General features: G+C 60.7%; 115 protein-coding genes and 4 pseudogenes (2 of these 119 cut by a window edge). 64 read left to right on the forward strand and 55 right to left on the reverse strand.

What is annotated here, in order from left to right:
• Together FEZ60_RS23455 and FEZ60_RS23460 are read left to right on the forward strand one after the other, a co-directional pair.
• Window positions 1-38: the 3' end of a LuxR C-terminal-related transcriptional regulator gene (locus tag FEZ60_RS23455; protein WP_172937112.1), read on the forward strand. The gene continues 2,590 nt to the left of window position 1, outside the view; the window shows 38 of its 2,628 coding nt (coding positions 2,591-2,628); its start codon lies off the left edge, out of view; it ends in the stop codon at window positions 36-38.
• Window positions 22-882: a hypothetical protein gene (locus FEZ60_RS23460; RefSeq protein ID WP_230590098.1), complete on the forward strand. Its 861-nt coding sequence runs from the start codon at window positions 22-24 to the stop codon at window positions 880-882. The genes FEZ60_RS23455 and FEZ60_RS23460 overlap by 17 nt, the downstream gene beginning before the upstream one ends.
• Window positions 883-893: 11 nt before the next feature.
• Here FEZ60_RS23460 and FEZ60_RS23465 read toward each other — a convergent pair whose 3' ends face one another.
• The 3 genes from FEZ60_RS23465 to FEZ60_RS23475 are packed head-to-tail and all read right to left on the reverse strand — an operon-like array spanning window position 894 to window position 3,980.
• The gene (locus tag FEZ60_RS23465; RefSeq protein ID WP_172937113.1) at window positions 894-2,597 is read right to left on the reverse strand and encodes a SulP family inorganic anion transporter; all 1,704 of its coding nucleotides are present in this window, start codon (window positions 2,595-2,597) and stop codon (window positions 894-896) included.
• Window positions 2,594-3,307 (reverse strand): GAP family protein, encoded by a 714-nt coding sequence (locus FEZ60_RS23470; protein WP_033233707.1) that lies wholly within the window; start codon window positions 3,305-3,307, stop codon window positions 2,594-2,596. The genes FEZ60_RS23465 and FEZ60_RS23470 overlap by 4 nt, the downstream gene beginning before the upstream one ends.
• Window positions 3,308-3,323: 16 nt before the next feature.
• On the reverse strand, window positions 3,324-3,980 hold the full coding sequence (locus FEZ60_RS23475; RefSeq protein WP_033233708.1) for a GAP family protein: 657 nt from the start codon (window positions 3,978-3,980) through the stop codon (window positions 3,324-3,326).
• A 233-nt stretch (window positions 3,981-4,213) separates the two neighbouring features.
• On the opposite strand from FEZ60_RS23475, the gene FEZ60_RS23480 reads away from it, so the two are divergent.
• Window positions 4,214-4,426 (forward strand): hypothetical protein, encoded by a 213-nt coding sequence (locus FEZ60_RS23480; RefSeq protein WP_045065598.1) that lies wholly within the window; start codon window positions 4,214-4,216, stop codon window positions 4,424-4,426.
• A gap of 68 nt (window positions 4,427-4,494) precedes the next feature.
• On the opposite strand, the gene FEZ60_RS23485 is transcribed toward FEZ60_RS23480, so the two are convergent.
• Window positions 4,495-4,905, reverse strand: coding sequence for a hypothetical protein (locus tag FEZ60_RS23485; protein WP_033233710.1), 411 nt, complete (start codon window positions 4,903-4,905; stop codon window positions 4,495-4,497).
• Window positions 4,906-5,018: 113 nt separating this feature from the next.
• Window positions 5,019-6,980, reverse strand: coding sequence for a BTAD domain-containing putative transcriptional regulator (locus FEZ60_RS23490; protein WP_172937114.1), 1,962 nt, complete (start codon window positions 6,978-6,980; stop codon window positions 5,019-5,021).
• An 82-nt stretch (window positions 6,981-7,062) separates the two neighbouring features.
• Between FEZ60_RS23490 and FEZ60_RS23495 the strand changes: the two genes are divergently transcribed.
• Window positions 7,063-7,941, forward strand: a complete 879-nt coding sequence (locus FEZ60_RS23495; RefSeq protein WP_172937115.1) for an alpha/beta hydrolase — start codon at window positions 7,063-7,065, stop codon at window positions 7,939-7,941.
• Window positions 7,942-7,943: 2 nt separating this feature from the next.
• Here the strand turns inward: FEZ60_RS23495 and FEZ60_RS23500 are convergent, their stop codons facing one another.
• The 4 genes from FEZ60_RS23500 to FEZ60_RS23515 all read right to left on the reverse strand — a co-directional run bounded on the left by FEZ60_RS23500 (window position 7,944) and on the right by FEZ60_RS23515 (window position 11,758).
• Entirely contained in the window at window positions 7,944-8,921 is a 978-nt protein-coding gene (locus FEZ60_RS23500; RefSeq protein ID WP_045065601.1) for an ABC transporter substrate-binding protein, read from the reverse strand.
• Between the two features lie 117 nt (window positions 8,922-9,038).
• The gene (locus tag FEZ60_RS23505) at window positions 9,039-9,647 is read right to left on the reverse strand and encodes a CHAP domain-containing protein (RefSeq protein ID WP_172937116.1); all 609 of its coding nucleotides are present in this window, start codon (window positions 9,645-9,647) and stop codon (window positions 9,039-9,041) included.
• 83 nt (window positions 9,648-9,730) lie between these two features.
• Window positions 9,731-10,171, reverse strand: a complete 441-nt coding sequence (locus FEZ60_RS23510; RefSeq protein WP_033233714.1) for a VOC family protein — start codon at window positions 10,169-10,171, stop codon at window positions 9,731-9,733.
• Between the two features lie 78 nt (window positions 10,172-10,249).
• Window positions 10,250-11,758 (reverse strand): HNH endonuclease signature motif containing protein, encoded by a 1,509-nt coding sequence (locus FEZ60_RS23515; protein ID WP_172937117.1) that lies wholly within the window; start codon window positions 11,756-11,758, stop codon window positions 10,250-10,252.
• Window positions 11,759-11,909: 151 nt separating this feature from the next.
• Here FEZ60_RS23515 and FEZ60_RS23520 point away from each other — a divergent pair, with 151 nt between their 5' ends.
• The 4 genes from FEZ60_RS23520 (at window position 11,910) to FEZ60_RS23535 (ending at window position 15,102) form a co-directional block, all read left to right on the forward strand.
• Window positions 11,910-12,425, forward strand: a complete 516-nt coding sequence (locus FEZ60_RS23520) for a toxin-antitoxin system HicB family antitoxin (protein ID WP_095887395.1) — start codon at window positions 11,910-11,912, stop codon at window positions 12,423-12,425.
• Window positions 12,426-12,491: 66 nt separating this feature from the next.
• Window positions 12,492-13,352, forward strand: coding sequence for a DUF4097 family beta strand repeat-containing protein (locus FEZ60_RS23525; RefSeq protein ID WP_033233717.1), 861 nt, complete (start codon window positions 12,492-12,494; stop codon window positions 13,350-13,352).
• A 14-nt stretch (window positions 13,353-13,366) separates the two neighbouring features.
• On the forward strand, window positions 13,367-14,308 hold the full coding sequence (locus FEZ60_RS23530; protein ID WP_045065606.1) for a daunorubicin resistance protein DrrA family ABC transporter ATP-binding protein: 942 nt from the start codon (window positions 13,367-13,369) through the stop codon (window positions 14,306-14,308).
• Complete coding sequence (locus tag FEZ60_RS23535) at window positions 14,305-15,102, forward strand: ABC transporter permease (RefSeq protein ID WP_045065608.1); 798 nt, start codon at window positions 14,305-14,307, stop codon at window positions 15,100-15,102. Before FEZ60_RS23530 ends, FEZ60_RS23535 begins: the two co-directional genes overlap by 4 nt.
• On the opposite strand, the gene FEZ60_RS23540 is transcribed toward FEZ60_RS23535, so the two are convergent.
• Window positions 15,057-15,851: a 2-phosphosulfolactate phosphatase gene (locus FEZ60_RS23540; protein ID WP_172937118.1), complete on the reverse strand. Its 795-nt coding sequence runs from the start codon at window positions 15,849-15,851 to the stop codon at window positions 15,057-15,059. The genes FEZ60_RS23535 and FEZ60_RS23540 overlap by 46 nt on opposite strands.
• A gap of 120 nt (window positions 15,852-15,971) precedes the next feature.
• On the opposite strand from FEZ60_RS23540, the pseudogene FEZ60_RS33165 reads away from it, so the two are divergent.
• Together FEZ60_RS33165 and FEZ60_RS33170 are read left to right on the forward strand one after the other, a co-directional pair.
• Window positions 15,972-16,373, forward strand: a pseudogene (locus FEZ60_RS33165) (ABC transporter substrate-binding protein); the annotation flags it as partial.
• 91 nt (window positions 16,374-16,464) lie between these two features.
• Window positions 16,465-16,968, forward strand: a complete 504-nt coding sequence (locus FEZ60_RS33170) for a hypothetical protein (protein ID WP_346343406.1) — start codon at window positions 16,465-16,467, stop codon at window positions 16,966-16,968.
• Here the strand turns inward: FEZ60_RS33170 and FEZ60_RS23550 are convergent.
• Together FEZ60_RS23550 and pip are read right to left on the reverse strand one after the other, a co-directional pair.
• Window positions 16,943-18,229, reverse strand: a complete 1,287-nt coding sequence (locus tag FEZ60_RS23550; protein WP_172937119.1) for an MFS transporter — start codon at window positions 18,227-18,229, stop codon at window positions 16,943-16,945. The genes FEZ60_RS33170 and FEZ60_RS23550 overlap by 26 nt on opposite strands.
• Window positions 18,230-18,292: 63 nt before the next feature.
• Window positions 18,293-19,252, reverse strand: coding sequence for a prolyl aminopeptidase (gene pip / locus FEZ60_RS23555; protein ID WP_172937120.1), 960 nt, complete (start codon window positions 19,250-19,252; stop codon window positions 18,293-18,295).
• Between the two features lie 150 nt (window positions 19,253-19,402).
• Here pip and FEZ60_RS23560 point away from each other — a divergent pair, with 150 nt between their 5' ends.
• The 7 genes and pseudogenes from FEZ60_RS23560 to FEZ60_RS23590 form a co-directional block, all read left to right on the forward strand.
• Window positions 19,403-19,813 (forward strand): hypothetical protein, encoded by a 411-nt coding sequence (locus FEZ60_RS23560; RefSeq protein ID WP_172937121.1) that lies wholly within the window; start codon window positions 19,403-19,405, stop codon window positions 19,811-19,813.
• A 74-nt stretch (window positions 19,814-19,887) separates the two neighbouring features.
• Window positions 19,888-20,346, forward strand: coding sequence for a hypothetical protein (locus FEZ60_RS23565; protein ID WP_033233723.1), 459 nt, complete (start codon window positions 19,888-19,890; stop codon window positions 20,344-20,346).
• Window positions 20,347-20,348: 2 nt separating this feature from the next.
• Window positions 20,349-20,945 carry a hypothetical protein gene (locus FEZ60_RS23570; RefSeq protein WP_033233724.1) on the forward strand — a complete coding sequence of 199 codons (597 nt, stop codon included), beginning with the start codon at window positions 20,349-20,351 and terminating at the stop codon, window positions 20,943-20,945.
• A gap of 83 nt (window positions 20,946-21,028) precedes the next feature.
• Window positions 21,029-21,649, forward strand: a complete 621-nt coding sequence (locus FEZ60_RS23575; RefSeq protein ID WP_172937122.1) for a TetR/AcrR family transcriptional regulator — start codon at window positions 21,029-21,031, stop codon at window positions 21,647-21,649.
• Between the two features lie 8 nt (window positions 21,650-21,657).
• The gene (locus FEZ60_RS23580; RefSeq protein WP_141486863.1) at window positions 21,658-22,518 is read left to right on the forward strand and encodes a 3-hydroxyacyl-CoA dehydrogenase; all 861 of its coding nucleotides are present in this window, start codon (window positions 21,658-21,660) and stop codon (window positions 22,516-22,518) included.
• A 151-nt stretch (window positions 22,519-22,669) separates the two neighbouring features.
• The gene (locus FEZ60_RS23585; RefSeq protein WP_172937123.1) at window positions 22,670-23,713 is read left to right on the forward strand and encodes a ParB/Srx family N-terminal domain-containing protein; all 1,044 of its coding nucleotides are present in this window, start codon (window positions 22,670-22,672) and stop codon (window positions 23,711-23,713) included.
• Window positions 23,714-23,925: 212 nt separating this feature from the next.
• Window positions 23,926-24,192, forward strand: a pseudogene (locus FEZ60_RS23590) (sulfite reductase subunit alpha); the annotation flags it as partial.
• A 198-nt stretch (window positions 24,193-24,390) separates the two neighbouring features.
• Here FEZ60_RS23590 and FEZ60_RS23595 read toward each other — a convergent pair.
• Entirely contained in the window at window positions 24,391-25,821 is a 1,431-nt protein-coding gene (locus FEZ60_RS23595; protein WP_172937124.1) for an FAD-dependent oxidoreductase, read from the reverse strand.
• A gap of 294 nt (window positions 25,822-26,115) precedes the next feature.
• Here FEZ60_RS23595 and FEZ60_RS23600 point away from each other — a divergent pair, with 294 nt between their 5' ends.
• Window positions 26,116-27,291, forward strand: coding sequence for a helix-turn-helix transcriptional regulator (locus FEZ60_RS23600; protein ID WP_072782692.1), 1,176 nt, complete (start codon window positions 26,116-26,118; stop codon window positions 27,289-27,291).
• Window positions 27,292-27,400: 109 nt separating this feature from the next.
• Here the strand turns inward: FEZ60_RS23600 and FEZ60_RS23605 are convergent, their stop codons facing one another.
• Window positions 27,401-28,048 (reverse strand): TetR/AcrR family transcriptional regulator, encoded by a 648-nt coding sequence (locus tag FEZ60_RS23605; RefSeq protein WP_033233730.1) that lies wholly within the window; start codon window positions 28,046-28,048, stop codon window positions 27,401-27,403.
• A 175-nt stretch (window positions 28,049-28,223) separates the two neighbouring features.
• Between FEZ60_RS23605 and FEZ60_RS23610 the strand changes: the two genes are divergently transcribed.
• Genes FEZ60_RS23610 through FEZ60_RS23635 form a run of 6 tightly spaced genes read left to right on the forward strand, consistent with a single transcriptional unit; the run spans window position 28,224 to window position 36,001 of the window.
• Window positions 28,224-29,612, forward strand: a complete 1,389-nt coding sequence (locus FEZ60_RS23610; protein WP_172937125.1) for an NAD(P)-binding domain-containing protein — start codon at window positions 28,224-28,226, stop codon at window positions 29,610-29,612.
• A complete protein-coding gene (locus FEZ60_RS23615) occupies window positions 29,609-30,763 on the forward strand; it encodes a serine hydrolase domain-containing protein (protein ID WP_172937126.1) in 1,155 nt (384 codons plus the stop codon). The genes FEZ60_RS23610 and FEZ60_RS23615 overlap by 4 nt, the downstream gene beginning before the upstream one ends.
• Window positions 30,760-31,800: an NAD(P)-dependent alcohol dehydrogenase gene (locus FEZ60_RS23620; RefSeq protein WP_172937127.1), complete on the forward strand. Its 1,041-nt coding sequence runs from the start codon at window positions 30,760-30,762 to the stop codon at window positions 31,798-31,800. The genes FEZ60_RS23615 and FEZ60_RS23620 overlap by 4 nt, the downstream gene beginning before the upstream one ends.
• A 19-nt stretch (window positions 31,801-31,819) precedes the next feature.
• On the forward strand, window positions 31,820-33,481 hold the full coding sequence (locus FEZ60_RS23625; RefSeq protein WP_172937128.1) for an AMP-binding protein: 1,662 nt from the start codon (window positions 31,820-31,822) through the stop codon (window positions 33,479-33,481).
• Window positions 33,478-35,223, forward strand: coding sequence for a hypothetical protein (locus tag FEZ60_RS23630; protein ID WP_092804749.1), 1,746 nt, complete (start codon window positions 33,478-33,480; stop codon window positions 35,221-35,223). Before FEZ60_RS23625 ends, FEZ60_RS23630 begins: the two co-directional genes overlap by 4 nt.
• 1 nt (window position 35,224) lies before the next feature.
• Window positions 35,225-36,001: an SDR family NAD(P)-dependent oxidoreductase gene (locus tag FEZ60_RS23635; RefSeq protein ID WP_045065635.1), complete on the forward strand. Its 777-nt coding sequence runs from the start codon at window positions 35,225-35,227 to the stop codon at window positions 35,999-36,001.
• A gap of 1 nt (window position 36,002) precedes the next feature.
• On the opposite strand, the gene FEZ60_RS23640 is transcribed toward FEZ60_RS23635, so the two are convergent.
• The 3 genes from FEZ60_RS23640 to FEZ60_RS23650 are packed head-to-tail and all read right to left on the reverse strand — an operon-like array spanning window position 36,003 to window position 38,319.
• On the reverse strand, window positions 36,003-36,482 hold the full coding sequence (locus FEZ60_RS23640) for a carboxymuconolactone decarboxylase family protein (RefSeq protein ID WP_045065637.1): 480 nt from the start codon (window positions 36,480-36,482) through the stop codon (window positions 36,003-36,005).
• Window positions 36,463-37,596 carry a dihydrodipicolinate reductase gene (locus FEZ60_RS23645; RefSeq protein WP_172937129.1) on the reverse strand — a complete coding sequence of 378 codons (1,134 nt, stop codon included), beginning with the start codon at window positions 37,594-37,596 and terminating at the stop codon, window positions 36,463-36,465. The genes FEZ60_RS23640 and FEZ60_RS23645 overlap by 20 nt, the downstream gene beginning before the upstream one ends.
• Before the next feature lie 51 nt (window positions 37,597-37,647).
• Window positions 37,648-38,319 (reverse strand): NUDIX hydrolase, encoded by a 672-nt coding sequence (locus tag FEZ60_RS23650; protein ID WP_172937130.1) that lies wholly within the window; start codon window positions 38,317-38,319, stop codon window positions 37,648-37,650.
• A gap of 27 nt (window positions 38,320-38,346) precedes the next feature.
• Between FEZ60_RS23650 and FEZ60_RS32635 the strand changes: the two are divergent.
• Window positions 38,347-39,222 (forward strand): annotated as a pseudogene (locus FEZ60_RS32635) (ADP-ribosylglycohydrolase family protein); the annotation flags it as partial.
• Between the two features lie 93 nt (window positions 39,223-39,315).
• On the forward strand, window positions 39,316-39,825 hold the full coding sequence (locus FEZ60_RS32640) for an O-acetyl-ADP-ribose deacetylase (RefSeq protein ID WP_242484802.1): 510 nt from the start codon (window positions 39,316-39,318) through the stop codon (window positions 39,823-39,825).
• Between the two features lie 340 nt (window positions 39,826-40,165).
• Here FEZ60_RS32640 and FEZ60_RS23660 read toward each other — a convergent pair whose 3' ends face one another.
• The 3 genes from FEZ60_RS23660 to FEZ60_RS23670 are packed head-to-tail and all read right to left on the reverse strand — an operon-like array spanning window position 40,166 to window position 43,452.
• Complete coding sequence (locus FEZ60_RS23660; RefSeq protein ID WP_141486871.1) at window positions 40,166-40,840, reverse strand: YoaK family protein; 675 nt, start codon at window positions 40,838-40,840, stop codon at window positions 40,166-40,168.
• A gap of 52 nt (window positions 40,841-40,892) precedes the next feature.
• On the reverse strand, window positions 40,893-42,197 hold the full coding sequence (locus FEZ60_RS23665; protein WP_172937132.1) for a diacylglycerol kinase family protein: 1,305 nt from the start codon (window positions 42,195-42,197) through the stop codon (window positions 40,893-40,895).
• A 1-nt stretch (window position 42,198) separates the two neighbouring features.
• Window positions 42,199-43,452, reverse strand: coding sequence for a M23 family metallopeptidase (locus FEZ60_RS23670; RefSeq protein ID WP_141486873.1), 1,254 nt, complete (start codon window positions 43,450-43,452; stop codon window positions 42,199-42,201).
• Between the two features lie 170 nt (window positions 43,453-43,622).
• Between FEZ60_RS23670 and FEZ60_RS23675 the strand changes: the two genes are divergently transcribed.
• A complete protein-coding gene (locus tag FEZ60_RS23675; protein ID WP_172937133.1) occupies window positions 43,623-44,249 on the forward strand; it encodes a DUF5701 family protein in 627 nt (208 codons plus the stop codon).
• Window positions 44,250-44,367: 118 nt separating this feature from the next.
• Window positions 44,368-44,658, forward strand: a complete 291-nt coding sequence (locus FEZ60_RS23680; RefSeq protein ID WP_233366256.1) for a hypothetical protein — start codon at window positions 44,368-44,370, stop codon at window positions 44,656-44,658.
• Here FEZ60_RS23680 and FEZ60_RS23685 read toward each other — a convergent pair whose 3' ends face one another.
• The 6 genes and pseudogenes from FEZ60_RS23685 to FEZ60_RS23710 form a co-directional block, all read right to left on the reverse strand.
• The gene (locus FEZ60_RS23685) at window positions 44,659-45,357 is read right to left on the reverse strand and encodes a helix-turn-helix domain-containing protein (RefSeq protein WP_346343401.1); all 699 of its coding nucleotides are present in this window, start codon (window positions 45,355-45,357) and stop codon (window positions 44,659-44,661) included.
• A gap of 47 nt (window positions 45,358-45,404) precedes the next feature.
• Window positions 45,405-46,766 carry an MFS transporter gene (locus FEZ60_RS23690; protein WP_045065648.1) on the reverse strand — a complete coding sequence of 454 codons (1,362 nt, stop codon included), beginning with the start codon at window positions 46,764-46,766 and terminating at the stop codon, window positions 45,405-45,407.
• Between the two features lie 50 nt (window positions 46,767-46,816).
• Window positions 46,817-47,761 (reverse strand): 3-carboxyethylcatechol 2,3-dioxygenase, encoded by a 945-nt coding sequence (locus FEZ60_RS23695; RefSeq protein WP_172937135.1) that lies wholly within the window; start codon window positions 47,759-47,761, stop codon window positions 46,817-46,819.
• Window positions 47,758-48,624: an alpha/beta fold hydrolase gene (locus FEZ60_RS23700; RefSeq protein WP_045065649.1), complete on the reverse strand. Its 867-nt coding sequence runs from the start codon at window positions 48,622-48,624 to the stop codon at window positions 47,758-47,760. The genes FEZ60_RS23695 and FEZ60_RS23700 overlap by 4 nt, the downstream gene beginning before the upstream one ends.
• A gap of 36 nt (window positions 48,625-48,660) precedes the next feature.
• The gene (locus FEZ60_RS23705) at window positions 48,661-50,385 is read right to left on the reverse strand and encodes a bifunctional 3-(3-hydroxy-phenyl)propionate/3-hydroxycinnamic acid hydroxylase (RefSeq protein ID WP_172937136.1); all 1,725 of its coding nucleotides are present in this window, start codon (window positions 50,383-50,385) and stop codon (window positions 48,661-48,663) included.
• A gap of 271 nt (window positions 50,386-50,656) precedes the next feature.
• Window positions 50,657-51,505, reverse strand: a pseudogene (locus FEZ60_RS23710) (fumarylacetoacetate hydrolase family protein).
• A gap of 160 nt (window positions 51,506-51,665) precedes the next feature.
• On the opposite strand from FEZ60_RS23710, the gene FEZ60_RS23715 reads away from it, so the two are divergent.
• Window positions 51,666-52,649, forward strand: a complete 984-nt coding sequence (locus tag FEZ60_RS23715) for an alpha/beta hydrolase (RefSeq protein ID WP_116102469.1) — start codon at window positions 51,666-51,668, stop codon at window positions 52,647-52,649.
• Between the two features lie 85 nt (window positions 52,650-52,734).
• Window positions 52,735-54,048, forward strand: coding sequence for a DUF3533 domain-containing protein (locus tag FEZ60_RS23720; RefSeq protein WP_033233894.1), 1,314 nt, complete (start codon window positions 52,735-52,737; stop codon window positions 54,046-54,048).
• Between the two features lie 14 nt (window positions 54,049-54,062).
• On the opposite strand, the gene FEZ60_RS23725 is transcribed toward FEZ60_RS23720, so the two are convergent.
• The 3 genes from FEZ60_RS23725 to FEZ60_RS23735 all read right to left on the reverse strand — a co-directional run bounded on the left by FEZ60_RS23725 (window position 54,063) and on the right by FEZ60_RS23735 (window position 56,513).
• Entirely contained in the window at window positions 54,063-55,328 is a 1,266-nt protein-coding gene (locus FEZ60_RS23725; RefSeq protein ID WP_172937137.1) for a sigma-70 family RNA polymerase sigma factor, read from the reverse strand.
• A 3-nt stretch (window positions 55,329-55,331) separates the two neighbouring features.
• A complete protein-coding gene (locus FEZ60_RS23730) occupies window positions 55,332-55,760 on the reverse strand; it encodes a YciI family protein (RefSeq protein WP_033233750.1) in 429 nt (142 codons plus the stop codon).
• A 159-nt stretch (window positions 55,761-55,919) separates the two neighbouring features.
• Window positions 55,920-56,513, reverse strand: coding sequence for a hypothetical protein (locus FEZ60_RS23735; protein WP_116102464.1), 594 nt, complete (start codon window positions 56,511-56,513; stop codon window positions 55,920-55,922).
• A 92-nt stretch (window positions 56,514-56,605) separates the two neighbouring features.
• Here FEZ60_RS23735 and FEZ60_RS23740 point away from each other — a divergent pair, with 92 nt between their 5' ends.
• On the forward strand, window positions 56,606-57,577 hold the full coding sequence (locus FEZ60_RS23740; protein WP_033233752.1) for an alpha/beta hydrolase: 972 nt from the start codon (window positions 56,606-56,608) through the stop codon (window positions 57,575-57,577).
• A 9-nt stretch (window positions 57,578-57,586) separates the two neighbouring features.
• Window positions 57,587-58,651: a helix-turn-helix domain-containing protein gene (locus tag FEZ60_RS23745; RefSeq protein WP_242484780.1), complete on the forward strand. Its 1,065-nt coding sequence runs from the start codon at window positions 57,587-57,589 to the stop codon at window positions 58,649-58,651.
• Between the two features lie 3 nt (window positions 58,652-58,654).
• Here the strand turns inward: FEZ60_RS23745 and FEZ60_RS23750 are convergent, their stop codons facing one another.
• Window positions 58,655-59,269: a TetR/AcrR family transcriptional regulator gene (locus tag FEZ60_RS23750; RefSeq protein WP_033233896.1), complete on the reverse strand. Its 615-nt coding sequence runs from the start codon at window positions 59,267-59,269 to the stop codon at window positions 58,655-58,657.
• A gap of 199 nt (window positions 59,270-59,468) precedes the next feature.
• Here FEZ60_RS23750 and FEZ60_RS23755 point away from each other — a divergent pair, with 199 nt between their 5' ends.
• Together FEZ60_RS23755 and FEZ60_RS23760 are read left to right on the forward strand one after the other, a co-directional pair.
• Window positions 59,469-60,698: an oxygenase MpaB family protein gene (locus FEZ60_RS23755; protein WP_033233753.1), complete on the forward strand. Its 1,230-nt coding sequence runs from the start codon at window positions 59,469-59,471 to the stop codon at window positions 60,696-60,698.
• 25 nt (window positions 60,699-60,723) lie between these two features.
• Entirely contained in the window at window positions 60,724-61,326 is a 603-nt protein-coding gene (locus FEZ60_RS23760; RefSeq protein WP_045065662.1) for a DUF4304 domain-containing protein, read from the forward strand.
• A gap of 2 nt (window positions 61,327-61,328) precedes the next feature.
• On the opposite strand, the gene FEZ60_RS23765 is transcribed toward FEZ60_RS23760, so the two are convergent.
• The 3 genes from FEZ60_RS23765 to FEZ60_RS23775 form a co-directional block, all read right to left on the reverse strand.
• On the reverse strand, window positions 61,329-62,486 hold the full coding sequence (locus FEZ60_RS23765; protein ID WP_045065663.1) for a glutamate--cysteine ligase: 1,158 nt from the start codon (window positions 62,484-62,486) through the stop codon (window positions 61,329-61,331).
• A gap of 56 nt (window positions 62,487-62,542) precedes the next feature.
• A complete protein-coding gene (locus tag FEZ60_RS23770; RefSeq protein WP_045065664.1) occupies window positions 62,543-62,812 on the reverse strand; it encodes a Rho termination factor N-terminal domain-containing protein in 270 nt (89 codons plus the stop codon).
• 177 nt (window positions 62,813-62,989) lie between these two features.
• Window positions 62,990-63,916, reverse strand: coding sequence for a LysR family transcriptional regulator (locus FEZ60_RS23775; RefSeq protein WP_172937138.1), 927 nt, complete (start codon window positions 63,914-63,916; stop codon window positions 62,990-62,992).
• Between the two features lie 102 nt (window positions 63,917-64,018).
• Here FEZ60_RS23775 and FEZ60_RS23780 point away from each other — a divergent pair, with 102 nt between their 5' ends.
• Both FEZ60_RS23780 and FEZ60_RS23785 read left to right on the forward strand, forming a co-directional pair.
• Window positions 64,019-64,642 carry a LysE family translocator gene (locus FEZ60_RS23780; protein ID WP_172937139.1) on the forward strand — a complete coding sequence of 208 codons (624 nt, stop codon included), beginning with the start codon at window positions 64,019-64,021 and terminating at the stop codon, window positions 64,640-64,642.
• Window positions 64,643-64,781: 139 nt separating this feature from the next.
• Complete coding sequence (locus FEZ60_RS23785; protein ID WP_172937140.1) at window positions 64,782-68,078, forward strand: protein kinase; 3,297 nt, start codon at window positions 64,782-64,784, stop codon at window positions 68,076-68,078.
• A gap of 20 nt (window positions 68,079-68,098) precedes the next feature.
• Here FEZ60_RS23785 and FEZ60_RS23790 read toward each other — a convergent pair whose 3' ends face one another.
• Entirely contained in the window at window positions 68,099-69,010 is a 912-nt protein-coding gene (locus tag FEZ60_RS23790; protein WP_172937141.1) for an alpha/beta hydrolase, read from the reverse strand.
• Window positions 69,011-69,185: 175 nt separating this feature from the next.
• Between FEZ60_RS23790 and FEZ60_RS23795 the strand changes: the two genes are divergently transcribed.
• The 3 genes from FEZ60_RS23795 (at window position 69,186) to FEZ60_RS23805 (ending at window position 70,963) form a co-directional block, all read left to right on the forward strand.
• A complete protein-coding gene (locus FEZ60_RS23795) occupies window positions 69,186-70,067 on the forward strand; it encodes an aldo/keto reductase (RefSeq protein ID WP_116102453.1) in 882 nt (293 codons plus the stop codon).
• A gap of 115 nt (window positions 70,068-70,182) precedes the next feature.
• Window positions 70,183-70,377 (forward strand): hypothetical protein, encoded by a 195-nt coding sequence (locus FEZ60_RS23800; protein WP_092804825.1) that lies wholly within the window; start codon window positions 70,183-70,185, stop codon window positions 70,375-70,377.
• A 31-nt stretch (window positions 70,378-70,408) separates the two neighbouring features.
• Window positions 70,409-70,963, forward strand: coding sequence for a type 1 glutamine amidotransferase domain-containing protein (locus FEZ60_RS23805; protein ID WP_045065749.1), 555 nt, complete (start codon window positions 70,409-70,411; stop codon window positions 70,961-70,963).
• Between the two features lie 9 nt (window positions 70,964-70,972).
• On the opposite strand, the gene FEZ60_RS23810 is transcribed toward FEZ60_RS23805, so the two are convergent.
• Complete coding sequence (locus tag FEZ60_RS23810) at window positions 70,973-71,212, reverse strand: hypothetical protein (protein WP_084702548.1); 240 nt, start codon at window positions 71,210-71,212, stop codon at window positions 70,973-70,975.
• Between the two features lie 331 nt (window positions 71,213-71,543).
• On the opposite strand from FEZ60_RS23810, the gene FEZ60_RS23815 reads away from it, so the two are divergent.
• The 3 genes from FEZ60_RS23815 to FEZ60_RS23825 are packed head-to-tail and all read left to right on the forward strand — an operon-like array spanning window position 71,544 to window position 73,092.
• Window positions 71,544-72,086, forward strand: a complete 543-nt coding sequence (locus FEZ60_RS23815) for a nucleotidyltransferase (protein ID WP_033233761.1) — start codon at window positions 71,544-71,546, stop codon at window positions 72,084-72,086.
• Window positions 72,087-72,109: 23 nt separating this feature from the next.
• Window positions 72,110-72,373 (forward strand): BON domain-containing protein, encoded by a 264-nt coding sequence (locus tag FEZ60_RS32645; RefSeq protein WP_033233762.1) that lies wholly within the window; start codon window positions 72,110-72,112, stop codon window positions 72,371-72,373.
• Window positions 72,370-73,092: a metallophosphoesterase gene (locus FEZ60_RS23825; RefSeq protein ID WP_219110401.1), complete on the forward strand. Its 723-nt coding sequence runs from the start codon at window positions 72,370-72,372 to the stop codon at window positions 73,090-73,092. Before FEZ60_RS32645 ends, FEZ60_RS23825 begins: the two co-directional genes overlap by 4 nt.
• A 30-nt stretch (window positions 73,093-73,122) precedes the next feature.
• Here FEZ60_RS23825 and FEZ60_RS23830 read toward each other — a convergent pair whose 3' ends face one another.
• Genes FEZ60_RS23830 through FEZ60_RS23840 form a run of 3 tightly spaced genes read right to left on the reverse strand, consistent with a single transcriptional unit; the run spans window position 73,123 to window position 75,552 of the window.
• On the reverse strand, window positions 73,123-73,557 hold the full coding sequence (locus tag FEZ60_RS23830; RefSeq protein WP_116102451.1) for a hypothetical protein: 435 nt from the start codon (window positions 73,555-73,557) through the stop codon (window positions 73,123-73,125).
• A gap of 38 nt (window positions 73,558-73,595) precedes the next feature.
• The gene (locus FEZ60_RS23835; RefSeq protein ID WP_172937142.1) at window positions 73,596-74,630 is read right to left on the reverse strand and encodes a hypothetical protein; all 1,035 of its coding nucleotides are present in this window, start codon (window positions 74,628-74,630) and stop codon (window positions 73,596-73,598) included.
• 52 nt (window positions 74,631-74,682) lie between these two features.
• Entirely contained in the window at window positions 74,683-75,552 is an 870-nt protein-coding gene (locus tag FEZ60_RS23840; RefSeq protein ID WP_172937143.1) for a haloalkane dehalogenase, read from the reverse strand.
• A 64-nt stretch (window positions 75,553-75,616) separates the two neighbouring features.
• Between FEZ60_RS23840 and FEZ60_RS23845 the strand changes: the two genes are divergently transcribed.
• On the forward strand, window positions 75,617-76,075 hold the full coding sequence (locus tag FEZ60_RS23845) for a MarR family transcriptional regulator (RefSeq protein WP_172937144.1): 459 nt from the start codon (window positions 75,617-75,619) through the stop codon (window positions 76,073-76,075).
• Between the two features lie 72 nt (window positions 76,076-76,147).
• Window positions 76,148-76,585 carry a hypothetical protein gene (locus FEZ60_RS23850; protein ID WP_202026458.1) on the forward strand — a complete coding sequence of 146 codons (438 nt, stop codon included), beginning with the start codon at window positions 76,148-76,150 and terminating at the stop codon, window positions 76,583-76,585.
• A gap of 188 nt (window positions 76,586-76,773) precedes the next feature.
• Here the strand turns inward: FEZ60_RS23850 and FEZ60_RS23855 are convergent, their stop codons facing one another.
• Window positions 76,774-77,364, reverse strand: coding sequence for a TetR/AcrR family transcriptional regulator (locus FEZ60_RS23855; RefSeq protein ID WP_095887446.1), 591 nt, complete (start codon window positions 77,362-77,364; stop codon window positions 76,774-76,776).
• A 190-nt stretch (window positions 77,365-77,554) separates the two neighbouring features.
• Here FEZ60_RS23855 and FEZ60_RS23860 point away from each other — a divergent pair, with 190 nt between their 5' ends.
• The 3 genes from FEZ60_RS23860 (at window position 77,555) to FEZ60_RS23870 (ending at window position 79,828) form a co-directional block, all read left to right on the forward strand.
• Entirely contained in the window at window positions 77,555-78,310 is a 756-nt protein-coding gene (locus FEZ60_RS23860) for an SDR family oxidoreductase (RefSeq protein ID WP_095887447.1), read from the forward strand.
• An 81-nt stretch (window positions 78,311-78,391) separates the two neighbouring features.
• A complete protein-coding gene (locus tag FEZ60_RS23865) occupies window positions 78,392-78,652 on the forward strand; it encodes a hypothetical protein (protein WP_141485209.1) in 261 nt (86 codons plus the stop codon).
• A 33-nt stretch (window positions 78,653-78,685) separates the two neighbouring features.
• Window positions 78,686-79,828, forward strand: a complete 1,143-nt coding sequence (locus FEZ60_RS23870; RefSeq protein ID WP_172937145.1) for a Rieske 2Fe-2S domain-containing protein — start codon at window positions 78,686-78,688, stop codon at window positions 79,826-79,828.
• A gap of 53 nt (window positions 79,829-79,881) precedes the next feature.
• Here the strand turns inward: FEZ60_RS23870 and FEZ60_RS23875 are convergent, their stop codons facing one another.
• Entirely contained in the window at window positions 79,882-80,613 is a 732-nt protein-coding gene (locus FEZ60_RS23875; RefSeq protein WP_033233772.1) for an IclR family transcriptional regulator, read from the reverse strand.
• Between the two features lie 210 nt (window positions 80,614-80,823).
• On the opposite strand from FEZ60_RS23875, the gene FEZ60_RS23880 reads away from it, so the two are divergent.
• The gene (locus FEZ60_RS23880) at window positions 80,824-81,729 is read left to right on the forward strand and encodes an IclR family transcriptional regulator (RefSeq protein WP_172937146.1); all 906 of its coding nucleotides are present in this window, start codon (window positions 80,824-80,826) and stop codon (window positions 81,727-81,729) included.
• Between the two features lie 27 nt (window positions 81,730-81,756).
• Here the strand turns inward: FEZ60_RS23880 and FEZ60_RS23885 are convergent, their stop codons facing one another.
• Window positions 81,757-82,674: a LysR substrate-binding domain-containing protein gene (locus FEZ60_RS23885; protein WP_172937147.1), complete on the reverse strand. Its 918-nt coding sequence runs from the start codon at window positions 82,672-82,674 to the stop codon at window positions 81,757-81,759.
• A 120-nt stretch (window positions 82,675-82,794) separates the two neighbouring features.
• Between FEZ60_RS23885 and pcaH the strand changes: the two genes are divergently transcribed.
• Both pcaH and pcaG read left to right on the forward strand, forming a co-directional pair.
• Window positions 82,795-83,523, forward strand: coding sequence for a protocatechuate 3,4-dioxygenase subunit beta (gene pcaH, locus FEZ60_RS23890; protein WP_033233775.1), 729 nt, complete (start codon window positions 82,795-82,797; stop codon window positions 83,521-83,523).
• The gene (gene pcaG, locus FEZ60_RS23895; RefSeq protein ID WP_172937148.1) at window positions 83,520-84,182 is read left to right on the forward strand and encodes a protocatechuate 3,4-dioxygenase subunit alpha; all 663 of its coding nucleotides are present in this window, start codon (window positions 83,520-83,522) and stop codon (window positions 84,180-84,182) included. The genes pcaH and pcaG overlap by 4 nt, the downstream gene beginning before the upstream one ends.
• On the opposite strand, the gene idi is transcribed toward pcaG, so the two are convergent.
• From idi to FEZ60_RS23925, 6 genes are all read right to left on the reverse strand, one after another.
• Window positions 84,183-84,785, reverse strand: a complete 603-nt coding sequence (idi, locus tag FEZ60_RS23900) for an isopentenyl-diphosphate Delta-isomerase (protein ID WP_172937149.1) — start codon at window positions 84,783-84,785, stop codon at window positions 84,183-84,185.
• A 25-nt stretch (window positions 84,786-84,810) separates the two neighbouring features.
• Window positions 84,811-85,839 carry a phytoene/squalene synthase family protein gene (locus FEZ60_RS23905; protein ID WP_172937150.1) on the reverse strand — a complete coding sequence of 343 codons (1,029 nt, stop codon included), beginning with the start codon at window positions 85,837-85,839 and terminating at the stop codon, window positions 84,811-84,813.
• Window positions 85,832-87,451 (reverse strand): phytoene desaturase family protein, encoded by a 1,620-nt coding sequence (crtI, locus tag FEZ60_RS23910; protein ID WP_172937151.1) that lies wholly within the window; start codon window positions 87,449-87,451, stop codon window positions 85,832-85,834. The genes FEZ60_RS23905 and crtI overlap by 8 nt, the downstream gene beginning before the upstream one ends.
• Before the next feature lie 49 nt (window positions 87,452-87,500).
• Entirely contained in the window at window positions 87,501-88,709 is a 1,209-nt protein-coding gene (locus FEZ60_RS23915) for a glycosyltransferase family 2 protein (RefSeq protein ID WP_242484781.1), read from the reverse strand.
• Window positions 88,706-89,608: a carotenoid biosynthesis protein gene (locus tag FEZ60_RS23920; protein ID WP_141485215.1), complete on the reverse strand. Its 903-nt coding sequence runs from the start codon at window positions 89,606-89,608 to the stop codon at window positions 88,706-88,708. Before FEZ60_RS23920 ends, FEZ60_RS23915 begins: the two co-directional genes overlap by 4 nt.
• Before the next feature lie 425 nt (window positions 89,609-90,033).
• Window positions 90,034-90,630 (reverse strand): TetR/AcrR family transcriptional regulator, encoded by a 597-nt coding sequence (locus tag FEZ60_RS23925; RefSeq protein WP_219908478.1) that lies wholly within the window; start codon window positions 90,628-90,630, stop codon window positions 90,034-90,036.
• A gap of 71 nt (window positions 90,631-90,701) precedes the next feature.
• Between FEZ60_RS23925 and FEZ60_RS23930 the strand changes: the two genes are divergently transcribed.
• The 3 genes from FEZ60_RS23930 to FEZ60_RS23940 all read left to right on the forward strand — a co-directional run bounded on the left by FEZ60_RS23930 (window position 90,702) and on the right by FEZ60_RS23940 (window position 93,869).
• Window positions 90,702-91,388 (forward strand): SDR family oxidoreductase, encoded by a 687-nt coding sequence (locus tag FEZ60_RS23930; RefSeq protein ID WP_172937152.1) that lies wholly within the window; start codon window positions 90,702-90,704, stop codon window positions 91,386-91,388.
• A gap of 136 nt (window positions 91,389-91,524) precedes the next feature.
• A complete protein-coding gene (locus tag FEZ60_RS23935) occupies window positions 91,525-93,360 on the forward strand; it encodes an acyl-CoA dehydrogenase (protein ID WP_172937153.1) in 1,836 nt (611 codons plus the stop codon).
• 20 nt (window positions 93,361-93,380) lie between these two features.
• Window positions 93,381-93,869, forward strand: a complete 489-nt coding sequence (locus FEZ60_RS23940) for a hypothetical protein (protein WP_172937154.1) — start codon at window positions 93,381-93,383, stop codon at window positions 93,867-93,869.
• A gap of 185 nt (window positions 93,870-94,054) precedes the next feature.
• On the opposite strand, the gene FEZ60_RS23945 is transcribed toward FEZ60_RS23940, so the two are convergent.
• Together FEZ60_RS23945 and FEZ60_RS23950 are read right to left on the reverse strand one after the other, a co-directional pair.
• A complete protein-coding gene (locus FEZ60_RS23945) occupies window positions 94,055-94,684 on the reverse strand; it encodes a hypothetical protein (protein ID WP_172937155.1) in 630 nt (209 codons plus the stop codon).
• Between the two features lie 672 nt (window positions 94,685-95,356).
• A complete protein-coding gene (locus FEZ60_RS23950) occupies window positions 95,357-95,575 on the reverse strand; it encodes a hypothetical protein (RefSeq protein ID WP_092804864.1) in 219 nt (72 codons plus the stop codon).
• A 432-nt stretch (window positions 95,576-96,007) separates the two neighbouring features.
• Between FEZ60_RS23950 and FEZ60_RS23955 the strand changes: the two genes are divergently transcribed.
• Window positions 96,008-97,213 carry a hypothetical protein gene (locus FEZ60_RS23955; protein WP_172937156.1) on the forward strand — a complete coding sequence of 402 codons (1,206 nt, stop codon included), beginning with the start codon at window positions 96,008-96,010 and terminating at the stop codon, window positions 97,211-97,213.
• Between the two features lie 190 nt (window positions 97,214-97,403).
• Here FEZ60_RS23955 and FEZ60_RS23960 read toward each other — a convergent pair whose 3' ends face one another.
• The 3 genes from FEZ60_RS23960 to FEZ60_RS23970 are packed head-to-tail and all read right to left on the reverse strand — an operon-like array spanning window position 97,404 to window position 100,375.
• Complete coding sequence (locus tag FEZ60_RS23960; protein ID WP_045065799.1) at window positions 97,404-98,102, reverse strand: hypothetical protein; 699 nt, start codon at window positions 98,100-98,102, stop codon at window positions 97,404-97,406.
• A complete protein-coding gene (locus tag FEZ60_RS23965) occupies window positions 98,099-99,127 on the reverse strand; it encodes a nitronate monooxygenase (protein WP_172937157.1) in 1,029 nt (342 codons plus the stop codon). The genes FEZ60_RS23960 and FEZ60_RS23965 overlap by 4 nt, the downstream gene beginning before the upstream one ends.
• Before the next feature lie 45 nt (window positions 99,128-99,172).
• Complete coding sequence (locus FEZ60_RS23970; RefSeq protein ID WP_172937158.1) at window positions 99,173-100,375, reverse strand: YbfB/YjiJ family MFS transporter; 1,203 nt, start codon at window positions 100,373-100,375, stop codon at window positions 99,173-99,175.
• Between the two features lie 95 nt (window positions 100,376-100,470).
• On the opposite strand from FEZ60_RS23970, the gene FEZ60_RS23975 reads away from it, so the two are divergent.
• Both FEZ60_RS23975 and FEZ60_RS23980 read left to right on the forward strand, forming a co-directional pair.
• Window positions 100,471-101,388 carry a LysR family transcriptional regulator gene (locus tag FEZ60_RS23975; RefSeq protein ID WP_172937159.1) on the forward strand — a complete coding sequence of 306 codons (918 nt, stop codon included), beginning with the start codon at window positions 100,471-100,473 and terminating at the stop codon, window positions 101,386-101,388.
• On the forward strand, window positions 101,388-102,086 hold the full coding sequence (locus FEZ60_RS23980) for a hypothetical protein (protein ID WP_172937160.1): 699 nt from the start codon (window positions 101,388-101,390) through the stop codon (window positions 102,084-102,086). Before FEZ60_RS23975 ends, FEZ60_RS23980 begins: the two co-directional genes overlap by 1 nt.
• Before the next feature lie 44 nt (window positions 102,087-102,130).
• Here FEZ60_RS23980 and FEZ60_RS23985 read toward each other — a convergent pair whose 3' ends face one another.
• Together FEZ60_RS23985 and FEZ60_RS23990 are read right to left on the reverse strand one after the other, a co-directional pair.
• The gene (locus FEZ60_RS23985) at window positions 102,131-102,763 is read right to left on the reverse strand and encodes a class I SAM-dependent methyltransferase (protein WP_172937161.1); all 633 of its coding nucleotides are present in this window, start codon (window positions 102,761-102,763) and stop codon (window positions 102,131-102,133) included.
• Between the two features lie 131 nt (window positions 102,764-102,894).
• The gene (locus FEZ60_RS23990; protein WP_033233906.1) at window positions 102,895-103,359 is read right to left on the reverse strand and encodes a hypothetical protein; all 465 of its coding nucleotides are present in this window, start codon (window positions 103,357-103,359) and stop codon (window positions 102,895-102,897) included.
• Between the two features lie 190 nt (window positions 103,360-103,549).
• Between FEZ60_RS23990 and FEZ60_RS23995 the strand changes: the two genes are divergently transcribed.
• The 5 genes from FEZ60_RS23995 (at window position 103,550) to FEZ60_RS24015 (ending at window position 108,994) form a co-directional block, all read left to right on the forward strand.
• On the forward strand, window positions 103,550-104,371 hold the full coding sequence (locus tag FEZ60_RS23995; RefSeq protein WP_172937239.1) for a mycofactocin-coupled SDR family oxidoreductase: 822 nt from the start codon (window positions 103,550-103,552) through the stop codon (window positions 104,369-104,371).
• A gap of 96 nt (window positions 104,372-104,467) precedes the next feature.
• Window positions 104,468-105,640 (forward strand): histidine kinase, encoded by a 1,173-nt coding sequence (locus FEZ60_RS24000; RefSeq protein ID WP_172937162.1) that lies wholly within the window; start codon window positions 104,468-104,470, stop codon window positions 105,638-105,640.
• Between the two features lie 8 nt (window positions 105,641-105,648).
• A complete protein-coding gene (locus tag FEZ60_RS24005) occupies window positions 105,649-106,296 on the forward strand; it encodes a response regulator transcription factor (protein WP_202026459.1) in 648 nt (215 codons plus the stop codon).
• 163 nt (window positions 106,297-106,459) lie between these two features.
• The gene (locus tag FEZ60_RS24010) at window positions 106,460-108,688 is read left to right on the forward strand and encodes an MMPL family transporter (RefSeq protein WP_172937163.1); all 2,229 of its coding nucleotides are present in this window, start codon (window positions 106,460-106,462) and stop codon (window positions 108,686-108,688) included.
• Between the two features lie 132 nt (window positions 108,689-108,820).
• Window positions 108,821-108,994, forward strand: coding sequence for a hypothetical protein (locus FEZ60_RS24015; RefSeq protein WP_155276680.1), 174 nt, complete (start codon window positions 108,821-108,823; stop codon window positions 108,992-108,994).
• A gap of 173 nt (window positions 108,995-109,167) precedes the next feature.
• Here FEZ60_RS24015 and FEZ60_RS24020 read toward each other — a convergent pair whose 3' ends face one another.
• Window positions 109,168-109,770: a TetR/AcrR family transcriptional regulator gene (locus FEZ60_RS24020; protein ID WP_172937164.1), complete on the reverse strand. Its 603-nt coding sequence runs from the start codon at window positions 109,768-109,770 to the stop codon at window positions 109,168-109,170.
• A gap of 160 nt (window positions 109,771-109,930) precedes the next feature.
• On the opposite strand from FEZ60_RS24020, the gene FEZ60_RS24025 reads away from it, so the two are divergent.
• The 3 genes from FEZ60_RS24025 to FEZ60_RS24035 form a co-directional block, all read left to right on the forward strand.
• On the forward strand, window positions 109,931-111,007 hold the full coding sequence (locus FEZ60_RS24025; protein WP_033233795.1) for an alkene reductase: 1,077 nt from the start codon (window positions 109,931-109,933) through the stop codon (window positions 111,005-111,007).
• A gap of 30 nt (window positions 111,008-111,037) precedes the next feature.
• Window positions 111,038-111,751, forward strand: a complete 714-nt coding sequence (locus tag FEZ60_RS24030; protein ID WP_172937165.1) for an SDR family oxidoreductase — start codon at window positions 111,038-111,040, stop codon at window positions 111,749-111,751.
• Window positions 111,752-111,833: 82 nt separating this feature from the next.
• Window positions 111,834-112,118, forward strand: the 5' portion of a protein-coding gene (locus FEZ60_RS24035; protein WP_172937166.1) for an NADP-dependent oxidoreductase. Its footprint extends 750 nt past the window's final position; only the first 285 of its 1,035 coding nucleotides appear in the window; its start codon is at window positions 111,834-111,836; the stop codon falls past the right edge of the window.

Genomic DNA, 112,118 nt, shown 5'->3' on the forward strand with positions numbered 1-112,118 from the left:
ACGCTCTGAAAGCCGCGCGGCGTGGCGGACTCATCTGAGCAGACGCGCCGCCCGAAGCGCATGCAGTTGCCCCCGCAGATCTACAACGACACCCGCGACCGCATGAAGGTGTGGGTGACCGTCACACCTCGTCGACGGCTCGCGTCGCGCGTTACGTTCGACATCGTCGAAGTCGGGTTGGTGGACAGTGCGATGACCCTTGCGGCGCAGGCATTCACGTCCCTGCTGCCGGTGATGATCGCCGCATCAACCCTTCAACGTCTGCAACCACTCTCGGACGCAGCGCGCGACAATCTCGGCGCCGAATTCCCACCGAGCGATGTCACCACCGGATCCGCGACAGCTTTCGGCATCGTGGGTCTGCTGATGCTGCTGATCAGTTCGACGTCGTATGCCCGAGCACTGGGTCGGATGTACGGGCGGATCTGGCATGTACCGATTGCCACGCTTCGACAAGCCTGGCGGTGGCTCGCCGTCGTTTTTGTCATCGCAGGTTCGGTTGCCATCGCCGCGGTGTGTCACAAGTTGGATTCGATTCCCGCAGTGGGTCAATTGCTCGGATTCACGGCCGTCTACGGCGTATGGGCACTGGTCTGGACATTGGTTCCGATGCTGCTGACAGCCAACCGGATGACCACCCGGATGTGCATCGGCTCCGGGCTGTTGACGGCCACCGGCCTGAGTGCCCTTCACGTTGCCAGCACCCTCTTCCTTCCGCGGATCACGCGCACATCGCAAGACCAATTCGGTCTTCTCGGAGTGATGTTCACGCTCATCAGTTGGTTGTTCGTCTTCTCCGCGATTGTTGTCGTCGCCGGAACGATCGTGGGATCAGTTGCCAAAGACGACGGGCCGTTGGGGCGTTGGCTGCGAGGATCGTGAGCTCGGGTCGATCATGAACTCCGGCGATCATTGGGATCAGCCATGGCTTCCGCGACGCTCGGGTAGACATCGAGTTTCACACCACCACCAGGCGTACCGGCAAGAACGTCCCTGAACTGCCCAACGTCGCGGGCCACCCGGAACACGATGTTCTTCCGTGCCAGCGAATCCCGCAACTGTTCGAGCATTTGCGCACCGCTCACATCGATGAACGGCGATGTCTCGGCGTCGAGGATGATCATGGACGTACCGTCGGTGACAAGATCGTCGATCCGGTCTCGAACATGATCGGCGTTGGCAAAGAACAGGCCGGCTTCCACTCGCACGACGATCACGCCGTCGGAAGGCTGCAATTCCGGATGAGCTGCAATGTCCACCCATCGCGAGCCGCTCTTGGCCAGTTCTGCCACATGCGGTTTGGAGACGCGGTACAGAAGCAGCAACATCGACACGGCGATTCCGATGATCAAACCCGGCAATGTGTCGAAGAGCAGCACACCGAACATAGCCGCTACGGCTGCCGCGAAATCGGCACGTGCCGCCACGCCGTAGATGCTGCCCAACCGCTTGGTCCACACCCGGTACAGCGCTGCGAGAGAGGCGAAGTCGACCAACTCGACCACGGCGGCGATCACCACGGCAGCGAGTGTCGCTTCGGGCAGTTTCTCGAACAACCCGGTGAGAAAGAGAAGTGTCAGCACCGTGAGCACTGCAACCGTGAGCCCACTGACCTGCGTCTTGGCTCCGGCCCCACCATTGACTGCCGTCTTGGAGAGACTGCCGTTGACCACCATGCCCGAGCACAGGCCGGCTCCCAAGTTCGCGGCACCGAGTCCAGTCAGTTCCCGGTTCGCGTCGACGGTGTAACCGGCCTTGGCTGCGTATGTCTTTGCTGCGCCGAGACCTTCGGCAAAACCGATGAGCAGCACGCCGATGGCCGGTCCGATCAAGTCCAGGTAATCCTCGGCTCGCACTCCCTCCGGTAGCCCGACGCTCGGCAGCCCCGCGTCGATGTGGCCGACAATGTCGATGCCCCGATCGTCGAGGCCGAACAGTGCAACCGCCGTGATGCCCAGCAGAACGACCAGGAGTGACCCTGGAACCAGCGGCAACCACCTCTTGACCGCCAACACCAAAGTCAGGCTGAGTAATCCGACAAAAACCGTGAGTCCGTCGACGCTCCCCAACTCACGCACAACCGTCGCGGCTTGTACGAAGAAATTACCTTCGCCCTTCTCGACGCCCAGTAGCTTCGGAACTTGCCCGATGATGATGGTCAGCGCCAATCCGACGATGAACCCCTTGAGCACCGGTTCGGAGATGAACGAGGCGATGAATCCCAGCCGCACAAATCCGGCGAGCAACCCGACCAGACCGGTGACGACGGCAAGTCCGACAGACAGGGCAACAAAACGTGAGTCGTCGCCACCGGCAAATGGAGCGATCAATGCAGCAGACAATGCCGCGGTTGCCGACATCGGACCGACAACAAGGTGGCGTGAACTACCAGCGGCCGCATAGAGAACCAGCGCGGGCACTGCTGCGTAAAGCCCCACAACGGGTGGGACGCCGGCAATGGTGGCGTATGCCAGGGCTTCCGGCACCAGCACCGCCCAGACCGTGAGCCCGGCGATGATGTCGGGCCGCAGCCACGCACGTTGATAGCCGGCCAGCGAACCGAAGACAAGCGGGGTGTGCGTGTGTCGAGTGCTCATAGTCCTTGGATCCCTTTGCTTATCTGCATTGCCGAGATCAAGATCAGCAGTCCGACGTTCAGCAGATGGGTATTGGTGGCGATCCACGTCCGAATACGCTGCAACGGCTCTGTTGCCTTCTCCTTCTTGATCAGGAGCAGCGCGACCGGAACTGCGACCGAACTAGCCGATACCAGCGCGAACACAACAGCGGATGCCCACTCCGCGGACGGTGCTGCGCTGCTCAATCGAAAATTCATGGCCGCTGCTATGGCACAGGACATGTCGATGGGATTGAGGACGAAGAGAGCAAAGCCGAGAACACCGGAGCGCCACGGTGAGAAATGTTCCACCGATTGCAGCATCTTCGGCAACTGAGGGGCCGCCGCGGCAATGTCACCCGGTCCGGTTGCCGCCGCCATTGCCTGCATCCGCCGATGACTACGGGTGTACACGAACCAGGCCCCGCCCAGAAGTACCGTTCCGAGGATCAAGTGCAGGATAGGTACCCACAGCGGCGGGTGTGTCCGCTGATGAACTTCCAGCGCTGTCAAAATTGCAAACGAGACGGCCAGCGACACAATGATTCCGAGGAACCATCCGACGAGATACGCGATGCTGTTGATCCGCGCCCGCTCGGAGAACAACACTGCGACTACAGCCACTATCGCAAGTGGGCTCATGATGATGCCGAGCGCCAGCGGAATCTGCTGCAACAACAACGACCCCATGACTACCTCCGCTCGGTTAGAATCCGCCGATTCCCTTGCCGATCAGCACAACTCCGATGACCAGGATCAGCACGCTCATCACCGTCGCGTTGTTCGCCTGCAGCCAGACCTTCAACTCTGCCAACGGGGTGCGCAAACGATCCGCCGCGATCAGATACCCGATCACGGGTAGACAGACAGTCGATGCCGCGATGACGGTGAAAACCGCGACGGCGATGACTACCTGCCCGGTCGGCAACGATGCAGCACCGATCGAGACACCTGCGGCGATACACATCATCAGATTTTTGGGGTTGACCGCGGCCAGTGCGAATCCGAGGCCGAATCCCTTGGCTGCCGTCATGTCGTCAATGGCCTGCATCCATTTGGGAGTCTCATGTTCACCGCCGCGTCCGCGCCACTGCTTTGCGCCGAACGCAAGCAGGAGAACACCCAAGGCGATCTTGATCCACGAAACACCAGCCGAAGAATCGGAGGATTTCTCCAATTGATTCGACAGGAGAACGAATATTACTGTTGCAACGACGATTCCGAGTAACCAACCCAAGGCAAAACCGATGCTGGTACTTCCTGCTCGCTTGGACAGGAGCATCAGGATGGCCGCGATGATCGGAATCGGCGAGATTGCCACTCCCAACGCGAGTGGCAACAGATCTCCGATGACAGAACCCATTTCGGCCTCTTCTCTCTCCCGCTAGAGACTAGGGAAAACAGTCGGATTCGACCTCACACAAAAAGGATGAACACCAGCGAGAACCCTGGAAGAGGATGCTGTCCCGATGAGACGTCGTGGCCGCATGTCCGGCATTCACCCGAAGGGGATGACGTATTCACCACGTGGCAACGTAAAAATAAATGGGTACAGACTAAATCGATGCGCAACACGTGTGATGGGAGAGAGAAACGATGACTGCTCCCACTCGCTACCAATTTCTCATCGACGGCGAAGTGTCGGATCGCGTGAAAGCTGCGTTCCCCGAATTGAGTGTTGCACCAACCGCCGGTGGCTACACCAGCCTGTACGGTCCCGTTGCCGATCACAGCGCCATGCGGAGCATCATGGCACGGCTCGATTCGCTGGGACTGACCGTCGCCGAATTACGCAGACTCCCAGACTGATCGACATTCACATGACTGTGGCCCCGACTGGGGGAATCAGCCGGGGCCACAGTTTCTGACGCGATGATCTACGCGGTATCCCACGTTGCGACTGCCCAAATGACCACGATGTCAAGCGCAATCACCAGGATCGACCACATCGGGTAGTACGGGAGCCACAAGAAGTTCGCGATGATGGAGAGTGACGCAATCACGATTGCCGACGCTCTTGCCCACACCGCACCCGTGAAGAGGCCAAGGGAGACCACAATTCCGATGATGCCCAGAACGATGTGGATCCAACCCCACGTCGAGATATCGAACTTGTAGGTGTAGTTGATTCCGACGACAAACAGATTGTTGTCGGCGACAGCAGCGATCCCCTGCAGCAGGGCAACGATGCCGGCTGTCAGCAGCAGAATCGCCGCCGCGAACGTCGTACCGACCGCGAACCCCTGCTTGACAGGGTGTTCGGCGGGTTCTCGTGGTGGAGCAGTCATCAGCGTTCCTTTCGACGAGAAAGCACTTCCCTCTCTAAGTCTCGAGTACCCATTTAGGGAAGACATCACCCATCGCGGATGAATCCCGTCCGCGGCGATCACCGACCGGGACCTCAGGTGTGCTCGTTAAGCCCAGCAAGATGGTCCGAGACCCGGCCGACAGTGAGCATTCCACTGCCCGCACCGGCAATTTCGTCTTCAGCAGACATAAGAGCAGCCCGCGCTCGTTCCATGACCTGACGGTCACCGACCGCGACGGAAGCTGCTGCGATAAGGCACCACAGCGCTTCGGAAAGTAGGTCGTTCGGCGGGTTGGGCAACGCGCGCACCGCTTCTGCGGCCTCGTTCACTTTCCCCTGCGCGAGAAGCAGATGTGGCCGAGCCCAGGGCTCGTACTGGCCCCAGTTCGTATCGGCGTCGAAGGCCGCCGGCACGCCGTGCCAGACTCGGAGTGCGAGAATTGCCAGCGGGAGAATTCCGTCCTCGAGCCCGGGCATGCCGGAACCGGGAAGACAGACCGCCGCGGCTTCGTACAGCTCCTCGCAGTGCGACACGTCCGCGCCGGTGGCGGCAATTCGCATCGCGCGGAACCAGGTGGTGAATACCGCTGCCAACGGACGCTCGTGACGTCCGGCCAACCGATCCACTGCGTCGGCATGTTGTTCAGCGGCATCGAATTGCCCGAGTGCGCCGAGAGCTTGCATACGCACCAGATGCCCGAGAATTTCGAAGGTGGCCAGATCGTGCCGAGCGGAGAGCGTTATCAGTTCACCCCCGATGGCGTCGCGCTCTGGAGCCAGACCAGTTCGCCAGAAACTCTGTATGAACAACCCGTTGAGTGTGAAGGCAAGAAGTCCGGGGTCGTCGAGGGAGCGGGCGATCTGAACGGCAGCGCGGGCAGGTTCGAATCCGGGGTCGCCGGCAAGTCCGCGTGATTCGAGTGCGATTGTCGCCAAGAGTCTTGCCCGAGCGAGGTCGTTCCCGTCAGGAAGTCGATCGATGGTGCGCTGAGCGGCCTCGACGATCTGAGCAGCCTGCCCCGGATCGTCGGATCGCGTCCAGATGGCAGGCACGTCGTAATTACCGATAATCCGTGCGGTGAGTTCGACGTCGTCCAATTGTTCAGCGGCACTGATGATTGCCAGTCGCTGGTTTCGAGCAGTCTCCAGTCCGCTTCCGCCCGCAACTGCCAAACTTCGGAGCAGTCCGACAGTGGACTCCAATCTCGACTTCGATCCCGCCGCTACGGTTCGGTCGTACGCTGCAGACACCTGACTGAAGATCTGCTCTGCCGCTCCAGGATCCAGATGCCCCTCTCGTCGAAGTATGTCGGACTCGAGGTCGGTCAGTCGCGGACCAGGGTCGATGCCGAGTTCCTCGGCGAGTAACTTTCGTGCGCGACGCAGGACAGCCAGGGCCTCGCCCTGACGGTCGGAGCGGTACAGCGCGAGAGCTAGCAGTCGCCAACCATCTTCTCGCCAAGGGTGTTCCGTCATATGGGCATCCAGATCGGGAATCGCTTCGGTGGTCTGCCCGAGATCCAGTTGGGCAGAGGCCAAGCGTTCGACGGCTGTCAGACGCAGTTCCTCCATGCGTGAACGCTCCGATCGAGCCCAGGGTTCTTCGGTGAACTCCGCGTATGCCGGCCCTCGCCACAACTCGAGGGCGGTTCGGAGCAGTTCGAGTGTTTGCGCTGGCGATGAATCTGCGGCTTCCCGCACCAGACTCTCGAATTTCCAGGCATCGACCGCTTCGGGTGCGGCCTGAATGGCATAGCCGCGCCCTTCCGTCACAATAACTTTCGGCTTCGTTCGAGGCGGACGACCGGGTTCGAGCGCACGTCGCAGCGCCGAGACGAACGTACGTAGTGCGCTGGTCGCTCCGGCCGGAGGATCGACCCAGAGGTCGTCGACAATCACGTCCACCGGAACTACACGGCCGCGGGCAACGATCAGGCGAGCGAGGACAGCTCGGTGTCGTGGGCCCTTCAGATCGATCAGGTCTCCCGAGTTATTCCACGCGACCACCGGACCCAGCACTCCGAAAACCGGCCTTCCAACTGTGTGGTCTCGCATGTCCCCACGCTATCGCGCTCATCGAATGCTCATCGAATGCGGCGATGCTGATTGCCATCACCCCGACAAACGAGAGCGACCGATGACGATCACCATCCCAGGCTTCGACTACCAGCAGATTTCCACCCACGACGGCGTGCGGCTCAACTTCGCGATCGGCGGAAGCGGCGCACCGCTCGTCCTTCTTCACGGCTTTCCTCAGACCCATCTCATGTGGCGTCACGTGGCCACCGAATTGGCGTCGGATCACACCGTCATCTGCCCGGATCTCCGCGGATACGGAGCCAGCGACAAGCCTGTCGAGAAAAGCCCCGACACCTACTCCAAAAGAACAATGGCTGCCGACGTCGTCGAGGTGGCGCAGAATCTGGGACACGAGAGATTCGCTCTCGTCGGCCACGATCGAGGTGCATTGGTTGCCATCAGAGCCGGGCTGGATCATCCGGATGTGATCACACACCTCGGTTCACTGGACGTGCTGCCCACCTTGGATATGTGGGACATCCTGCATGGATCGAATGCGGCCGTGGCATTCCATCTCTACTTGATGGCTCAGCCACCTGGCCTCCCCGAACAGATGATCAGCGCCAGCGCCGACACGTTCTTCGAGTATTTTCTCGACGTCTGGACGACTGATCGCGAAGCAATTCCGGCTGACGTGCGAGCGGAGTACCTGCGGGCCTCGCGGGAGGCGGTGCCGTCGATCGTTGCCGATTACCGCGCGTCGGCAGGCATAGACGTCGAACACGATCAGGCTGATCGCGATTCAGGCCACCAGCTGCGTATGCCGGTCACCGCCATCCAGCAGGACTGGGGTTCGATGCTCGGCTACGACGCCGAGGCCCTGTGGAAAGCGTGGGCGCCCGATCTCGAGCACCGCACGCTGTCCGCAGGTCACTTCATGGCAGAGGAGGCGCCCACCGACGTGGTCGACGCGATCCGCGCCCTGCTGAAAAGATAGTTCTAGCGCTTGACCCCGGCCGCCAAGTCGTCGACCAGCACCTTGGCGGTCAAGGCGTATCCCGCGGCCTTGTAGTAGTCGAAGGGAATCACTCGACCGGCCTGCGCCGCCGGCAGTCGCTGCCATGTGGGCGAGGTGTACACGCTGCCGGAGGCGCTGCGATCCAAGGCGAAGATGACGTCAGCTTCTTCGAGACGGTTGAACTGCTCCGACCCGAGCATCACGCGAAGGTCGGGGCCCTCACGGAGCACCTCGAACCCCAGGTCCTCGGCGACGGCGGTGCGGAAATCGTTCTGGAACCACGCGATCTGATCCTCTGCGGCGGCAACGAAGGCAACCTTCTTGCCGGCCATCAGCGGTTCGACGGTAGGGCGGACCTGAGCCACATGGGCGTCGTACTCGGCGAGTACTTCTTCGGCGCGATCGCTGCGCCCGATGCCGGTGAGGAAGTCCGACATGACCTTTCGCCACTCCGGGGTGAAGTCCTTGCCGACGGGCAGGACTGGTGCGATCTGCTGCATCCGGTCGTTGCCGTACGACCCGGTGTCCCACCACCCGGCACTGAGGACAAGAAGGTCTGCACCGAGGGTCGAGATGTACTCGAAGTTGGGATCCGAAGCACCTTCGGCGAAGATCTCGACGCCTGTGGCACCAGGAACTTCACGACGGAGATGTTCAGCGGCGCCGGCGGGGTAGGCGGTCACCGGGTATCCGGCGAGGATCGAGAGTTCGAGGCCGTCTCGCGGATCGAGAGCAACCACATTCTGCGGGTCCGTCGGAATGATCAGCTTCTCGTCGCCGCGCGTGAACTCGAAGGTCTCCGCGTTTTCGGTCGTCGCACCCTCTGAACTGCTGCAAGCGGCTAGAAATGCAGCGGCGGCAACGCCTGCTCCGACGCCGAAGAATCCGCGTCGGGTCAGGTTGTTCACGATCGCCCAGTAGTCACGATCGGTGGTGGTCGGAGAAAGAAGTCGGGTCATGTTAATTAGGTTAGCCTTAGGAACTTGCGTCGGGAATGGGAAAACAGCTCCCACCAGCGCCAATAAATACGGCGAATACGCCAGCGCGGCGGCAGACGAATCCCAGCCCTACCCCTACTACGAGGTTGAATCGGGGGTAAAGAGACCGAAACCCACGACCGCAGAATCGGATGCCCAATCCAAATCGTGTACTCGAACCTTCCCGAACTCGTTGCCACCTACGGTGATTGCCTTGTCTCCGTCGACGGATACAACAATATTGGTGTGCTGACCGGACCATCGTGAACTGTCGTAGATCACGACGTCGCCGATTTCAGGTGTGTAACTGCCGTCGTTCTCGGCGTAGGCGTCAATTCCCTGGTAATACTCCTGGAGGGTGTAAACACCTGGAATACGCCAACTTCCGGAGTTCGGATTGGAGAGCGGGCGTCCGGCCTCTCGCATGATCCAGCTGACAAAATCAGCGCACCATTCCTCGTCAATTCCCTCGGAGTAGAAGGTGCCTGGACGGTCCTGCTCATGCTCGGACTGCAGTAATTCGAGTACGCGCACTTGATCCGAGGAGAGTCTGCTCGCATCAACTTCCGGGAAATCGGCAGTATCCCACGGCAAGTAACGCGAGGGTGCGAATGCCACAACGACGGCACCGACCACAACAACGATGCCGAGTACCCCGGCAATCCAGATCAGGATTCGACGTCGACGGTTCGGTTCGGCAGGACTCACCCTGACGAGTGTGCCAGCTCGCTCGGAATCCAATCGCTGAGCGAGAGGTTATGTCCGCACTATGTGGGTCAGGCGCAAGCCAGTCAGCCGATCTGCTCGAACAGGGACACGATGATCCCTTCTGGCCCACGCACGTAGGCCATCCGCACGCTGTTCTCGTACTCACCGATACCGCCGATGAGCCCGTACCCGTCCGCAGCCACCGCGTCGACGGCCGCCTGGAGGTCGCCGACCTCGAAGGACACATTGCGCAGCCCAAGCTCGTTGGCCATCGCCGTTGGCGATCCGGGCACGTGATCGGGCGTAACGAAGGACGAGAGCTCCAGCCGGGATCCTTCGCCCGGTGGCCGCAGCATTGCGATCTGACAGTGCGCGCCGGGGATGCCACAGACGGTCTCCACGAATTCACCCTCCACGGACCCGGTGCCCTCTAGCTCTAGACCCAGTCCGACGAAGAACGCCGTTGCGGAGTCGAGGTCCGCGACGGTAATACCGATGTGGTCGAAACGTTGTACGTGTGCCATGGGATCCATCTTCCAATTGTTCTCTTGTTGTTGTCTTGCCGAGACAGAGTCGGCGGCTGAGAATTCCCATGGCTTGATTCAGAATGGTGGCGGGTCGTTGCCGTAGTCGACGGTTTTGTGGGGCACGCGCTTTCGGGGTGTGGAGATCGGGAAGGTTTGGCGGCGTTTCCGTTCCGCGTGTGTTGCTGTGCGGTGCTGAATCTTGACACGCCGGAGCTTCCGCTCACCTCGGATGCGGGCAGCTTTGTTTTCCAGACGAGTCCGTCGCGGTTTGCCGCCTTCCTGTGGCGGTGGTTCCTGCATCCCCGCGAGTAGTCCGGCATCTCTGGTGCGGTAGCAATGGCCTGTCTGTGAGGTCAGGGTGATACTACGATCCGGATTCGGGGCGAGCAGCCACTTCCCGGAATGCTTGAGGCGGTGATGGTTACGGCAGAACGCACTCAGATTCGACGCAAGCGTCTTCCCACCCTTCGCAGGGTCCGCGTGGTTGAACGGATCGTTATGGTCGAGGTCGCAATTCCAGGCCGGGACATCGCAGTGCGGCCATTGGCAGCTTCCCGCGATGACCCGCAGCCACGCATCGAGTGCCGCTCCGGGGCGGTACACCGTCGCCGAGGCGGGATCAGGTGATTCCGGTACTCGCACTTCCCGAACGTCTGCGTCTTTCACGATGTCGCGGGCATGCTCGGCACTGATCACGCCAAAGCCGTCGAGATGTGCAGGTTCGTTCGATCCTGGACTCAGGGTGGAATCGTGTACTACGACATGTACCAACGGCCGGCGCATGATCACCAAACCACTGCGGTCCTGCGGGCAATCACCGCGGTCGCAGTCGCACACCAACACCGTCGAACCACTCACCAAAGCGCCCAACGCATCCGCGCGCCGCTGCTCATACGTACGGGAATCACGGCGACACACCGACATCGCCAACTCCCGCAACCGGCCGTCAAAGGCGCGGGCCTGCTCCGCCGGGATACTGCCCAAGATGCGGGCCATCCCGTCCTCGGCGGCACTGACCCCCACGAACCGATCCGCCAGGGCCCGGCGGCGTCGTTCCCGCATCCCCTCCGGATCGACGCGGGCGACAATCCGGTCGATCGCCGCCGTCAACCGGCGACCCGTCAACCCGGTACCGCCGTCCACGGGTGGAGCCAACACCTGCTCGAGCAGCAAGCGTTCGACCTCGTCGATCAGCTCGTCACCGACATTCGAGGTCGCGGATTCGATCAAAGAGACCCGATAGAAGTCGAGTTCGCCGCGGGACATCGCCGCCCGCGTGCGATGCAACCGCGTCTTCAACGCAAAACCCAACCCGATGAGCTTTCCGGCCGCAGCACGGCCCATCGTCAGGACCGCGCCGACCTCGGATTCGGCCAACTCGTGCGCCGACGACGTCCACGTGCCACCGTCGACATGCTCGGCGCTGCGGCGGGTGAAGAACTCCGCCACCACCGCCAGTTTCCGCTCGACCAACATCGCTTCACATGAATGCAACTCGGCCATCAAATCAACGAGGGCGCAATCGGTTTCGGTACCACTCAGCTGTGCTGAGATACCGAAACTCCCCACCCCCGAATCGAACATTCCCCCACCCTAATCGAAATCCTGTTCGAATAGAACAGCTATTCGAAACCAGTCGGAAAAGTCCGAAAAAAGTGCCTGCGATGTCCTGACGCATCACAATGTGTGCCACGTACCTATTGCCATGGCATCAAAGTGGTGCCATAGTGGTGCCATGGACTTGACACCGTACGTCGACAACCTTCGCCACGAACTCGCGGTGGCTGCCGAAGCCGGCGGAGAAGACGCAAAGGCACTCGCCGAACGTTTGACCGCACCGCTGGAATCAGCAGTGCGACTCACTCTCCTCGACGCGTTGTCCGCGGCGGCAGCAGAAATCACTCGCGACCTCGCACCAGGCTCGGTGGATCTCCGCCTCCGGGGACGCGAACCAGAATTCGTTGTGACACCCGCCCTCAGCGAACCGACTCCGGCAGACGTCGAAGAGCAACCGACGCCAGTTCCACGCGCCATCACGGAGTCCGACGACGCGGCGATGACTCGAATAAACCTGCGCCTAGGTCAAGAACTCAAGGACCGGGTGGAGGCAGCTGCCCGAGAGGCCGGGATATCGGTCAACGCGTGGCTGGTCCGCTCGGCTGCGGCCGCACTGGAAGGCAATCCGAGCCGAAACACGCCGAGGCAACAACCGTCCCGAGGTTCCGAGAGCTTCACCGGCTGGGTGCACTGACACCAGACTCTCTTCTCGCACCAACCCCTTTCACCAACCGAAGACAACATCATCGGGAGTATCACCATGCCTGTATTCAGCACACCGGACCCCATCATCGCGAGCATCGACGTAACTGTCGGACATATCCGGATCAGCGCAAGCGACCGTGACGACACCATCGTGGAAGTACTGCCCACCAACTCATCTCACGACGCCGACATCCGCGTCGCCGAACAGACTCGCGTCGAATTCGCTGGTGGACGACTCCAGATCAAGACGCCGAAACAGCGTGGACTCGGCATCTTCGGCAAAACCGGATCTGTCGACGTCTCCGTTCAACTTCCCTCCGGCTCGGAACTCGAGGGTACCGCTGCAGTCGCAAGCCTCCACGCCACCGGCACACTGGGAAGATCTCGCGTGAAACTCTCGAGCGGGGAATGCGCACTCGACACCACCGGACCACTCGACATCAGCACCGGCGCAGGCACAATCACCGTCGAGCACGTCGTGGGCGACCTCGATGCGAGCACCGGATCAGGAACCATCCGCATACGCCGCATCGACGGCAACGCGGTCATCAAGAACTCCAATGGCGACAACAACATCGGCGCGATTACGGGCACGCTCAAGGCAAAAACGGCAAACGGCGACGTTATCGTGGAGCACGCTGAATCTGATGCCACTGCCGCAACAGCCAACGGGGACATTCGCTTCGACAGCATCGAGAGTGGAGTTGTCTCCGCGAAAACCGCTGCCGGGAAGATTCATATCGGCGTTCGATCCGGAACCGCCGCTCGATTCGACGCCCATACCTCCTTCGGCCGCGTCGACAACCAGATGAACACCACACACGGACCGGCATCGACCGAGCGCAGGGTGGATGTCCGCGCACATACCAGCTACGGCGACATCGTCATTCGACGTTCGGAGCCTCCAAAAATCTAGCGAAAGGAACGCTGATGACCCGCAAACCAGCTATCACCGCAACGGGCCTGACAAAGTCTTACTCCGACAAAACGGTACTGGACGGAATCGACATTTCCGTCGACAGTGGCACCGTCTTTGCGCTTCTCGGCCCAAACGGCGCCGGCAAGACCACCATCGTGGAAATCCTTTCGACCCTTGTTCCCGCGGACGGCGGCAACATCCGCATCGCGGGGTACAACCCATCCGACGATCCAGACGCGGTGCGTGCGCGCATCGGTGTCACCGGACAATTCTCGGCGGTGGACGACTATCTCAGCGGCGAGGAGAACCTTCTCCTCATGGCCGACCTTCATCACCTGAGCAAAGACGAACGCCGCACTCGCACTGACGATCTCCTGAAGAAGTTCGATCTAGTCGACTCCGCCGGAAAGCTCGCATCGACATACTCGGGTGGAATGCGCCGAAAGCTCGATCTTGCAATGACATTGATCGGCCGGCCGGAGATCATCTTCCTGGACGAGCCCACCACCGGCCTCGATCCTCGGAGTCGACGCTCGATGTGGCAGATCATCCGCGAGTTGGTGAGTGGCGGCGTCACCATCTTCCTCACAACGCAGTACCTCGAGGAAGCCGACCAACTGGCCGACCACATCGCCGTACTCGACCACGGCCGGATCGTGGCCGAAGGAACCGCTGCAGAACTCAAACGACACATCCCAGGCGGACATATTCGCCTGCATTTCGCAGACCGAGTCCAACTCGACTCTGCTGCAGATATTCTCGACCACTCCTCGCGTGACGAGGCTGCCTATGTTCTGCAAGTTCCCAGCGACGGTGGCGTCAGGTCACTGCGCTCTGTTCTCGACCAACTCGACGCTCACTCGATCGATGTCAAGGAACTCTCCGTCCACACACCGGACCTGGACGACGTGTTCCTGACGCTGACCGCCACCGAAAGGACCGACGCGCGATGACTACTGCAACTCTTGCCTACCAGGACTCGAAAACCATGCTGCGCCGCAGCATTCGCCACATCGTGCGATATCCGTCGATGACGGTGATGCTGGTCGGGATGCCGGTCGTCTTCCTGTTGCTGTTCGTCTACGTTCTCGGCGGGACACTCGGGAACGGCCTCACCCCGGGTGGCGGTGGTGGCGGCCGGGCGGAATACGTCAATTATGTTGCCCCGGCGATCATTCTGATGACGGTTGCCGCGGCGGCGCAGGGTACTGCCATCTCCGTTGCCACCGACATGACTGCGGGGATCATCGCACGATTCCGCACGATGGCAATCACACGCACTTCTGTTCTCACTGGCCACGTTCTGGGCAGTCTTCTTCAAACGATAGTAAGCCTCGTTGTTGTCATCGCGGTGGCCGTCGCCGTCGGCTTCCGGCCGAGCGCCGGCGTTGTCGAATGGGTCGCCACGTTTGCGCTCCTCATCTTGGTGTCGATTGCCATGATCTGGTTGTCCGTTGCCTTCGGACTTGTGAGCAAGAGCGTCGAGACGGCAAGCAATCTTCCAATGGTGTTGATCCTCTTGCCTTTCCTCGGAAGCGGATTCGTGCCGACCGAGTCGATGCCAACCGTATTACGATGGTTCGCCGAGTATCAGCCGTTCACTCCGATCATCGAAACGCTCCGGGGATTACTTCTCGGCGAAGCGATCGGAAACAACGCAATTCTCGCAGTCGCGTGGTGCGTCGCGATCACCTTCCTCTCCTACCTCTGGGCGCGTAGTTTGTTCAACCGTCGCCCGGTGCGCTGAGCTCGAAACACACGATCTTCGAGAACAGGTACGGTGTCGCTGTCGTCGAGTTCGGAGGCGATGGCGACGTCGTGCGGAAACCCGAGAACCATCAACTCGCGCCCGGAGGCGCAGTCCCGTAGGCGGTCTTCGATCGAATCCGATACCGCCGCCCATGCATCTGCTGCCATCCGAGACTCCGGCGATACGGACCCGTTCCAGCCGGCCTCGATCAACGCCTCGATAACAGCACCCGCTCCCCACAGATCTTCCACCGCCGGACGCAATTCTCCACCGGGCCACTTCTCTCCGGACGCAACGATCGCCACCCGGGATCGGGAACCGTGTTCGTGCACAACCCAATCTGCTACCGCCGATGCGTTCCTCAACGAAGCACCCACACAAACCGGGCCAAGGGCCGCCAGCGCAAACGCGATCGTCGACCCGTTCGGGGACGGCAATACCAACCGTCGCGGACGTTCCGAATCGCGAATCGACTTGGGAGACAAACTGATCTGGCCTTCAGAAGCCACACTCCGTCGCACAGCCAGAACCGCGTCGACGTCGCGAGCGTAGTCAGCCGCACTCTCGTCGTACCAGGAATAAGGAAAGACCTCGATTCCTGCATCAGCGGCGACGCTCAGAGTCGTCGTGAACGAGAGAACATCAACCACAATGGCCAGGTCAACACCAGTAGCAATCGCTTCGGCACCTGCTCGGCCCCAGTCGAATCGAAGTCCGTACTCGAGTTGGCGATGTTCCGAATTCATGGCGCAAGCATCCCAGAAGAGAGGTACCGACGCTTTGTCAGGAGTTTCTCGTCTATGGTTAGGGTACCCCAATAACTGAAGGACGAGATTGCTGTGAATCCCATGTTGAGCCGCCGTGCCATGTTGTCGGTCACCTTCGCCACTGCAGCAGGTTTTGTCCTTGCTGCCTGCGGTGACAGTGCGAATGACGAGTCCACTACGAGCGCCGAGGGCGGCCACGCCGAACCGGGCGCCTTCCCTGTCACGATCGATCACAAATTCGGGTCCACCACAATCGAGCAGGCCCCCAGTCGTATCGCAGCTGTCGGTATCGGTGACGCCGATGTCCTACTTTCCCTCGGGCTGACGCCCGTCCTGGTCCCGGTGTGGAAGGGCTCAACCGACGACGGAATCGGTGTCTGGGCCGACTCGGCCGTTCAGGGCGCTGAGCCGACACCATTGGCCAACGCCACCACCGAGTTCGATATCGAGACGATTATCGCTGCGGCTCCGGACTTGATCATCGCGGTCAACAACGCGATCGACGAAGACCTGTACAAGCAGCTCAGTGCAATCGCACCTACGGTGCTGCACGCTGCCGATCAGACCGATTGGGTTCTGCCCCTGGCAGGAAGTGACAACCCGTATCGGTACTGCCGTGGGCGTTCCCGCACAGGCCAAGCAAGAGGTGCAGGACGTCCAGGATCTGATCACTCGCACTCGCGCCGAGAACCCTCAGTTCGAAGGCAAGACAGCAGCACTCGTCATTCGGTGGAGCGACGGCAATCTGCGCGCATTCAGCCCCGAGGCCGCACGGGCGCAGCTGCTTACTCAGTTGGGGTTCACGGCGCCTGCCGCACTGAAGGAGCGATTTGCGGGCAAGCTGAACTACGAGATCTCCGCCGAGAACTACGACCTTCTCGAATGCGACTACCTACTCTTCGACAACTACGAGAAGGCTCGCCCCGAGATGGAGACGCAGGCTGCGTTCACCAATTTGAACGTCGTGAAGTCCGGTGGCCTGATCAGCTTGGACCCCATCGTCAGTGATGCGGTGTCCATGCCGAATCCACTCACCATTCCGTTTGTCCTGGAAGACTTCGTCGCGAAGATCAATCAGACGATCGCGGCTCGATAGCCTTCGTTCGACCTGACCACACCCACAACGCCACAGCTGACACGGCCACACAGACCGAAACGATCACCCACGGTGACGCCGGCGCTGCGTGGCCGTTGTCGACGAGGTCGTACACAAAGCCGACTCCCACCGTTCCCAGCAGCGCAAGCAGCCCTCCGATCGTGTTGAGCATGCCGAAGTGCGCCCCGAGATTGCTTTCACGGCCGAGGATCGCGATGGTGTCGCGCATCGGTGGCACCATCAGCATCTGACCCAAGTGGAGCAGTCCGATCCAGAGCGCCAGCCCGACTATCTGCGTCGACGCCTCGGTACTCACACCGGTAGCCAGTGGCACCAGGAACGAACCGGAAATCAGCACCAGCCCGAAGGCGATCGCTCGGCGATGACCAATGCGGTGAGCCACTGCAACTGTCGGCCCCTGCCCCACTATCACCAGTACCGCCGCGCCCACGTAAAACCAACCGAGCGCAGACTGGGACCCGATTCCGCGCTCGAGTTGTTCGGGAAGCATCAGGTACAGCTGGCTGTAGGCAACCAACTGAAAGCTGCACAGGGTGGCGAAGATCAGGAAGCTATTGTTGGTCAACACACTTCGCCACACGTCGCGCAGCGTATAAGTCGACACCGGACCCTCGTGCGCGTCGCCCGGACGGGGAAACCAGACGAAGAACCCCACCCACATAATCGCGAACAACAGGGCTGCCGCCGACGCCGTCCACGAGAACGGAAACACCAGCAGAGCAGCACCGAGCGCCGGACCGATCACGGTTCCCAGTCGGCTGCACATCTGTTCCACTGCAAACAAATCGGTACGACGCATGATGCCCGAGGACTCGAGTTCGCGACCGTATTCAGCGTTGGCCGACTCCACCGCCGGAGCAAAGAGCGCAGCGGCAAAGCCCACCAGGAGCACTCCGACAATCACGGCGGCCATACTCTCGGCCAAGCCGAGCATCAAAAAACCGACTACTCGAACGGCGATGCCCAACAGAATGATCGGGCGCTTTCCGAATCGGTCGGCGAGGCTTCCTCCGATGAAGAACATGCCCTGCTGACTGAACATGCGCAGGCCGAGAACCAGGCCGACAATCCATGCCGCAAAGCCAAGATCTTCCGAGAGATGTACCGCGAGAAAGGGCACAACGAGGTAGAACCCGATGTTGAACAACACCATCGACAGAAGCAGTAGCTTCACAACTGGCGGTAGAACGCGAACCTTCGCGAAGGTCTTACTACCGGGGAAACGCGTACTGAGCACCACAACCGAGAACACTATTGCCCGAGCGGGCTTCAGTGGAAATTACCTGCCCGGAAATGACGTGCCCTACGCGGAGCGGCCAACCGCATTCAGCGCTTCCACTATTGCCTCGTTGAATCCACCGCCGCCGTGACCGGCGTCGCCCCGAACCACCAATTCACTACCCGGCCAACTTTTGTGAATCGCCCAGGCAGTATCGAGCGGCCCGGAGACGTCGTAGCGCCCATGTACGAGGATCGCCGGTATCTCTGCGAGACGATGCATTCCGTCCATGATCTGATTGGGCACGAGGAAGCAATCGTGGCTCCAGAAGTGCGTCACCAATCGGGTGAACACCCGCCGGAAGTCCGGATTTTCGTATCGCTTACTCGGAGTCCACCCTGGCATCAGCGATACATGCACGTCTTCCCACCGGCACCACTGAAGTGCAGCATTGTCCCGCACAACAGGATTCGGATCCGCAAGCAACCGCGCGTACGCCGCCGGAAGGTTTCCGTCACGTTCATCCATCGGCACCGGCTCGATGAACTCCTCCCACTCGCGAGGGAACACTCTGCCCATGGCGCGGGTGATCCACTCGATTTCGGCGTTGGTGCCACCGGTGATCGCACCTAATACCATCGCGATCACACGCTCGGGAAAGGCCTGCGCGTACACCAGCCCCAAACTGACGCCCCAGGAAAGACCGGTGACGATCCATCGTTCGATACCGAGATACTCGCGCAGGCGCTCGATATCGTCGAGGATGTTGGCCGTTGTGTTCACCATGAGATCGACGTCGGGCCCGTCCGCCAGCGGGCGGCTACGCCCACAACCACGTTGATCGAACAGGACTGCGCGGAAAATATCGGGATCGAAGAATCTTCTGGCGCCGAGCGTGCACCCCGAACCCGGCCCACCGTGGAGATACAGAACCGGAACACCCGTAGATATCCCGACGCTCTCCCAGTACAAGGTTTGCCCGTCCGAGGTGTCGAGCATCCCTGATCCGTACGGATCAACCGGAGGAAACAAGTAAGCACTCATGGATCGATCCTGCCATCCGAGCACCCGTCGGCGAATATCAACTTTCCAAAAACATTGTCCACCAAAATAATTCGACGACTCGTCAGGCGGCATGTTTCGCTCTCCCATGTGCGGGATATGCAGCGAGAACGGCCGACGGGTGGAGAACTCATGAAACGAATGATTGCAGCACTCATCGTCGCGGGCGCCCTCGTGTCCCTGCCCGCCTGTGGCAATGACGACACAAACACAGAGACGGCAACCAGAACCAGCAACACTGCCGAATCTACGACCGTTCAAATCAGCTCCGTCACCTCCACCGCCGATCTGGGAATGATCGACCAGGCAAAACTGGCAGCATTTGTTGTGGCCTTCCGCACCGCCTATGCGGATCTCTCTCAGGATCGCGACGACGAAAGCATCCAGGAAATTGTGTTCAGCTCGTGCAACGCCATCGCCGACGGTGCGACCGAGCAAGAGGTCACCAAGGAGATCCGGGATCTCGCCGCGAACGACGGCACGGAAGCGACGCAGTCTCAAGCCGAGCAGATCTACAAATTGGTGACACCAGCCTGCCCATGACGAGCACAGCTAAAGCACTTGTCGGCCCGGTGGCCTACCGTGTGTAGGACATCGCATCGACGGGAGCACACCACATGCGTGAAGGTTTTCGCTTACCCGGCTACGGCGGTGCCGCGGTTTTCCTACGCAGCCACGCTGTTCCGGCTCGGGTGCTCGACACAGCGGCCCCGATCCTGGTGTTCGACGTAGGATTGCTCAGCCCCGACGAATACAACCAGTACCTCAGCCGACGTGCCGACGACGGGTTCGTGGAACGGCTGTCGACATTCTTCTTCCACGCCGCGGCCGACTTCCACCCGGAGCTGTCACTGCCAACTTTCAGTGACGAGACCCTCGGCTTGACGATCTCCGTCCGCTCCAGCACCGATCAGCGCGTCGAACTCGAATTCTCGCTTGCCGGAGACGCGACCGGATCGGACTCCGAACGCGATGAAATGGGCTTCGAGACAAGCAGAGTCGTCCTCGCTACCTCAGCTCAATCGGTGAGCCGACTCAGTGGTCGGACGAGCTCGCATTTCGACGGGGAGGCGTAGCCATGGGATTCCTGTTCGAACTTCTCGATTTCCCCGACGGCAGTCGGATGACGGATCTGTGGAACAACACGTGGGCCGACGAAGCGAAGAGTGAAGAGATCGCGTCGGGTCACTTCATTCACCTCGGCGACGATCAGCACGTCGACGTCGAAGCCGACTTCCTGAGTAGCCATCTGCCGTTTCACGTCGCCGGATTCGGCGGAACCTTTCCAGACGGCAAACCCTGGATGTTCATCATGCAGAAAGCACCGGCCGATATCGCGATTCTCCTTCGTGGACAGGAAGATCCGCACTCCATGCTGCGCGAAGCACTCGACCGCGCGATGGAATTCAACCCCGATGCCCTAGTCGCAGAGGAGATGTCCTGGCATCACGGCGATCTCGTGAACATCTACGAGGACGAAGGTGTCCTGGCCTCCGCTGCCGAAAAGTGGTCGGTGGCCGATCTGCTGCGTGGACTTCTGGCGCAATGTTGCGGGGTGGACTTGACCGACATTGTCTCGGGATTCCCGGACTGCGCTTTCCCGGACACCGCGCACGCGTGTGAGGACGATGTTTTCAGCGACATCTTTGCGCGATGGGTTGCCGGCCTGCAGTGATGTGACGAGGTAGACAACCACTCGAAACATTTCGGAGTAGACTCATTTATGAGCGTGATCCGAAATGAAACGAGGTGAGCGGGATGACGAAGACAGACCACGAGTTGGGTCGTCGCGAACGCAACAAACTCGAGAAACAGACACGCATCTTTGAAGCCGCAGCCGAACTGTTCGCAGAAAAGGGCTACAGCGCGGTCACAACACAAGAAATCGCCGACCGCGCCGATGTAGCCGGCGGCACCCTCTTTCGTTACGCCGCAAGCAAAGCCGAGCTACTGCTCATGGTCTACAACGCGGAGTTTCGGAAGCAGATCGAACTGGGAGAAGAACGTGAAGGCAAGTCGACGGACACGGAAACCCGTGTACTCGAGCTTGTTTCACCGCTGCTGATCGCCAGCCGCCGAAACGACGAGAACACCGGCATCTATCAACGAGAAGTGTTGTTCGGCGAGCCGACCGAATGTTTCCGGGCCGAAGGCCTGGAACTGTCGCAGCGCCTGCAAGCGCGGATTGCAGCGATCTTGGCCGAGGCTCATCCCGACCACACCGCCCACACCACCACCGCAGCTCGAACAATTTCGAACGTGCTGCATTTCGAGATAGCCCGCGCGGCATTGGACCGGATCACGGCTGACGAACTCACGAACATCGTTGCCGCACAGGTCCGATTGACGCTTGCCGGACTACCCACCGAAAAGGATTGAGGATCACAATGTCTGAACTGAAGCAGATCACCGTTCTGGGTACCGGGGTTCTCGGCTCGCAGATCGCCTATCAGACCGCGTACCACGGATTCGACGTGGTCGCGTACGACATCAACGCGGAGGTCATCGACAAGGCCAAGGCCCGGTTTGCATCGTTGGCCGCCGCCTACAAGGCGGAGAACGTCAAGGGCGCTGCCGAAGGCAAGGCTGACGAAGCGCTGCAACGTATTACGTACTCGCACGATCTCGCCGAAGCCGTGGCCAAGGCCGATCTGGTCATCGAGGCAATTCCCGAAGACATCGGCATCAAGCGCGATACGTACGAGAAGCTCGCTGCAGTAGCTCCGGAACACACGGTGTTTGCGACCAACTCCTCGACGCTCCTGCCGAGCGATCTCAAGGAGTTCACTGGTCGCCCCGAGAAGTTCCTGGCTCTGCACTTCGCAAATCACGTGTGGGTCAACAACACTGCCGAGGTCATGGGCACCGAGTCCACCGACCCCGCCGTGTACCGAGAGGTTGTCGAGTTCGCGAAGAACATCGGCATGGTGCCGATCGAGCTCAAGAAGGAGAAGGCAGGTTACGTACTCAACTCCCTCCTGGTCCCGCTCCTCAATGCTGCCTCCGACCTACTGATCGACGGCATTGCCGATCCCGACATGGTCGACAAGACTTGGCGTATCGGCACCGGGGCCCCGTTCGGGCCCTTCCAGATCATGGATGTCGTCGGGCTGACCACCGTCTACAACATTTCCTCCCAGGGCGGCGAGAAGCAGCGCGAATTCGCTGACTACATCAAGAAGAACTACATCGACGAAGGCAAGCTCGGCGTCGCAGTCGGCGAGGGCTTCTACAACTACAAGAGCTGATCACTCACCAGCAGACCGCGCGGTGGTCGCTACGTGAATTCACGTCGCGGCCACCGTGCAGTCGTCTGTTGGCAGTATGCACGAAACACCCCTGAGCGATTGTGACGCAAGCTTCTTCACGTGTGACCACATCCTCAGGAGACTTCCCTACATGCGTCGTTCCGCTATCTCGGCTCTCACTACGCTGGCGCTTCTCGGCGCCGGAACATTGGCCGGCACACCCGCCGTCGCCGCTCCGCTCGCGTGTGGCGGTATCTCGACTGGTTCATTCTCCGGCTCGGCCGGCGGTTCGGAGTACCTGTGTGCGCAGGAAGGCGACCTTCTGGACGTGCGCATCGGCGACGTACACGCCACGCAGCCTTCCCTCGGATACGACGAGGTGTACTACAAACTCGGTCGATACACACTCGGAAAAGACGAGATCAACAAGAAGTTCGACGACTGGTGCGAAGCCAACGGTCAAATTGAGGCCGAAACAGCCTCGGAGACATCATCACTGAAGGATCCGGCATCCTTCACCTGCGCACAACCGGTCGGCTCGGAAACCGCCGAGAGCATCGCGCCCATGAAGACAGTTGTGGTCGGGCCACGCGGCGAGCTCTACCTCACCGACGGACACCACACCCTCACGTCGTTCTACGAAACGCCGGACGGCGGCCCTGACATGCACGTTCGACTGCGAGTGCTCGGCAACCTCAGCAACCTGAGCGAGTCGGCATTCTGGGCCGAGATGGAGAAGAACAAGTGGGTGTGGACGCGCGACGTCGACGGCAACCAGGTTTCGGTGCAGTCATTGCCTAAGGGCGTCGGCCTGGCCAACTTCGCCGACGACAAGTACCGCAGCCTCCTGTACTTCGCCCGCGACATCGGCTTTGCGCCCGGCTCGATCCCGTTCCAGGAGTTCTACTGGGGTGCCTGGGTTCGCGACGCCTCGCCGGTCGATCTGAGCGGCTGGAACAACAACGATCTCGCCAGCTACCTCAGCACCGTCAAGTCCGTGTCACAGGCTCAGACCGCATTGCCCGGTAACGCCGTCGTCGACAGCGGTTTCACCGCCACCGATCTTGGCGTACTGACCGCCTGGAATGACGGGAAAGCGGAATCGAAGGGCGAGTTCGCCAAGCTGTCGAAGCCGTACACAGACGACAAGCCGGGCAAGATCGCCTACTCACTGGCCTACAAAGCAACCCTCTGACCTGCAACGATGAATTTCACATCGATGAAGCTTGACTAAGGCTTCACTCAGTAATCTGATCCCATTCGGGTGTCGCTTCAGCGAAGCAGCGACGCCCTGCCCTGACGGATACATGCCGTCATATCTGCCCAGACGAACCATTGCCGGGCAACCAGGTGTCGTTTTCCCAGGCAGGCGGCATCTCCCCCGCAGCGCGGGCGCTGTTCGAGTACTTCTTCGGTGATCAGCATCAGTCGAGTGACTTCATCTACGAGGACGAACTGAACGGACTGACCCGCGACGGCGTACTGACGCGCCTGGATCTGGCCCTCTCGCGTGATCAGTCCGAGAAGATCTACGTCGAGACTCGTATGCGCGAGCAGGGCCGGGAGTTGTTTGCCTGGCTAGAAAAGGGCGCCCACGTGTACGTCTGCGGCGACGCCACCCGGATGGCAAAGGACGTCGACGACGCGTTGCGCGAGGTGGTCGCCGAGCACGGTGTTCGACACCCACGGGTCCAGTTCCCACACCACCTACCTGACCCGGCCTCCGATCGCCTCGCCTTCGAAGCGATACGAACCGCCCCCCAACCGAATCAGCGGTCATGGACGTCTGGGAGGACGTCATGAGCAGCATTTCTGCAGCATCCTGACGCCCGAAGTTCTATCGGTGAACCGCGACTACGACGTGCTCGGATATCAAAGTGGTCCGCATCTGACGTCAAAGCGCTCACGAACGGCGCCAAGTGTCTGCCGATGGTGTTCCCGGTCATTGTGATGCGTCCGCATGAATCGGAGAGTTTCAAGCATCCTGCGCGGAATGGGATACCAACGATCGAAGTTGAGACCACAGTTCAGGAAGACCTTGTTCGGGACGGCGTCGAAGATGAGGCTGAGGTTGTACTGACCAAGCGTAAGTGCTGTCCAGATCAAGGTCTCTCTGGACTTGCGGGCCAGATCTTCACCATCGAGCTCGTAGAGTGGTGTCTCGTCGAGCTTGCCGAGGAACAACAGGTGGGTCAGAAAGTAGCTGGCGAACGATGAGAATCCAATCGTCACTGACCGCGTATTGATCGACAATGTCGTACCGTAAGTCGAAATATAGGGTTCGTATTCAGTGTCAGTTCGGAGAAGATAACCCGAGCAGTTCACCAGCCAGCTCCCGGGCTGTATGATCCTCGTTTCTCCACTGCGATATAGGATTTCGAGTCCGTCGGGCTGGTCGATCGCGTCGTCAAAGTACTCCATGTCGACAGTGTTAAGTCCGGACGAGATCGTCGCGGCTTCCGATTCCGAGAGCAGTCCGTTGAAGAACCGTCGTGATGGCTGGATCGGTTCCAGTCCGTGGGTTGCCTGAAACCAGTCCCTGACCTCGTCCTCGTTTGTGCCATCGAATCGAAGCGCGATCTCATTGAACATGCGGGTTGGTAGCGTTCCCTTCCACAATCGTCGGGCACCGTTGGGAAACATGTCGTCCCTGTTGATGAAGTACGTTCCGGCCCCGGCGATGACGTTGACTTCCCTGCCCGGGTATTCGGTTACCGCTGCGTAGGCGGTATCCATTGCCGTTTTTCCGCCGCCGACGATCCAGATCGGCGTATCGATTGCATGCATCTCCTCGCTTCGGATGTCGAAGAAATCCGGCGATACAGAGTGGATCTGTTCACTCGATACCGACAGCGGTTCGTTTGGGTTGACCCCGAAGCCATTCGCTTTGATGACGCGCGTTGCGGCGATCGCAAGGCGTTGTCCTGTTTCCGATTGCGCAGTGATGCGATTGCCATCCGCCGACTCAGCGTGGGAATCGACTGTCCACCCGAAGTACTCGATGACTTGAACGCGTTTCTTGATGACGTCGAGGCAATGCGTGAAGTGATCGAGAACCTCGGGCTTGGTCGCCAAATACGATCTCTCTTGGCCCAAGTTCCACTTGATGTTTCCGGCGGTGAACAGTGGGTGGGGCTGGTGCAACCGAATGTAAGGGTAGGTGTCGCTCCACATCCCGCCGGGCCGGTGGCGTCGGTCGATGAGAATGATCTTGTGGTCGCGCGATAGATACTGTGAAGCGACCGCTGCAGCATTCAGTCCCGCGATCCCGGCGCCGACGATGCAAACATCGCACTGATCCATGAGTGGCCCTGATAGTGCTGGACTTGGACTATTCATTTCAACCTGCCTAGCTCGGTGTGTGCGGAGCGGTTTCGACTGACTCGACCAGGAGAGTGATCGTGATCTCCTTGGAGTTTCGGGTCGCAGGTTGATCTGTCAGCGCCCCCCGGTCGGGCATCGTGATCGAATCCGGGTTCGGGATCCACCACCAGCACATCACTCGCTGTCGGCTTTGTCCTCGTGCAAACAGATGAGATCCGCGATAATCGAATGGACACGCGCGACGCCGCACACCTGACCCCACAGGGGTGGTCGATGATCACAGTTGACGAATTCTCCCGGCTCGTGGCCGCGATCTACGCATCGGCCGTCGATCCTGAACACTGGAATTCGACGCTTGCCGATTTTGTGCGAGCCTTCGACGGTGTCGGTTGCGGCCTGCTGACCTCGGGACCGACCAACCGGAAATCCGACGTGATGGTAAAGCAGATAGGTAAAGATCCTTCCGCGCTATCGACGTACAACGCCTATTACGGTCGGCTCGACTATGTGGCAGAAGCCGTGGAGAAGTCTCCGATCGGCCATATCCACACGGGGACCGAACTGATCCTCCCCAACACGAACACGGAGTTCTATGCCGACTGGTGTCGCCCCAACCGCTTCGGCGATGGCCTGTTCGTCCGTCTGACCGGAGGCAATTCCAGTGCGTGGCTGGGGATTGCCGCATCCAGGGACTCGGAGCCGTTCGGAACCCCTGATCGACTCAGACTGATCAGGCGGTTGGTTCCGCACCTCCAACAGGCGATTCACACCGAAGCGAAACTCGTACACCTCAAGCAGGGCGAATGCGCTCTCTCTACCGCACTCGAGCAGGTCGAGCGCGGTATCGTGATCATCGGACTGGATGGTCGGATTATGCGGCTCAACTCCAGAGCTGAGACAATCCTCGCTTCCGGTGACGGCCTACATCTCGGTCAGCATGGGTCCATTGGAGCGTCGTTCGCTCGTACCGATCGAAAACTCCGAGACCTCATGTACCTCGCGACGGACTCACACGATAACCGGGTTCCTCGCGGCGGCACACTTTCCTGCCCTCGCCTTTCCGGGCGCTGCGACTATGCCGTTCATGTAGTTCCTCTCGCCGCGGACATCGCCGGAATCGGCACGGTCGGACTGGGCGAAGCGCGAGCCGCCGCACTCATCGTGATCGACGACCCGGATCGCGAAACCGATTTGGACACAACCGCATTGCGCGAGTTGTACGCACTCACCGGCACCGAGTCGGAAGTCGCCCTGCGACTAGCACAGGGCGACAGGATGGAGCTGATTGCCGAGAATTTCTCCGTCTCGATCACCACAGTCAGGACCCACCTTCAGCACATCTTCGACAAGACCGGCACGCACCGCCAAGCCGAACTTGTGCACCTTCTCCTGTCCGCCGGTCCAACTCTTCACGAGAATGTTCAAGGCCGCTTCAGGCGGCTTCCGTGACGAACAATCCGATCCAGGCCGAGAAGCGCCGAGCCCAGCCGGAGAACTTCTCACCGGCACAATCAGAGTGGAGATCGACCCGAACTAGCGACAGGCCACTACTGCTCGTCTACTGCTCGTCGCGGCTCGTCGATCCCGGCAACAAGGCTGGGAACCAGATATCGGTCAGGACCTCCGCTGCCTGAACCCGGGTCACGTCGATGGTTCCCTGAACCGCCCAGCGGGTGAAGAAGCGCTCGAGTTGGCTGACCAGCAGTTCGACGCGCAGCCGAGCCTCGTCGCGCTGATCGGACGGCCACCGCTCGAGATATTTCGGCATCGCATTCGGCAGCTGTGTCATCCCGTCACGCGCAGTGATCCGGAATTCCGGCTCGAGTGCTACCGCCTCGTCCCACGCCGGCAGCAGCCTCTTGTTCTCATCGAACCAGTCGAACGCGCGCTCCAACCACGCAGTGAATTCCGCGCGCGAATGTGTGTCGAGCACACGGTCGAGATCAATGTAGAAAGTGAACGCGCTGGCGGCCATACCGGCTTCCCCGATGGTCTTCAGCATCGCCACCTTGCTGGGGAAATGCACGTAAAACGTGGCTCTACTGCATCCGACGGCCGAGGCGATGTCGTCGACCGTTACTGCCGCGTACCCGCGTTCTTCGAACAAAATGCGAGCAGCGTCCACGAGTTTGGCCCGCGTCGCGCGCTTCTGCTCGTCCCGCAGGGTGCCCCGCTTGCCTTTTCGACCATCCGTTGCCGTGCTCACATCAACTACCTTCGTTCACTTTGCGCTCTCTGGCAAATCGCCGACTCATCGTCATCGAGCAACATTGCGTCACTCATTGACACAACGTCAGCCAATGATGCACTATGACTCAAGTCACTTTCCGGGCTTCGACTCTTCGTCTCGATGCCCGGATCAGAACAGAAAGCGATGGCGTATGAGCCCCACGAATTTGCCGAGAGTCTGCATCATCGGCGCCGGGCCGACCGGAATCACGACGGCCAAGCGAATGAAGGAATTCGGAATACCCTTCGACTGCTACGAAGCATCCGACGAGGTCGGCGGAAACTGGTACTACAAGAACCCCAACGGCATGTCGGCCTGCTACCAGAGCCTGCACATCGACACCTCCAAGTGGCGATTGGCATTCGAGGACTTTCCCGTATCCGCGGACCTACCCGATTTCCCGCACCACTCCGAACTTTTCCAGTACTTCAAGGACTACGTCGAGCATTTCGGCTTGCGCGAGTCGATCATCTTCAACACCAGTGTTGTTGCAGCAGAACGTGATACAAACGGACTCTGGACCATCACGCGCTCAGACGGCGAAGTCCGCACCTATGACGTCCTGATGGTCTGCAACGGCCACCACTGGGACCCCAACATCCCGGACTACCCGGGCGAGTTCGACGGCGTCCTGATGCACAGTCACAGCTACAACGACCCGTTCGATCCGATCGACATGCGCGGCAAGAAGGTTGTCGTGGTCGGAATGGGCAACTCCGGCTTGGACATTGCGTCCGAACTGGGGCAGCGATACCTCGCTGACAAACTCATCGTCTCGGCGCGCCGCGGCGTGTGGGTGTTGCCGAAATACCTGGGCGGAGTGCCGGGAGACAAACTGATCACCCCGCCCTGGATGCCTCGGGGTCTGCGCCTGTTCCTGAGTCGCCGATTCCTCGGAAAGAACCTGGGAACCATGGAGGGCTACGGACTGCCCAAGCCAGACCACCGCCCCTTCGAGGCCCATCCGTCGGCCAGTGGCGAGTTCCTGGGACGCGCCGGGTCCGGCGACATCACCTTCAAGCCGGCAATCACCAAACTCGATGGCAAGCAGGTTCATTTCGCGGACGGCACTGCTGAGGACGTCGACGTAGTCATCTGCGCAACCGGTTACAACATCAGCTTCCCCTTCTTCAGCGATCCGAATCTGCTGCCGGACAAAGACAATCGATTCCCGCTCTTCAAGCGAATGATGAAGCCCGGAATCGACAACCTCTTCTTCATGGGACTGGCTCAGCCCATGCCGACACTCGTCAACTTCGCCGAACAGCAGAGCAAGCTCGTCGCGGCCTACCTGACCGGTAAATACCAACTGCCAACTCCCAGCGAAATGCAGGAGATCACCAAGGCCGACGAGGCGTACTTCCTCGCCCCCTATTACAAGTCTCCTCGCCACACCATTCAGCTCGAGTTCGATCCCTACGTCCGCAACATGAACAAGGAAATCGCCAAGGGCACCAAGCGCGCCGAGGCTTCGGGGAACAAGCTCCCCGTCGCGCCGCGTGCCGCAGCACACGAACTCGAAAAGGCGGATCGCATATGAGCCTGGTAAATGGCCACTGCAGCAGCGAGTTCGAGGCCGTCTACAACGCCTTCGAAGCGCAACTGGCGTCCGGCGAGGAACTGGGCGGCTCCATCGCCATCACCGTCGACGGAGAATCCGTCGTGGACATCTGGGGTGGATACACCGACGAATCCCGCACCACTCCTTGGGGTTCCGACACCATCGTGAACACCTTCTCCATCACCAAGACCATGGCAGCACTGTCCGCGTTGCTTCTTGTCGAACGCGGACAACTGGACGTCTACCAGAAGGTCGCCCACTACTGGCCCGAGTTTGCAGCAAACGGCAAGGAAGACATCGAAGTTCGTCACCTGCTGTCGCACACGTCGGGGGTCTCGGGCTGGGAGCGCCCGATCGAACTGAAGGACATCTACGACCTCGAGACGTCCACCGCCCGCCTCGCCACCCAGCCGCCGTGGTGGACGCCAGGTACGGCGTCGGGCTATCACGCGATCAACTACGGACATCTGATCAGCGAAGTCATCCGACGCATCGACGGGCGGACCCTCGGCAGGTTCTTTGCCGAAGAGCTTGCCGGCCCGCTGGGCGCCGACTTCCACATCGGCACGTCCGCAGAGCATTTCGGCCGAATCGCAACTCTTGTTCCGCCGCCGGCGCTGGAATTCGATCTGTCCACGCTCGACCAGGACAGCATCTTCATCAAGACCCTGACCTGCCCCTTGCTCGACTACCCCGAGGTCAATACCGCGCCCTGGCGCGAAGCCGAAATCGGCGGGGTCAACGGCCACGGAAACGCACGTTCGATTGCACGAGTTCAATCTCTGATTTCGTGTGGCGGTGAACTCGACGGCCAGAAGTTGCTCTCGCAGAGCACTATCGACTTGATCTTCGAAGTCCAAGCCGATGGCATCGACCTCGGGATCATGACTCCCCTCAAGTTCGGTATCGGCTACGGACTGCCGCACCCGGATACCGCGCCACTCGTTCCAGGCGGACGCGCGTGCTGGTGGGCCGGCATCGGCGGCTCGATGCTCGTCAATGATCTGGACCGACGGATGACCTTCGCGTACGTCATGAACAAAATGGCACCGGGCCTGATCGGGTCCGACCGCAGCAACGCCTACCTGAGCGCTGCGTACAACTCCGAGATCAGCGAGGTCAGTTCATGAAGGCAGCTCAGCTCATGGGGCCTGGTCTCCTCGAGATCAACGACGTGCCGATCCCCGAGATCGGTCCGTCGGAACTGCTGATTCGGGTGGGTGCAGCGGGAATCTGCCACTCCGACCTGCACCTGCTGCACTTTCCGTACAAGATGCGCGAAGAACCGCTGACAATCGGCCACGAAATTGCCGGAACGATCGAAGCCGTCGGGAGTGGCGTCGACGGCCGTTCCGTCGGAGAGCGTGGCGTCGTCTACCTGTGCTGGTCCTGTGGACAGTGCCGAGAATGCATGAGCGGCAACGAGAACATGTGCCTCGCTGCCGGACGAACCGCAATGCCTCCCTGTCCCGGGCTCGGTCCCGAAGGCGGCATGGCCGAGTACGTGAAAATCCCGGCCCGCTCCTTTGTCCCCATCGGAGATCTCGACTTCCTCCAGGCCGCACCACTCGCCGACGCAGCGCTGACCAGCTACCACGCCATCCGTGGCGCTCGTGAGCATCTGCAGCCCGGCGCCACCGCCGTGGTAATCGGAGTCGGCGGACTCGGTCACGTTGCAGTACAAATACTTCGCGCAATCAGTGCCGTGCGCGTCATCGCCGTCGATGTCGGACAGGATCAACTCGATCTCGCCAAACGTTGCGGCGCCGACATCACGCTCGAATCGGGACCGGACACCGCGCAGCACATCCTCGACCTCACATCGGCCCGAGGCGCAGAAGTCATCTTCGACTTCGTCGGTATTGATGCCACGGCGCAGATGTCTGTCGAATCTGTTGCCCCCAACGGCGCCTACCGCATGGTCGGCCTCGGTGGTGGAAACCCCGGAATCACCGCAGAGGCTGCCGGCGGACCTGGTTGGCCGTGGGGTGCATCGGTCCGGAAGTCGTATGGCGGCACCAGAAACGACCTCGTCGATTCCATCGCCCTGGCGCAGGCCGGTCTGGTAACGGTAGAAGTGGCCCGCTTCGACCTCGCTGATGCCCGCGACGCACTCGATCGTCTCGAGCACGGCAAGGTCACCGGACGCGCAGTGCTCGTACCCTAATTCTCGAAAGGTGCTTCACGTGACCACTCCCGCTGATACACAGGCATACATCGCGTCCGTCATGGCAGGCCTGACCGGCCCCGGTGGGCCTTTCGAAATGAGCGTCGAAGACGTTCTCGGTAGTTCGATGCCCGTCATGAAGAACCGTGACAAGTCGCTGGGAGACGTACTCGCAGCGTCTGTCGACTACGGTTCACGCGACTACCTGGTGACCAAGGACCGACGCTTCAGCTACCTCGAACATGGTGCTGCCGTTGCCGCTCTAGCCACTGCGCTGCGCGAACAGTTCGGCGTCGGCAAGGGCGATCGTGTGGGCATTCTTGCCGCCAACACACCGGAATGGGTGATCACGTTCTGGGCAGCCCAGGCGCTCGGAGCCATCGCCGTCGGTTTCAACTCGTGGTGGGTGGCACGTGAGGTGAAGTACGGCATCGAACACACCACACCGACCGTGGTGATCGCCGATGCCAAGCGCGCGCAGATTCTTTCCGGGTTGGGCACCGATATTCCGGTGCTCACCATGGAAGAGGATTTGCCGGCCCTGATCGAGAAGTTCTCCGGATCACCGCTTCCCCGTACCACGGTCGACGAGGACGATCCGGCCGTCATCCTGTACACGAGTGGAACCAGCGGACGCCCCAAAGGAGCTGTTCACACCCACCGAAATGTGTTGGCGGTCATCGATTACCACCGCTACAGCGACCGTCTCGCTGCAGCCTTCACCGGGCAACCCACCGACGGACGACCGAGCGACTTGCGTTATCTGTTGACCGCGCCGCTGTTCCACATCGCAAGCCTGCACAATCTGGCGGTCCCTCGACTGGCCACGGGCGGCGCCGTGGTCATTCATCAGGGCGCCTTCGACGTCGACGAAGTTCTCTCTCTCGTCCAGCGCGAGAAGGTCACCAACTGGGCGGTCGTCCCCACCATGGCAAGCCGTCTGCTCGAACACGGCAATCTCGAGAAGTACGACCTGACGTCATTGAGCGCGTTTGCATTGGCTTCAGCGCCGTCGTCTCCGGCCCTGCAGGAACGCCTACGGGCACAACTGCCTTTTGCGCAGCACGCTCTGGTGGACAGTTACGGCCTCACCGAATCCTCGACCGGAATTTCGGTTGCGACGCCCCCGGAACTTGCTGCATTTCCCGGAACTCTCGGCCGGCCGATCATCGGTGTGAGCGTGGAGGTTCGCGACCCCTTCGGTGTTGCGGTTCCCGACGGGGAGGAAGGTGAAATCTGTGCGCGCAGTCCCTATGTGATGTTGGGATATTGGAACGACGACGCGGCCACCGCAGCCGCTATCGCCCCCGACCGCTGGCTCAGGACCGGCGACTTCGGAGTTCTCGAAGACGGTCGCCTTCGACTCACCGGGCGCAGATCCGACCTGATCCTGCGCGGCGGCGAAAACATCTATCCCCTCGAGATCGAACAGTGCCTCGACGAGCATCCCGCTGTGCTCGAATGCGCCGTGATCGGCTTTGATTCTGCAGACCTGGGCCAGGAAGTTGCTGCCGTCGTCGTTCTGCGTGACGAAGGCGCCGCGACGGAAGAGGAACTACGCAGCTATGTCGCCGAACGGCTCGCTTACTTCAAGGTGCCGGTGAAGTGGCAACTGAGCACAACTCCTCTGCCCCGCAACGCAACCGGAAAAACCATACGTGCAAAGGTGGTTATCGCATGACCTACGACGCCGTGATCAACAACGGACTGTGGTTCGACGGCACCGGAGCCAAACCGGCAATCCGCAACCTGGGAATCCGGGACGGCCGAGTCACCGCTATCTCGCTCGACCCCCTCGACGAAACCGATTGCCCCCGGGTCATCGACGCCCGTCGAAAGTGGGTGATCCCGGGAATCGTGGACATTCACACGCACTACGACGTCGAGATCCTGGAAGGGCCGGCGCTGAGCGAATCCCTGCGGCACGGCGTCACGTCGATCTTTGTCGGGTCGTGTTCGCTGTCCACCATTCACGCCAGCCCGTCCGATGCAGGCGATCTCTTCGGACGCGTCGAAGCAATCCCACGCAAACACGTCGTCGAAGCACTCACGAGGGCCAAGACCTGGAACTCCGCGCGCGAGTACATCGCCGCACTCGAGTCACTTCCGTTGGGCCCCAATGTGGCAGCCTTCATCGGGCACTCCGACATGCGAGCTGCCGAAATGGGGTTGGACCGTGCAACGCGGAAGGACGTGCATCCCAGTGATGCCGAACTCGCGTCGATGGAAGCGCATTTGACCGAGGCTCTTGACGCCGGCTTCGTCGGAATGTCCGGCCAGCAACTGCTGTTCGACAAACTCGACGGTGAAACCTGCCGCTCACGCACCCTGCCGTCGACGTATGCAACCACGAAGGAACGACGCCGACTCAACGCGATCCTGCGTCGCCGGGGTCGGGTATTTCAGGCCGGACCAGACCCCACCAACCCAGTGAGCACCGGTGCCATGGCATTCACCAGCGTGGGCCTCTGGCGTAAGCGACTCAAAACGAGCATGCTCTCGGCAGCAGACATCAAGTCGAACAAGTTTGCCGTGGCAATTCTCGGACCGCTGGCGCATCTGGTCAATCGACTCGGCGGTGACCTGCGCTGGCAGCATCTGCCTGTGCCCTTCGAGGTGTATGCCGACGGAATCGATCTGGTTGTCTTCGAGGAGTTCGGATCCGGGGCTGCGGCACTGCATCTGACCGACGAGATGGAACGCAACGTTCTGATGCAGAGCGAGGAGTACCGTCGACAATTCCGCAAGGACTACGACCAGAAGTTCGGCGTCAAGGTGTGGCACCGCGACTTCTTCGATGCCGAAATCGTTTCCTGCCCAGACGATTCTTTGGTGGGTAAGACCTTCGGCCAGGTCGGCGTCGAGCGTGGCAGCATCCACCCGGTCGACGCGTTCCTGGATCTGGTGCTCGAGCACGGAACCAAGGTTCGTTGGCGCACAACAATTTCCAACCACCGCCCCGAGATACTGGACAAGTTCGCTCAGGACAACGGCGTACAACTCGGATTCTCGGACGCCGGAGCACATTTGCGCAACATGGCGTTCTACAACTTCGGCCTACGACTACTTCGCCGCGTGTACGACGCCCAGAAGATCGGCCGGCCCTTCATGACGGTCGAGGCAGCAGTACATCGTCTCACCGGCGAACTTGCCGAGTGGTACGACGTCGATGCGGGGCACCTTCGATTGGGTGACCGCGCCGACCTTGTCGTTATCGATCCCGCTCATCTCGACGATTCGCTCGAGGCTTACGCCGAGAGTCCGGTTGTGGAGTACGACAACCTCTCTCGCATGGTCAATCGTAACGACGAGACCGTAACCGCCGTATTCGTCGGCGGCGAGTACGTATTCGGCGAGGGCGAAGCAGCACCGGTTCTCGGCAACCGCCGAACCGGAAAATTCTTGAAAGCAGGTGCCCATTAACATGTCCAGATTTGCCGGCAAGACCGCGGTCGTCACCGGCGCAGCCTCGGGGATCGGCGCGGCGATTGCATTGCGCCTCATCAGCGAAGGCGCGCGCGTCGCAGGCATCGATATCTCCGAGGGCGCACTGAAGGAGATCGCGGCCCAACACGACGGTTCCTTCCTCGCCGCACCGGCCGATGTGACCAAGGAGTCCGATGTCGCCGAGGCCATTGCCGCTGCGGCAGCGGAATTCGGTGGGATCGACATCGCATTCAACGTTGCCGGAGCGTCGAGGGTGGGACAGATCGTCGACCTCGACGAAGCGGATTGGGACTTCACCATCGATTTGGTGCAGAAGGGTGTGTTCCTCTGCACCAAACACGAAGCGCGCCATATCCGTGAGCACGGAAGGGGTGGAGCGATCGTCAATGTCTCCTCACTCAACGCCCATATTCCGAGCCCGTACGGAAGTGCATACGCCACCGGCAAAGCCGGTGTCGAGATGTTCAGCAAGAATGCCGCGATCGAACTCGCGGCGTCGGGAATCCGTGTCAACGCGGTTCTCCCCGGTCTGGTCGACACCCCACTGGTCGCGCCGGTGATGGGTTACGAACCCGCTCGCGACATGTTCCTGGATCGAATCCCCATGGCCCGAGCGGCAACTCCCGAAGAGATTGCCGCTCCCTGCCTGTATCTCGCGAGCGACGACGCCACCTACATCACCGGAACATCACTGGTGGTCGACGGCGGTTGGGAAGTGTCGAACTACCCGGATCTGACAAAACTCGGTAACTGAATCAGTTTCCGGGCAGCACGCACTGCGTGTCGAGGCCGAGGACGTGGTTGAGCCGGCCGAAGGCCAACCACGATCCGAGGCACATGCTCAGTTCCACGATTTCGGCCTGAGAGTAGTGGGCAGTCATGCGTTCCCAGAACTCGTCGTCCAGTCCGTGATGATCGAGTGCGTACCGCTCCGCGTATTCGGCGGCCAGCCGTGTCCTGTCGTCAAAAGCATCGGTGGTTCGCCAGTCGGTGACGGACTGCGCAAAATCGGACTCGACAGTTGCACCGTCACGTTCGGTTCGCCAGTCCTGGCAGAAGATACAACCGTTGATCTGAGCGATACGCAGCCGAGCGGCCTCGAACTCTCGCAGACCGAGAGTGGTGTCGGAATACACCTTTTGGGAGAACGCGGCTGCGGCGGGACCGATGCCCGGAACCATCTCACCCCACACGTAGCCGATCGGATTCTTGCCCTCAGGGATGTCGATGTTCATATTCGGTCCTCCAGGTATCGGCGCCGAGTTTGCCGACGCCTGGGGTGAGTGGGACGTCGAGCGCGTCGTACAAGCCAGGTTCGGCGGCCCGCAACCACGGGATCGCATTGACGAGACGCCCTACAGCAGTGGCATTTCCACCGGCCGCGCGATTTCCACCCTCGTCGGTGGCCTCGACGTTGATCTCAATTCGTGGGCGGCCTTCGATGATGACCTTGTGCACCCCGTCCCCATCGCCCGGAGGACACGGCCAGTCAGGAGCACACGACGGGTGAATCCGGGTGACGTGTTCGATGACGATCAACGGTTTGCCGTCGACAATTCCCTGAACTTCGAATCGCAAACCGCCCTGGGTTCCGGCGGAAAAATCACCCATGTGCTCGGTGGTCACCGTCTCGTCGAGAGCCCGGCGCAGCAGGGTCTCACTGATGCCGTCGAGTTCGACGCCCAACGCACGTGCGATGAGCCGAATCTGTCCTCCCCACACCATCGTTGGGACACCTGACGCAACCATGGGCGGGTCGTACTCCATCGGCTGACCCATACCGACGAGGTAGCGCACCGAATCCGGCTGGTCGTACGTCGTGTAGTCGAAAATCTCCTGACACCGAATCTGGTCGATAGTTCCGGACAGGCCCGTGATCATCACCGGCAGAATGTCGTTTCCCCACCCAGGATCGACGCCGGAGACGAACAGCGCGCCGCCGCCGGCCTTGGCTGCGGCCAGGACGGGATCCCGCACTTCGGGCGGCGCCGAACGGTGGTCATACAGGGCGTAGACCGAGGGCGTCACCACGACAGCGCCGCCGTGTAGCGCGCGCATGATGTCCGCGGTGGCATCGTCCGGCCGGATCTCACCCGAAGCTGCGTAGACGACGGCGTCGGGAACAGTGGCAAGAACGGCATCGGCATCATCGGTGGCAACCACACCCAACCGGTAGCCGAGTTGCGCGAGGTCTCCCGCATCTCGGCCGACCTTGTCGGGATTTGCGACTACGACTGCGCAGAGTTCGAGCGCCGGATTGGCGGCGACGGCCCGAATCGAGGCACGGCCGACGTTTCCCGTCCCCCACACAACCGTCCGGATCTTCGCCTCGATGTCGCGGTCATCCATAATTCGGACAGTACCCATTCCGGGGTAGTTGTCACGGCCGAATGCGCGAATCTACCCGGTGAGGAAAACCAGGGCTTTCGGCGGGAGAGTCGCGCCGGGGCTGCGCCGATACGTCTCGGCCGGTCTGCCCGTAGTAGCCCTCACGTATTCCCCGGTACTGACCAGCGCGTCGACAACATGACGCCGGAAGCTGTCCTTCTGCAATTCACGATCGAACACCACCTCATAGAGTTGCCGCAGTTGGGGGACGGTGAACGTGTCGCCGAGGAGATCGGCCGGGTCGACGGCTTCGGCAAACCGGCTTCGGAGGTCGGCAACTGCCAATCCGACTATCTCGGTGTGGTCGAAAGCCAGGTCCAGGGCACCGTAGGCATCGAGGAGGATCGCGTCAACCGGCAAGTCACCTTCCGGCAGCGCGGCTGCGTGCGCAACCGACAAGACCCATCCTCTGTCGTCGCGATTCGGGTTGTCGAGAATTGCCAGTTGATGGAACTCCGCATCTACCATTCCCGCTTTGGAGTGCAAGGCCCGATCTGCTGCGGCAGTGAGTAATTCGCGCTCATGGAGAAAGGTGCCAGGCAAAGCGAACTTGCCCAGCCGATGCTCGACTACAAGCACTTTGAGGGCAGCGTCCGAATAGGTCAGAACGGCGACGTCGACAGCGACCGACGGCCGCGGGTAGTCGGTTAACGATTTGCCACTCGCGTCTGTCCATTCATTCACTGTTGCATATTAGCTCAATCATGATCTATGTTTAGCGCAAAGTTGAGCAAAGGGGTTGATGTGAGGCTGAACGCACTACAGGCCGATCGCGCGGCAGGGGTACTGCTCGGCACGGCAGCCGGCGACGCACTGGGCGCCGGATACGAGTTCACGTATCCGAAGGCCGAGGTTGTCATCGACATGATCGGCGGCGGCCCGTTCAAGTGGGCGCCGGGTGAGTGGACGGACGATACCTCGATGACCGTAGCCATCGCCGAAGTCGCCGCAACCGGGATCGATCTTGCCAGCACCGAGGGCCTGGATGCCGTTGCAGCACAGTTCATTCGGTGGTACGACTCGAAACCCGAAGATATCGGCAATCAGACCCGGGCCGTACTCTCCGCCCGCTCTCCCAACGCAGCGGATATGGCGACTCGTGCGAAGGCGGTCAGCGGACTCAAGGGCGGCAACGGTTCGCTTATGCGCACCGCGCCAGTTGCGCTGGCTTACCTTGACGACCCCAAAGGTGCTGTCGATGCCGCGTGGAAGATCGGCGCACTCACGCATGACGATCCGCAGGCCGGCCAAGCCTGTCAGATATGGACCCATGCCATCCGCCACGCAGTGATCCACGGAAACTTCGACGGTGTCCGCGACTACCTGACCGTCGCCGATCAGGAGGTGGTCGATTATTGGGGACCACTGCTCGACCAGGCCGAAAATGGCAGCCCGCGAGACTTCTCCAAGAACGGCTGGGTGGTTCACGCACTCCAGACGGCATGGTGGGCAATAACTTCCACCGACAGCAGCAACACCGAACATCTGCAGCACGCGCTCGAAGCCGCGGTCCGAGCCGGCGGCGACACCGACACGACTGCCGCAATCGCCGGTGGCCTACTCGGCGCCCGCTGGGGAGCGTCGGCGATACCGGAGCGGTGGCGCCGCATCATGCACGGGTGGCCGGGGTATACCTCCACCGACTTGATTCGTCTTGCACTCAACACCACAGGAGAAGCGATGCCCACCATCTCCGTCGTCGAAGGTGACATCACCACCCTGGACGTCGACGCAATAGTCAACGCCGCCAACACCGCTCTCCTCGGCGGTGGGGGCGTCGACGGCGCCATTCACCGCGCCGGTGGCCCGGAAATCCTCGAAGAATGCAAAGCTCTGCGCGCCTCCAGCCTGCCCGACGGCTTGCCGGTGGGCTCAGCCGTAGCCACCACAGCAGGAAAGATGAAAGCACGCAACGTGATCCACACCGTCGGCCCGCGATACTCACGTTCGCAGGATCGGTCGGCGCAGCTACGATCGGCGTACACGCAAAGCCTGGCCGTGGCCGATTCCCTTGGCGCCCAGACCGTCGCCTTCCCGCTGATCTCTTCGGGCGTCTACGGCTGGCCCAAGGAAGACGCTGCAAAACAGGCAGTTGCGGCGATTCACTCAGCGCATACCGCTGTGGACAACGTCATTCTCGTTGCCTACGACAAGCCGTCGGCGGATGTACTGCGGCGAGCACTCGAGTAGCGGCTAGCGAACCCTCATCCGGCGGTTCAACTGCCGACTCCCGAAGTCCAGACCCGCACCGTCACTGGTGGCCAGTGCTGTCAGCACAGCGGCGACGAGCAGCGATATGACTACGACACCCATGATGCGCACCTCGTTCGGACTCGAGCGGAAACACTTTTCTGAAAACAAGTATATGTAACTTAGGGTTACGTGCAATGTGTTGTCACTCACCTGAAACCCGCGATCGCGCTCCGAATCACATCAAACCTGGGCAATTCACAACGTCAACACCGTCGGCGTTGGCCACACCGGAAGAGATGCGATGTTCGAAGCGTGTGGGGCACTGCGCGTCGGAGTGTCAGGAAACCGAGGATCTGTTTCCGCGTAGGGGCGTCACGCGCCATGCCACAGCCGTCAGGGCGGCAGCAGTTCCCGCTGCCGGCCAGAGGGCGTGAGTGCCGATCCACCGATGTGCAAGCGCTCCCAGGACTGCACCGCCGATCAGACCCGCACACATTCCGAAGTGTTGCAGCCACGCCCACCGCGGGCCGCCCAGGAATGCGCCCGTCAAACGTTGGCCCATTTTCACCAGGGCACCCGTCATGTAAGTGACGCCGATGGTTACCTCGCCGTCACGCTGGAACACCGAATTGACCGCGCCCATGGACAAAGCCATAGCGGTGACCGCACCGGGAATGATGCCGAAGCTACCCAGTATCGCCCCCAGTACCAACAATGCGGTCACCACCGATAGCACGGTAACCTTGCGTGTCCGAACCGAATAGCGTTCCGTGACATACGTGATCACCGTGCCGAGCGCGATACCGAGCAGGAAGAGCACAATCACGGCCGCGGGCACTCGGGCGGCGGCCCACAATCCGTCGGCGATCGAGACGCTCATCTGAGTCATATTGCCGCTCATGAACGATACGAACTGTCCGCTGAGAACGATGAAGCCGATCGCGTCGACGTATCCGGCCAGCCCGGCAAGCGCTATCGCCAAACCGATGAGTGATCTGCTGTATCCCGTCACCCGAAAAGCCTGTCACAGTCGACCATGAACCATGCAGTCGCAACCGGACAGGTTATGCGTCGAGCGCTGTGAATCCTGCCAGTTGACGCAATCTCACCAGATCTACTTTCCGCCGCGGACGCGTCACCCCCGGACGGTTGCGTGGAACCCGAACCCGAAGCGCAGCGGGCCGGACCTCGCATCGCACGGGGACCGGGAAGACCAATGCTTCACCATCGACGCCGACAGGAATCTCCGGCCGATCGGCGTCGACGATCACCTCTAATGCCGTGGCTTGCGTCAGTCCCCGCCGATGTGCGCGGCGAAGCAACCCGAGGGCCTGCCGCGGGCTGTTGACCGACAGCGCGACAACGCCGAGTGTTCCCAGGTCCAGCCGCGGCCGTTGCCCGAGTCCGGCAAGGTCATCCGTCTCATACGGGCCGTTGCTGACCAACACCGCTTGTGGTGACTCGATGACGCGGTCCTGAACGTGCACGACAAATTTTGCGCCCTGCTGCTCCGCCAGGACATCCGGGAGCATCCGCACGACCGTACTGGTCTTGGCATCGCGATACGACGGATTCTGCACCACTTCGGCATACGCGCCGAACGACGCGTTGTTCACAAACGGTCGATCACCCACAGTCCCCAGATCGACGTAGATGTCGACGCCGTCATTCAAAGCGTCAAGGCAGCGCGACGGATCTTGGAGATCCAACCCGAGATCTGCGGCAAAATGATTGCGTGTACCTGCGCTGATCACCAGATAGGGCAACCCATGTTCGGCGGCGACCGCCGCCACCAAGGCCTGTGTTCCGTCGCCTCCCGCGACACCGAGTAGATCAGCCCCGTTGTCGACGGCCTTACGCGCCACGTCTGCCACGTCAACCGGGTGGGCGGGGTCGAGAACGTATACCTCGGCACCCAATTCTCGAGCCTTGTCGATCAAACCGAATTTTCCGACCTTCCCGCCGCCCGAATTTGGGTTCATCACGAAGAAGGGCCGATCTGCAGGGCTCGAAGGATGTTCCGGGACAGGAGAACCCGACTCATCGTCTTGCAGAGCGGCCCGAGCGCACAACGCGGCCACAATCAACAAACCGATCGTCACCAACACCACTGCAAGCAGATTCGCCCGGATCAGAAAGACGAGCACCACTATCGGCGTCAACACCCCGATTGCCAGAGCGAACCAGCGTACAAACCCGCGACTGGTGAGAAACCAGTACGCGGCAACCACACTCACCACCACAGCTCCGACGCCCATGATCAACAACATCAGCGTCTTCAAGCCGGCAAAGACCAGCAGAACCACCACTGCTGCGAATGCCGCGACCACTGCCGCCCTGGCCAACCATCGTTGCTTGCTCGTTGCCATGTCAGCTCCCCTGTTCAACTACGTCGTATGTCATGACATCAAGCGTGAGCGGCATCTGATTGCTGCGCCGACCGGTGTCCACGCCCGTTGCGAACTGCGCCGCGGCACCGGAATCCGTGACCGAATCGAGGTTGTCCTGGTTCACGATTCGGTTTGTCAGATCGAAAGAACGTATCTCGAACGGAAGTCCGTTCGACGCCAGAGGATTCGGTCCGTCCATGATGTGGAAATGCAGATGCGGGGCGTCGGTGTTACCGGAGTTACCCAACTTGCCCAACGATTGACCCGCCGTCAGCTTGTCACCGACCTCGAGCGGGATACTTCCTCTCTGCAGGTGAGCGTAGAAGGCATATCGACCGTTTCCGAGATCCTGAACAACATGATTACCACCGAATTGATCGAGCGTGAGCCCGACGGGATCAGCGCCAGGAGTCTGTTCCGGAAGGTCATTCACCATCGAAACAATCTTGCCCTCCGCTACGGCAAAAACATCGCTGCCGTAGTAGGGATAACTGTTGACGGACGTCCGATCTCCATTGAACATCTTTCCCTCGGACGTCAGTTGAACGTAGTCGATGGCAAATCGCTCCGGAGCAAAAAGCTGTCCGTTGAGGGGACTGACGGCACCACGGTGAGCTGTTAGACCACAACAACCGTTTCCGTTCAACCAGTTCTCACCGTTCAGCGGCGGATCGATCACTACCGCAGACTGTGTCGATACCGTGGTCCGAGCCACGATCTCCGTCATCTCTGCCGGGAGAAGCGGCGGATTCGGGGTGGCCACCGCCACCGAAATTCGATGTTCGACAACCTCGGGAACCTCTGAGCTGGACGGTACCGTCACGTCTATCCAGGCCAAGCCCGATTGACCGGGGCCCAGAGTCTCCGTCGGCCTCGTAGCGCCGAATACCCTGATCCACGGCAGAAGCCCGTCGGAAATCGAACTCTGCAACGGAACTCCGTTCGACACCGGCTCGATACTCCGCAAGGTAAGCGGCTGCGCGAGGGTATTCGTGAGGAACAGCTCGTACGCGAGGTGTACCTCTCCGTCAGTGGCGGTTACCGGAATCGGAGCGGCAAGGGTAGCGGCAGTCAACGGGGTGAGCACTGGTTCGGCTGAGTTGGAGCCGGGAGCAGAAGTGAGCGAAGAATCCGAAGGAGTCGTCTGTGAATTCTGCGTCGTGGAGCACGAGACAACCATCGCCGCGGCAAGAAAAACTAATGCAATGCTGTTCTTTCCACTCGGACTTGCCATTTCAGGAATGTTAGACCTGAACCAGCCCGGTTGCGATAAATGCGCTCGATATTTACCGTATCGAATTCAATCCTTGGATAAGCGCATTTATGCATACCCACTAGGACTTCATTTATTCGTCTTGACGGCATTTTCTCGAGGTGACGCAAGATTCGCTACCATCGGGGACCGTGCTCCCACCTCTAGATCAGCAGGCTGAACGACTCATAGCTCTCGGTATCGGCGACATCGCCGGGATCTCCCCCACTGCGATACGTGCAGCAGCAACGTCCCGCGCCGAGAACTCTCTGCTCACCATCCACGAAAAGTACGCTCCCGCTTCATCGTTGGCCCACCTTCTCGAACGCCAGGGCAAACACGGCTTTGTTGTCACCGACATGACCGATGTAGATCAGTTCACTCCCACCGAGCACGCAGTGCCCCCGGACAATCCCGTGTATCTACTCGAGGACCTCGACCGAGGCGACGCAATGTCCAACTGGAGTCCGGACGAAGCGCTACCCGCAATCCTCGAAGCCGGGCGCACGCCGTTGACGCTCACCGAGGGTATCCACTGGCTGCTCCAATGCCCGGACGTTCTCGAACGTGGCCATTGCTTCATGACCATCGGCTCACGCTTGCGCAAACCCAACGGCGCACTGGATACGCGTACCCCCGCGCTGTGGATCAGCAACGGGACCGGGCGCGACGGTAAGGACAATCGCAACGCCCCCAAGGTCGGCTGGTGCTGGGCCGGCAACCGCCACACCTGGTTGGGATTTGCGTCAGCGAACACCCGAATTCCGATCAACGCATAGATCCACGGAGACCGGGTAGACAGCAGTACCGACTGCTCGCCTACCCAGTCCAGTGGAGTACATGATGTTTCTCAGTGACCAGTCTCTTCGTAACCGCACCCATCGCTTCGGGACAGCAATGTCGGCCTCATCGCTGCAGTGGCCACCACCGACGCCGGCGCAACGCACTGCGCGCTGGGGCGAAAGATCGGAGATGCTCGGCGCCCTGTCGGTACTCGTGTTCTGGGCTTTCGGCGTCGGCATCGTGCTCGGTGCGGGCGCCATCGTCATGGGAGTGTTCACCTTGCGCCGCCTTGGCCGGGATCCGAGTAGCACGCTGCCGGGAGATGCCGTCGTCGGCCTGATCACCGGCATCATCGGGCTTGCCCTGAGCGCATCGTTCTTCGTGGGAATACTGCCGCACTTGTAGCTAGTGTGTTGTGCCGCTGATCTTTTCAGCAGCCTCCATCAGTTCGCGCACTGCGCCGCGGGCCAGATCCTCGGACGCGGTAATCAACGTCAGGCAACCGGCCGGCTCATTGGCCGGCTGGGTCAACGGCACGCCGAGACCCCAGTATCCCGGCTCGACTTCGCCGTAACTGACGACGTAGCCGTCCCGGCGGGCATCGGTGACTCGACTCGATTCCCCGGGGACGGGCGGCTGCCCGGCCAACAACGCATAGCCGGCGGCGCCGCGGTCGATAGGGTGGCGACCACCCTCACGGAACGACACCCAGTACCGAGCATTCTTCGGCTCGACGACGGCGACGGCCACCGCTTCGGAGCCCTCCGCGACAAACAGCGCAACACTCGCGCCCAAGGAATTCGCGAGCCGACGCAACAACGGTGTCGCCTCGTCCCGAAGGCCGGCGTACAAGTCCCGAGCGAGCGCCGCCAATCCACCCCCGGCCCGGTACTTGCCGTCCGCACCGCGCTTGATGAGCCGGAATTCAGCCACAGTGGTGAGCAACCGCGACGCAATGGTCCGGTGAACACCCAGGGCATCGGCAACTTCCTGAATTGTCATTCCATCGGGAGTGGTGGCAACCAATTCGAGGGCCTGCAATCCCCTCGCCAGCGTTTGCGAGCCCGGTTGTTTGCCGGACGACCCATTCGATTCTGAAGCCACGCCCTTGACTCTATTCTCTCGGGGCTTGACGCCGGATCGGCACATCCTCAAGCAGTGGCTGCGGCGGCCAGGTCCTCTTCCCGTCTCGCCTCCGGAGTCTCCGGATTCTCACTGCGGCCGCGGTAGGTCGCGTCGAGAAGCAACGTCGCGATTCCGGCGATCACCAACACCCCACCGAACATCATGTAGACGCTCTTCGGAGTCCAGCCACCATCGAGCAGGTAGCCGGTCAGAATCGGAGCGATAATCGAGACCGTGCGACCGCACCCGATCATCCAGCCCACACCGGTGCCCCGGGCTGCCGCCGGGTAGATGGGCGGGCTGATCGCGTAGAAACCGGTGATGCCGCCATTGGCAAAAATGCCGACCAGTACCGCGAGCGTCAAAGCCAGGGCGACGATGTGGAATCCGGAGGCATAACCGATGAACGCAAATACTCCACCGAACATCAAGAGAACTGTCACAACTCGCGGCCGCAACACGATCGACAGGCCCGCAAAAATGATCGATCCGATGACACCACCGACGTTGACGAGCACACCGGCAGTGACGCCCATGTTCGAATCACCCGTTGCATCGGACAGCAACTTCGGTGTCCAGGTATTGGCGAAGTAGAACGACGCGATCAAGCATGAGTACCCGAGCCAGAGGAAAACCGTGCGACGCAGCATGATTCCCTTGAAAAGGCCGTCACGCACCACACGTTCGGTCTTTCGAATCGGAACGGGCAGTTCCGACGACTGCTCGTAGCCGAGCCGATCCGCGATCTCGTTGTACCGCTCCAGTGCCCCGACCGGCCGCTTCTCGATGAGGAACTCGATGGATTCCGGCAGGGTCTTGATCACGACAACCAGCATGATTGCGGTGATGATCGTGCCGAAGATGAACGCCGACCGCCAGTCGAACACGGAAATCAGGACGCCGGAAATCGCGCCACCCACGGCTCCACCGAGCGGGTAGCCGACACCATAGATTCCCAATGCGGTGCCACGACGCTTGTCCGAACTGAACTCCGATACAAGAACATTCAGGTTCGCGACCAGCCCACCGATTCCCAGGCCCGCAAACGCACGGAACGCGATGAGCTGGGGAACGTTGACAGCGCAGGCAGACAACGCCATTCCGACAGTGATGCCGACCAGGCACCAGATCGCAAGCCGGCGCCTACCTATCTTGTCCGCCAATGGGGAGATGAAAATTGCACCGAGAGCCGTGCCGATGATGCCGGCGCTGAGCAGGTAGCCGATCTCGACGGAGCTGATGTCCCAGGACTTTCCGAGGTGAGGCGCTACGAACGCCATGACCAGGATCTCGAAACCGTCGATCATGCTGAGGATCAGACAGATCGCGATTGTCGAAATCTGATATCGGCGCATCGGTTGCGTCCGAATCGCTTCACGAACATCCATCGAGGTCTACTTTCATAAGATGGGAGGGGGCTTCCCCCGAGTAGCAAGAATCAGATATCCCGCAGAATCGCGGTCGTGACGGCAAAGCCGGAGATGTATTCCTTGATCGGCCGGTAGAACTCGTAGGCGATCTCGTATTCACCGCAGGCCCGTAGGGCAGAGTAGGCAGCCACCCAGTTGCGCACCTCATGCGAGGAGTGCCCGGCTACCGCATCCATGTCGTCTGCGGTGTAGCGATCGAAATCCTCGATCTGCCCGGACGCGCACACGTCGAGAAATCCTCTGTCCCACTCCGGATTCAGATCCATGATGTCGGCCTCGTCCGCCGCGAACTTGACGGCCGTGTCGATGACTCGCTGTTGCCTGGCCGCACGCGCCTGCGGCGTCGGATTCCGGCCGTCGGTCAGCATCTTGCGCTGAGCCTCGTCGGCGGTGGCGATCTGCGGAACCGGCGGATCATGTGACAGCCCACCGGAACCGATGAACAGCACCTTCTTGTCGGAATTCTTGAAATACGCGCCGACGGCCTCGCCGAACTTACGCACGCGGGCAACCTTCACGAACGGCCTGGCCACCGAATTGACGAAGACTGGGATCAGCGGTTTGGACGCTACGTCTCCGTAGATGATCTCCATCGGTTGCACCGCACCGTGATCGACCTCCATCTGACGTGAAATCGCAATGTCGAGCCCCTGATCCATCACGAACTGCGCCAAGTCCTCGGCCATAGCTTCCGGCACGTTCAGTTCACCGGCAAACGAGTCGTAATCGCCACTGCCCTTTGCCTTGTAGCCGATGCAGAACGGCGGCATCAGATCGTAGAAGAATCCGTTGTAGTGATCGGGTCCGAAGTTCACGATCACATCGGGATCAAAATTGTGAACAAATGCGCGGGCCTGGTCGAACGCTGCTTCCACCGATGCTTTGACATCGGCCGGCGGGTCGAGGTGGTGCAACAGTGGGCTGTGCGACATGCACAGCAAAGCCTGCTTCATGACCGGCTCACACCCCGAGCGGAAAGATACTGCGTGATAACGGTATTGAACTCTTCTGCCCGCTCGACCTGTGACCAGTGGCCACACTGGCTGAAGATATGCACGTCGGCATTCGGGATGACGTTGAGTAACTCCCAGGTACGCGAGACGGGGATCACCACGTCCTGGACACCGTGGATCAGCAGAACCGGAACATCCAAGCGGGAGAGCACATCGAAATCGAGCGGTAGTTCGGTGCGGTCACGGTCTCGGGCTGCGACCACCTCGGCGAGGCGATCCGAGGCCGTATCGTTGAGCGCGGATTGGTAGCGCAGGGACACCAATTCGTCAGTGACAAGCGACTTGTCGACAACAAAGAGTTCGAGGGTCTTGCGAATCCCCGCTTCGGTCAGGTTCGGGTTGGAGTGACCGGCCAGCGCGCCCGTCAACTTTGCGCCGCCCGTGCCCATCGACACGATTCCCAGAAGGCGTTCCGGGAAATCGATGGCAAACTGGAATGCAAGCCAACCGCCGAGGGAGTTTCCGACAATCCACGTCTTCTCGATGCCGAGGGCGTCGAGAACGCGCACCGCGTGGCGAACCCATTCCTTGATTCCGTACTCGGTGTTCGGAGCAACAACGCTCTGCCCGTAGCCGATGGAATCGATTGCGATGCAACGCCCCTGCTCACTGAGAACCGGAAGATTGAGCCACCAGTTGGCGGCGGCGGTGACGCCGGTGCCCGAACCGTGCAGGAACAGGATCGGGGTACCTTCGCCCAGTTCGTGGTAGTGGGTGAGTTCGCCGTCTGCGGTCTCGATCCACTTGTCTTCGAGGCCGAAGAAATCGTCGGTGATGTACGCGGGAATCTCGGTTGTAGTCATATATCTGGCTTTCTCGTAAGTGTGTGTGGCGGATGGTTAGAGCGCGACCGGCACTGCGACCGCGTCCGCGACAGCGCCGGCCGGAGTGAATTTCATTGCGGCCAGGATCGCGTCCAACGTCTCCGGGGCATGCTGCGTCAGGCAGGCGCCGGCAACAAAACGGTCAGGGCGAAGGAAGACCAAGGGAGTGGGACGGTCGTCGAACCACTTCTTGAGTCGGCCGGTGTGATCGCCGAGAACCATAACGTCCGGATCCATGTGCTTCTGAGCCCATTCGCGCTGGGTCTCCGGAACTACCGCAACAAGGCGGGCACCGAGTAGAGACAACTTGTCGAGCGAGGACTGCGGGAGCACGTCCTTGGGGCTGTTGCCCCACACGATCACGGACCACCAGTTGCCGATCGCGTCGTCGAGCAGTTGGTCCGACGCATCCCGCGAGTTCACACGCGGCTGTGGGAACTGGACGCCAACCGGTGAGTTCTTGACGTTGGCGGTCAGCACCGGGACGAGCTTGCTCGTGAGTTTCGCTGCTGCACTTCCCGATTCCCGAGTGTTCGGGTCGGCCAGCACTCCCCTGGTGTAGCGCGGCATCGGCTTGAAGCGCATGTCCGCGAAGTAGCTCTTGACCTGAGGGAAGAGATTGAGTACCGACGACGCAGCGTCGCGGAGAACAGCACCGACCGGATTGGTGATCTTGATGAGCCGTCCGAACGTCAGCGACAGATCCACCATTGCCTGGGCGTGATCCTTGCGCTCCGACGTATAGGTATCGAGCAGTGCGTCGTCCGCCTGACCGGAAAGTACGGCGGCCAACTTCCACCCAAGGTTGGTTGCGTCGCGCATACCCGAATTCCAGCCCTGACCCATCCACACCGGCATCAGGTGCGCGGCGTCGCCCGCGATCAATTGGCGGCCCTTGCGGAAGTCGGAAGCGACGCGGCCGTGATGGGTGAAGACGCGTCGTCGAATGAAATCCAGTTCCGCCGGGTTGGGAACATGATCTGCCAGAAGAGCATTCACGTAGTCGGGGTCCGTGACCTGCTCTTCGGTTTCGTCGTCGTGCAGCATGAATTCCCAGCGCCGAACCGCGTGGGGTAGACCGATGGACACGTACGGACGCTTCGGATCGGCACCCAGGAACACGTTGGGGGTTCCCAGCGGATCGTTGTTGACGTCCACGACAAGCCAACGTGTAGAAGGTGATTCACCCTCGAAGCTGACACCGAGACGCTTGCGGGTCGGAGACTTACCACCTTCACACCCCACCAGGTACTGCGCACTGAATCGCCGCTCTTCGATGGTTCCGTCGGGGCGAGAAACCAACGCGATAGCGGTAACCGACTGGCCGTCTTCTTCGACGTTCTCGACGCGATGACCGAACAACACCTGAACGTTCCCGAACCGGGACAGTCCCTCATACAGCGCCTTGTCGGCTTCCGGCTGGATGAAGCCGTGCTTACGTTCCCAGCCGAATTCCACGGTCTGCGGGTTGTTGACCAGCATGACCTTTCCGGCACCGTTGACCAGACGCATGATGTGCTGCGGATTTGTGTGCGGACGGATCGCATCCACCAGGCCCACCGTCTGAATGGTGCGGAACGACTCGTCGTCGAGTCCCACACCACGCGGGTAGTCGATCAGCGTATCCATGGCCTCGAGCACGGTGACCTGCTTGCCGTACATGCCGAGGATGTTCGCCAACATCAGGCCGGCGGGACCGGCGCCGACGATGAGTACTTCGGTGTCCTGAGTGGTTTTCATGGCTTCCTATCTGCGCTAATGCAACTATCGCGTGCCCTAGCGCACTATATGCACGATGCGTCTATTAGAAACCACGAAGCGGGGTACGTCAATGAGCTTTTGTGACCGGGGCCGCATTTGGTGCCCGATGGGATCGCTCAGACAGAATGGCGCGGCATCAAAACTGCAGCTAGAGCATGGTTTGCCGGCCTTCTTCATGTGCCCGAGACACAAAATGGCCGCGCCGGAGGTTGTTCACCTCCGGCGCGGCCATTGCGCAGATCTGAAGCCTCTAGACGACCCTGAGATCGAAGGTATGCCGCATCTCGCCGATACCTTCCACGTATGTCGTCAGCGTGTCACCCGCTCCGAGCAGCACCTTCGGGTTGCGGCTGAAGCCGACACCTGCCGGCGTACCGGTGAAGATCGCGTCGCCCGGCAGAAGAGGCACGATGCGGGACAGGTACTCGATAACTTCCGGAATCGTGAAAATCATGTCGCTGGTGCGACTCTTCTGCATCAAGGTGCCGTTGATCGAGCATCCCAGCTCGAGATCATTCGGATTCTCGAATTCATCGGGTGAGAGCAAGACCGGCCCCATCGGACTGAAACCTGGGAACGACTTCGCCAGACCGAACTGCTGCGGCGCGGTACCTCGCCATTGTGTGTGCCGTTCGGACAGATCCTGGCCCACGGTCAGTCCTGCTACATGACCTCATGCATCCGCGGCACTCACGTTCTCCGCCCGCCTGCCGATCACCGCGACAAGTTCGGTCTCGAAATCGACAGCGCCCTCCGGCAACAGAATCTTGCCGCGTGGACCGGTCACCGACGCCGGAAACTTCCCGAATACCACCGGTATCTCGGGGATCTCCAGGCCGGACTCCACTGCATGGTCCCGGTAGTTCAAGCCGATCGCAAAGATCTGTGGCGGCAACGGCACCGGGCTTCCCAACGCCGAGTTGTCGATCTTCACTCCAGGAGCGCCCTCGAACTCACTCGCCCAGTGCGTGAACTCATCCCACCGCGAGTAGAGGCTTTGCACGTCGGAGGAGAAGGTCCCGTTGCTGGCAATTTCGATATCAACAGCACCGGCGTCCATTCCAAGACAAGCCCGGCCCGATAAGTTGTAAATACGCATAGCGAACTACCTTTCGAAGAATAGTGACAAACGCCGAGGCGCACATTTCCCGAACCTAACGGCGATCTCAAGTACAGCTCCCGACAAGTCGGCAATTAGACAGCCCACAGCTTGGGTACCCCTGACCTTGCGCACCCTGCCGGCCGGGAGGAGCAACACCATGAAACTCAACTCGCGAATCGTGGCGTCACTTGCAGCTTGCACATTGTTCTTGGGCGGATGCTCGGATTCGCCCAGTACGGATGTCAGTACAGCTACTGGTACTCCTGGAAACGGCGACTTCGCTGGACTGGTGGACATCGGTGACGGCCGCAGCATGTATTTGACGTGTAAGGGGACCGGATCGCCCACCGTGGTGTTCGTGTCCGGTCGAACCGATCGCGCAGATATCTGGAAAACCGTCGCAGATCCGAATCCGACCGAAACTGCAGTTTTCGACGGCGTAGCCGAGACGACCCGGGTGTGCGCTTACGACCGCCCCGGAACTGTCACCATCACCGGCGAGCAAGTAGACGCAAGCCGCTCCACTCCTGTCCCCCAGCCCACCACCGCCGAAGACGGAATGCGCGACCTTCACGCTTTGCTGAGTGCGGCCGACGTTCCCGGCCCCTACGTCCTGGTCGCCCACTCCTGGGGTGGCTTGATCGCTCGGCTCTATGCCGACACCTATCCGACCGACGTCGACGGTCTGGTCCTCGTGGATACCCTCACCGAACTTCTCTACGACGGCCTGACTCCACAAGAGCAGCAGTGGTGGCTCACGCTCAACAGCAATTACTCTCCTGATCTCGAACCGTACAACCAGGAGAAGAGCAATTTGGAACCCAGCTTCCAATCACTACGCGACGCAGGCGATCCCCCTCCGATGCCCGTTGGGATCCTTGTCTCCGATCAACCGTTCGACCTCGAACCACTCTCGGCTGCAGGTGAATTGCCACCAGGGATACCTGTCGATTTCGGTCCGACGATATTCGCGGCCCACATTGCCGGACAGCAGGCTCTGGCCGAACGTCTACACGCACACCTCGATCTGGACACCGATGCCGGCCACTACGTCCACACCGAGCAGCCCGCACTCACGACCGATGCAATCGACGAAGTTGTTGATGCTGCTCGAACAAATCCGGATCAGTGGTTTTCCTGAAGAACGTCAAGGACGGCAGCACCACACCTTTGCCTCTACGCTCAGTCACACACTGTCCGTGCACGAGAAAGCCGGTCGACTGACGATGAGCACACACGACACGCCATCCGCCCGTTCAGTTCTGCACACACCGCGATTCTGGCTGGCACCGGTGATCGTTGTGCTGTTGCTGATGTCGGCGCTCGCTGCGCTGTATATGGGCGGAATCCTCGACCCCAAGAAGCATCTGGACGAGTTCCCGATCGCTCTGGTGAACGAAGATGTCGGCGGTACCTTGCCCGGAAGCGATCCCGCTGCAGTCGAGAACTTCGGAAACGACATCGCCGCCGCGCTCGAAAACGGGATCGATCCCGAGAAAATCGACTTACAGCAGCTCAGTCTCATCGAATCGCAATCACGACTCAGCTCCGGGACGCTCTACGGCTCCATCGTCATCCCCCGCGACTTCACCCAGCAGACAATAGCTCTGGCGCAGGGAAGCGTCGCCGCCACAGAGGTGCAACAACCGATCATCACCATCTACACCAATCCACGAGCCGGTTCCATCTCCGCGTCGCTGGTGCAGTCGATCGGGACAACTGCCCTGGAGCCGGTCAACAAGAACATGGGTGAGCAACTCACCACGCTTGTCACACAACAATTGCAGGCAGGTGGTACCGGAATGCAGCTGTCCGGCGCCAGTCGACTTCTCCTCGAAAATCCGGTGAATGTTCTTACGGTCGCGCATGATCCGCTTCCCGACGGTACAGGATTCGGTCTTGTCGCTTTCTATTTCGCCCTACTGCTGGTCCTCGCCGGATTCACCGGAGCGACAGTCGTCAATTCCCTGGTAGACGGAATGCTCGGCTACGCACCCACCGAGTTCGGTCCCCTGTTCGTACAGAACGACGTAGTCGGGATCAATAGATTTCAAACACTTCTCATAAAATGGGGCTTCATGATCGTGCTGTCCGGTGTGGTGTCCGGACTGTTCCAGTTGATCAGCCGCACCCTCGGAATGCCTGTCACACAAGGCTTTGCCTTGTGGGCATACGGCACCCTCGTGATCATCGCGGTCGGAGTCACCGCCATGTCGGTGATGGCGGCGTTCGGCTCGCTCGGCATGCTGATCAACCTGTTCGTCTTTGTCATCCTCGCCCTGCCATCGTCCGGTGGCACGATTCCGCTCGAAGCAAGCCCCGGCCTCTACTCCTGGCTTGCGCAGTTCGAACCGATGCACCAGATCTACATGGGCACCCGCGCAATCCTGTTCTTCGGCGCCCACGGCGACGCCGGCCTGACCCACGCAATCTGGATGACGTTGCTCGGCCTGGCAATCGGACTGGTGCTCGGATTTGTTGTCACACGCCTCTACGATCGGAAAGGCTACGAACGAACCCATCGCGCAAAAACAGCCTGAAGCAGTTCCCGCGCTCAGGTTTGCCGGTCACGAAGTGCGTCCGCCTTGGCGATGAGCACCGCCTTCTCACGTTCGTTTCCTGCCAAACGAGCAGCCTCGAGCAGTTCGGTGCGGGCCTCCTCGGTTCGCCCGAGCTTGCCGAGCAACTCACCCCGAACACTGGGCAGCAGGTGATATCCGGCGAGTTCGCCGGAAGCAACAAGCTTGTCGACGAACTCGAGAGCAGGCGCCGGACCGTATGCCATCGATACCGCTGCAGCATGGTTGAGATCCACGACCGGCGATGGGGCAAGCTGTTGCAGCGCCTCGTACAGCAGCACGATCTTCTTCCAGTCGGTGTCCTCGAAAGTTGCTGCTCGTGCATGACATTCGGCAATCCCGGCCTGCAGTCCGTAAGGCCCTCGACCCCGACCGACGTCGTCCGCCCTCGCCAAAGCAACCAGACCGCGGGTGATCTGGGTCCGATCCCACCGCGCCCGATCCTGATCCGACAGCAATATCGGTTCACCGTCGGCGGTGGTGCGTGCGCCAAATCGTGATGCCGACAGCTCCATCAACGCAACCAGCCCGTGTGCTTCCGGTTCCCGCGGAACAAGTTCCGCAAGAATTCTCGTCAGCCGCAATGCTTCACTACTGAGGTCGGTCCGCATCCACTCGGTTCCCGAACTGGCGGCATAGCCCTCGTTGAAAATCAGATACAGCACACCGAGAACTGCGCTCAACCGATTCGAGAACTCATCCCGCGGAGGCACTTCGAAGACCACCTTGGCCGCCGTCAGGGTCTTCTTCGCACGAACTATCCGCTGCTGCATCGTTGCGGTCGGCACGAGAAACGCCTTTGCGATTTCCTCCGTCGTCAAGCCTCCGACCACGCGAAGAGTCAATGCCACCTGAGCTTTTCGATTCAAGACCGGATGACAGGCCATGAAAATCAGCCGAAGAACATCATCGTCGATGCGATCCGGATCCCAACCGTCTTCGTCGAACCGATTCGCATCGTTCTCGAGCTCACGCGCAAAGTGCGCGTATCGCTCGTCGAGGCGTTCTCGTCGACGCCACCCGTCGATGGCGCGCCGCGTGGCGACGGAGGTCAGCCATGCTGCCGGATTGCGGGGAATGCCCGTGGCAGGCCACTGCTCGATCGCTTCGAGGAGTGCCTGCCCCGCAACATCTTCGGCAAGATCCAAATCGCCGACAGTACGAGTGAGTGCGGCGACGATCTTCGCGCCGTCAATGCGCCACACCGCATCGACGGCGTTCCTCACCGCATCATCAGTCACGACTCAGCTCGAGACAGGGCGATCCGTACCCAATTCTTCACGCCAGCCGGCTTCCTTCTGGATGTACTCGTTGCTCTGGTCGAAATCTTCCATCTCCGAAACGCGGCGAACCTCGAGCTTGCTGCCCGGTCCAAGCGGACAGCGCTTAGCCCACTCCAGAGCCTCGTCCTTGGTGGAGGTCTGAAGGATCCAGAAGCCCGAGAACAGCTCCTTGGTCTCGCCGTACGGACCGTCGGACACGAGCGGCGGATCGGACTCGAAATCGACGATGAATCCCTCCTCCATCGCCAGGCCCTCACCTGCGAGGAGGACTCCCGCCTTGATCAGTGACTCGTTGTACTGGCCCATCGCGGCGATAATTTCGTCGAAATCCATGTCCTTCGACGCTTCGATGGCTTCGTCGGTGGACCGCATGATCAGCATGTACTTCATGGGAATCTCCTTCGTTTGTGGACCGCTCATTCGGTCCCTCTGTCTACACGTCGAACGGCAAAGACGCCGATCGACAAACTTCCGAAACTAATTTTCGAAGGACAAGTCCGCCGGTCGAATACGTTGCCCACGGTATCGGCAGAAGGGTCGTCGGGCAGCTCAGAAGTCGAGAAATCCCGGCACGACTTCATTGGCGAGCCCGGTCGCGTCAGCGCTCCCGTAGAAATACACTGAGCCGTAGCCAAACAGGTATTCCTCCACGAACTCGGATTGCGGCTCGGCAACCACCGGCCACCCCTCTTCATTGATCTGGAACAGGAAGCGATGCCCGTCCGCCTCGACGGCATCGGCATAGGACGGTTCATTTTGTATGAGTACCGGTTGCGGCGCGATCAGTACCAACGGCATCACCTCGTCGTCTGCGGGAACTTGAATCAAGGCGGCGCTCCCCAACCCACTATGTCTTCCGGCTGATGCCGCACTACGAGCGGACGGCGGATGCAATACTGCCCGAACCCCGATGCCCGGGTATTCGAGGTCGTCGTCGCCGATGGAGAAGCCGCGACGGACGAATACCGAAAGCTCTCGGTCACCGAGCCACGGCGCCGTATGTGCCGCAAGCGTCAGAAGATACTCGTGCGTCTGCAGAATCGGCTGTCCGTCAAAAACCTGGGGCGGGCGTCCACCGATCCTGGCCCCGACTTCCGAATCGCTCGAATCGACCACGAGATGTAGTGTGCCCACCAGCGTCATCCTAGGATGATCCGACGGGCGTCGGATGAAGGTCCGACAATTCCCTACAAGCCGCTGGTGACGTGAGACACACCGCACTCGATGATGGGTGCATGACATCATTCCCCACTCTCGACCCCGAACTCGCCGCAGCGGTCACTATGCTCCCAAAGGTCACCTTCGCCGACCTACCCGCTGCACGGGCAAACTTCGAGTCCCTAATTGGCACCATGTTGGCTGACCTGTCGTTCGACGGAGTCACGCTTCGCGAACTATCTGCTCCCGGAATCGACGACGATCCCGAGGTCGCCATTCGCTTCTTCACTCCGGCTGCCGCCACAGGTCCGATCCCCGTACTTCTCTGGATCCACGGCGGCGGATTCGCCATCGGCACAGCCGAATCCACTGATCCATTTTGCGTTGAGGTTGCGCGAGAACTCGGATTTGCCGTCGCCAATGTCGAGTACCGACTCGCCCCGGAAACCCCCTTCCCCGGCCCCGTGAACGACTGCTACGCCGCGCTCGCCTACATCCACGCACACGCCGAAGAACTGGGAATCGATCCCAGCCGCATCGCCGTCGGTGGCCAGAGCGCCGGCGGTGGACTTGCCGCCGGAACAGTGCTGAAAGCCCGAGATGAAGGCGTTGTGCCCGTCGCATTTCAACTTCTCGAGATCCCAGAACTCGACGACCGGCTGACAACGGTGTCGATGACAAACTTCGTCGACACTCCGCTGTGGAACCGCCCAAACGCGATCCTTTCGTGGCAGTACTACCTCGGCGAATCGTATTCGGGGCCCGAAGATCCGAACGTCTCGATCTACGCCGCTCCGGCCCGCGCCACCGATCTCCGAGGATTGCCCCCGACCTACCTGTGCACTATGGAGCTCGACCCACTCCGTGACGAAGGAATCGAGTACGCCCTTCGCCTACTCCAGGCGGGTGTCAGCGTCGAACTCCACTCCTTTCCCGGCACCTTTCACGGTTCTGGTCTCGTCACAACTGCAGAGGTAACCAAACGAAGCAGCGCCGAGGCGTTCAGCGCACTGCAGCGAGGCTTGCGCGCGTTGTCACCAGTCTCGTAGCTTTGCAAGATGCAAGGATTGATGTACCGGCTTGCCGAGCTCGACGCAAACTCGGCAGGCCTGGTACGAGTCATCGACTACTTCGACACCCTCGTTCGTCACGGCGCGGACACAGCGTCGCTTCTCCGCGCGAGCGCCCAGTTGGCAGATTGTGTTGCGGGCATCGAGATTGCCGAACACGGCCGAAGCAAGAAGAATCTACGCCGTTGTGACCCTCACGGCCGTTGGTCACCCGAACCCCAGCTCACGCCAAGCATCATCAGAGACATCACCGTCGACGACGAAGTTCTCGGCACAGTTTGGATCGAGCGCCCAGGCACAGACTTGCCACTCGACGAGATGCTCGTCGACAGGATGGCCCTGACCGCCTCGATAATCTTGCGGCCCCGACGCTTACTGACCGAAGCCGAACACACTCACAATCTACTCTTCCCGATGGACGAGCTAGCAGTATTGACGTCTTGCGCGGGACTCGGCCTCGCCCCTGCCGCTTCAGTGCGTGTCATCGTGTCCACAACCAATGAAATTGCGCACCTACAACTTTCGAAGGATTGCACACCGGGTCGAGCTACCGGAATCGAAGTGGGCGGCGAATACCTGAATCTCGTGACTGGTTCATTCATCTCGTTGGCAGAATTCTCCGAAATCGCACAAGCGATGCCTGTCCGGGCCGGAATATCTTTGGCTGCTGCCGCTTGCGAAATACACACACTCATCGGCACGGCGCGATTCGCCCGCAGTCAATCATCGGCCACCACACCGATTGTGAACGCAGACGATCTCGGCGCTCTCAACCTCCTGGCACCGGGCACAAAGATCGATCACACCCGAATTCCGGACCTGGTTCGCGCCAGAGAGTTTCGCGAAACCAAGGACGGGACCGAACTGCTGGAAACACTGAGAATGTACCTGCGATCCGGCACACTGAGAGCCGCGGCCGACTGCCTGCACCTTCACCACAGCAGCGTCGCTCACCGCTTGGCGAAGCTTTCCCACCACATCGGATTCCATGTCGACACCATCGAAAATCGTGCTCGTGCAACAGCAATGATGATGGTGCTCGACGCCATGTAGATGCTAATGACCCTCTTCAGAACACTGCGTTTTGATCATCGGCACGAGGAATTGCCGTGCTAGTGCCTCCATCTGCGCATCGTCATGAAGGTTGACGGCCTCGCTGGGAATCATCAGAAAGGAAGCCGTCACTCGGACGAACATCTCGGCCACGAGATCAACATCCACCTCGTCCGCGATAGTGCCCGCGCCCTGTTCCCTGCGGAGTTGCGAAGCAACGAACTGCCGCACCATTGCGAGCGTTCGTCCGTTATCACCGACGATCGATCCATGTACGTGCGGGCCGGCGTCGATGAGCGCCGAGATCAGTGCATTGTTGGAAATCGCACGCAGCGAGCTCACGAACCCCAGAACTATTCGATCATCCACCGTCTCCGCGAGCTCGATATCAACGAGAAATTGTTCGAAGTATGTGCGGAACTCCCGGAGAACAACCTGCTCGACGAGCGAATCCTTGGTGGCAAATTTCCGGTAGACGGTGATTCGGGACAGGTTGGCGGAGCGGGCCACGTCCTCCATCGACGTGCGCTGAATTCCCACTTTGCAGAACTGTTCGTGGGCCGCATCGAGTAGCCGGATACGAGAGCGATCTTCCTTGCCTGGAGCTTCGCCTGCCATCACACTCCCGAGGGACGTAATCGATTCCAAGGCAGACGAATTGGGATCCTTGCGGGTCACATGCACTCCTTCTTGCCACGAGGGTGCGCAGGTGGAAAATCAGACAAAACACTTGTGGCGCCCATCACGCTATGCTACCAATGATACGGAGATACATGATTTGTTTCATTGCTTCATCGGACTAACCGGGAGTAACGACATGGACGATCTCAGTAGGCGCAATGTGTTGAGAGTTGGCGGCACACTCGGAGCACTCGGCGCACTCAGCGCGCTCGCAGCACCAGCCAGTGCGCAGCCGTGGCACTGGTCACCAGCGGGTTCGGTGCCAGGAACCGGGAACGGTGCAGATCCGAGACAAACATGGGACACCCAAGCGGACCCGCTCGTGGCATCTCTCCTCGACCGAGGTGACGTTCCAAAGGTCAACGAACTCTTGCGTACCTGGAAGAAGAACGGTCAGCCGCTGCCAGCGGGACTTCCGTCCGACCTCCGCGAATTCATGGAACAAGCGCGGCAGCTACCGTCGTGGACCGATCAGAACAAGCTCGCGGCGGCCGTGCGATTCAATGAGAAACGAGGTCTCTACCTCGGTGTTCTCTATGGCTTCGCCAGCGGAATGATGAGCACTGTCATCCCCAAAGAGGCCTTGGCAGTGTATTACTCCAAAGGCGGAGCGAACATGAAGAACCGCATCTCGAAAACCGCAAAGTTGGGATACGACATCGGTTCTCGCAACGCATTTCAGGCTGACGGCGAGATGATTGTCACCTCCGTCAAGACCAGACTGGTGCATGCCGCGGTGCGGCACCTGCTGCCTCAATCTCCGCACTGGACGCACATGGCGCCGGAGGACGTTCCGATCAGTCAGCACGACATGATGGTCACCTGGCACAGTTTGCCGACTACCGCCATGCGAAACCTGAACGCGTGGAACGTGAAAGTCCCCACCGACGAGTCCGACGGATTTCTGCATTCGTGGCAACTGAGCGCTCATCTTCTCGGTATCGAGGATCAGTACATTCCCGCGACGTGGAACGACGCGGAATCTCAAGCCACACAAGTGCTGGACCCGATCTTGGCTCCCACCCCCGAGGGAATCAAGCTCGCCGACATTCTTCTCGATCTGGGTGCGGGCCTCGATTTCACACTTCTCACTCGGCCCATCCTCGGCGCGTTGACTCGCTTCATGCTGGGCAACGAAATAGCCAACTGGCTCAATATTCCGCGCGAACCCGTGTGGAGCACCCTCCTGGAAACGGCATGGGGTCCATTCGTGAAGGTACGGGAAGGGCTCCTTCCCGTACCCCTTGCACCACATGCCTACTGGACCTTCGACGAACTACTCCGACAGTTCGTTCTGCTCTACATGTCCGAACTTCGACCGATCAGCATCGAGATTCCCGAGTTCAACAACCCGAATTACCGCTGACAGGACAATCTGCCACCATGTTCGAATGGAGCAGCCAACGGCCGAGCAGTCATTTGCCGCACTCCTCGAAGTGAGTGCGGTTCCGCTTCTCAAGCAGCACGGGTTCCGGAAGCAGAAACTGACCTTCAGACGGGAGCGAGACGACGTTGTCGACGTCGTCAACCTGCAACGGTCCGCGGGAAACAGCTACGAATCGATACGTTTCTACATCAATTGTGGTGTCTACTCTCCGGGCTTCGATCGAATCCTCGGAAAGCCGGAAAACGAGCGCCCGGCCGAGGTGGACTGCCAGTACCGACGCCGGATCGAGAACATCGCCTCCGGCATCGGACCACACGTGACCGTCGACGCAGAGACCGATATCCCCGCGACTGCTGACATTGTGTGCGCCGCACTCACGAGCGCACTGGAGGTGATGTGCCAGCTTCGTGGACCAGATGATATCGTCCGATTTGCATTGTCGGATATAGACTTTGATGTATTTCGCTACCGGTTCGCGACAGGCGACAAAGCCGGTGCGGATGAGCAATACCAACGAGCGCGCTACCAGTTCGGCGCAGAGCCTCGCTGGCAGCGCCTCGACGACCTGTTTCGACAAGCGTCCGCCCGCACAGTCGGTGCCGATTGACACTACGACGGCGACAGCGCGATATCCGTCTGCCGATCACACCCTTCCGCGGTGCGACGAGCGCATTCGTTGATCACCTCGGTGATGCCGGACCGTGCCAGCGTGCGGCGTTGCACCATTGCCCCGTTACCCTGCTCGAAGACTTTCTCCAGTGAGGCAGTAACCCGCTCGAGCTCGCCGAACTCGGCCAGCATCGGCGCAACGTAATCCAGCAGTCGCCGAACCAGCTGACGCGTGGGCACCAGACGCACGGTATCCATGTCGAGAGCTCGACCGGCAATTCCATCCCGGGCGGCCCGCCAGCACGCCGCACGCAATACCTCCTGATCGATGATCGGGGCCGGGCTGCCCGTCGCGATCTCTTTCATCACGGTGACAACAAGCGCGTGTACCAGCGTGGCATACGTGATCGTCTCGTCGACTGTGGCTGGAATGTCACTGATCCGAATCTCCACGGTAGGAAGATGATCCGAGACCCGAACATCCCAATAGACCATGTGGGGGTCCAGAATGACACCCGCCTCGAGCATCGTGGCGATTGCGGCGTCGTAGTGATTCACGGACTCGAAGTGCGGCGGCGGCCCGCAGCTCGGCCATCGCCCGTACATGATGTAACGCCAACTGGCATAGCCAGTATCGATGCCGGCACTGATCGGCGAGTTCGCAGTCAACGCCAAGAGCGTCGGTAACCACGGACGCAGATGGTTGATGATCCGAACGGCTTGTTTGCGGTCCTCCACACCGACATGCACATGGCAGCCACACATCACTCCCGCAGTAAGAGCGCCGAATTCACCGGCCATGCGTTGATATCTCGAGGTGTCAGTGGTCTCGTTGGGCGGTGGATCGTAGAACGGTGTTCCCACTGCCAGCAGCTGGCATCCGTCGTGTGCGGCAGCGTCTGCTGCAGCGAAGCGCAGTTCACGCAGTTGATCCCGAAGGTCGCGGATATGACCCCCGATCGATGTGGCGGTCTCGACCTGGCAGCGAGTGAGCTCCAATTGAAGATCGACACCGAGGTCTCTTCCTGCGGCTGCAACTTCGGCATTGCGCAACCTCGGCTGTTTGGTCAGCGGGTCGCACAGGAGGAATTCCTCCTCCACGCCCAGAGTGGGCGTGTCTAGGACGGCAGATTGAGGCGGAACGGTCGTTTTTGCCATGGGGTCCTCGGCTTCGACAATTACAAACCACGAGTCTTCAACGGAAAGAGCGGAATTCAGTGGTTTCGAAGTTCGTCGATCAGTTCACTTTTCTTCATCTTCGAGTACCCATGCAGGTCCAGTTCCTTTGCTCGCGTCTTCAATTCATCCACGGTCCATTCTTCGTACGAAGTGGACCGACCGCCAGTTTTAGCGACGTTCGAACGACCACGATTCGCTGCTGCGTTGGAGATCCGCGCCGCCTTCTCCTTGGAATCTCCTTTCTCGCGCAATTTCTCGTAGAGATCCTGGTCTTTGAGTTGCGGTTGCGAGTCCCTACGAGCCATCTGTCCGTCCCTTCTTCTGCTGGAGGCATGCCTGTGTCTGAGTGAATCGCTGCACTATGTCGGACCTACCCGAAAGAGTGTTCGGCCAAACGGATATACGCGTAAGGATCGACTACCGGGGCTGCAAACTAGTCACGATACGTACACCAAAGCGCCTAGCAAACAAAGACTCTCGACCTAATCGCGCAGGCATGATCGTAACGCAGCCCCGACAACCGATATTGCGTTGTCGCCGACTTGAAGGGTACGCAGTGCGATACCGATCTTGCGGGCCGGCGGATCTTCGAGCTCGAGAACACGAACTTCGCCAGGCAATTCGGGACGGCCCAGACGGGGCACCAGTGCGAGCCCGAGACCCGCGGCTACGAACGGGACATGCAGCGCGAAGTCGGAAATTTCTGCGGTGATTCGTGGCCGATGACCATGCAGGGCGAACATGTGGATGAGCCATGAATGACAAATCGTGCCCGCGCCGGTGGACACCCAACTGTATGTCGCGAGGTCTTCGAGTCCAGGCGACTGGGCAAGTGAATGGTCTCGGTGGCAAATTACGTCGGCAACGTCGTCGACCAGATCGTCGGCAGTATTGTCGGCAGTATCGTCGGCAAGGGGACTCACTGTGATCGCCGGATACACCGGCGCCTGCTGCCCTTGCCAATGATGTGTGACCGCAATGTCTACCATCCCGGCTGACAGGGCGCGATACGCCTCGCCTGGGTCCATCTCGGCGAGTGAACAGGTGAGCTGCGGGTGTTGATCCTGAACTTCGGCTATCGCCGTCAGCGCACCGTGCCGGATGGCGGTCGTAAATGCGGCGACACGCACATGGCCCACAACTTGCGTCTCGCGACCGGACGAAACACCGAGAATGGCCTCCAACCGAGTCACCACCGGGCCCGCCTCGTCGAGGAGCGCATGAGCCTCGGGCGTCAGAGTCACTCTCCGCCCCGTGGGCGTCAACAAGGACCGACCCGTCGCCTTTTCGAGTCGCTTGAGCTGCTGACTGACCGCGGAGGGACTCAGTCGCAAAACTGCGGCTGCAGCTGTGACGGTCCCATGTTCCTTGACCGACTGGAGCGCGCGAAGCGTGGCTAGTTCATCCATGAAGCAATCCTTCACGAAATAGTCCTCGAATATGCGATGGACATGGACAGTGCTCACACCGGAAACTAATCGAAGTCCACGACCGAGCACAGAGGAGAGAACATGCTGCCCATCGCGTCCGTACTCGGGATCGGGCTCATCGCGCTGGGAATGGTGCTGACCCCCGGCCCGAACATGGTCTACCTCGCGTCGCGCTCCATCTCACAAGGCAGGCGCGCGGGATTGGTCTCGCTGGGCGGCGTCGCTCTGGGATTTGTCTTCTACCTGGGTGCATCCGCTGCAGGACTGTCCGCGCTGTTCGCGGCGGTCCCGGCCGCATATACGACCGTCAAACTCGTCGGCGCCGTCTACCTGGCATATCTCGCGTGGAACATGCTGCGACCAGGCGGGCGCTCACCGTTCGAGGCACGAGAACTCGACGCTCACTCCCCTTTCCGGTTGTTCGCCATGGGATTGGTGACAAACATCTTGAATCCCAAGATCGCGCTGATGTATGCGGCACTCGTCCCTCAGTTCGTGCACCCCGAAAACGGACCGGTGCTAGGTCAATTCCTTCAGTTGGGACTAGTTCAAATCACCGTTGCTGTGGCGATCAACGGAGCGATAGTTCTCGCTGCGTCATCGGTCTCCGAGTACCTTCGTCATCATCCTCGGGTCATGGCAGCCCAGCGCCTCGTCACCGGGGCACTTCTGAGTGCGTTTGCCGTCAAGGTTGCCGCAACATGAATCTGCGCTGTGGCAACTCACTTGAATTTCCAACAAAATGCCTTGGGGGGTGGCGAGCGGGGGCTTTGAGGGACCATCATCGATAGGTGAGTTTCGTCGGATTTTCCACGCGACGTGCACAGGTGGATCGATGTAGTCCATGACCGATGTCGACCCCTTCGCGACGCAATTCGACGCGACAGGTTCGGTCGCGGCGGAATTGTCTGCGTCCGGGTTCGAGGACGCTACCGAGATCGGCCGTGGAGGTTTTGGCGTCGTCTACCGCTGTCGGCAGCCGTCGCTCGACCGGACCGTGGCAGTAAAGGTTCTCACCACCGACCTCGACGAGGAGAACCGCGCACGGTTCTTTCGAGAGCAGCGCGCAGCAGGCCGACTGACCGGACATCCCAACATCGTGAATGTTTTTCAAACCAGCGTCACCGGTAGCGGACGGCCCTTCATCGTCATGCCGTACTACGCCCAAGATTCCCTCGACACCCTGATCCGACGGCACGGACCGCTCCCACTAGGTGAAGCACTGCGCCTCGGAGTGAAGATTGCCGGCGCCTTGGAGTCCGCGCACCGACTCGGCATCCTGCATCGAGATGTCAAGCCCGGAAACATCCTGCTCACCGATTACGGCGAACCGGCGCTGTCCGACTTCGGCATCGCTCATTTTGCCGGTGGATTCGAAACTGGCACAGGCATTGTCACGGGTTCACCGGCCTTCATTGCGCCTGAAATCGTGACCGGCGGGCCGCCGAGTTCCGCAGCGGATGTCTATGGTCTCGGCTCTACGTTATTCGCCACACTGACCGGACACGCTGCTTTCGAACGTCGCAGTGGTGAACGACTGGTCGCCCAGTTCCTGCGAGTTACGTCGGAGCCTGTTCCGAACCCACGCGAGTTCGGCATCCCGGACGACGTCGGCGCTCTCATCGAAAGAGCCATGTCCGCCAACCCGGGAACCCGCCCGTCGTCACAGGAGCTAGGACAACAACTCCGCGAAGCACAACGCCGCCACGATCTGCCTGTCGATGAAATGTCCTTGTACTCCGAACCTGCACGCACGCAATCCGTCCCATCGCCCACAGCACAGGGTCATCCGCAAAACGAGTACCCCGAAAAAAGTATTCCTCCGCCAACGGATCGCACCGGGGGACTCCCGCTCGAGCTGACCAGTTTTGTCGACCGCCGTACCGAACTCGCCACGGCCAAGAACCTACTGACGACCGCGCGACTGGTGACATTAACCGGAATCGGTGGTGTGGGAAAGACTCGACTCGCATTTCGGATCGCCGCCAAGACACAACACAGTTTTGCCGACGGCGTCCGGCTGGTGGAGTTGGCGGAGCTGCAGGAGCAATCGCTGCTCCCAGGTGTTGTGGCACGCACCCTGGGGATACAAGACCGGTCTGCGAAGCCCGTCCGGGAGATGGTTGCCGAGTTCCTCGCTCAACGAGAGCTTTTGCTGGTACTCGACAATTGCGAACAGGTAGTTACTGCAGCGGCGCAGCTATCCGAATTCCTGCTACGTGCCTGCCCCGACCTGAAGATTCTGGCGACGAGCCGCGAACCACTCGGAGTCGGAGGAGAGTCGATTCTCCTTGTCCCCCCACTACCGGTCCCCGATCCCGACAACCTACCGAAGGGCGCGCCGAGTAACGATGCCGTGCGACTGTTCGTCGATCGCGCCACCGGAGTTGTGCCGGGCTTCGAACTCACGCAGGACAATAAAGTCGCCATCGCGTCGATCTGTAGGCAACTGGACGGGCTTCCGCTACCGATCGAGTTGGCAGCGGCGCGATTGCGGGCGATGTCGCCCACACAAATCCTGCAGCGACTTTCCGAGCGATACGCCTTGTTGACCAGTGGAAGCAGGGACGCACCGTCAAGGCAACAGACATTGCGAATGTGCATCGACTGGAGTTACGACCTGTGCACTCCGATGGAGCAAGCAGTGTGGGCGCAACTGTCGGTGTTCTCCGGTGGATTCGAACTCAAAGCCGCAGAACAGATTTGCGACGGAGAGCTGACACCGACGGACGTGCTCGACGCCGTGACGTTTCTGGTCGACAAGTCGATACTGATCCGTGAAGTATCGGACAACACCGTGCGTTTCCGGATGCTGGAGACAATCCGTGACTACGGGCGACAGAAGGCACAAGAAGCCGGAGAGCATGAGTACACGGAACTTCGTCGCCGACACCGCGATTGGTTCGACGCTCTGGCGCTCGCAGCAGATACCGACTGGATCAGTCCTCGGCAGATCGAGTTGATCACCACTATCGCTCGGGAAAAGTCCAATCTGCGGGAGGCTTTGGAGTTCTGTGTGTCCGACAGCCCTGAAATCGGCACTCGGATCACCACGGCTCTGTTTTCCTACTGGCTCGCCCGTGGCGCAATCACCGAAGGCCGCCAATGGCTGCGCCGCTTCAGCGAATATCGAATCGGCCCACCAACCATCGAGCGTGCCAGGGCAATTCATGCCGGAAGCCTCTTGTCTGCGGTCCAGGGAGATATTCAAACATCAGAAGCACTCGTCAAGGAGGGGCGAGTCCTCGCCGGCCAGTCGACCGACCCGCTGATCAACGCCTATCTCCAGCATGCAGAGGGCTATCTTGCCTTGTTCAACGAGGATCTTGCCGAGTCGTGTATCCACCTCGAAAAGGCTGCTCAGTTGTTCACCGAACAGAAGAACCTGCCCTTCCAGGTAACTGCCTTGCTTACCCTCGGCATGACACTCGACCTGATGGATGACACCGACCGAGCAATCGAATACAACGAACGCGCACTTGCCATTACCGAGGAACACGGCGAAACGGTGTATCGGACGTACGTCCTGTGGACGCTGGCTGTTGCGACCTGGAAGCACGGCGATGGCGATCGGGCATCTCGACTACTGAAGCAGGCATTGCGATTGGGCCGCAACCTCAATGACCGGTTGAACGCCAGCGTGTGCCTGCAAGCATTGTCGTGGGTCGCGATCGACAGCAAGGATGCCCGACGCGCAGCCATGTTGATGGGCGCCGCTGAGAAAGCGAGCGGGTCTGTCGGAGGTTCGTCTGTTGTCGTGCCGAGCATGGCCGTCTTCCAAGACGATTGTGAACGCAAAGTCAGACTCGCGCTGGGCGAGCGAGCCTTCAACAATGCGCGTAGCAAAGGCGCCGACCTTCGGTTCCGCGACGCTGTCGACTACGCACTGGGCGAGGAACGCACCAGCCCGCGAAGTTCCACTACCGGCCCGTCGAGCAGGCCGACAAAACGCGAACTCGAAGTCGCCGCACTGGTAGCTGACGGTCTCACCAACAAGGAGATCGCGACCCGCTTGGTGATCTCGCCGCGCACTGCGCAGGGCCATGTGGAGCATCTACTGGTGAAGCTCGGCTTCACCTCTCGCACACAGGTTGCCGCATGGTTTGCGGAATCGAAAGGCGATCGCACAGAACCGAAGTAGTTGCCTTGCAGTCAAATTCCCTAAGTGGAGAGGACTGCAGCTAGAGCCTTCAACTGTTCGCGGCGATACTCCCGCGCCGGAGTCGATCGGGCTTCGATCTGATCGAAGCCGTGGTAGGCACCTGGTACCTCGAACAGTGTGCACGGAACGCCGGCGTCGATGAGCCGCTTGGCGTAGTTGAAGTCTTCGTCGTAGAACAAGTCGTGTGTTCCGACGCCGATCCACGTCGGCGGGAGTCCCGTGAGATCTTCGTACCGTGCGGGCGCGGCCAACGGCGGCACATCCGTGATCGACGATCCGAGATACGCGCTCCATCCGTAGCGGTTACTGCGGGGACTCCACACCCTGAATCGGCTCTCGTCGAAGTCTGTTCGTTTGGTTGTCCGGTCATCGAGCATGGGATACGACAACAACTGGAATGCGGGCAGCACCTCACCGCGTTCTTTGGCCAGCAGAGTCAGAGCAGCGGCCAAGCCCCCACCGGCGCTCTCCCCCACGACAGCGATTCGGCTCGCGTCGACGTCAGGTTGATCCGCCAACCACCGCAGTGCGCGGTAGCAGTCCTCCAAGGGGGCAGGATACGGATGATGCGGTGCGAGCCGGTACTCCACCGACGCTGCAACAGCACCCAATTGCGCGGCGATGTTCCGGCACATTCCATCCCCCATCGCTGCGCTGCCGATGACATATCCACCGCCATGGATGAAGAGCACACCCGGCCTGGGGATATCGGGCGCGGTGGGTCGGAATACCCGGACTGAAACATTCGCGTCGCAGCGGACAACATCCCCGCCTTTTGGCGGCACCAGGGCTCCTAATCCGGTGAGTCGACGGAGGAGTCCCGCAGTGCGCCGAGTGATCACGGTGCGTGGCAGGAATCGTGCGAGCTTCAATGCGGGGTCGAAATCCGTCGCAACCCGATCCGAGGTCATGGCATGTTCGCTTTCCGTCGACGTGTTCAACGAAACTATCGCGATTGCGACACCCTAGGCGGAAAACAACATGATTCAACAACCTGTGTAGTGGCCCGTCCGGACATCCAGGCAACCTGTTGGGGGTTAACGCCAGTACCTGTCACCTCCGCCAAAACATCCCTACGGTGAAAACATGCCTGAAAATACGATCGCCCTGAACAACGGCGTGGAAATGCCGGCCATCGGGCTGGGCGTTTTCCAAACCCCACCGGATGTCACGGTTTCCGCCGTCGAGTCGGCCCTTCGCACCGGCTACCGGCACATCGATACTGCCGCCGCGTACTTCAACGAACGTGAGGTCGGTGAAGGTATCAAGCGTTCCGATGTCAACTCCGACGAGGTGTTCATTGAAACCAAAGTCTGGATCAGCGACTACGGTTTCGACACCACCCTCCACGCGTTCGACAAGGCGACGGGAAAGCTCGGCGTCGACCAACTCGACCTTCTTATCTTGCACCAGCCGCTGTCCAACCGTTTCGACCTGACCCTCGACGCCTACCGAGCTCTCGAGAAGCTACTCGCCGACGGCAAGGTCCGGGCCATCGGAGTCAGCAATTTCATGCCCGCACACCTCGACCGACTCTTGGCCGAGACAACCGTCGTACCTTCCGTGAACCAGATCGAACTTCACCCGTACTTCCAGCAGAAGGAACTGCAGCACCTGCACGCCGAGCACGGCATCGTGACGCAGGCCTGGTCGCCGATCGGCGGCATCACCTCCTACGGCGGCGGCGAGAAGAGCACCTTTGACGATCCGACTTTGCTCGATATTGCTGCGCAGCATGGTAAGTCGGCAGCCCAGGTAATGCTGCGGTGGCATCTGCAGCAAGGTCGCTCCGCTATCCCGAAGTCGACAAAGCCAACCCGCATCGCCGAGAACTTCGACGTCTTCGACTTCGACCTCACCAGCGACCAGCTTGCTGCGATCGATGCCCTCGACACCGGCGTACGCGGTGGACCCGATCCCGACAGCATCACACTCGAGAACTACGGCCGGGAGATCCCGGAGGCCTAATGCTTGCGGTGCACCTTTATTGGCCGCCCGTGGTCAACAGAGGCGCACAATTCAATTGCGCATCAGGCAGATTGAACAATGATTAAACGGGACGCGTTTCGGGAAGGCGTACATAATGGCCACATACAGAGTGATCAATCCCGCAGGTGATGTCATAGATACCCGTGACATTGAGAGCGCCGACGACGCACACGCGTGGTTCGTGGACGTGTGCGCCGACAATTCGGAGCTCGGGTGGCGCATGGAGGTAGGACACGGAGGAGACGAATGGTCCTTCTTCGACGACAGCGAAGGTACATCATCACGCTGAGCTCGAAGTATGAACGGAGGAAGTGAGAGCAATGAGTGAGTTGCTGAAAGGAAAGCGGGTTGCCTTCCTGGCAGCCCCCGAAGGCGTCGAGCAAGTTGAACTGACAGATCCCTGGGATGCAGTTCGTTCGGAACATGCTGAGCCTTCGCTTATTTCACTCGAGCAGGGAACAATCCAGGCATTCAATCATCTGGACCGAGGCGATGTTTTCGACGTCGACGATGTAGTCGAATCAGCGTCGACATCGGACTACGACGCCCTCGTACTACCTGGAGGAGTCGCAAACCCGGACTTCCTCCGCATGAACAAAGAGGCTGTTGCGTTCGTCCGCAGTTTCTTCGATGACGGAAAACCTGTCGCTGTAATCTGCCACGGACCGTGGACGCTCGTCGAGGCCGACGTAGTGAATGGTCGGACGCTCACGTCGTGGCCCAGCCTGCGCACCGACATCACGAATGCCGGCGGCAGTTGGGTCGACCACGACGTAGTTGTGTGCACGAACGGACCGAACACCCTTGTGTCAAGCCGGAAACCCGACGACCTCCCGGCCTTTTGCTCGAAGCTGATCGAGGCGCTCTCTGCCTAGCGTGTCGATTCAGGCACCTACGCGGTCTGCTGCCTTGTTGTGACCTTCTTGACGAGCGCAGTGAGCGCAGCAGTACATCGTGTCTTCCGCTTCGATTCCATGTCCGAGAATGCGGCATCCACAGTGCGCGCACTGTGGTGCCATTGCCTGGGCGGCGCATTCGAAGCTGTCGAAGGTGGCAGTGCGTTCGCCACGCGTGACTGTAAACGTCTTGTCGTACTCGTTACCGCACGTTTCGCAGGTAGCCATGAGCGTCTCCCTCGTCAGAAGCCGTCGGTGCTCTCGACGGCATGTCTGATCGTGGTACCCAGACTCGGTCCGACGTATCCTCTATGGAAGCTTCACCCCCAGTAACACTGGGACCAAATCGCTTTCACACCAACGGTCGAGGAACCGAGCGATTTCGACCCACTGTCCGCGCGGTGAGAACTCCGAGAACGCATTCGATCCGGTCGGTCGATTTCGTCGGCGAACTCGAGCCCGCACGGTTCGCCGGAAGGAGATCGGGTACCTCCTGAAAATGACGACACGACCACCCCGGCATCCGCCTCCCCCCGTCTCCACCCACGACAGGTCCAGCATGGACGATCTGTTGCAGACTATGACGCGAGCGGTGAACACACTGGCAAGAGCTGAAATTCGATTTGCTGTTGCGGGCGGTTGTGCCGTGTATGCACGCGGCGGACCACCATCGGGGCACGATGTCGATATCTTCCTGCGCAAGCAGGACGTGACTCCGGCATTGCACGCACTACGCGAGACCGGAATGAAACCGGTTAACCCGCCCGAGGATTGGCTGGCAAAGGTGTACGACAGCGACGTACTCGTCGATCTTATTTTCTCTGCCTCAGGGCGCGACATCACCGACGAGTTCCTGGACCGGGCAACGTCTATGCGGGTCGGTTCCGCTGTCGCACCCGTCGTCGGCGCGACGGACTTGATGATCGACAAACTGAACGTCCTCGATGCTCATCGTTGCGACTTCGTTCCCATGCTCCAGATCGCGCGCGATTTACGAGAGCAAGTCGACTGGCCGGAAGTTGTCGACCAGACACGAGCCTCGCCGTATGCGCGGGCCTTTCTTGGGCTCCTCGACGATCTCGAGATTGCTGCGACAAAATAGGCAAGCGAATGGAGGCAGGGAGGATGAAGGCAGAAGAGCAACTTCCGCAATACCTGGTGGCACACATCAGACGAGCTTTCGCCGAAGATCCACGAACATCGGAACTCGGTGTGCGGGTGACGATTCGAGGATCGAAGATCTACCTCAGCGGTGAAGTGAACAGTCTCGCCCGAAAGCGGGAACTAGAATCGGTAGTCACGGAGTTGGCCCCCGACATTACCGTCTGCAACGACATCCATGTCGTGAGTTCCGCTGAACCACAATCTGATTACGAGGACTTACAGTGATCCGGGTCGCCGCGGTCGGCGATGTGCATCTCGGCGCAGATTCACACGGCGAGTTGCGGCCCGCACTCGACATGGTATCCACCCACGCGGACGTCTTGTTGCTGGCCGGCGATCTCACCCGACATGGAGGCCGGGATGAGGCGAAGGTTGTTGCCGACGAGTTCGCAGACCTGGGAATCCCGGTAATCGCAGTGCTCGGAAATCACGACTACCACAGCAATGCCGTCTCAGACGTTACGGATACGCTTACTGCGCAAGGGATTTCTGTTCTGGAAGGCGAATCTGTCACCATCGACATTGCCGGACAAACATTGGGGATTGCAGGCACCAAAGGATTCGGTGGTGGATTCGCGGGTAAATGCGCCAGTGTGTTCGGAGAGCCACAAATGAAGGAGTTCGCGGGCCATACCGTTGACGTCGCCGAGCGCTTCCGATCAGCGGTGTCCTCCCTCGAGGCAGACATACGCGTCGCACTACTGCACTACTCGCCGATCAGCGACACTCTGCACGGTGAACCGCCCGAGATCTACCCCTTCCTCGGGTCGTATCTCCTCGGCGAACCTATCGACGAGTTTCAACTCGATCTGGCACTCCACGGGCATGCTCACGCCGGAACCGAGCGTGGCACAACCCCAGGTGGGGTGAGGGTGCGCAATGTTGCACAACCAGTTATCCGAGCAGCATATGCCGTATACGGTCTCGGGTGCGCGGACTCCTGACTTCGAACCGCGAGGAGGCGTCGCACCAGGTCATCCCGGGCAGGCGGGGGTGACCATGTCGTAGATCCGTTCCGCTTGATCCTGAGTGGGTTCATTGCCGTTGTGTGCAGCGAGCGTTCGGATTTCATCCGTGACCTGCTGCTCGTCCACTCCGTTCGCAATGTCGTCGCAGGACTGGAGAACGATGAGCTCGATGCTGCTGTCGTCACGATCTTGCGTCAGTTCCGAGTAGCCGGCTCGAAAGGCGAAAACAAACGATGCAAGTTTTGCTTGATCGATCATTCCCAGATCAGTCGGTGACGCCGTCGGCTCACTCTCGTCTGTTCTCTGCGCCGGAGATCTCGCGGTTTGCTGCGTAGCGTAATCATTACCGTCACTGGTGGATTGGTCGGTATCGTCACTGCCGCACGCGACGGCAGAGACAACAGCGCAGGCGATCGCGACGGATGCAATGGTCTTGTTCATGTCTTCTTCTCCTCGATTCGCGATTCGTGATCGCCTGGTCAACGAGTGCGGTCGTGTGACGATTCGGTGATCGGCAATGACGTGACTACCGCCTTGTCCACGTGCACCTCCGGAGACAGCACTTGGAGTGGAAGATCGTTCTGAGGATCGGGTACCGCGGAGAGATGCTGAAGGATGACACCTTCGCGTAGGGCCCATGGGCTCACATCGATCGAATCGACATCGAGGGCGTAGAGCGTCTCATCGGCCACGATCGCGCCTGCAAGAATCTGGTGAGCGCGCGATCGCGCCACGCCCTGCAGTTTGGCACGACGATCGGTGGTCATAGTGGCCATCCGTGCAACCCATCCGTGAAGATCCTTGCGCGACAATGTGCGTCGCACAAATGGCCCCTTTCGCTGGGCCGGCGCTCCGGCCAGTCGTGCCAATTGTTTGAAGGTCTTCGACGTGCCGACAACTCGCTGCGGTTTCCCTTCCCAGAGAAGGCGATCCGCTGTCTCACGCAGGGACGAACGTACGTACCGACGCAGTTCTTTGACCTGCTTACTCGGCGGTGGATCTGTATCGAAGAAGGTGCGAGTCAGCCGTCCAGCGCCGAGCGGGAGCGAGACTGCCAACTCCGGAGCGGCATCGCGCCCCAGCGTGATCTCCATTGTCGTACCGCCGATATCGATATCGAGCAATCTGCCGGCGCACCAGCCATACCAGCGGTGCACGGCAAAATACGTCAAACGTGCTTCCTGCAGGCCGGTAAGAAATTGTGGACGTAATCCACACTCCGCGGCCACACGATCCAGAACTTCCTCCCGGTTCGCCGCATCGCGGATCGCAGCGGTGACAAAGAGATAGATCTGATCAACCTCGTAATGCCGCGCAGCCTCTAGTGACTGCGTCACCGCGTCGCACACCCGCTCTATTCCGTTGCCGTCTAGACACTGGCTGGCATCGATCGACTCAGCCAAACCTGTTGCGGCTTTTAGTGCGTGCAGCGGTAGTGGCGGCGCCCCTGCAGTAGCTTCCACGATCTGAAGCTGCGCCGAATTCGAACCGACATCGAGAACACCGAGCCGCATGCGTTAGCGAGTACCCCGAACACGAGAGCCAAACATCCGAGCCCGTTTCGCGTCAGCAATCCAGGCGGTGGCGCCTGGTCCACTCCACGATAGCGGAGGCAATCGCGTCGGGCCGATCCTCGGGTGCGAGGTGGCCGGCGGGTCCACATTCCATGACATCGAGGTGGGTAATATTCGACCTGCTCCACTCGATCTCGTCGCGGCCGACCATGAGTAGTTCGGACGGGCCGTTGAACGTCATCAGGAGTTTCGGTACATCGCTACTTCCCGCGAGCCACTCTCCGTACGACGCCACCCGCGTGTGTACGTCCGCCGGGGCGCCTTCGATGGGGAATGCCCGCGGCCAGGCAAGCAGTGGCCGGCGACTCTCGGATGTGGGGTACGGAGCACGATACGAAGCCGCATCGCCGTCCGAGAGTCCGCTGAGCACGGTCTTGTCGAGAGCAACCTCGAGAAAGAAGTTCTGTTCGAGCACCTTCGCCTCACCTGTTCCGGGAGTGCGCAATGCCTCGACTCGCGCCCTGGCGTCACCCGGAAAATGTTCGGCCCACGTCATCGGACGGAGGATCGTCTCGAGGAAGGCGACCCCGCGGACGCGATCGGGATGCCGCGCAGCCCAGTCGAATGCCAGTGCCCCGCCCCAGTCGTGTCCGACGAGCACAACATCGTCGAGTTCCAAGGCGTCGAACCAGGCGTCGAGGTAGCGGGCGGTGTCTACGAAGCCATAGTCGATCGCGGGTTTACCGGACTCTCCCATCCCGATGAGGTCGGGGGCGAGAGCGCGGCCGAGGGCACTAACCGACGGCAGAATATTCCGCCACAGGTACGACGACGTGGGATTACCGTGCAGCAGCACGAACGGCGGACCGTCACCCGATTCCCGATGAGCCATGTTCGAGTCGAGCACAGGCGTGATGGGCATGACGTCTCCTCAAAATAGTTTCCATGTACTCTATTTTCAAATAGTAGCCATGTACTCTATTTTCATGCAAGACCGCGAATCATGGACAACCGGAGCACTCGTCTGGCACCTGAGCCTGCGCTGGCGCGCGGGAGTCGACCGTGCGCTCACCCATCTCGGCCTCACGCACGCTCAATACTCGGTACTCGCGCCCCTTCACAGCCTTGTCTGTGCGGGCGAAAGACCGAGCCAACGCGAACTCGCCGAACAGACTGGACTGCAACCGATTTACATCTCCAAACTGGTACGCGCGCTGGAGCGCAGCGGCTTCGTCTCGAGCGAACGCGATACCCGCGATGCGCGCGCTGTTCGTCTCGATCTCACTGAAGAGGGTCACCGAACTGCGTTGCAAGCCAAAGAGATCGTTCGCCAGCTGGACCACGAGAACACACATGCTCTCGGAGGTGAGGGCGGCCGCGAAATCGCAGAACTCCATCGAGCCCTCGTCGCACTACTCGACGCGACCGATGCAGCTGACGAATAGGCCGTTCATCGATCATCGTGCGAAGTTCGAAGTTGGCTCCACCGAAGAGCAAAAACGGACATACTAAACTTCATGAACATTCGATCTGCAGTTCTCTACGCCGCAATCGGCAAGGCCAGCGGGTTTCGCAGCACAGTCGGGATCACCACGTTCCTGGTGCTCAGGTTCCGGGGCACACGCTACGAACGACTGTCGATCGGTGGATCCGTCGTTGCAATCGGTGGCGAGTTCGTCATGGACAAACTCCCGACGACACCATCTCGGCTCGCGCCTCCATCCTTGACCGCACGAGCTGCAGCCGGGGCCGCCGCCGCCTACGCGATTGCTCGGGCCCAGAGTGAACCCGTCGCCCCTGCCATCGCAATCGGCGCCGCCTCGGCGGTGGCAGGCTCGTATGCAGGCCACGCGTACCGGGGGTGGGCATCGAAGCGAGTTCCGGCACTGGGAGCAGCCCTCGTCGAGGATGCAGTCGCCCTCGGAATGGGAGCGGCCGTGCTGGGCCAAGTGTGATACTCGATTGCGTCCGCCGACTGATCGCACTGGAAGATGACAGTTCGGCACACCCTCTGTCGATACGGCGAGCGTAGCCGTATGTCACAGTGGGCCAGAATATTTCCGCCCAACGGAATCAGTCGTGGCTTTTGCGGGCGCTCTTGCCACACTGGATGGAATGACGATCCACCGCACTGCGCAGACACTCACGGTTGAACGTTCGGGGTGCGTAGACCCCCGAGGATCACCTTGACCACTTCGTGGGCGAGCCAATCCACAGACTTGTCCTCGGTCGGCGTATACCACTCGCTCGATGACCAGATGGCATATCGAAGCATGTGGTCGACGACATCGATGTCAACGTCGTCACGAAAAATGCCCCGAGCAACTCCGGCGGCAAGAGCGCTCGACCACTCCCTCTCGAATTGGCCGAACAGCTCCCCGATGTTGCCTTGCTCGAGAATTGTCGCGTGGATGTAGTCACCCTCACGACGCCAGATGGACGTTGCGTGCAGGTACTTGTGCGAACAACGCAGAGCGATCTCGGAAAGCGCCTCGATACGTTCTGTGGGCTCCACGGCAGTAACTGCATGCACCTTGTCTACAAGTTCCTGGAGATAGACCCTGACGATCTCTGCGACGATCGCATCTTTGGAAGGGAAGTAATGGTAGAGCGCACCGGAGCGCACTCCCACTGCGTCGCCGATCTCCCGAATCGTGGTGGCGGCTATCCCTTTTGCTGCGAATATCTCGCCGGCGCGATCGAGGATTTGCTGTCGTCGCTCCTGCGGTTCCATATCGTCTGTTCTCCTGATGCTGTTTCGCGCATTCGACTGTCTGATTCGACCGCTCACCGAAACGAGCGAATGACCCCTACAGTATCGACCTGCGCTCGGAGAGTGGCCGAAGGTACCGCGAATGTAACTGCCAGAGCGCAATTTACTTTGAAGTTGTGAACTCACATCCGTATCGATCAGAGAAGAGGGCATGAAAACACTCAGTGGGGATAGAGCACTTGTGACAGGCGCCGGCCAGGGCATCGGCCGTGGGGTGGCTCTAGCACTGGCGGATGCCGGCGCAGTCGTAGCAGTGGTAGGTCGCACTCGGGCCAAACTCGACGAGACGGTTCATATGATCAGCGAACGAGGTGGGTCCGCATTCGCCTTCGAGTGCGATGTGACCGACACCGATCAGATCGATCGACTGATTGTGGACGTAGCAGGTCGAATGGGTGGGCCGACCATCCTGGTCAACAACGCGCAGACAGCTGCACACGGCCTGTTACTCGACCTCGATGAGGTTGTGTACCAACAAAGCTTGGATTCGGGCCCACTGGCAACGTGGCGACTGATGCGCCTGTTCCATCCATATCTGGTTGACGGCGGACGGATCGTCAATGTGGGATCTGCAGCCGGAATTCGCTGGGATCCGTCAGGATTCGGTGGATATGCTGCCGCCAAAGAAGCAATTCGGGTTCTGACGCGTACCGCCGCGTGTGAATGGGCGTCCGACGGGATTCGCGTCAACGCGATTCTGCCGCTTGCCACATCGCCGATTCTCGACGACTGGGCTCGGATCAGTCCGGAGGAAGCTGCGGCCTACGTGAAGACTGTGCCGTTGGGAAGGCTCGGCGACCCGGAAACCGACATTGGACCCGCTGTCGTGTTCCTCTGCAGTTCAGCCTCGCACTACATCACAGGCCATGCATTGCCCGTGGACGGTGGCCAGGCCCTCGTCCGGTAACTTTTCAGTTCAACGGAATTGGCCTGTCGCCTGACGATCATTCCTTCTACGTTCAAGGAAGAACGATAGGAAGGAAGTGTCATGGCGCCTGTCGACTGCGCATCGTGCGGCCAGCGAGTCCTCGTCGAGAAGTACAGCTCGATCCATACCGGTATCCAATGGCCGGCTGCAGAGAACGTGCGATGCCCTTACCGCGACGTCCAGGTCAACACCCTGCAACCCGGATCACTCGTGCGATCGTGCAGCGGGCTGAGCGACGCTGTCCAGGCTGCAATTGAGAACGGCAAGCTTCGCGAATCTCCTCGCCCTGAGGGCCTTTCGCACGTATCAAATCATCGCTGATCGAATCATCGCTGAATACACACTGGAGGATTCATGACCGACATCATCGCCGAACCCGAGGTCAGGGTCATCGAGGCAGGCAAGAACCCGACTCGATTTGCGCGAGGCTGGCACTGCCTCGGCCTGGCCGAGACGTTTCGTGACGGAAAGCCGCACCAAATCAAGGCTTTCGGCACCGACTTGGTGGTGTTCGCAGACTCCGAGAACGAGTTGCACATCCTTGACGCATACTGCCGACACATGGGCGGCAACCTCGCGATGGGGCAGATCAAAGGCGACTCCATCGCCTGCCCGTTCCACGATTGGCGGTGGGGCGGGAACGGGCGCTGCACTGGCATTCCTTACGCGCGGCGCGTCCCTCCGCTAGCACGCACACGATCGTGGAATGTACTCGAACGCAACGGAATGCTCTTTACCTGGCATGACCCGGAGGGCAACAAGCCGCCGGAGGACGTGACGATTCCGGAGATCGAGGGATGGGGCACCGATCGGTGGAGCGAGTGGTCGTGGCGCACCTTCCACGTGGAGGGCTCGCACTGCCGTGAGATCGTCGACAACGTTGTCGACATGGCTCACTTCTTCTACGTTCATTTCCAGATGCCGGGCTACTTCAAGAATGTGTTCGAAGGCCAGGTCGCTGCACAGCACATGCGCTCGGTAGGCCGGGACGACATCAAAACCGGTGTACAGATGGACCTTCCAGATGCCGAGACCGTGTCGGAAGCTGCCTACTACGGTCCGTCTTTCATGCTCGATACGGTGTGGACGATTTCCGGGGACACCACGGTGGAGGCAAAGGTCATCAACTGCCACTACCCTGTCACCGACAATTCGTTTGTCCTGCAGTACGGCACATGTGTCGAACGCACGCCGGGCAACTCGGACGAGCAGGCCGAAGCCACCGCTCAGATGTTCACCGAGGGTCTCGAGACGCAGTTCCTCCAGGATATCGAGATCTGGAAACACAAGAGCCGCATCGAAAATCCGCTCCTCACCGAAGAGGACGGGCCCGTCTACCAACTTCGCCGCTGGTACCAGCAGTTCTATGTAGACGTCAAGGACGTCACAGACGAAATGACCGCACGCTACGAGTACGAGGTGGACACCACTCGCGCTCTGGAGAACTGGTCCACCGAGGTGCAGGAAAATCTCGCACGCGTCGACGCGGATACGTAAAATTCGCGTGAGCTCACAGTTGCCGCGCCCTGCCCCAGCAGAGCGCGGCAACATCAGTTTCCGGACAGTCGATTTCGGATCGTTGCTACCGCGAGGCGGACAGGGACCGAGACAGCCATCGGATCGAACGTACCGGTAGGGCCGGTTACCGAGATCGCGCCAATCGGACTGCGGCCCTTGATAATAGCGGCACCGACACACGATACTCCGAGCACCGTCTCGTTCCGATCGTGGGCAATTCCGCGGTTACGAATGTCGGCATACTCCCTTCGCAGTCGAACTGGGTCCACTATCGTGTTCGGCGTGGAACGCGGCGGCGTCAGCGCCGCGGTCGGATCAAGCTCTGCCATCAAGGTTTTGCCTATTGCCGTCGACGCCGCGGGAAGGCGCCCGCCGGCGCGGGTGGGCAGCCGAACGGCGAAGGAGCCACCGACTTTGTCGAGATAGAGAACGTCAGCGCCGACGGGGACTGCGAGGTGAACCACGAGACCCGTAGTCGCGTGCAGTTGATAGAGGACGGGCTGCGCCACGCTGTGAAGCCGATCATGATGCAACGCAAGCGAACCGAGTTCGAATATCTTACGACCCAACCGGTACGTGTGACCCTCACGTTGAAGCCATGTCAGACGTACGAGTTGTCCGAGCATGCGGTGGGTCGACGACGCGGGAAGCCCCGTCCGTCTCGACAAGTCCGACAAAGTCAGTCGCTCGTCCTCATCGAAAGCCTCGAGCAATATCGAGGCGCGATCGAGTACCGCTACCGGGGAATTTTCATCACAGGGCATGGGGCATCTCCGTGGGTCGGCAGCGTACGGCAGGCACGCTGCATGAATGACCCCTTCGGCTTTAAGGGCCATATGCAGGTTGTTTGATCGCTTGATCAATGTACAATCGGACTATACAGTGCAAGTGACAGGGGTCACCACCTGACGGACACGCCAGATGCCAACGGCAACTGAAGCGACACTCGGGAAACCCCGGAAAGGAAGGCGTCCATGGCCGTTGTCGACATGAACGACAAGAAGTCCTCTGCCCCACCGGCCGGCGGTCGGTCCACCACAGACTTACCGCCGTCGATGGTCGAGCGGATGACACTCATTCTCGATGCCTTCGATGGACGGGCAACCCACCTCAGTCTCGAAGAAACCGCACGACGCGCCCGGTTGCCGCGATCGACCGTCCACCGCATTCTCGAGCAGCTCGTCAAGCTCGACTGGGTCGCTCACGCGCCGATTGGTTACCGCCTCGGCCGACGCGCACTCGGACTTGACGGCGGCATCGGCGACCACGGCCAGCTGCGTGCAGCCGCAGCACCGCTGCTGCACGACCTACACCTGAAAACCGGAATGGTCGTGCATCTGTCAGTTCTCGACGACTGCGAAAATGTCTACCTCGACAAGGTAGGTGGACGCTTTGCTACGACGCTACCGTCGCGCGTCGGCGGTCGCGCCCTTGCACATTCGACGGCAGGCGGCAAAGCGATGCTGGCGTGCATCGCTCCCGAACAGGTGGACACCCTGTTCGGTGTGACGCTCCCGCGCTGCACCGACAGCACCATCGCGGACATCGCAGTTCTGCATCAAGAGCTGAGCCGTATTCGGCAGCGTCGAGGCTTGGCCTTCGAGTGCGGCGAATCAACACCGGGTGTCGCGTGCGTCGCGTCGGCTATTCGCGGGCACGAAGGGCCGATCGGCAGCATCTCGTTGTGCAGCGATACGCAGACCGCTCAGCTCGAGCGGGTAGCGCCATTGGTGCTCGACGCAGCTCGTGAGGTGTCGCGCTCCCTGTACCCCGAACTGGTCGCTCCACGTCGTGGCCGCAAACCTCCACCGGTTCCCACGAGCACTTTCTCCGCAGCAACGATGGATCGCCTCATGGCGTCGTCCGAGCACTGGATCTGAAGCCATCGGATTCGTGCTTGGAAGATTTCACACAGCAGCCAACCGCCTGAGAATCCCAGCCAAAGTCTCGACGCCCGCAGCAGCCTCACTCGTCCGCCGGAACAGTCCGACGGGCTCGGCTGTACCAGGGGCCGACTGCGGCAAGCGCACAAGCGTTCCGTCGTCGAGGTCGGTCTGCGGCACACGCTCGGGTGTGAACCACACCGAGTCACTGCGGCGGGCGAGAGTACGCGCAACCGATACATCAAGTGTTTCAACACAACCGCTCGGCAACGTGAGCCCATGTCGGCGCAGAAACACTTCGGTGTGCCGGCGCGGAACCGTCCCTGTTGTCGCCACCACCAATGGAAATTCGAGTACCCGCGGCATCGGCACCGGTTCCACAAACGCCGTCAAAGGATGTTCGGGGCGAACGACAAGTGCCAGCGATTCGGTGTAGAGCAGTTCGAAGTCGATTCCCTGCAAGACATCGGGATCCGTCATTCTGCCCACCACCAAATCAAGGTCGCCCGCGCGAATCCCCTCCAGGAGTGCGTCGTTGACTCCAGCGACAACATGTACCCCCAACTCCGGATACGTTTCGTGCAGCTGTGAAATCGCCTTCGGTAGTAGAACACTCGCGACTGTGGGAAGCGCACCTACGCGGACCGGCACACTGGGTACGCCGGGGGCGACCAACGCCCGTGCCGCCGACGTCATGGCGTCGACGGCCGCAGATGCGTGGCCGAGAAAGTACTCGCCGGCCGGAGTGAGACGGGCACCATGACGGCCCCTCTCCACGAGACGCATCCCGGCCATCTGCTCGAGTTCGTTGAGCGTCTTGGTGACCGCCGGTTGCGTCAGGTGGAGTCGCTGTGCCGCCCGACCGAGATTGCGCTCCTGCGCAACGGCGACAAAGCAGGTCAGGTGCCGAAGCTGAATTCGGCTACTCGCTACGCCGGCCATGCGCCCAGACCACCAGACATTTCCATCAGCAGAGGTTATGAAAAGGGCGAGAAATCGTCAATTTACATGACTGAGTAGCGAAAATATGGTGGGCGAACATCCCTTCGACAGGAGACCACCGTGACAATCGGCGAATTTGTAGAGCGCGACGTCAGACTGCACCCTCCCGCACTGACGCCGGGTTACAAGACGAGCATCCTGCGCTCGCCTCGTCAGGCTTTGCTATCTCCCCGCAACACGCTGTCCGAAATTACCGGGCCCGTGTTCAACGGAAAAGACCTGGGGGCGAAAGACAACGACCTGATCCTCAACTTCGCCAAAGCCGGCTTGCCGATCGGCGAAAGGCTGATCGTGCACGGCTATGTACGTGACGAATTCGGAAACCCGGTCTCCGGCGCACTCGTGGAAGTGTGGCAGGCCAACGCGGGCGGACGCTATCGACACAAGAACGACCAGTATCTCGCGCCGATCGATCCGAACTTCGGCGGTTGCGGTCGGATGCTCACCGATCACAACGGCTACTATGTCTTCCGCACTATCAAGCCTGGACCGTACCCGTGGGCCAACAGCGCCAACGCCTGGCGTCCTGCACATATTCATATGTCACTCAGCGCAGACGGTTGGGCGCAGCGGCTGATCACGCAACTCTATTTCGAGGGCGACCCCTTGATCGAGCGCTGCCCGATTGCCGCAACCATTCCGTCAATCGATCAGGTACGCAGCCTCATTGCGCATGAAGATCCGTCAAACGACGTGCCTTTCGACGCTCGAACCTACCGCTTCGATGTCACCCTCCGCGGACGACGAGCCACCTTCTTCGAGAACACGATTCCAGGAGCATCACGATGAACGTCGCCCATCAGTTTGCCGCACAATCTCTTGCGACACGATTTCCCGAAACCCCGTCGCAGACGGGCGGCCCCTACGTACACATCGGACTGGCACCGCAGCAGGCGGGATTCGAGATTTTCGAGAAGAACTTCGACAACAATCTTGTCTCCAATGACACAGTCGGAGAACGGATCACGATCGAGGGCCGTGTCATCGACGGCAGCGGATCCCCAGTCCGCGACGCCTTGCTCGAGATCTGGCAGGCTAACGCGGCCGGCAAGTACTCGCATCACCTCGACCCACAAGACAAAAGTGTCGATCCGAGCTTTGCCGGATGGGGCCGCACGGGCGCAGATTTCGAATCCGGAGTCTTCGAGTTCCAGACGATCAAACCCGGACCGGTCGAGCACAATGGCGACCGTGTCCAAGCCCCACACATCTGCTTCGTCATCTTCGCCAGAGGCATCAACATCGGACTGCATACCCGCCTGTACTTCGACGACGAAACCGAACTCAACGCAGCAGACCCGATCCTCTCGGGGATCGAGCTCCACACCCGCCGAAGCACTCTGATAGCCAATCGACGCAGCGAAAACGGAACAACCTTCTACACCTTCGACATACGACTACAAGACACCCCGGACGGTGGAGCAGAGACAGTATTCTTCGATATTTGACTAGTACAGTAGGCGCCGGTCCTGATTTTCCCGGGCGGCGGGCGGCAATGCCGATGCGGGCGCTGTGGGCCACTGCTCCGGATCCGGATCAAGCTGTCGAAGCTGTTGCACCTGTTCACGACACCACGGCGAGACGTCACGACCGCCACCGAGAACAGCGTCCGAAAACTTTTGCCAGTCAACCCATTCCACGCTTTCCACTTCCGTCGGATCGGGAACCGGTTGTGGGCCGTCGTAGATCACCCGAAAGACAGGGCAGATCTCGTTTTCGACGATGCCGGTGTCCATCACTGCGCGGTATCGGAAGAACGGGAGCGCAAGGCTGACATCATCGACACCTATCCCAAGTTCTTGGTTCAGCCGACGCCGGACGGCTTCTTCGAGCGATTCGCCCGGAGCGGGATGTCCGCAGCAACTGTTGGTCCAGACACCTGGCCACGTTGCCTTGTCCAGTGCACGCCTCGTAATCAGGAGGTTGCCGCTCCGATCGAAGACGTACGCCGAGAAAGCAAGGTGCAGTGGAGTTGTAGTGGTATGGACGCTCGCTTTCGGTTCGATCCCGATGGATCGACCTGCGTCGTCGAGCAGCACGACGTATTCCATGTGAAGTCCCGTTCTCTTCGTTCGATCAGGGTGCCGGCGTCAGCAGCGTGCGGAGGCTGATCCATCCGGTTTCAGCCAGTCGCGGTGCCGCGATCGACATTCGGCGCCGCTGGGAAACGTGTGCCCGCTTGTGAAGTACGCGATATCCGCCGTCTTCCACCGCGCGCAAAATGTCGCCGTACAGGACAAACGCCGTGCGCATCGCGGGGCGTACCACCGGGTCGAGCATATCGATCCCCGGTTCGGCAGTGCGGTACACCGCACGGGTGTGTGCGATCAGATGCGCGAGAGCGCGCTCGAGTCGGACGTCGCTGCGGCCGGTGACACGACAGTTCCGTAACAGGCCTTCGTCGACACCGAAAGCATTCAGTTCCTCGGTCGGCAGATAGATCCGATCACGATCGAGATCCTCTCCCATATCCCGGATGAAGTTGGTCAGCTGAAAAGCTTCACCCAGTGCGACCGCTGGTCCGGCGGCACTGTCGCGATCTGTCGCCGTGCCCAGGATCGGAAGCATTTGCAGGCCGATGACAGCGGCGGATCCGTACATGTACTCGGACAGTTCGTCCATCGTTCGATACCGCGAGCGGAACATCTTGGTTCCTGGTATGTCCATTCGCATCGAGTGCAGGAAGGCGTAGTAGTAGTCGTGCGAAATGCTGTATCTCGCAGTGGTATCCACGAGCGCTCTGAGCACCAGGTCGGATCTACTCTCCCCCAGCGGCTGTCCGTCGAGCGCATCTCGGATGCGAGCCTCGAACAGGTCAAGCTTTGCGCTTGCCCTACGATCGGCTTCGGTGGGCGAAGTACCCGTCGAATCGACTGTGACCGAGGAAAGCGCTGGCACATAACCTGATTCGCTGTCGCCGGAATCCACGTCGACGGTGTCGTCGACCATCCGCGCAAACCCGTAGAGCGCGTGCACGCCGGCGCGTTTGTCAGCCGGCAGTAACCGGGTCGCGAGGAAGTATGTTTTGCCATGCTGCTCGTTCAGGTCGCGGCACAGTCGATACGCGTCGTGGAGGCTCGGGTCGATCTTGTCGAGTTCACGCATGACCGACACCGACTTCGACACCGAGAGCAGCCGACGATTGCGCGTTGTTCGATCCTGTTATCCGCTCTGCGGCAAGCCTTCCCGAAACGAGAACCGTCGGCACGCCGACACCCGGAGTGGTCCCTGAACCGGCGAGGACGACGTTGCCGAGACCAGGAACCAGATTCTTGCGGCGGAATGGCCCGGTCTGACGGAATACATGTGCCGACGAGAAGGGACTGCCGTCGAGCATTCCCTTGTCCAGCCAAGTTTGCGGGGTGTCGAGGTGGTCGACGGACATCGACGAGGTCAGGTTGCGATATCCGCGTTGTTCCAACACTCCTTGAATTTCACGCATATACGGAACCCCCAGACGATCCCAATCGAGGGGCGCGCTGGCAAGATTCGGGCAAGGAGCCAAGATCGAGATGGGTTCACTTCTGACGCCGTCACGGACGAGGTTCAGCGATGGATCAGTGACAGCCGGTCGGGTGATCAAGAGAGAGGGATCATCCATCAACTGCCCGCGGCCACGACGCGCGGTGATCCGAGCAAAGGTCTCAGACCACTGTTCGCCGAAGTCGATGGTGTGATGAGACCTTGACGGCCACGACTGCGTCACATCCACCGGAACCGTGCCGTGAAAGACGACGGCTGACGGCGATACGACGGAATATCCGCGTCGCCGACCGGTAGACGGCGCACCTGCCTGGTCGAGCAACCGATCGACTACAGGTAAGTCCGGAGTCAACACGAGGGCATCACACGAATAACTCCGACCATCCGACGTCAAAACCTTTGTGACGCGCTTGTTCTCGATGTTTACCTCGGACACTTCGGCGTCGGTGTGAAGCACTCCCCCGTGTCGTGTGAACGCGTCGGCCATCACCGCCGCGATTTTGGCCATGCCGCCCACCGGAAAGTAGACCCCGAGTGAGGTGTCCATGTGCGCGATGGCGCCGTACACGCCCAACGCCTTGGCGGGGGCCATTCCCGCGTACAGTGCCTGGAATGTAAAGATTCGTCGCAGTCGTTCGTCTTTCACAAAGGATCCGACCCGCGGCCCGAGTCGACCGAAACCACCCAGCCGAGCCAGAGTGGCGGTGTCGCGCACTGCCGATGGCGTCGACACCAGATCGAGTGGTGAATCGAAATTCGAGTCGATGTACCGACTGAACTCGGTGTCGAAGATCGACGCCAGCCACCGTCGAAGCTTGCGGTATCCGTCGGACTCGCCTGGACCGCATGTCCTTTCGACCTCTGCCGACATCGCCAGCGGATCCGAGTACACGTCGATGGAACTGCCGTCTGCGTAACGCGTGTGATAGCTAGGTGAAAGCTTCGTCAAAGTGAGTGCAGGAGTAACGGAATCAAAAGACTCACCCACTGCGGCCAATGCGTCGGCGATCAAATTCGGCATGGTGAGAACACTGGCACCGTTGTCGATGTCGTACAGGAAACGACCCGCGTCATCGACCACCGGATAGGTACCGACACGCCCACCGATCGCGGCCTCACGCTCGAGGACTGTGACACGCTTGCCCGCCCCGGTGAGGTGGAGCGCAGCGGAGAGGCCGGCGAGGCCGGCACCGACCACAACAACCGAATCGACTTGCCCGCTCACTGATCTCATGATCGATCACCTGTCACAAGCGCTGGGTTCGAGGCCGACATCAGGATTCTCATTTCTTCATCGTGCTAGCGAGGGTGGCCACGTCGGTGGTCGGGGCGTTCAACGGCCGACTCTTCCATGACAGTTCGTTTCGGGCGAAGCGTCGACGCGAATCGAGCACAAGAGTCGCAAAAAGTGCTGCCGAAATGGGGTGGGCGCAGGCCCGCGCCAGATCTGCGAGGTTGGCTCTGCCGGCAGATTCCGACTGCGCAGAGCACAGCCGAGCCGTGACTGCGGCAAGGTAGCCGGCAGTCCCCAAGCGTCGTGTGCTTCCCGTTCCCAGAACAGCGGCAGCGGGCGGAAGGAGATATACGATGCTCACGCCCGCAAGAGCAGCGGCGGTGCCCACTCGTCCACCGAATGAGGACCACAACCACCGGGTGTAGCCCTCCCGAAGTTGAGGCCAGTCGCGATACATCCGACAACTGACAAAACCCGCACCCGAGACCAGAACCGTACGTTTGCCGTGGCTGCGAAGAGCTCTAGCTATGTCCAGATCTTCGGTGGCACTGGAGGCCACCGACTCGTGTCCACCGATTTCACGGTAGGCGCCGGCATCGAACATCAGGAATTGACCACACGCCACCGAAAGTGATTGTCTCAGCGACCTGTTCGCCAAAGGTACCAAGAGGGTCGACATCCACGAAAAGGCCAGCAACGGCTGAACAAGATGCTCAGCAACGCTGCCCGACTTCTGTTCGGGCCACGGGCACAACAATGCTGCCCCTCGGCCGCGGAGCGCAGCAACCGACGCCGCGACCGCACCAGGCGACAGCCTGACGTCGGCATCGACAAAAACGATAACGTCCGGCTGGTCTTCGAGACCGATATCGGCAAGGGTCCGACACGCTGCGGCCTTTCCCGTCCAACCAGGGCTTGGCGGATCACACGTGGATATAACCGTGATGCGCGGATCGCCGTCGGCGGCGCGGCGGGCGGCAGCCAGTGTGCCGTCGCCGGAGCCGTCATCGAGGACTATTACCCGAAGTTCGCCCGCATATGTTTGCGCCCGCAGATCCGCGATCAGCAGGGGCACGGTGGATTCCTCGTCGCGGGCGGGAATGCACACAACGACGCGATCGTGTGGCTTACTGATGTCCGTTCGCCGCAAGCGTGGCATGAACAGCGCATTCCCGATAGACATCGCCGCAGACAATCCGGCCAGCACCGCACCCGCCGCTGTCAGGCGATGCAGGATTCGTGGACTCGCGGCGGTCATGCCGTCACCGAGTCCTCTCGGGGCTTCCAGGTCCACATCCAGGCCAGGGGTATCCCCACAACACCCATCGCACAGAAGCCGTAGATCGCCGAAGACTTCAATTCGTCCCCGTCGAGCAGCGCAGCGTGGGCAAGTGCCGAGCCGAGCCACGTCCACATGAACAACACCACGGGCGCGGCATCCGAAACCCGCGGCCCGTACTTCCTGCGGGTATCGAAGCGCTTTCCGACATACTCGATCACAACTGCCATTATCAGGGCGGTGGCAAACCAGCCCAGATAGTTCGTGAACGGAATCGACGGTATGCCGGGAAGACCCGGATTTCCGGACGTCCACGTCCACTGGCCGTCCGTCACCATCTGAGTGTCCAGATAGAGATCCCACCCGACCATCCCGGCAGCCGTAATCACGATTCGCTGTCGAGACTGCCACTTCGGTGACGCGCGGGTTCGCTCGAGTACATAACCCACAGCGCACCAAATGGGATAGAACCCGGCAGTCCACGCAAGTGGAACCACCGCCGGGACACCCAGAATGTCAGGCCCCAACCGATCAGTGGCGTAGAAGTAACTGCCGAAGGGAAAACCTGTTGCCGTGCCGATCATTTCGGCGACAAGACCCAACCCCGCGGTGGCCGCGAACAGTACCAAGGTCCACGCCGGCCCACGCGCAATCACCGCATGAACAATCGATGCAGCAGCTAATAGGGCGACTACCGCAACAGTGACACCGTCACGTGAGTCCCCGCTCACCAAGGGATAGATGATCTGGGCGATCAATGCGCACGCGACGAGCCCCCATACGAGAGCGATCCATCGACCTGCGTTTCCGGCGAATCCGTTTCCGGTGGATGTTCGCCTGGCCGTCTCGGCAGCAGGCGAAGGCGTGGGCGCATCCATCACAGTCTTTCGTCGTCGGAAGCGCGCGGTTCCTGCGGTGATTCTTCCGCCATTTCGTGTGGCGACCTGGGCTGACGGCTCGCATCCAGGAACATTTGGAGAAAGCCGACACCCGGATTGCTTGGGCGCGGATTCTCGCCTCCGTGAGTACCAGAAGAAGAAATAGACATGTCGGTCACATTCCTGTGATTGTCGGCCAGAACTTCACGAGAGCTCAACGAACGGACTGTGAGTTGACGGAAAATCGGCTTCTACCAGTGCATGCATGACACTCTGCCCTTCCTGTCAACACCGTCTCGACACAGTTGAGCACGGAGACGGTACACACCGTCTGCGTGGCATTCGTAGCCGTTTCGCACCCGGATGGGAGTTCTCGAGAAAAAGTTTTCGGGCACGCGGGTGACACGCCATCGTCTTGCCGCGAATCACCCGTCGGTTGGTTTCAGCGCAGCGCGTGCTGCGGTGAGAATCTCCTCCGAGACGGTCGATCCCTTGGTGGCTCGCGAGAGGAGAATCGCGCCGACCATGGTGCACAATCGGGCAATGCCATCCTGATCGCCATCGGCGAGTCCTTCGGCAAAAGCACCGACACCCTGGGTGTAAACCCGACGAGCCTCGGCATCTTCGGGTTCGCGCGCCATGTCGACGGCAAGAGCCGCGGCGGGGCATCCGTCAGCGGGGTTATCGCGATGTTCGACGGAGAGATAGGTGTCGATCAGGGACTGCTGAGCAACAACGCGCTGGTCCCCATGCTGGCTGAATTCGGACTTGTAGGTCTTCGACAGCTCAGCAAATGCATAGGCGGTGGCCTCGTCGATGAGCGCTTCCTTCGAGGCAAACTGCTTATAGAAGCCACCGTGGGTCAACCCGGCCGCTTTCATCAGGTCGGCGACGCTGAGCTGGGTGCCCTGCTCTCGGAACAGGCGGGCGGCGGTTTTCACGACACGTCGACGGTTCTCTTCCGCTTGCTGTTGCGATACGCGGCCCATCAACCACACTCCCGTTTGGATTTCATTTGACATCTATCTTAGCGTGAATTTAGATTGCATTCGTAATCTAAATTTCCGTCAGTACCTCACCCCTGGGAGACATCATGGATCTGAACAATGCAGTTGCCGTCGTCACCGGCGCCAATCGAGGACTCGGACGCCATCTAGCCGCGGGGCTCGTCGAGCGGGGAGCAAAGGTGTACGCAGCCGCCCGAAATCCGGAAACAGTCGATCTGCCCGGCGTCATTCCCTTGCAGCTGGACGTGACCGACGAGGAGTCGATCAAGGCTGCGGCCCGCACCGCGTCGGATGCAACCCTGCTCGTGAACAACGCAGGAATCTCCACCTCCGCGCCGCTGATTAGCGGCAACATCGATGACGTGCGCCGCGAGATAGACGTGAACTTCTACGGCCCGCTCGCCGTGACCCGAGCCTTCGCTCCCGTCATCGAAAGTAACAGCGGGGGAACAGTACTCAACGTACTTTCCGTACTGTCCTGGCTTCACCCCGCCGCGCTCGGATCCTATGCCGCAGCCAAGGCGGCGGCGTGGGCAATGACGGACGCTGCTCGAGAGGAACTGGCACCGCGCGGAATCACCGTCTCGGCACTGCACGTCGCATACATGGACACTGACATGGCGGCAGGTGTGCCCGCCGAGCAGAAGATCGACCCAGCCGATGTCGCAGCACAGGCCTTGGACGGCATTGAAAAAGATTTGCTCGAGATCCTCGCAGACGACACCACTCGGTACATCAAGCAAAATCTTGCGATTGCGCCGAATTCAAACTAACCACGACGCGCTATTTTGCAGCAACGGCACTTCCGGCCGCCGTCGCTTCGTCACATGTTCTACCTACGGTTGCGTACTGAATTCTTTGTGGGGCAGGCTTTCTTGTGTACTGATGACGAGCCGAGGTCGGAGAATCATGAGTCACTACAAGAGCAATGTGCGCGACATCGAGTTCAATCTGTTCGAAATACTCGGGATCGGTGAGCTACTGGACGGCGACGCCTACGGCGACCTCGATACCGACACTGTGCGCAACATCCTCACCGAGGTCGCGCGGCTCGCCGAGGGTCCCGTCGCCGCCTCTTTCGCCGACGCGGATCGGCACCCCGTCGAGTTCGACGCACCGAACCACGCGGTCGTGGTCCCGGAACCGCTACGCAAGACCGTCGAGGCTGTGAACGAGGCCGGCTGGTCGCGGCTCGGTCTACCAGAAGGCATTGGTGGTGTACCCGCTCCCGCACCGTTGGTTTGGGCGATCGGCGAGATGCTGGTCGCGGCAAACGGATCGGCGAGCTTTTTCAACATGGGTCCGCTGATGGCGAGCGTGCTCTACGGCGTCGGCACCGATCAGCAAAAGCATTGGGCAAAAGAAGGTTTCGAGCGCGGTTGGGCCGCCACCATGGTGCTCACCGAACCCGACGCAGGATCCGACGTGGGTGCAGGCCGTACGAAGGCAATCGCGCAGGACGACGGCACGTGGCACATCGAGGGCGTCAAACGGTTCATCTCCGGCGGCGACGTCGGCGACACTGCCGAAAATCTCTTCCACCTGGTACTCGCCCGTCCCGAGGGAGCCGGCCCTGGAACGAAGGGGCTGAGCCTGTTCTACGTCCCGAAGCTCCACTTCGACTCGGAGACACTCGAACTGGGAGAGCGCAATGGCGTGTACGTCACCGGTGTCGAGCACAAGATGGGCCTCAAGTCGTCCCCGACCTGCGAGCTCACGTTCGGGGCCACCGACGTACCCGCCGTCGGCTGGCTCGTCGGCGGCGTACACAACGGCATCGCCCAAATGTTCCAGGTGATCGAGAATGCTCGAATGATGGTGGGCACCAAGGCCGCCGGGACACTGTCTACCGGATATCTCAACGCCCTCGCCTACGCCAAGGAGCGCGTTCAAGGGGCGGACCTCACTGAACTGACAAACAAAACCGCACCTCGCGTGACCATCACCCATCACCCCGACGTGCGACGCAGCCTGGCAATGCAGAAGGCCTACGCCGAGGGGCTCAGAGCGGTCTATCTGTACACCGCGGCGCATCAGAATGCCGATGTTGCCGAATTGGTTTCCGGTGCAGACGCCGAATTGGCGGCGCGGGTCAACGACCTACTGCTACCGATCGTCAAGGGTGTCGGCTCCGAGAAGGCCTACGAACTGCTCACCGAGAGCCTGCAGACCCTCGGCGGCTCTGGTTATCTGCAGGACTACCCGATCGAGCAGTACATCCGCGACGCCAAGATCGACACCCTCTACGAGGGCACCACGGCAATCCAGGCGCAGGACTTCTTCTTTCGTAAGATCGCCCGCGACCGTGGCGTTGCGCTCGCGCATGTGACCGGTGAGATACGAAAGTTCATCGACCGCGACGCCGGAAACGGTCGCCTCAAGGCAGAGCGGGCGCTGCTCGAGACTGCGCTGACCGACGTACAAGAGATGGCCGGGACGCTCACTGGCTATCTGATGGCTTCTCAAGACCAGCCGTCCGAGTTGTACAAGATAGGCCTCGGATCGGTGCGCTTTCTGTACGCGGTAGGTGACCTGCTCATCGGATGGCGCCTGCTGGTGCAGGCCGAAGTTGCGTTGGCAGCCATGGACCGGGACGCGCCTGCAAAGGACCGGTCGTTCTATCGGGGCAAGGTTGTCATCGCGTCGTACTTCGCGAAGAACATCCTGCCCATCCTGTCCTCTACGAAGGAAATCCTGGGGTCCCTCGACAACGAGATCATGGAGCTCGAGGAAGACGCGTTCTGACAACGTGCCACAGTGAAGGCATGTATGTGCCCGACATCGACTACGTGGGGGTCTGGACCTTTCCGATCACGGGGCCGGATGCACCAGACGGCGCCCCCACCAACGTCGTCACTGCGTGCCAGGCCGTCGGCAGGGATCTGCAATGCCGATGGCATGGCCCAGATACGTACATCGAGAACTGCCTGTGGACTATCTCGTTGCTCGATGACGGTCACTGCCACCTCGCGCTCAAGCCTGGCCCGCGGCCGAAGCACAAGAGTGCAGGAACCAGTCCGCTGAGGGACCTCGGGTTCGGCGGGCCACGCATCGAACAGTCTGTGCAGGAGCTGACGGCCCTGATCGCCGGAGAAGTCCAGGATGAGCTGGCCGGCGGATTTGTGCAGTGGCCTATTGAGGGACAAAGAATGTTGATGCCGACGCTGCGAGGCGACAAGGCCGTGTGGGTGGCTCGCAGCGCTGATCGCATTATCGCGGAAATCGGAACACTGTGCCAGAGGTCTGCTTTGTAGCGTTTCGCCGCCGAGTACGGCGTCGCGGTGGTTGGTAGCGGCGCTCTGGTCGACCCGGCCGTCGCCGATCCACCCAAACCCCACGGCGATCAGACCGGCACGAACAGCGACGAAGTCCCCTACCAAGGGCACGAAGGCACACACCAGGGCGACGAGGCCCACTAACGCCTCATCGACGATCGTCGTCAGGCCATCTCGGGTACGTGCAGATGAGCGATCGCCAGCTCGAACTCACGTACCTCGAGAAGCCGCGCACCGGACTCACGGATTCCCGAAGTTCTGATGGTCTCGAACTCCTCCCTGTTGCCATTCATCGCCGCAGCGCTGTCGAAGGTCACCGACGACACGGCGCGACCGGCGGCAGGATCGACCAGCAAGCTGGCACTGCAGAACCCCTCGAGGTCTTGCATCATGGGCAGGGAGGCCATCTTGTACACGTCGACTGCGCGCTCGAGGTGGCCCGGCTCGACCTCGAGCCATGTGACCCGCACGCAAGCGCCACGGTGTGAGCGGTGGTCACGATGCAGGACGGCAATGTCCCACCGCGCGACGGTAGTGGCGCCATGGAAGACCTCAGCCATGCCGGCGCGGAGCTGCAGGACCGGTCCTTCGCTCGCACGAAGGGAATCCTCGTCCGTCCAGGAGCTGGTGGCGATGCACCGACCGGAGCTGTGGTCGACCAGCAGGGACAGTCCGGCGCAGCCGTCGATGCCGGCGAGCGCGGGCATCACGGTATCGCGCATGTGCTTGATCCCGACGTCGATGAACGACGGCTGCGCATCAATGGTTGTAGAGCGTGCATACACGATCGACACCTTTCTTCTCGGTCGGCGCCTCGACGGCACCGACGGGTCAATCCCCCTCTCTCACACTCCTCCACGGGGCCAAGGCAAAGCAATGATGAAATCCGGACCTGTGGGCGAAAGAATGTACGAGTGCTTTTCTCTTCGCGCCGGTCGGACAGCAATTAGAAGCGGCTCCGCTTCTCCTCGAACAGTTCTACTCGGTTCCTTCGGATGCCCAGTCACACACCGCCCCAACAGCCCCCACCCCCCGCGTGCTTCGACTTCGCGCCCTTCGGGGCCGGCTCAACGAAGAACCAGATACGCCCGCCGTCGGTCACTGTGTGCTGGAAACGGGCATAACTGCGGCCTTCATTCATGCCATACGCGAAATCGGCCTCGAGCTGGCACAGCCGCGCAGATTCGACCGTCGGATCGTGAGGGGTGTCCCAGGCATCGGTGGCCGTCGAAATGAGCGTGCACCGATGCCACCACTTGTGCGACAACGTCGGCGGACACCGACGGATACTTCGCGGACAACCGCGTCACCGCATGAGCGATCAAACGTTCTGCCTCTTCGCTCTTCATCTGTAAAACTGCGCCCTACCTGCCTATAGTTCAACAGAAGAAAAGTCGGCGACTGTCTTCGACACCGTGTATTGGTCATCGAATTCGGCTGCTGGGTACCGAGGAACCAAAGCGATCTCAGATTTCCCCGTCCCAGGCATCGTTGCGATCGTGCGTGGTGGGGGTCGGCATGCCGTGTCCAAGCCCGCGGGCCTTCATTTCTTCGTTCACAAAATAGAACCGTGCTTTTTGGTTCGGGGTGAGGCGATCAAACCTGTTGTACAGGGATTGGTACTCGTCTACCAGATCGTCGCTCGTAATTCGGTAGACCGACAGCGGCACCTCATCTTGCATCATTGTCTGTCTCCTCAATTTCGTCGGCGCTCACGACAAGAGAGATTCGAGGGTCGCACCCGCCGAACTTCAAAATGTGGACTTGCGTTGACTCATGGATCTATTACACGCCTGTCTCCGACGAGGTCAAAGGATGACTGCTGCGTGGCCCAAACCCGGTGCTAGTCGCGACTTTGCAATCGGGCGTACCGTTTTCGGTCCGCTTCGGTCATGCCACCCTGGAGATTGGCACTCATCTCAGCACTCATCTCGACGATAGGGGTCGCGGAGTCCATGGGGCGATCATGGCCACTAGGTGCAAGTGTCCTCTAATGGCCACTTGAAACTCTTACATACAAGCGAAATGTTCTATATCTTCCGATGTGGTGGTTACCTTCCTGTGGCCGCTGCGCATCCCGGTACGGAGCGCTGACGACTGGAAGGGTTTGCTTCTTTATGGATATTCTCAATCGAAAAGCATTATCTCAGAGTCAATCTCGGACCACCGCGGCATTCGGCGCTGCGGTTCTGGCGCTAGCCATGACGCTCGGCAATGCCGGCGGTATCGCCGCCGCGGACACTGTCCTCGACACCACCATCCCGGTCGCCGCACAGGCTCGCGGGGTGGCGATCTCCCCCGACGGCAGCCGCGCCTACGTAGCGCACGAAACCTATCCCGGCGCTTTGTTGGTGATCGACACCGCCACCAATGCAGTCATCGGCAACCCCATCGAGGTCGGCTCGCGGTCGGTAGGCATGGCGTTCACCCCCGACGGAACCCGCGCTTACGTCACTCACGACACCATTCCCGGCAACGTATCGGTGATCGATACCGCCACCAATGCAAAGGTCGGCGAAGTCGCTATCCCCACCTATTCCAACGGGGTGGCGTTCACCCCCGACGGAACCCGCGCCTACATAACCGCCGTCGAACCTGCCGGGGTCTGGGTGGTCGATACCGCCACCAGCACTGTCATCGGCGGTCCCATACGTATCGACGGGTGGCCCAGCGGGGTGGCAATCACCCCCGACGGCAGCCGCGCCTACGTCAGTCACGAAACCAATTCAGGCTATATATCGGTGATCGACACCGCCAGCAACACCGTCGTCGAAGAGTTCACAGTCGGCGTGCGGCTTCGCAGCGTGGCAATCACCCCCGACGGCAGCCGCGCCTACGTCACCCACGACACCAGCCCCGGCAAGGTGTCGGTGATCGACCTCGCCACCAAGGCAGTCATCGAAGAGATCCCGGTCGGCGCGTATCTTCGTGGGATTGCGATCACCCCCGACGGCGCGCATGCCTACGTCGTCGACAGCAGCCGGCAATTGGTCTCCGTAATCGCGATCGACAAGGCACCCACCCTCGACGGGACACCTCCCACGGGCGCCGTCAACACGCCATACACCCACACCTTCACCGTGACCGGACAACCCGCCCCCACGGTGACCGTCACCGACGGCACATTGCCCGACGGACTCGAACTCAGCGCGGCCGGCGTCCTGTCCGGAACCCCCACCACGGCAGGATCGTTCACTTTCTCGATGACCGCGTCCAACGGCTTCGGTACACCGGCCGTCCTCGCCGATGTGACGATCGAGGTCACCCAGACTCCGCCACCTGCGACCGGACTTCTCGGATCACTCGAGAACTTCGGGTCCTGACCTCGGCGTCCTAGCCTGTTGGATACCAACGCAATACGAATCGCGGCCGCTCATCCCACTCCGGGATGGGCGGCCATCGACATTCGAAAATCCGGCGGTGAACGACGACAAGCTCTGGCCGGCAGGGTCTCCTACTGCACGGACCCGAGGTATCCGGCGGTTCGGCCTTCACCGACTTGAAGTGCGAGAGTCACGAATTGTGCAGGTGGATGGGCGAAGGAATCTTGTTGGAACGGTACGAGTCTCCGCTACGGGTGGGTCGCCACAGTCGCCAGTGTTTCGCGGACAGCCGGAACGGGAGATGGTCTTGTAGGTGACGAGCACCGGACGACAACCGTTCGTCTGCAGGCAGGTTGAGCCACAGAGACAGTGAGGATGCGGCGTTGCCAAGGGTTGCGCGTATGCCCGACTCCCCCAGGCGCCGGCCGTATCCGTCGACGGCAAAGCGGCCGAACGCGTCCGGAGTGATATCGGCGTATGGAGCGCGGGTGTCCGGGTCGATCAAGCGCACGCGGGTGCTGTAGGTCAGCGCCGCCAAAGAACGTCCGTGGGTTGTGACTGCATCGCAACCAACGAGGGCATCGAGCGCTTCGTTGACGGATCCGGGTGGAACGTTCCACTCGGTATGGGTTTGCGCTTTGTAGCGGGGCCCACCGAAGAGCTCGGTAGCGAACGATGACAACTGCGCGGTCGGCTCGGATGGCCCACCCTTGTAGATCTCGAACGTCCACGACGGCAACGACACTGGTTCGGTGCAGGCTTCCAGGAATGTCTGCAGCCGCTGAAATGCATCATCAGAACGCTTGACTCGAAGCGAGTGTGCACCACTGGGCAGCCCGTCGTATGTCACCACCTCGGGCAATGTGATGTCCGGTGTCCGCGCCGTCACAGGTCAGCCAATCGCGAAAGCACTACCCCGGCTGGTTCCTCCGTCGCGTGGCGATAACCAGTGCCGGCCCATAGGTGCATGCGCTCGGGATCTGCCTGCGCAACAGCGGCTTTGCGCATGGGGTTAGTCAGGTGATGGATGGCCGGATACCCGATGGGCGCTTGCGCGTCGTAGCGATCGATGAATTCGTTCCGAAGCGCCCGGGCGGGGCGACCCGTGAAAACTCTTGTGAAAACGGTGTTTCCGCGGGAGGGGTCGGCTAGGGCCGCCTTGTGGGGAGCTGAAGCACCGCTCTCCTCGGTACGCAGCAGGACGGTACCGACTACTGCCGCCGTTGCTCCGGCGTGCAATGCCGCAGCGACATCCGCTGAGGTCGCCAGTCCACCTGCCGCCAATAGCGGAACAGAGGTGCGATGACGGATTTGTGCGATCAGTTCGGCGATCGGCGTTTCGGCCGGAACCTGCAGGGGAGTGAGCGTTCCGGAGTGGCCGCCCGCAGCCGAAGATTGCACGACAAGCAGATCGACACCGGCGTCGACGGCAAGAAGTGCCTCTGCCTCCGAAGTCACAGTGAGGACGACAAGTGAACCGGCAATGCGCAGCGCCTTGATGACGCCGGGTGCGGGAAAGCCGAAGGTGAAGCTGACCACCGGAACCGGGCTGGCCAGGAGCAGATCGATCTTGTCCGAGAAGTAGTCGTCGTCTTCGACCGGCTCACCGTCAGCCAATGTGATGTCATAGCGATCCGCCTCGACCTGGATCGCCCTGGCATAGGCACGGTAGGCATCGACGTCGACAGGCACCGGGTTGGGCGCAAAGACGTTGACACCGAACGACACTCCCTCGGCGCGCACGGCGTCGATCTGGTCGGACAGAGCCTGAGGCGTCTTGTACCCGGCGGCGAGGAAGCCGAGCCCGCCTGCCCGAGAAGCAGCAGCTACGAGCGCCGGTGTGGAAGCACCGCCGGCCATAGGTGCCGCGATGATGGGGATCTCGAGATCGAGATCGGTTGTGAGTGCACTCATTCGAACATCTCCACTCCTACGACGGATAGCGCTCCGACCGTTTCATCATCTGACATCAAAAACTGCCTCCTCATTCGGGGTTACTTTCCGGGGAGCCGCGTCGACATCATGGGGGAATCGGAACCGCAATGCTGCGGCGGCACAGGCAGCGGCCAGGACGATGGCAGCACCGAGTAGCAGAGCGTCGCGATACCCGTCTCGCAGCAACGGAGTGACGACGAGTGGACCGAGAATCTGACCGACGCTGTATCCAGCGGTCAGCAACGCCACGGCGCGTGGGAACTGCAGGTGCGCGCCGATGGCCAACACGATCGACCCGATACCGAGGAAGGTCACGCCGAACAGAAAAGCGGAGATCAGCGCGGGGCCGACGCCGCCGATCAGAGCAGGCAGCGCTATGCCGACCGCCTGAATCAACAGGGCAGCGAGTAGGAGGGTCGGCCGCGACCAACGCAGGCTGAGCCAGGCCCACAGGGCGCACGAGGGAAATGCGGCCAACCCGACGACTATCCAAGCGCCGCTGCCCACCCATTCAGGTGCGGCGAGATCGATTGCGGCAACAAGGAACGTGCCCGCGATGATGTACCCGATGCCTTCCAGGAAATAACTGATGAACAGGGCGGTGAACCAGGATTGGGGACTGGGAGTTCCCGGCGCGTCCGGTGTGATGATCGGACGCGGTTCCGGTGTCAGCCCCCAGGCTACGGCCGCACACACCACTGCGAGGGCAGCAGATGCCAGCCAGGCAGCGCTCCAGGTGCCGACGAAGCGGACGACGAACACGAGGACCCCGGACAGGGCGATACCCAACCCAACTCCGCCGAATCCCCATCCGGCCAGGAATTGGGACTGCCCCCGAAGGTGCGCGTGCAAAGCGCTGACGACGATCATGAATACGAGCGCACTGGCAATGCCTGCGACGAGCCTCAGGCCGAACCAGATCGATCCGTCGTGGGTAGTGGGCATGAGCGCCAAAGTCGCGATGAGGACCACCAACGACGTACGCATCACCGCTGCCGAGCGCACCACGCCGGGAATGAGGATTCCCGCGAGCGCGCCGATCAGGTACCCGACGTAGTTGGCCGTGGCCAAGGTGGCGCCGAGCGAGGCGGACAGACCGGCCTGCGTGTGCATCAACGGCAGAATCGGTGTGTAGACGAATCGACCGATTCCCATGCTCGCGGCCAGCGCAGCGGCAGCTTGGACGGCGTGCGCTCGCGGGGAGACACCGTTGTGGACTGTGGTCATGGTCTTATCGTGTGCCGCGGCCGCGCCGGACCGCCACGACCGCTTTGCTCCTGACTGATAGGCACAACCTCCCACCGCACGTAGCATGAAGGATCGTGGAGCTGCGTCAGCTGAGATACTTCGAGGTCGTCGCCGAAGAACTGCACTTCGGCCGAGCCGCGGCGCGGCTACTGATAGCCGGGCCGTCATTGTCGCAGCAGATCATGGCACTCGAACGCGACCTCGGCGTCAAGCTGTTCGTCCGCGACCGCCGTTCCGTCGCTCTGACGCCGGCCGGCTCGGCGCTGCTCCCCGACGTCCGCGCGCTACTCGAGAGAGCCGAGAATCTGCGTCGACGCGCGGAGCGTCTGTCCGGAGCAGAGCCCGTCCGCATCGGCTACGTCAATTGGCTCCCCACGGATCTGATCGCGCGCACTTCGGGGGTCGCGCAACTGCACATCGACCCCTGGGTGGTGCCCTCGCACGCGCAGGCCGCGCGGGTGGCGGACGGCAGCCTCGACCTGGCGATCGCCTGGGTACGGAAAACCGAGGTCGCCCAACATGGTCTGAAGGCCAGACTGCTCGGCGCGGATCGGCTCTACGCGGTCTCTGCCGGAGTTGACACCACACCGGTGCAGGCGCGAGACGTGGTCGTACTAGTCGACGACGACACCACCTCCTGGTATTCGTGGAACGTCTACGCCGAAGAATTCGCTCGCGATACCGGCGCACAGATCCTGCGCATCAACGACGGTGGTATCACCGGCCCGGCATTCTTCGATCACGTCCGTGCCATCGGCCGTCCGGTCGTCAACTCGCCCAAAGGGCAGACCATCACGCTGCCAAGCGATCTCACTGCACGTCCGGTGATCGACCCCGCGGCAATCTGGACGTGGTCACTCCTGTGTCGCGAGAACGAAACGCGTCCTGCAGTTCTCGCGGCCGTCGACGCTCTCACCCGGGACGTCGCTGATCTCGGAATCCACGAATACGGAATATGGCTGCCCATGGACGATCCTTACCGGAGGCATTGATGACACGACGGGCTATTCGCGTTTTCTGGGGACGACGTCCGGAATCGGTGCAAGCCGTGGCCACCCGGTGGCGCCAAACCTTGGAACAAGTCGAGTTCCTGTTGCCCGAGTCGGTCGACGGATCGTGGCAACAGGTCCATTCCTCCGGACCTGCCACTTCCGTAACCGTCGACCAGTTGGCACAGCTGCTAGAGAACGCGCAGGCTGCCGAAGACTGGTCGGATCGTCTGGGAATTGGATTGAGGCTCGTATCCGGTAGCGATCCCGATTGGGGACTTGAGCTATCTGGATTAGCCGGCGGCGAACCGGAAATTATTCTTCAGTCGATGGTTCTTGCTGTCAGCGCGCCGGACACTGCCGAAGTTCCTGAGACGGAACTACTTCGGATGCTCGCCGCTGTATGGGAACCTGATTTCGGAGACGTCACCGACGACAACATCCTCGACGCTCTCGAAGACGAAGCCGGATTTCGCGTCGGCGATCCCGTAATCGGCCGAGTCGGCTACCTCTGCGCCGGACGCGCTGAAGCAGTCCCCGACAACCTGAAAGCAGAAATTGCCGCATTACCGGGTGGTGGCGTGCTGTTACGGATCGGGGCGGCCGGTGATGTCGATGCAGTCGTCAGAGCATACGAGCGCTTCCGCGGCGCCGGGGCGCTCGAACCTCTTCCGCGTCCACTGGATCGGGCAATCTTCTGATGCCGTTCGCGGCATCATGGACCCTCGCTTCACCCTTCGCGCGTCTACGTGTTCTCGCCGCTCCGCCGCCTGGCAGAAATTGCGCCGTGGGGTCGGTAACCGCTTCCCGTTCGGGTATGGGTCTCGACCACTTCGAAGCCCGCTGTAGCCAGAACCCGGCTGAGTTCGGCCACCGGCCATCGATAGCCAGTCGTCGCCGCGTGATCGAAAGGCTCTACGGCTGCGCCTTCGAAGAAACCAACCAGCAACCCACCACCCGGCCGAATCACACGCGCGAACTCGGCGAGCGGCGCCTCGATATCTTGCGGATTGTGGTGGATGAGTGAGTACCAGGACAGCACTCCCCCCAGAGAATCTGCCTCGGCGTCCATTGCCTCGAAGCCCCCGATATCGAAGGAAAGATCTGGGTACTGCGCACGGGCTCGTTCAACGAACTGAGGAACCAGATCAATCCCGCTCACAGCCAGTCCACTCTGGGCCAAGAAGTCCGTCCACTGCCCAGGCCCGCACCCAGCGTCGAGCACGGGACCTGTCAGGCTGGCGGCCCAGCTGGTCACCAGGGCCCGATCGGATGGGTGCGTCGACTCCATCGAGCCGAAGAGATCGGTGTACTCCTGGGATCTGGCCGAATACGACTCTCGGACGATTTCGCGTCGGCCGGCGCTCGAGTTCTCCATGCCGTCAATGATCGCCGATCTGTGTAGTGGCCCGAAACAGATTTAAGTTCTACGCCGCGAACACTACCTTCGCAGTAATGGCCGAACTTGCGAATCTTCATACAGCCCTTAGGATCACACTTCTAGCGCCTCTACTTACCGTCTCCGTTCGCGCCGCCGCCCCGAGCTTCGATAGCCTCGACGGACTTCTTGAACGACTTACCCAACACTTGAGAGCCGAAGAGTCCGAGTACTGATGCCAGGAGCTTTCCCTTGAGGTTCTTCCCGTCGCGGACCACGACTGCATCTACATCGGTGATACCTGTGGGTTGCTGCGTCAGAGTGTAGGTGTGGCCGGACGCGCCACCCCACAAGTTCGAGTCGGTGGTCGTCATCACGACGCGATGCGGGTCAGTCCAGTCGTAGTGCAGTCGTTCCCAGATACCCCCCGAGCCCTCCGTGACATCGGCATCGTGGGGGCCTTCGTGGTGCACTTTGAGGTAGTTGTCTGCGCTGCGGCCGAAGATTTCCTCGCGCCCCGGGCCGAAGTCGGTCAGCCCGGCAAGGACCTGCTCGGGCGTCGCGGTGGTCGTCTGGTGAAGATGGATCGTGGTCATGGCGCCTTCCTTGAACACTTGGATGATCCGCTCCGGTCCAAAAACCGGGAGGTGACTCATCCAGCACACCATTCTCACGAGCGTTGCGAAAGAGGGAGGTACGGCAACTCGGTCGCCGACCTCGCTGGGAGCGTCGCAACGGGTTCACGTCTACTCCAAATGCAGTAGTCGAAGTTGATCCATCTGGACGATCCCCGACGCACCCAATGCCCGGCGCTACGAAGGCAAAGTCGTCTTCATCACCGGAGCCGCCCGCGGCCAAGGACGCGCCGAAGCAGTCCGCTTCGCCGCTGAAGGCGCAGACATCATCGCCCTCGATATCTGTGCAGACTTACCTACTACCGAATATGCCGGTGCCACACCAGAAGACCTCGCGGAAACAGTGCGGCTGGTCGAGCAACACGGCCGGCGCATCGTCACAAGCATTACCGACATCACCGACTTCGATGCCCTCACAGCCGCAGTCGAACACGGAGTCGGCGAACTGGGCAGGCTCGACGTAGTCGTTGCCAACGCAGGCATGACCACCGCATCCTTGTCCTGGGAAATCGATCTAGATCACTGGCACGCCACCATCGACAACAACTTGCACGGCGCCTTCTACACCGCCAAAGCGACGGTACCGATCCTGATCGAACAGGCGACCGGCGGCGCGATCGTCTTCACCAGCTCGGTCGCCGGACTGAAGGGCCTACCGTTTCTTGCGGACTACGCAGCTGCCAAGCACGGGGTGACAGGTCTCGCGAAGACGATGGCGAACGAACTGGCAAGGTATCGAATTCGCGTCAACACCGTCCATCCCCACGGTGTCGCCACAGGTCTCACCGTCCCCGAACTGCATCAAAAGATGGAGACGCGCCAGGACCTCGAATTGCTGTTCATGGGAAGTCTCCCTGACCAGGTGAGCCAGTCCGAAGACATCGCGGCAGCTGTTGCCTGGATCGCATCCAACGAAGCCCGCCACGTCACCGGTATCCAACTGCCCGTGGACCTAGGACGTACCAACCGCTGACACACGGCGGCGGATCGTTGCGAATCCCCAGCACAGGCGAGCGACGATGCCACGTTCCGCGACGCCTCCCTCTGGGCGGGGAGGAGAATGGCGACTATGTCCTTGCTCGAATTCGAAAACCTCATCCGGCGCCCATGGTTCCGGCAGGTCGAGGCGCTGGACCGGATAGCTCTGGTGGTCTCGATACTCGCCGTATGCACCGAGGCATTTCGGATGGTGGCCGAATCTGCACCACTCGGTGGGTACGTTGCCATCGCAGTCACTGCTCTCGGCGTCGCCATATCGCGGCGCTATACGTGGGCTGGTCTGACTGTTGTACTGGCAGGGTCCGTGATCGATGCAATCTTCTGGGATCCTTTGGTGCCATGGACTGTTGCGGTCTTCACTGTCTTTTCGCTGACTCTGCGTGGGACCTCCGGGCTGGGCACCGGCCTGGCCGCAGGCTTCGTGGCCTACGCAGCTTCCGTGTACGCCGATTCCGCCGGACTTCTCGACTCGGCCGCTGTTGCGGGATTCGCTTCCGCGATAGCAGCAGCCGCCGCAGGAAACGCTCTCCGCAACCGAGAGCGCTACTGGAAGGCACTCGAGGAACGGGCACTGGATGCGATTGCCACGCGTGAGAGTGAAACGAATCGGCGTGTCGCAGAAGAACGTTTGCGGATCGCGCGCGATCTCCACGACATGGTCGGCCATGAAGTTGCCGTAGTGAGTATGAATCTTGGTGTGGCGGAGGTGAATCTGCCTCCGGATTCGGAACGATCTCGGCAGGCGCTCGACGCGGCCCGCGTCGGCGTTTCAGCGGTACTCAACGAGACTCAAAGTATTCTGAATATATTGCGCGGTGATTCGAGCCCCATCGAGGATCAGACCCAACCCGTTCCGGGTGTCGATCAGATTTCCGGACTGATCGATTCCTACCGACGGATCGGGTTGAAAGTCAATGCCGAAATCGACACAGTTGCAGATAAGTTGGATCCAACTGTCGACGCGGCAACCTATCGGATCGTGCAGGAAGCCTTGACCAACGCGCATCGGCACGGAGACAGTGAGGTCGACCTGACGCTCAGATCCGCAGGCGGTTCCATCGTCGTCGAGGTAGCCAATCGACGCGGCAGTATCGGATCGAGAAATCGACCGGGAGAAGGCTACGGTTTGGTAGGGATGCGTGAGCGTGCGACATCTGCCGGTGGTGTGCTCGATATCGGAGGCGACGAAACGATGTTCACAGTGAAAGCGACCATACCCACCCAAGGGAGGTCGATCCGGTGATACGGGTAATGATCGTCGACGACCAGGAAATGATTCGCCAAGGGCTGCGTGCCATCCTCGCCGGAAACGACCGTATCGAGGTCGTGACGGATGTCGCCGACGGGTACCAGGCAGTCGAAGTGGCGAGGACCGACCAGATCGACGTCATATTGATGGATATTCGTATGCCGGGCATCGACGGCGTGGAAACGATTCGACGCATCCGCGAGTTCGCACCGGCAGAGACCGTCAAAATTATCGTTCTGACAACCTTCGATCACGATGCGACAGTGCTGGCAGCACTGCAAGCCGGCGCCAACGGGTTCCTGAGCAAAGCTGTCAGTCCCACCGAACTAGCCACTGGTATCGAAGCAGTAGCCAGTGGTGGTGGCGCACTGTCGGGTTCGGCTGCAGCATCGGTAATCAGCCGAGTCTCCGAACAACCAGTGCGCACAGTGGACGCGGCGCTGGCTGCTCGGTTCTCTGCGCTGACTCCTCGTGAGCGCGAGGTGGTAATCGCCGCAGCTGCAGGCAAGAGCAATACCGAGATTGCGTCCGACATGTTCCTGTCTCCGTTCACCGTGAAGACTCATGCGGGCCGCGCGATGATCAAGGTGGGCGCCCGGGATCGTGCCCAGTTGATTGTATTTGCCTATCAGGCTGGGTTGGTCGCCTGATCGCGTGTTTGGGCTGCCTGCCCCGGCCGGTGTACTTCATTTACAGTAGTTATTTCGGTCTCGATGGACGACGACGTTGGGCCGCTTCCCAGGGAAACTGAAACAGTCCTCTTCGCATGAGTTGTTGTGTGCGAACTGTTTTCACTTTCTTGTCAGGAGAATCATGCCCCTCGTACTAGCGTGGATAGGGCGATTCAGCGCCCGCCACCGACTTCTTGTCGTCCTCGCGTGGCTACTCGCGCTTTTTGCGCTGGCGGGCGTATTGGTCTCGGGTGGGTCGTCGGAGGAGAGCGCGTCGGCGTCGATTCCGGACACCCGGGCTTCACAGGCCATGGAGGTGATGAACCAGAAGTTCCCGTCCACCGGCCAGCCCGAAAGAGCACCGGGCAGTGTGCAGTTGGTGATGCAGACAACCGGCGGCGCGAGCGTGACGGATACCGATGTGCGCACTCAGATCGACGGTCTACTCGACTCTGCGTCGACTGTCGCGGATGTCGTCACAGTCAGCGACCCGTTCGACTCGTCGCACCCATTCGTTTCAGCGGACATGACGACCGCCGTCTCGACTGTCATTTTCGCTGCGATGGACGAAGACCAGCAGCATGCCGCATATGACGCTATTTTGGCAGTCGCGGACACCGCTCCGAACACCCTGGTGGCAGAGGTCGGTGGGCAACTCTTCGAACCCGCGACCTCGGTAGGCGGTATCGGCGAAATTGCCGGCGTCCTTGTGGCATTCGTCGTTCTGTTTCTCACCTTCGGTTCCCTTCTTGCCGCGGGCGCGAACATGCTCGTTGCGCTCAGCGGCGTCGCCGTCGGCACCCTCGGGGTCCTGGCCTACGGCACCATCAGCCCGATCGAACCGACCACCATCACCTTGGGCACCATGCTCGGCTTGGCAGTAGGTATCGACTACAGCCTGTTCATCCTCACAAGATTCCGCGCCGAACTACGCGATGGTCACAGCATCGAGAAGGCTGTCGGCCGGGCAGTCGGCACGGCCGGAACAGCAGTCGTGTTCGCCGGCCTGACCGTCATCATCGCATTGGCCGGTTTGCGCGTGGTCGGGATCAGCTTCATCACCGACATGGGTATGGGCGGAGCGTTCGGAGTTCTTGTCGCAGTAATGATGTCGTTGACCCTGTTGCCGGTGCTGATGCGCACGCTCGGCCTGCGGGCGCTGCCGCGCAAGGAACGCCACATTGTCGCAGCTGTGCCTGCCGTCGCGTCACATGCTGCTGACGAAAAGCGCAGTAGTAACGCATTTTTCGCAGCATGGGTCGGATTCCTGGTGCGGCGTCCGGTGATCTCGATCGTCGCCGGCATCGGTGTCCTACTGATCGTGGCCATTCCGCTGCTCGGGATGAAAACCGCGCAGAACGTTCCCGGTGGCCTTGATCCTTCGTCTACGCAGCGTCACGCCTACGATCTGATCGTCGAAGAATTCGGCGGCATCCAAAGTCCGCTGATGGTGATCGCCGAAGGCGACAACGCAACGAATACCGCTGCGGTGCAAGAGCAACTCACCAACCTCGACGGTGTACAGAGTGTTGATCCGGGCGTGCTCAGTGAAGACGGAACCGCGGCACTATTCCGCCTCGTGCCGACGGGTGGCCCTATCGACGAGAACACCGAGAACCTGGTCGACAACATTCGGGACCGGGCAGACATGGCGCCTGGTGTTCACCTCGAAGTGACCGGTGAGACCGCAATCGGCATCGACATGGACGCCGCACTGCACCAAGCGTTGATCAAATACGTCGTGGTGATCGTCCTTCTGTCCTTCGTACTCCTGACCATCATGTTCCGATCCCTACTCGTACCGTTGATCGCCACACTCGGATACTTGCTCTCGGTCGGCGCCGCCTTCGGCGGCAGCGTCGCAGTGTTCCAGTGGGGCTGGTTGGATGCGATCATCCCTGCACCGCAAGGTGATCCGATGCTCAGCGTCCTGCCGATCATCCTCGTGGGAGTGCTGTTCGGGCTGGCCATGGACTACCAGGTGTTCCTGGTCTCCCGCATCCAGGAAATGCACAGCCGCGGAATGTCGCCCAAGGACGCGGTGATATCCGGCTTCAAGACATCCGGACCGGTTCTCGTTGCGGCAGCAGCGATCATGGTGTTCGTGTTCGCCGGTTTTGCCACCAGCACCATGGCGGTCGCGGCGTCGATCGCATTCGGGCTTGTCGTCGGAGTCCTCGCGGACGCTTTCATCGTGCGTATGATCTTGATGCCCGCGATGCTTGCGCTGCTGGGCAAGAGCGCATGGTGGCTCCCGCGCTGGCTGGACAAGATCATTCCCGACCTCGATATCGAGGGCCGCGCACTCGACGAGCACCCCGACGCGAAGTCCGAAGGAAATTCACAGCCCACAGCTGTGCTGGTTCCGTGACAATTCTTGATTGACACGGTGTTTTGTGGGGGCGGCACGTAGCCGCCCCCTGGGAACTCGTTCACTCTCCCCCACTAGGTCGACGGGCGAGAGCCACTGCGCATCCAGGAGGAAGCAATGGAAGGCGATGTCGTGCGAATAACAAACTTACTCAGCGCAATTCAGCAAGTCGAGCTATCGCTGGAGGAACTGAAAGACGCGGCTGATCTCTACGTCGCCGGTCCGACTCCGAGCAGTTCGGTGTTTCTCGAACTGACCCGCGCGCAATTGGTCCTCGTCGCACTGGAATTACCACTTATCGAGTGAATGTCGAGAAGGCGCAGTCTGATCCTGCGCCAATACAACACTTGGCCGATCCCTGACAAGTCCCACCGCCCTTGGGCCACAAGGTCGACCAGACCAACGGACACCTCCGACGGCGTCGTCACCGACAGCAAAGGCAATGCCGGCCGACAGACTCCGCGGGGTCGGCTTTGCGATCAATGCGGCAGGAGAGCGGCCACCTGGCCCCTGATGTCCGCGTCGATCTCATCGACACCACGAGCCATATTGATCGTTGCCGCCATCGCAAGAAACATGATCGCCGAGACGACGTGCGCCAGCGTCGCGGCATCGGCTTCACCGACCCGTCCGCCTCGGCGCAGCACGCCTGCGATGGCTTCCTCGGTCTGGCCGACGATGTTGAGCGCTTCCGCGTGGTGCGGTTCGTCGGGGTTACCGAAGACCATCTCTCGCAGGTAGGTGCGCCCGTTGTCGATCTGGGTGCGGTTACATCGCACGATCGGTCGGACGATCGCCATCACCGCCTCGAGTACGTCGGGGATGTTTTCGGCATCTGTACGACCCCGCTCGAGTGCGCCGCTGTAGTTCGCGTTCTGCACAAGTAGGAGCAATTCGCCCTTCGTCTTGGCATACAGGAACACCGTCCCTGTCCCGACGTCGGCTTTCTCGGCGATCTGTTGGGTGGTGACCTCGTCGACGCCGTACTCGGCGAAGAGTTCACTGGCAGCGGCTGTGATGCGGTCGAGTTTCTGCTGCTTGTTTCGCTCGCGCCGTCCGGCTGGCTGGGGAACGGATGACATGACGGATATCCTTCGGAATAAATTATGAGTACATTCAGTTCTGAGTAGAGTCACTATTGATGCGGTTCAGGTGTTCATCTCGATCGTCCCACGAGAGTCACATCTGCTTCGCGCCGGTGACCTACGTGACCGGCCGATCAACCTAAGGAACACCCAACTCATGACCTCACCTTCACTCTGGCAGCCGTTCACTCTCGGGCGCGTCGAACTTCCGCACAGACTCGCCTTGGCGCCGATGACCCGCAACCGGGCAAATCCGGACGGCACCCCGGGCCCGCTCGTAGCGACCTACTACGGCCAGCGCGCCTCGCTCGGACTGGTCATCACCGAGGGCACACAGCCCTCCGACGACGGCCAGGGTTACCCGAACACGCCGGGGATTTACACCCCGGCACATATCGAGGGCTGGTCGAATGTCGCTGACGCGGTCCATGCCGAAGGCGGGGCGTTGTTCATCCAGCTGATGCACGTCGGCCGGATGTCGCACCCCGACAACACCACACACCACCGCCAGCCGGTAGCGCCGTCGGCCATCTCTGCCGATCAGGACATGTTCACCGCAACAGGTCCGCAGAAAACTCCGGTGCCGCGAGAGCTGAGTATCTCGGACATCGAGACCACGATCGCCGATTTCCGCCACGCCGCCGCCTCCGCCATCGCGGCCGGCGCCGACGGCGTGGAAATTCACGGCGCTAACGGCTACTTGCTGCACCAATTCCTCTCGCCGAACTCGAACCACCGCGCTGATCAGTACGGCGGATCGGTGGAAAACCGGTCGCGCTTCGTGATCGAGGTCGCCGCCGCGGTGGCCGAGGAGATCGGAGCCGACCGGGTGGGAATCCGACTGTCGCCGTCGATGCCGTTGGGCGGGATCAACGAGGGTGATATCGAAAGCGTTCGAACCCAGTACACGCACCTGGTCGGGGAACTCGCGGCGCTGAACCTTGCCTATCTTCACGTCCACCATGTCGGTGACGACGAATTGCTCCGCTCTTTCCGCGATGTGTGGCCGACTGCGGTACTCGTGGTGCGCTACGGACGCACGCGGGAGCAGATCGCCGACGACATCGACGCCGACCTGGCCGATATCGCGCCACTGGGACAGTTCGCGCTGGCAAACCCCGACGTCGTCGAACGCCTGCGCAACGATGCCCCGCTCAACGATGTGGACCCGACCACGCTCTACGGCGGTGGCGAAACGGGGTACACCGACTACCCGACACTCGCGCGCGTCTGACCACCATCCTCGCAACAGAAAGAGCCTGACATGCCTTCACTCAACGGATCCGTCGTCCTCGTCACCGGAGCGAACGGCGGCATCGGCACTCACTTCGTCCGCGAAGCTCTTGCCCGCGGCGCGTCGAAGGTTTACGCCACCGCGCGCACACCTCGTACATGGGATGACGAGCGGATCGTCCCCCTCACCCTCGACGTCACCGATCCCTCGTCCATCCAGGCCGCCGTCGCCGCCGCACCGGACGTGACCGTTCTGATCAACAACGCCGGCGCCTCGCCGTCCAGCCCAGGCATCCTCACCCACACCGATGAGGAGATCCGCACCAACGTCGAGACCAACTTCCTCGGCCCCCTCTTCCTGGCCCGCGCTTTTGCCCCGGTCCTTGCGGCCAAGGACGAGTCGGTCATCATCGATATCCACTCGCTACTGAGCTGGTACGCCGTCGCCGGCATTTACAGCGCCACCAAGGCAGCTTTGTGGTCGGCGACCAATTCCCTGCGACTCGAACTCGCACCTGCGGGTGTGCACGTCGTCGGGGTACACGTCGGCTACGTCGACACCCCCATGGCTGCGCACTCCACTGATCCCAAGACACAGCCCGCGGATCTTGTGCGCACTGTGTTCGACGCAGTCGAGGCCGGCGAGTACGAAGTCCTTGCCGACGAAGCCTCCGCTCAGGTCAAGTCGGGACTCAGCGCACCCATCGAAGCGCTCTACCCCCAGCTCAAGGCCACCGACGCCTGAACAGCCAGCGGAGGCGTCGCGGAACAGAGATGACCGCGACGCCTCGCTGGCTACCTGTCCCCACAGCAGAAGGATCAACGCCATGAAAGCGTTTGTCGTCACCAAATACAAAGGGCCACTGCAAGAATCCGACGTCCCAGAGCCGGTAGTCGGTCAGCATGACGTACTCGTGCGAGTGGACGCGGCCGGGCTGAACCAACTCGACGAGAAGATTCGTGCCGGCGAATTCAAACAGATACTCCCCTATACGCTTCCGTTGATCCTCGGCAACGATCTCGCCGGTGTTGTCATTGAGGTCGGCGCGAAAGTGCGGTCCTTCAAACCCGGCGACGAGGTCTACGCCCGCCCCGACAAGGATCGCATCGGG

The organism is Rhodococcus sp. MS16 (assembly GCF_013277795.1).
GTDB lineage: Bacteria > Actinomycetota > Actinomycetes > Mycobacteriales > Mycobacteriaceae > Rhodococcus_F > Rhodococcus_F globerula.

Excerpts from the sequence above, each read along its gene's own strand:
- FEZ60_RS23465 (WP_172937113.1), bottom strand. The coding sequence starts at position 2,597 with ATGAGCACTCGACACACGCACACCCCGCTTGTCTTCGGTTCGCTGGCC.
- FEZ60_RS23470 (WP_033233707.1), bottom strand. The coding sequence starts at position 3,307 with ATGGGGTCGTTGTTGTTGCAGCAGATTCCGCTGGCGCTCGGCATCATC.
- FEZ60_RS23475 (WP_033233708.1), bottom strand. The coding sequence starts at position 3,980 with ATGGGTTCTGTCATCGGAGATCTGTTGCCACTCGCGTTGGGAGTGGCA.
- FEZ60_RS23480 (WP_045065598.1), top strand. The coding sequence starts at position 4,214 with ATGACTGCTCCCACTCGCTACCAATTTCTCATCGACGGCGAAGTGTCG.
- FEZ60_RS23485 (WP_033233710.1), bottom strand. The coding sequence starts at position 4,905 with ATGACTGCTCCACCACGAGAACCCGCCGAACACCCTGTCAAGCAGGGG.
- FEZ60_RS23490 (WP_172937114.1), bottom strand. The coding sequence starts at position 6,980 with ATGCGAGACCACACAGTTGGAAGGCCGGTTTTCGGAGTGCTGGGTCCG.
- FEZ60_RS23495 (WP_172937115.1), top strand. The coding sequence starts at position 7,063 with ATGACGATCACCATCCCAGGCTTCGACTACCAGCAGATTTCCACCCAC.
- FEZ60_RS23500 (WP_045065601.1), bottom strand. The coding sequence starts at position 8,921 with ATGACCCGACTTCTTTCTCCGACCACCACCGATCGTGACTACTGGGCG.
- FEZ60_RS23510 (WP_033233714.1), bottom strand. The coding sequence starts at position 10,171 with ATGGCACACGTACAACGTTTCGACCACATCGGTATTACCGTCGCGGAC.
- FEZ60_RS23515 (WP_172937117.1), bottom strand. The coding sequence starts at position 11,758 with ATGTTCGATTCGGGGGTGGGGAGTTTCGGTATCTCAGCACAGCTGAGT.
- FEZ60_RS23520 (WP_095887395.1), top strand. The coding sequence starts at position 11,910 with ATGGACTTGACACCGTACGTCGACAACCTTCGCCACGAACTCGCGGTG.
- FEZ60_RS23525 (WP_033233717.1), top strand. The coding sequence starts at position 12,492 with ATGCCTGTATTCAGCACACCGGACCCCATCATCGCGAGCATCGACGTA.
- FEZ60_RS23530 (WP_045065606.1), top strand. The coding sequence starts at position 13,367 with ATGACCCGCAAACCAGCTATCACCGCAACGGGCCTGACAAAGTCTTAC.
- FEZ60_RS23535 (WP_045065608.1), top strand. The coding sequence starts at position 14,305 with ATGACTACTGCAACTCTTGCCTACCAGGACTCGAAAACCATGCTGCGC.
- FEZ60_RS23540 (WP_172937118.1), bottom strand. The coding sequence starts at position 15,851 with ATGAATTCGGAACATCGCCAACTCGAGTACGGACTTCGATTCGACTGG.
- pip (WP_172937120.1), bottom strand. The coding sequence starts at position 19,252 with ATGAGTGCTTACTTGTTTCCTCCGGTTGATCCGTACGGATCAGGGATG.
- FEZ60_RS23560 (WP_172937121.1), top strand. The coding sequence starts at position 19,403 with ATGAAACGAATGATTGCAGCACTCATCGTCGCGGGCGCCCTCGTGTCC.
- FEZ60_RS23565 (WP_033233723.1), top strand. The coding sequence starts at position 19,888 with ATGCGTGAAGGTTTTCGCTTACCCGGCTACGGCGGTGCCGCGGTTTTC.
- FEZ60_RS23570 (WP_033233724.1), top strand. The coding sequence starts at position 20,349 with ATGGGATTCCTGTTCGAACTTCTCGATTTCCCCGACGGCAGTCGGATG.
- FEZ60_RS23575 (WP_172937122.1), top strand. The coding sequence starts at position 21,029 with ATGACGAAGACAGACCACGAGTTGGGTCGTCGCGAACGCAACAAACTC.
- FEZ60_RS23580 (WP_141486863.1), top strand. The coding sequence starts at position 21,658 with ATGTCTGAACTGAAGCAGATCACCGTTCTGGGTACCGGGGTTCTCGGC.
- FEZ60_RS23585 (WP_172937123.1), top strand. The coding sequence starts at position 22,670 with ATGCGTCGTTCCGCTATCTCGGCTCTCACTACGCTGGCGCTTCTCGGC.
- FEZ60_RS23595 (WP_172937124.1), bottom strand. The coding sequence starts at position 25,821 with ATGGATCAGTGCGATGTTTGCATCGTCGGCGCCGGGATCGCGGGACTG.
- FEZ60_RS23600 (WP_072782692.1), top strand. The coding sequence starts at position 26,116 with ATGATCACAGTTGACGAATTCTCCCGGCTCGTGGCCGCGATCTACGCA.
- FEZ60_RS23610 (WP_172937125.1), top strand. The coding sequence starts at position 28,224 with ATGAGCCCCACGAATTTGCCGAGAGTCTGCATCATCGGCGCCGGGCCG.
- FEZ60_RS23615 (WP_172937126.1), top strand. The coding sequence starts at position 29,609 with ATGAGCCTGGTAAATGGCCACTGCAGCAGCGAGTTCGAGGCCGTCTAC.
- FEZ60_RS23620 (WP_172937127.1), top strand. The coding sequence starts at position 30,760 with ATGAAGGCAGCTCAGCTCATGGGGCCTGGTCTCCTCGAGATCAACGAC.
- FEZ60_RS23630 (WP_092804749.1), top strand. The coding sequence starts at position 33,478 with ATGACCTACGACGCCGTGATCAACAACGGACTGTGGTTCGACGGCACC.
- FEZ60_RS23635 (WP_045065635.1), top strand. The coding sequence starts at position 35,225 with ATGTCCAGATTTGCCGGCAAGACCGCGGTCGTCACCGGCGCAGCCTCG.
- FEZ60_RS23640 (WP_045065637.1), bottom strand. The coding sequence starts at position 36,482 with ATGAACATCGACATCCCTGAGGGCAAGAATCCGATCGGCTACGTGTGG.
- FEZ60_RS23645 (WP_172937129.1), bottom strand. The coding sequence starts at position 37,596 with ATGGATGACCGCGACATCGAGGCGAAGATCCGGACGGTTGTGTGGGGG.
- FEZ60_RS32640 (WP_242484802.1), top strand. The coding sequence starts at position 39,316 with ATGCCCACCATCTCCGTCGTCGAAGGTGACATCACCACCCTGGACGTC.
- FEZ60_RS23665 (WP_172937132.1), bottom strand. The coding sequence starts at position 42,197 with ATGGCAACGAGCAAGCAACGATGGTTGGCCAGGGCGGCAGTGGTCGCG.
- FEZ60_RS23670 (WP_141486873.1), bottom strand. The coding sequence starts at position 43,452 with ATGGCAAGTCCGAGTGGAAAGAACAGCATTGCATTAGTTTTTCTTGCC.
- FEZ60_RS23680 (WP_233366256.1), top strand. The coding sequence starts at position 44,368 with ATGTCGGCCTCATCGCTGCAGTGGCCACCACCGACGCCGGCGCAACGC.
- FEZ60_RS23690 (WP_045065648.1), bottom strand. The coding sequence starts at position 46,766 with ATGGATGTTCGTGAAGCGATTCGGACGCAACCGATGCGCCGATATCAG.
- FEZ60_RS23695 (WP_172937135.1), bottom strand. The coding sequence starts at position 47,761 with ATGAAGCAGGCTTTGCTGTGCATGTCGCACAGCCCACTGTTGCACCAC.
- FEZ60_RS23700 (WP_045065649.1), bottom strand. The coding sequence starts at position 48,624 with ATGACTACAACCGAGATTCCCGCGTACATCACCGACGATTTCTTCGGC.
- FEZ60_RS23705 (WP_172937136.1), bottom strand. The coding sequence starts at position 50,385 with ATGAAAACCACTCAGGACACCGAAGTACTCATCGTCGGCGCCGGTCCC.
- FEZ60_RS23715 (WP_116102469.1), top strand. The coding sequence starts at position 51,666 with ATGAAACTCAACTCGCGAATCGTGGCGTCACTTGCAGCTTGCACATTG.
- FEZ60_RS23720 (WP_033233894.1), top strand. The coding sequence starts at position 52,735 with ATGAGCACACACGACACGCCATCCGCCCGTTCAGTTCTGCACACACCG.
- FEZ60_RS23730 (WP_033233750.1), bottom strand. The coding sequence starts at position 55,760 with ATGAAGTACATGCTGATCATGCGGTCCACCGACGAAGCCATCGAAGCG.
- FEZ60_RS23735 (WP_116102464.1), bottom strand. The coding sequence starts at position 56,513 with ATGACGCTGGTGGGCACACTACATCTCGTGGTCGATTCGAGCGATTCG.
- FEZ60_RS23740 (WP_033233752.1), top strand. The coding sequence starts at position 56,606 with ATGACATCATTCCCCACTCTCGACCCCGAACTCGCCGCAGCGGTCACT.
- FEZ60_RS23745 (WP_242484780.1), top strand. The coding sequence starts at position 57,587 with ATGCAAGGATTGATGTACCGGCTTGCCGAGCTCGACGCAAACTCGGCA.
- FEZ60_RS23750 (WP_033233896.1), bottom strand. The coding sequence starts at position 59,269 with ATGGCAGGCGAAGCTCCAGGCAAGGAAGATCGCTCTCGTATCCGGCTA.
- FEZ60_RS23755 (WP_033233753.1), top strand. The coding sequence starts at position 59,469 with ATGGACGATCTCAGTAGGCGCAATGTGTTGAGAGTTGGCGGCACACTC.
- FEZ60_RS23760 (WP_045065662.1), top strand. The coding sequence starts at position 60,724 with ATGGAGCAGCCAACGGCCGAGCAGTCATTTGCCGCACTCCTCGAAGTG.
- FEZ60_RS23765 (WP_045065663.1), bottom strand. The coding sequence starts at position 62,486 with ATGGCAAAAACGACCGTTCCGCCTCAATCTGCCGTCCTAGACACGCCC.
- FEZ60_RS23770 (WP_045065664.1), bottom strand. The coding sequence starts at position 62,812 with ATGGCTCGTAGGGACTCGCAACCGCAACTCAAAGACCAGGATCTCTAC.
- FEZ60_RS23775 (WP_172937138.1), bottom strand. The coding sequence starts at position 63,916 with ATGGATGAACTAGCCACGCTTCGCGCGCTCCAGTCGGTCAAGGAACAT.
- FEZ60_RS23780 (WP_172937139.1), top strand. The coding sequence starts at position 64,019 with ATGCTGCCCATCGCGTCCGTACTCGGGATCGGGCTCATCGCGCTGGGA.
- FEZ60_RS23785 (WP_172937140.1), top strand. The coding sequence starts at position 64,782 with ATGACCGATGTCGACCCCTTCGCGACGCAATTCGACGCGACAGGTTCG.
- FEZ60_RS23790 (WP_172937141.1), bottom strand. The coding sequence starts at position 69,010 with ATGACCTCGGATCGGGTTGCGACGGATTTCGACCCCGCATTGAAGCTC.
- FEZ60_RS23795 (WP_116102453.1), top strand. The coding sequence starts at position 69,186 with ATGCCTGAAAATACGATCGCCCTGAACAACGGCGTGGAAATGCCGGCC.
- FEZ60_RS23800 (WP_092804825.1), top strand. The coding sequence starts at position 70,183 with ATGGCCACATACAGAGTGATCAATCCCGCAGGTGATGTCATAGATACC.
- FEZ60_RS23805 (WP_045065749.1), top strand. The coding sequence starts at position 70,409 with ATGAGTGAGTTGCTGAAAGGAAAGCGGGTTGCCTTCCTGGCAGCCCCC.
- FEZ60_RS23810 (WP_084702548.1), bottom strand. The coding sequence starts at position 71,212 with ATGGCTACCTGCGAAACGTGCGGTAACGAGTACGACAAGACGTTTACA.
- FEZ60_RS23815 (WP_033233761.1), top strand. The coding sequence starts at position 71,544 with ATGGACGATCTGTTGCAGACTATGACGCGAGCGGTGAACACACTGGCA.
- FEZ60_RS32645 (WP_033233762.1), top strand. The coding sequence starts at position 72,110 with ATGAAGGCAGAAGAGCAACTTCCGCAATACCTGGTGGCACACATCAGA.
- FEZ60_RS23830 (WP_116102451.1), bottom strand. The coding sequence starts at position 73,557 with ATGAACAAGACCATTGCATCCGTCGCGATCGCCTGCGCTGTTGTCTCT.
- FEZ60_RS23835 (WP_172937142.1), bottom strand. The coding sequence starts at position 74,630 with ATGCGGCTCGGTGTTCTCGATGTCGGTTCGAATTCGGCGCAGCTTCAG.
- FEZ60_RS23840 (WP_172937143.1), bottom strand. The coding sequence starts at position 75,552 with ATGCCCATCACGCCTGTGCTCGACTCGAACATGGCTCATCGGGAATCG.
- FEZ60_RS23845 (WP_172937144.1), top strand. The coding sequence starts at position 75,617 with ATGCAAGACCGCGAATCATGGACAACCGGAGCACTCGTCTGGCACCTG.
- FEZ60_RS23850 (WP_202026458.1), top strand. The coding sequence starts at position 76,148 with ATGAACATTCGATCTGCAGTTCTCTACGCCGCAATCGGCAAGGCCAGC.
- FEZ60_RS23855 (WP_095887446.1), bottom strand. The coding sequence starts at position 77,364 with ATGGAACCGCAGGAGCGACGACAGCAAATCCTCGATCGCGCCGGCGAG.
- FEZ60_RS23860 (WP_095887447.1), top strand. The coding sequence starts at position 77,555 with ATGAAAACACTCAGTGGGGATAGAGCACTTGTGACAGGCGCCGGCCAG.
- FEZ60_RS23865 (WP_141485209.1), top strand. The coding sequence starts at position 78,392 with ATGGCGCCTGTCGACTGCGCATCGTGCGGCCAGCGAGTCCTCGTCGAG.
- FEZ60_RS23870 (WP_172937145.1), top strand. The coding sequence starts at position 78,686 with ATGACCGACATCATCGCCGAACCCGAGGTCAGGGTCATCGAGGCAGGC.
- FEZ60_RS23875 (WP_033233772.1), bottom strand. The coding sequence starts at position 80,613 with ATGCCCTGTGATGAAAATTCCCCGGTAGCGGTACTCGATCGCGCCTCG.
- FEZ60_RS23880 (WP_172937146.1), top strand. The coding sequence starts at position 80,824 with ATGGCCGTTGTCGACATGAACGACAAGAAGTCCTCTGCCCCACCGGCC.
- FEZ60_RS23885 (WP_172937147.1), bottom strand. The coding sequence starts at position 82,674 with ATGGCCGGCGTAGCGAGTAGCCGAATTCAGCTTCGGCACCTGACCTGC.
- pcaG (WP_172937148.1), top strand. The coding sequence starts at position 83,520 with ATGAACGTCGCCCATCAGTTTGCCGCACAATCTCTTGCGACACGATTT.
- idi (WP_172937149.1), bottom strand. The coding sequence starts at position 84,785 with ATGGAATACGTCGTGCTGCTCGACGACGCAGGTCGATCCATCGGGATC.
- FEZ60_RS23905 (WP_172937150.1), bottom strand. The coding sequence starts at position 85,839 with ATGCGTGAACTCGACAAGATCGACCCGAGCCTCCACGACGCGTATCGA.
- crtI (WP_172937151.1), bottom strand. The coding sequence starts at position 87,451 with ATGAGATCAGTGAGCGGGCAAGTCGATTCGGTTGTTGTGGTCGGTGCC.
- FEZ60_RS23915 (WP_242484781.1), bottom strand. The coding sequence starts at position 88,709 with ATGACCGCCGCGAGTCCACGAATCCTGCATCGCCTGACAGCGGCGGGT.
- FEZ60_RS23920 (WP_141485215.1), bottom strand. The coding sequence starts at position 89,608 with ATGGATGCGCCCACGCCTTCGCCTGCTGCCGAGACGGCCAGGCGAACA.
- FEZ60_RS23925 (WP_219908478.1), bottom strand. The coding sequence starts at position 90,630 with ATGTCAAATGAAATCCAAACGGGAGTGTGGTTGATGGGCCGCGTATCG.
- FEZ60_RS23930 (WP_172937152.1), top strand. The coding sequence starts at position 90,702 with ATGGATCTGAACAATGCAGTTGCCGTCGTCACCGGCGCCAATCGAGGA.
- FEZ60_RS23935 (WP_172937153.1), top strand. The coding sequence starts at position 91,525 with ATGAGTCACTACAAGAGCAATGTGCGCGACATCGAGTTCAATCTGTTC.
- FEZ60_RS23940 (WP_172937154.1), top strand. The coding sequence starts at position 93,381 with ATGTATGTGCCCGACATCGACTACGTGGGGGTCTGGACCTTTCCGATC.
- FEZ60_RS23950 (WP_092804864.1), bottom strand. The coding sequence starts at position 95,575 with ATGATGCAAGATGAGGTGCCGCTGTCGGTCTACCGAATTACGAGCGAC.
- FEZ60_RS23955 (WP_172937156.1), top strand. The coding sequence starts at position 96,008 with ATGGATATTCTCAATCGAAAAGCATTATCTCAGAGTCAATCTCGGACC.
- FEZ60_RS23965 (WP_172937157.1), bottom strand. The coding sequence starts at position 99,127 with ATGAGTGCACTCACAACCGATCTCGATCTCGAGATCCCCATCATCGCG.
- FEZ60_RS23970 (WP_172937158.1), bottom strand. The coding sequence starts at position 100,375 with ATGACCACAGTCCACAACGGTGTCTCCCCGCGAGCGCACGCCGTCCAA.
- FEZ60_RS23980 (WP_172937160.1), top strand. The coding sequence starts at position 101,388 with ATGACACGACGGGCTATTCGCGTTTTCTGGGGACGACGTCCGGAATCG.
- FEZ60_RS23985 (WP_172937161.1), bottom strand. The coding sequence starts at position 102,763 with ATGGAGAACTCGAGCGCCGGCCGACGCGAAATCGTCCGAGAGTCGTAT.
- FEZ60_RS23990 (WP_033233906.1), bottom strand. The coding sequence starts at position 103,359 with ATGACCACGATCCATCTTCACCAGACGACCACCGCGACGCCCGAGCAG.
- FEZ60_RS24000 (WP_172937162.1), top strand. The coding sequence starts at position 104,468 with ATGTCCTTGCTCGAATTCGAAAACCTCATCCGGCGCCCATGGTTCCGG.
- FEZ60_RS24005 (WP_202026459.1), top strand. The coding sequence starts at position 105,649 with ATGATCGTCGACGACCAGGAAATGATTCGCCAAGGGCTGCGTGCCATC.
- FEZ60_RS24010 (WP_172937163.1), top strand. The coding sequence starts at position 106,460 with ATGCCCCTCGTACTAGCGTGGATAGGGCGATTCAGCGCCCGCCACCGA.
- FEZ60_RS24020 (WP_172937164.1), bottom strand. The coding sequence starts at position 109,770 with ATGTCATCCGTTCCCCAGCCAGCCGGACGGCGCGAGCGAAACAAGCAG.
- FEZ60_RS24025 (WP_033233795.1), top strand. The coding sequence starts at position 109,931 with ATGACCTCACCTTCACTCTGGCAGCCGTTCACTCTCGGGCGCGTCGAA.
- FEZ60_RS24030 (WP_172937165.1), top strand. The coding sequence starts at position 111,038 with ATGCCTTCACTCAACGGATCCGTCGTCCTCGTCACCGGAGCGAACGGC.